The 114675-nt window shown below is 57.9% G+C and carries 108 protein-coding genes, 1 tRNA gene and 1 pseudogene (2 of these 110 cut by a window edge); 52 read left to right on the forward strand and 58 right to left on the reverse strand.

Translation table 11 applies throughout. From position 1 onward, the window contains the following. The 6 genes in view from FE795_RS15725 to tssJ are tightly spaced (at most 23 nt apart) and all read right to left on the reverse strand, a layout consistent with a single transcriptional unit that may run on beyond the window. Positions 1-646, reverse strand: partial view of a PEGA domain-containing protein gene (locus tag FE795_RS15725; protein ID WP_219235283.1) — the 5' end (the start) only. The gene continues 791 nt to the left of window position 1, outside the view; only the first 646 of its 1437 coding nucleotides appear in the window; the start codon lies at positions 644-646; the stop codon falls past the left edge of the window. An 8-nt stretch (positions 647-654) separates the two neighbouring features. After that, entirely contained in the window at positions 655-1398 is a 744-nt protein-coding gene (tagF, locus tag FE795_RS15730) for a type VI secretion system-associated protein TagF (RefSeq protein WP_219235285.1), read from the reverse strand. 1 nt (position 1399) lies between these two features. After that, a complete protein-coding gene (gene tssM, locus FE795_RS15735) occupies positions 1400-4999 on the reverse strand; it encodes a type VI secretion system membrane subunit TssM (protein ID WP_219235287.1) in 3600 nt (1199 codons plus the stop codon). After that, the gene (locus FE795_RS15740; protein WP_219235289.1) at positions 4996-6252 is read right to left on the reverse strand and encodes a DotU family type VI secretion system protein; all 1257 of its coding nucleotides are present in this window, start codon (positions 6250-6252) and stop codon (positions 4996-4998) included. Before FE795_RS15740 ends, tssM begins: the two co-directional genes overlap by 4 nt. 14 nt (positions 6253-6266) lie before the next feature. Beyond that, entirely contained in the window at positions 6267-7589 is a 1323-nt protein-coding gene (tssK, locus tag FE795_RS15745; protein WP_219235291.1) for a type VI secretion system baseplate subunit TssK, read from the reverse strand. Positions 7590-7612: 23 nt separating this feature from the next. Further along, a complete protein-coding gene (tssJ, locus tag FE795_RS15750) occupies positions 7613-8116 on the reverse strand; it encodes a type VI secretion system lipoprotein TssJ (RefSeq protein WP_230406223.1) in 504 nt (167 codons plus the stop codon). A 186-nt stretch (positions 8117-8302) separates the two neighbouring features. Here tssJ and FE795_RS15755 point away from each other — a divergent pair, with 186 nt between their 5' ends. Both FE795_RS15755 and FE795_RS15760 read left to right on the forward strand, forming a co-directional pair. After that, positions 8303-8692: a TssQ family T6SS-associated lipoprotein gene (locus tag FE795_RS15755; RefSeq protein ID WP_219235293.1), complete on the forward strand. Its 390-nt coding sequence runs from the start codon at positions 8303-8305 to the stop codon at positions 8690-8692. Then, the gene (locus tag FE795_RS15760) at positions 8689-9279 is read left to right on the forward strand and encodes an FHA domain-containing protein (RefSeq protein WP_219235295.1); all 591 of its coding nucleotides are present in this window, start codon (positions 8689-8691) and stop codon (positions 9277-9279) included. The genes FE795_RS15755 and FE795_RS15760 overlap by 4 nt, the downstream gene beginning before the upstream one ends. Positions 9280-9282: 3 nt before the next feature. Here FE795_RS15760 and tssG read toward each other — a convergent pair whose 3' ends face one another. The 17 genes from tssG to FE795_RS15845 all read right to left on the reverse strand — a co-directional run bounded on the left by tssG (position 9283) and on the right by FE795_RS15845 (position 29412). After that, positions 9283-10326, reverse strand: a complete 1044-nt coding sequence (gene tssG, locus FE795_RS15765) for a type VI secretion system baseplate subunit TssG (RefSeq protein WP_003805472.1) — start codon at positions 10324-10326, stop codon at positions 9283-9285. After that, on the reverse strand, positions 10323-12209 hold the full coding sequence (gene tssF, locus FE795_RS15770) for a type VI secretion system baseplate subunit TssF (RefSeq protein ID WP_059318144.1): 1887 nt from the start codon (positions 12207-12209) through the stop codon (positions 10323-10325). Before tssF ends, tssG begins: the two co-directional genes overlap by 4 nt. Next, positions 12206-12748, reverse strand: a complete 543-nt coding sequence (gene tssE / locus FE795_RS15775; protein ID WP_131071030.1) for a type VI secretion system baseplate subunit TssE — start codon at positions 12746-12748, stop codon at positions 12206-12208. Before tssE ends, tssF begins: the two co-directional genes overlap by 4 nt. A gap of 29 nt (positions 12749-12777) precedes the next feature. Then, complete coding sequence (locus FE795_RS15780; RefSeq protein ID WP_003805467.1) at positions 12778-13260, reverse strand: Hcp family type VI secretion system effector; 483 nt, start codon at positions 13258-13260, stop codon at positions 12778-12780. A gap of 49 nt (positions 13261-13309) precedes the next feature. Further along, complete coding sequence (gene tssC, locus FE795_RS15785) at positions 13310-14803, reverse strand: type VI secretion system contractile sheath large subunit (RefSeq protein ID WP_003805465.1); 1494 nt, start codon at positions 14801-14803, stop codon at positions 13310-13312. 13 nt (positions 14804-14816) lie between these two features. Further along, positions 14817-15374: a type VI secretion system contractile sheath small subunit gene (gene tssB, locus FE795_RS15790; protein WP_219235297.1), complete on the reverse strand. Its 558-nt coding sequence runs from the start codon at positions 15372-15374 to the stop codon at positions 14817-14819. A 27-nt stretch (positions 15375-15401) separates the two neighbouring features. Beyond that, positions 15402-16469 carry a type VI secretion system protein TssA gene (locus FE795_RS15795; RefSeq protein ID WP_219235299.1) on the reverse strand — a complete coding sequence of 356 codons (1068 nt, stop codon included), beginning with the start codon at positions 16467-16469 and terminating at the stop codon, positions 15402-15404. Positions 16470-16653: 184 nt separating this feature from the next. Further along, complete coding sequence (locus FE795_RS15800) at positions 16654-17106, reverse strand: DUF7832 domain-containing protein (RefSeq protein WP_131071031.1); 453 nt, start codon at positions 17104-17106, stop codon at positions 16654-16656. Beyond that, a complete protein-coding gene (locus FE795_RS15805; RefSeq protein ID WP_165477531.1) occupies positions 17103-17912 on the reverse strand; it encodes a DUF4150 domain-containing protein in 810 nt (269 codons plus the stop codon). Before FE795_RS15805 ends, FE795_RS15800 begins: the two co-directional genes overlap by 4 nt. Positions 17913-17921: 9 nt before the next feature. Continuing rightward, a complete protein-coding gene (locus FE795_RS15810; protein ID WP_219235301.1) occupies positions 17922-18983 on the reverse strand; it encodes a pentapeptide repeat-containing protein in 1062 nt (353 codons plus the stop codon). Next, on the reverse strand, positions 18983-21502 hold the full coding sequence (locus FE795_RS15815; RefSeq protein WP_219235303.1) for a DUF2169 family type VI secretion system accessory protein: 2520 nt from the start codon (positions 21500-21502) through the stop codon (positions 18983-18985). Before FE795_RS15815 ends, FE795_RS15810 begins: the two co-directional genes overlap by 1 nt. Positions 21503-21564: 62 nt before the next feature. Next, entirely contained in the window at positions 21565-22053 is a 489-nt protein-coding gene (locus FE795_RS15820; RefSeq protein ID WP_230406224.1) for a hypothetical protein, read from the reverse strand. 33 nt (positions 22054-22086) lie between these two features. Beyond that, complete coding sequence (locus FE795_RS15825) at positions 22087-22572, reverse strand: hypothetical protein (protein ID WP_003805449.1); 486 nt, start codon at positions 22570-22572, stop codon at positions 22087-22089. 21 nt (positions 22573-22593) lie between these two features. Then, entirely contained in the window at positions 22594-24945 is a 2352-nt protein-coding gene (locus FE795_RS15830) for a type VI secretion system Vgr family protein (RefSeq protein WP_219235304.1), read from the reverse strand. Between the two features lie 2 nt (positions 24946-24947). After that, entirely contained in the window at positions 24948-25544 is a 597-nt protein-coding gene (locus FE795_RS15835) for a DUF3540 domain-containing protein (protein ID WP_003805446.1), read from the reverse strand. A gap of 222 nt (positions 25545-25766) precedes the next feature. Beyond that, complete coding sequence (locus FE795_RS15840; protein ID WP_165477532.1) at positions 25767-26966, reverse strand: acetyl-CoA C-acyltransferase; 1200 nt, start codon at positions 26964-26966, stop codon at positions 25767-25769. 13 nt (positions 26967-26979) lie between these two features. Continuing rightward, positions 26980-29412: a 3-hydroxyacyl-CoA dehydrogenase/enoyl-CoA hydratase family protein gene (locus FE795_RS15845; protein WP_131071035.1), complete on the reverse strand. Its 2433-nt coding sequence runs from the start codon at positions 29410-29412 to the stop codon at positions 26980-26982. Positions 29413-30053: 641 nt separating this feature from the next. On the opposite strand from FE795_RS15845, the gene FE795_RS15850 reads away from it, so the two are divergent. The 23 genes from FE795_RS15850 to tatC all read left to right on the forward strand — a co-directional run bounded on the left by FE795_RS15850 (position 30054) and on the right by tatC (position 46039). Continuing rightward, positions 30054-30629: a chromate transporter gene (locus FE795_RS15850; RefSeq protein WP_003805440.1), complete on the forward strand. Its 576-nt coding sequence runs from the start codon at positions 30054-30056 to the stop codon at positions 30627-30629. Next, entirely contained in the window at positions 30626-31156 is a 531-nt protein-coding gene (locus FE795_RS15855; protein WP_003805438.1) for a chromate transporter, read from the forward strand. Before FE795_RS15850 ends, FE795_RS15855 begins: the two co-directional genes overlap by 4 nt. A gap of 188 nt (positions 31157-31344) precedes the next feature. After that, positions 31345-32169, forward strand: coding sequence for an ABC transporter ATP-binding protein (locus FE795_RS15860; protein WP_003805436.1), 825 nt, complete (start codon positions 31345-31347; stop codon positions 32167-32169). Beyond that, positions 32166-32951 carry a lipid asymmetry maintenance ABC transporter permease subunit MlaE gene (mlaE, locus tag FE795_RS15865; protein WP_003805434.1) on the forward strand — a complete coding sequence of 262 codons (786 nt, stop codon included), beginning with the start codon at positions 32166-32168 and terminating at the stop codon, positions 32949-32951. The genes FE795_RS15860 and mlaE overlap by 4 nt, the downstream gene beginning before the upstream one ends. Positions 32952-32972: 21 nt before the next feature. Then, on the forward strand, positions 32973-33449 hold the full coding sequence (mlaD, locus tag FE795_RS15870; protein ID WP_003805432.1) for an outer membrane lipid asymmetry maintenance protein MlaD: 477 nt from the start codon (positions 32973-32975) through the stop codon (positions 33447-33449). Between the two features lie 38 nt (positions 33450-33487). Beyond that, a complete protein-coding gene (locus FE795_RS15875; RefSeq protein ID WP_003805431.1) occupies positions 33488-34267 on the forward strand; it encodes an MlaA family lipoprotein in 780 nt (259 codons plus the stop codon). 38 nt (positions 34268-34305) lie between these two features. Continuing rightward, the gene (locus FE795_RS15880) at positions 34306-34977 is read left to right on the forward strand and encodes an MlaC/ttg2D family ABC transporter substrate-binding protein (protein ID WP_003805429.1); all 672 of its coding nucleotides are present in this window, start codon (positions 34306-34308) and stop codon (positions 34975-34977) included. Between the two features lie 186 nt (positions 34978-35163). Continuing rightward, positions 35164-35955 carry an ABC transporter ATP-binding protein gene (locus tag FE795_RS15885; RefSeq protein WP_003805427.1) on the forward strand — a complete coding sequence of 264 codons (792 nt, stop codon included), beginning with the start codon at positions 35164-35166 and terminating at the stop codon, positions 35953-35955. 95 nt (positions 35956-36050) lie between these two features. Further along, positions 36051-36809, forward strand: a complete 759-nt coding sequence (locus tag FE795_RS15890; RefSeq protein WP_051010478.1) for an ABC transporter permease — start codon at positions 36051-36053, stop codon at positions 36807-36809. Positions 36810-36813: 4 nt separating this feature from the next. Then, on the forward strand, positions 36814-37062 hold the full coding sequence (locus FE795_RS15895; RefSeq protein WP_003805423.1) for a BolA family protein: 249 nt from the start codon (positions 36814-36816) through the stop codon (positions 37060-37062). Beyond that, on the forward strand, positions 37055-38314 hold the full coding sequence (murA, locus tag FE795_RS15900) for a UDP-N-acetylglucosamine 1-carboxyvinyltransferase (RefSeq protein WP_059318136.1): 1260 nt from the start codon (positions 37055-37057) through the stop codon (positions 38312-38314). Before FE795_RS15895 ends, murA begins: the two co-directional genes overlap by 8 nt. Beyond that, a complete protein-coding gene (hisG, locus tag FE795_RS15905; protein WP_003805418.1) occupies positions 38314-38988 on the forward strand; it encodes an ATP phosphoribosyltransferase in 675 nt (224 codons plus the stop codon). Before murA ends, hisG begins: the two co-directional genes overlap by 1 nt. A gap of 129 nt (positions 38989-39117) precedes the next feature. After that, positions 39118-40422 (forward strand): histidinol dehydrogenase, encoded by a 1305-nt coding sequence (gene hisD, locus FE795_RS15910; protein ID WP_003805416.1) that lies wholly within the window; start codon positions 39118-39120, stop codon positions 40420-40422. 25 nt (positions 40423-40447) lie between these two features. Further along, positions 40448-41035 carry an imidazoleglycerol-phosphate dehydratase HisB gene (gene hisB / locus FE795_RS15915; RefSeq protein WP_219235306.1) on the forward strand — a complete coding sequence of 196 codons (588 nt, stop codon included), beginning with the start codon at positions 40448-40450 and terminating at the stop codon, positions 41033-41035. A 20-nt stretch (positions 41036-41055) separates the two neighbouring features. Further along, a complete protein-coding gene (gene hisH / locus FE795_RS15920; protein WP_219235308.1) occupies positions 41056-41703 on the forward strand; it encodes an imidazole glycerol phosphate synthase subunit HisH in 648 nt (215 codons plus the stop codon). Between the two features lie 77 nt (positions 41704-41780). Continuing rightward, positions 41781-42521: a 1-(5-phosphoribosyl)-5-[(5-phosphoribosylamino)methylideneamino]imidazole-4-carboxamide isomerase gene (gene hisA / locus FE795_RS15925; protein ID WP_003805410.1), complete on the forward strand. Its 741-nt coding sequence runs from the start codon at positions 41781-41783 to the stop codon at positions 42519-42521. Next, the gene (gene hisF, locus FE795_RS15930) at positions 42518-43309 is read left to right on the forward strand and encodes an imidazole glycerol phosphate synthase subunit HisF (RefSeq protein WP_003805408.1); all 792 of its coding nucleotides are present in this window, start codon (positions 42518-42520) and stop codon (positions 43307-43309) included. The genes hisA and hisF overlap by 4 nt, the downstream gene beginning before the upstream one ends. After that, positions 43309-43713: a phosphoribosyl-AMP cyclohydrolase gene (gene hisI, locus FE795_RS15935; RefSeq protein ID WP_003805407.1), complete on the forward strand. Its 405-nt coding sequence runs from the start codon at positions 43309-43311 to the stop codon at positions 43711-43713. Before hisF ends, hisI begins: the two co-directional genes overlap by 1 nt. Further along, positions 43710-44063, forward strand: coding sequence for a phosphoribosyl-ATP diphosphatase (locus tag FE795_RS15940; RefSeq protein WP_003805405.1), 354 nt, complete (start codon positions 43710-43712; stop codon positions 44061-44063). The genes hisI and FE795_RS15940 overlap by 4 nt, the downstream gene beginning before the upstream one ends. 83 nt (positions 44064-44146) lie before the next feature. Further along, positions 44147-44515: a histidine triad nucleotide-binding protein gene (locus FE795_RS15945; protein ID WP_003805403.1), complete on the forward strand. Its 369-nt coding sequence runs from the start codon at positions 44147-44149 to the stop codon at positions 44513-44515. 12 nt (positions 44516-44527) lie between these two features. Further along, complete coding sequence (gene tatA, locus FE795_RS15950; RefSeq protein ID WP_219235310.1) at positions 44528-44761, forward strand: Sec-independent protein translocase subunit TatA; 234 nt, start codon at positions 44528-44530, stop codon at positions 44759-44761. Between the two features lie 22 nt (positions 44762-44783). After that, positions 44784-45275, forward strand: coding sequence for a Sec-independent protein translocase protein TatB (tatB, locus tag FE795_RS15955; protein WP_059318133.1), 492 nt, complete (start codon positions 44784-44786; stop codon positions 45273-45275). Then, the gene (tatC, locus tag FE795_RS15960; RefSeq protein WP_003805399.1) at positions 45272-46039 is read left to right on the forward strand and encodes a twin-arginine translocase subunit TatC; all 768 of its coding nucleotides are present in this window, start codon (positions 45272-45274) and stop codon (positions 46037-46039) included. The genes tatB and tatC overlap by 4 nt, the downstream gene beginning before the upstream one ends. 269 nt (positions 46040-46308) lie before the next feature. Here the strand turns inward: tatC and FE795_RS15965 are convergent, their stop codons facing one another. Further along, the gene (locus FE795_RS15965) at positions 46309-47475 is read right to left on the reverse strand and encodes a S1C family serine protease (protein ID WP_131071041.1); all 1167 of its coding nucleotides are present in this window, start codon (positions 47473-47475) and stop codon (positions 46309-46311) included. A 25-nt stretch (positions 47476-47500) separates the two neighbouring features. Here FE795_RS15965 and FE795_RS15970 point away from each other — a divergent pair, with 25 nt between their 5' ends. Beyond that, positions 47501-48277 carry a Nif3-like dinuclear metal center hexameric protein gene (locus FE795_RS15970; protein ID WP_059318131.1) on the forward strand — a complete coding sequence of 259 codons (777 nt, stop codon included), beginning with the start codon at positions 47501-47503 and terminating at the stop codon, positions 48275-48277. Between the two features lie 182 nt (positions 48278-48459). Here FE795_RS15970 and mscL read toward each other — a convergent pair whose 3' ends face one another. Continuing rightward, positions 48460-48915 carry a large conductance mechanosensitive channel protein MscL gene (gene mscL / locus FE795_RS15975; protein ID WP_003805396.1) on the reverse strand — a complete coding sequence of 152 codons (456 nt, stop codon included), beginning with the start codon at positions 48913-48915 and terminating at the stop codon, positions 48460-48462. Positions 48916-49041: 126 nt separating this feature from the next. On the opposite strand from mscL, the gene petA reads away from it, so the two are divergent. The 5 genes from petA to FE795_RS16000 all read left to right on the forward strand — a co-directional run bounded on the left by petA (position 49042) and on the right by FE795_RS16000 (position 53169). Then, complete coding sequence (gene petA / locus FE795_RS15980) at positions 49042-49686, forward strand: ubiquinol-cytochrome c reductase iron-sulfur subunit (protein ID WP_003805394.1); 645 nt, start codon at positions 49042-49044, stop codon at positions 49684-49686. Between the two features lie 50 nt (positions 49687-49736). After that, positions 49737-51125, forward strand: a complete 1389-nt coding sequence (locus FE795_RS15985) for a cytochrome b (protein ID WP_003805393.1) — start codon at positions 49737-49739, stop codon at positions 51123-51125. A 19-nt stretch (positions 51126-51144) separates the two neighbouring features. Further along, positions 51145-51999, forward strand: a complete 855-nt coding sequence (locus FE795_RS15990) for a cytochrome c1 (protein WP_131071043.1) — start codon at positions 51145-51147, stop codon at positions 51997-51999. 126 nt (positions 52000-52125) lie between these two features. Continuing rightward, a complete protein-coding gene (locus FE795_RS15995) occupies positions 52126-52734 on the forward strand; it encodes a glutathione S-transferase N-terminal domain-containing protein (RefSeq protein ID WP_003805391.1) in 609 nt (202 codons plus the stop codon). Between the two features lie 6 nt (positions 52735-52740). After that, positions 52741-53169 carry a ClpXP protease specificity-enhancing factor gene (locus tag FE795_RS16000; RefSeq protein ID WP_219235312.1) on the forward strand — a complete coding sequence of 143 codons (429 nt, stop codon included), beginning with the start codon at positions 52741-52743 and terminating at the stop codon, positions 53167-53169. Positions 53170-53265: 96 nt separating this feature from the next. Here FE795_RS16000 and cysW read toward each other — a convergent pair whose 3' ends face one another. Genes cysW through cysP form a run of 3 tightly spaced genes read right to left on the reverse strand, consistent with a single transcriptional unit; the run spans position 53266 to position 56009 of the window. Beyond that, positions 53266-54114: a sulfate ABC transporter permease subunit CysW gene (cysW, locus tag FE795_RS16005; protein ID WP_003805389.1), complete on the reverse strand. Its 849-nt coding sequence runs from the start codon at positions 54112-54114 to the stop codon at positions 53266-53268. Continuing rightward, positions 54111-55001, reverse strand: a complete 891-nt coding sequence (gene cysT / locus FE795_RS16010) for a sulfate ABC transporter permease subunit CysT (RefSeq protein WP_003805388.1) — start codon at positions 54999-55001, stop codon at positions 54111-54113. Before cysT ends, cysW begins: the two co-directional genes overlap by 4 nt. A gap of 3 nt (positions 55002-55004) precedes the next feature. Further along, positions 55005-56009: a thiosulfate ABC transporter substrate-binding protein CysP gene (cysP, locus tag FE795_RS16015; protein WP_059318128.1), complete on the reverse strand. Its 1005-nt coding sequence runs from the start codon at positions 56007-56009 to the stop codon at positions 55005-55007. Positions 56010-56256: 247 nt separating this feature from the next. Between cysP and FE795_RS16020 the strand changes: the two genes are divergently transcribed. Both FE795_RS16020 and FE795_RS16025 read left to right on the forward strand, forming a co-directional pair. Continuing rightward, a tRNA-Thr gene (locus tag FE795_RS16020) sits at positions 56257-56332 on the forward strand. Positions 56333-57428: 1096 nt separating this feature from the next. Further along, on the forward strand, positions 57429-58547 hold the full coding sequence (locus FE795_RS16025; protein WP_131071044.1) for an LPS O-antigen chain length determinant protein WzzB: 1119 nt from the start codon (positions 57429-57431) through the stop codon (positions 58545-58547). Between the two features lie 25 nt (positions 58548-58572). On the opposite strand, the gene FE795_RS16030 is transcribed toward FE795_RS16025, so the two are convergent. Together FE795_RS16030 and FE795_RS16035 are read right to left on the reverse strand one after the other, a co-directional pair. Further along, entirely contained in the window at positions 58573-59706 is a 1134-nt protein-coding gene (locus FE795_RS16030; protein WP_059318126.1) for an alpha-hydroxy acid oxidase, read from the reverse strand. Between the two features lie 174 nt (positions 59707-59880). Beyond that, positions 59881-60369 carry an Lrp/AsnC family transcriptional regulator gene (locus tag FE795_RS16035; protein WP_003805681.1) on the reverse strand — a complete coding sequence of 163 codons (489 nt, stop codon included), beginning with the start codon at positions 60367-60369 and terminating at the stop codon, positions 59881-59883. A 313-nt stretch (positions 60370-60682) separates the two neighbouring features. Between FE795_RS16035 and kynA the strand changes: the two genes are divergently transcribed. After that, positions 60683-61555: a tryptophan 2,3-dioxygenase gene (gene kynA / locus FE795_RS16040; RefSeq protein ID WP_131071045.1), complete on the forward strand. Its 873-nt coding sequence runs from the start codon at positions 60683-60685 to the stop codon at positions 61553-61555. Then, positions 61552-62460, forward strand: a complete 909-nt coding sequence (locus FE795_RS16045) for an alpha/beta hydrolase (RefSeq protein WP_131071046.1) — start codon at positions 61552-61554, stop codon at positions 62458-62460. Before kynA ends, FE795_RS16045 begins: the two co-directional genes overlap by 4 nt. A gap of 204 nt (positions 62461-62664) precedes the next feature. Here FE795_RS16045 and FE795_RS16050 read toward each other — a convergent pair whose 3' ends face one another. Together FE795_RS16050 and panB are read right to left on the reverse strand one after the other, a co-directional pair. Then, positions 62665-63630 (reverse strand): LysR family transcriptional regulator, encoded by a 966-nt coding sequence (locus tag FE795_RS16050; protein ID WP_003805673.1) that lies wholly within the window; start codon positions 63628-63630, stop codon positions 62665-62667. 64 nt (positions 63631-63694) lie between these two features. Next, positions 63695-64516, reverse strand: coding sequence for a 3-methyl-2-oxobutanoate hydroxymethyltransferase (gene panB, locus FE795_RS16055; RefSeq protein ID WP_003805671.1), 822 nt, complete (start codon positions 64514-64516; stop codon positions 63695-63697). A 315-nt stretch (positions 64517-64831) separates the two neighbouring features. Between panB and FE795_RS16060 the strand changes: the two genes are divergently transcribed. After that, positions 64832-65686: an aldo/keto reductase gene (locus tag FE795_RS16060; protein WP_003805669.1), complete on the forward strand. Its 855-nt coding sequence runs from the start codon at positions 64832-64834 to the stop codon at positions 65684-65686. Here the strand turns inward: FE795_RS16060 and FE795_RS16065 are convergent. Then, positions 65683-67098 (reverse strand): MFS transporter, encoded by a 1416-nt coding sequence (locus tag FE795_RS16065; RefSeq protein ID WP_003805667.1) that lies wholly within the window; start codon positions 67096-67098, stop codon positions 65683-65685. The genes FE795_RS16060 and FE795_RS16065 overlap by 4 nt on opposite strands. Before the next feature lie 126 nt (positions 67099-67224). Then, on the reverse strand, positions 67225-69978 hold the full coding sequence (gene acnA / locus FE795_RS16070; protein WP_131071047.1) for an aconitate hydratase AcnA: 2754 nt from the start codon (positions 69976-69978) through the stop codon (positions 67225-67227). Positions 69979-70240: 262 nt separating this feature from the next. On the opposite strand from acnA, the gene FE795_RS16075 reads away from it, so the two are divergent. After that, positions 70241-71827 (forward strand): sensor domain-containing diguanylate cyclase, encoded by a 1587-nt coding sequence (locus FE795_RS16075; RefSeq protein ID WP_165477533.1) that lies wholly within the window; start codon positions 70241-70243, stop codon positions 71825-71827. On the opposite strand, the gene FE795_RS16080 is transcribed toward FE795_RS16075, so the two are convergent. From FE795_RS16080 to FE795_RS16105, 6 genes are all read right to left on the reverse strand, one after another. Continuing rightward, positions 71824-72768 (reverse strand): putative RNA methyltransferase, encoded by a 945-nt coding sequence (locus FE795_RS16080; protein ID WP_230406226.1) that lies wholly within the window; start codon positions 72766-72768, stop codon positions 71824-71826. The two genes, FE795_RS16075 and FE795_RS16080, sit on opposite strands and share 4 nt — an antisense overlap. After that, positions 72752-73555 (reverse strand): N-formylglutamate deformylase, encoded by an 804-nt coding sequence (gene hutG, locus FE795_RS16085; RefSeq protein ID WP_059318122.1) that lies wholly within the window; start codon positions 73553-73555, stop codon positions 72752-72754. Before hutG ends, FE795_RS16080 begins: the two co-directional genes overlap by 17 nt. Positions 73556-73584: 29 nt before the next feature. Continuing rightward, positions 73585-74409, reverse strand: coding sequence for a carbon-nitrogen hydrolase family protein (locus tag FE795_RS16090; RefSeq protein ID WP_003805656.1), 825 nt, complete (start codon positions 74407-74409; stop codon positions 73585-73587). Between the two features lie 22 nt (positions 74410-74431). After that, positions 74432-75277: a serine hydrolase gene (locus tag FE795_RS16095; RefSeq protein ID WP_003805654.1), complete on the reverse strand. Its 846-nt coding sequence runs from the start codon at positions 75275-75277 to the stop codon at positions 74432-74434. A gap of 19 nt (positions 75278-75296) precedes the next feature. Then, positions 75297-76709: a hypothetical protein gene (locus tag FE795_RS16100; RefSeq protein WP_003805653.1), complete on the reverse strand. Its 1413-nt coding sequence runs from the start codon at positions 76707-76709 to the stop codon at positions 75297-75299. A gap of 125 nt (positions 76710-76834) precedes the next feature. Beyond that, positions 76835-78319 (reverse strand): N-acyl-D-amino-acid deacylase family protein, encoded by a 1485-nt coding sequence (locus FE795_RS16105; RefSeq protein ID WP_131071049.1) that lies wholly within the window; start codon positions 78317-78319, stop codon positions 76835-76837. A 106-nt stretch (positions 78320-78425) separates the two neighbouring features. On the opposite strand from FE795_RS16105, the gene FE795_RS16110 reads away from it, so the two are divergent. Together FE795_RS16110 and proP are read left to right on the forward strand one after the other, a co-directional pair. Next, complete coding sequence (locus FE795_RS16110; protein ID WP_059318119.1) at positions 78426-79370, forward strand: LysR family transcriptional regulator; 945 nt, start codon at positions 78426-78428, stop codon at positions 79368-79370. A 250-nt stretch (positions 79371-79620) separates the two neighbouring features. Then, positions 79621-81153 carry a glycine betaine/L-proline transporter ProP gene (proP, locus tag FE795_RS16115; protein ID WP_003805648.1) on the forward strand — a complete coding sequence of 511 codons (1533 nt, stop codon included), beginning with the start codon at positions 79621-79623 and terminating at the stop codon, positions 81151-81153. A gap of 186 nt (positions 81154-81339) precedes the next feature. Here proP and fabG read toward each other — a convergent pair whose 3' ends face one another. From fabG to FE795_RS16130, 3 genes are all read right to left on the reverse strand, one after another. After that, complete coding sequence (fabG, locus tag FE795_RS16120) at positions 81340-82080, reverse strand: 3-oxoacyl-ACP reductase FabG (protein WP_059318118.1); 741 nt, start codon at positions 82078-82080, stop codon at positions 81340-81342. A gap of 234 nt (positions 82081-82314) precedes the next feature. Continuing rightward, positions 82315-82941: an isochorismate family cysteine hydrolase YcaC gene (ycaC, locus tag FE795_RS16125; RefSeq protein ID WP_003805645.1), complete on the reverse strand. Its 627-nt coding sequence runs from the start codon at positions 82939-82941 to the stop codon at positions 82315-82317. 156 nt (positions 82942-83097) lie between these two features. Next, positions 83098-83976 carry a pirin family protein gene (locus FE795_RS16130; RefSeq protein WP_059318116.1) on the reverse strand — a complete coding sequence of 293 codons (879 nt, stop codon included), beginning with the start codon at positions 83974-83976 and terminating at the stop codon, positions 83098-83100. Between the two features lie 108 nt (positions 83977-84084). Between FE795_RS16130 and FE795_RS16135 the strand changes: the two are divergent. Continuing rightward, positions 84085-84989, forward strand: a pseudogene (locus FE795_RS16135) (LysR family transcriptional regulator). Positions 84990-85109: 120 nt separating this feature from the next. Here the strand turns inward: FE795_RS16135 and FE795_RS16140 are convergent. The 6 genes from FE795_RS16140 to glmS all read right to left on the reverse strand — a co-directional run bounded on the left by FE795_RS16140 (position 85110) and on the right by glmS (position 93029). After that, positions 85110-85307 (reverse strand): CsbD family protein, encoded by a 198-nt coding sequence (locus FE795_RS16140; protein ID WP_003805639.1) that lies wholly within the window; start codon positions 85305-85307, stop codon positions 85110-85112. A 54-nt stretch (positions 85308-85361) separates the two neighbouring features. Further along, positions 85362-85706: a BON domain-containing protein gene (locus FE795_RS16145; protein WP_003805637.1), complete on the reverse strand. Its 345-nt coding sequence runs from the start codon at positions 85704-85706 to the stop codon at positions 85362-85364. Positions 85707-86176: 470 nt separating this feature from the next. Further along, the gene (locus tag FE795_RS16150) at positions 86177-87994 is read right to left on the reverse strand and encodes an NAD(P)/FAD-dependent oxidoreductase (RefSeq protein WP_219235314.1); all 1818 of its coding nucleotides are present in this window, start codon (positions 87992-87994) and stop codon (positions 86177-86179) included. A 158-nt stretch (positions 87995-88152) separates the two neighbouring features. Further along, the gene (locus FE795_RS16155) at positions 88153-90105 is read right to left on the reverse strand and encodes a sigma-54-dependent Fis family transcriptional regulator (RefSeq protein WP_131071051.1); all 1953 of its coding nucleotides are present in this window, start codon (positions 90103-90105) and stop codon (positions 88153-88155) included. A gap of 250 nt (positions 90106-90355) precedes the next feature. Then, entirely contained in the window at positions 90356-90676 is a 321-nt protein-coding gene (locus tag FE795_RS16160; protein WP_039944128.1) for a DUF6616 family protein, read from the reverse strand. Positions 90677-91202: 526 nt separating this feature from the next. After that, positions 91203-93029, reverse strand: a complete 1827-nt coding sequence (gene glmS / locus FE795_RS16165; protein WP_003805630.1) for a glutamine--fructose-6-phosphate transaminase (isomerizing) — start codon at positions 93027-93029, stop codon at positions 91203-91205. Positions 93030-93230: 201 nt separating this feature from the next. Between glmS and FE795_RS16170 the strand changes: the two genes are divergently transcribed. Next, positions 93231-93707: an Lrp/AsnC family transcriptional regulator gene (locus FE795_RS16170; protein WP_219235316.1), complete on the forward strand. Its 477-nt coding sequence runs from the start codon at positions 93231-93233 to the stop codon at positions 93705-93707. A 184-nt stretch (positions 93708-93891) separates the two neighbouring features. On the opposite strand, the gene FE795_RS16175 is transcribed toward FE795_RS16170, so the two are convergent. From FE795_RS16175 to FE795_RS16190, 4 genes are all read right to left on the reverse strand, one after another. Further along, positions 93892-95013 carry a glycosyltransferase family 4 protein gene (locus FE795_RS16175; RefSeq protein WP_003805146.1) on the reverse strand — a complete coding sequence of 374 codons (1122 nt, stop codon included), beginning with the start codon at positions 95011-95013 and terminating at the stop codon, positions 93892-93894. A 108-nt stretch (positions 95014-95121) separates the two neighbouring features. Beyond that, entirely contained in the window at positions 95122-96492 is a 1371-nt protein-coding gene (gene glmU / locus FE795_RS16180) for a bifunctional UDP-N-acetylglucosamine diphosphorylase/glucosamine-1-phosphate N-acetyltransferase GlmU (RefSeq protein ID WP_003805147.1), read from the reverse strand. A 26-nt stretch (positions 96493-96518) separates the two neighbouring features. After that, positions 96519-97400: a PhaM family polyhydroxyalkanoate granule multifunctional regulatory protein gene (locus tag FE795_RS16185; RefSeq protein WP_219235317.1), complete on the reverse strand. Its 882-nt coding sequence runs from the start codon at positions 97398-97400 to the stop codon at positions 96519-96521. Between the two features lie 44 nt (positions 97401-97444). Next, entirely contained in the window at positions 97445-98272 is an 828-nt protein-coding gene (locus tag FE795_RS16190) for an NUDIX hydrolase (RefSeq protein WP_131071056.1), read from the reverse strand. 275 nt (positions 98273-98547) lie between these two features. Between FE795_RS16190 and coxB the strand changes: the two genes are divergently transcribed. The 5 genes from coxB to FE795_RS16215 all read left to right on the forward strand — a co-directional run bounded on the left by coxB (position 98548) and on the right by FE795_RS16215 (position 102674). Then, positions 98548-99708: a cytochrome c oxidase subunit II gene (gene coxB / locus FE795_RS16195; RefSeq protein ID WP_219235319.1), complete on the forward strand. Its 1161-nt coding sequence runs from the start codon at positions 98548-98550 to the stop codon at positions 99706-99708. Positions 99709-99783: 75 nt separating this feature from the next. Then, positions 99784-101391 carry a cytochrome c oxidase subunit I gene (gene ctaD, locus FE795_RS16200; RefSeq protein WP_003805154.1) on the forward strand — a complete coding sequence of 536 codons (1608 nt, stop codon included), beginning with the start codon at positions 99784-99786 and terminating at the stop codon, positions 101389-101391. A 16-nt stretch (positions 101392-101407) separates the two neighbouring features. Next, positions 101408-101521 carry a cytochrome oxidase small assembly protein gene (locus FE795_RS16205; RefSeq protein WP_219235321.1) on the forward strand — a complete coding sequence of 38 codons (114 nt, stop codon included), beginning with the start codon at positions 101408-101410 and terminating at the stop codon, positions 101519-101521. A gap of 1 nt (position 101522) precedes the next feature. Next, entirely contained in the window at positions 101523-101747 is a 225-nt protein-coding gene (locus FE795_RS16210; protein ID WP_003805158.1) for a DUF2970 domain-containing protein, read from the forward strand. A gap of 51 nt (positions 101748-101798) precedes the next feature. Beyond that, a complete protein-coding gene (locus FE795_RS16215) occupies positions 101799-102674 on the forward strand; it encodes a cytochrome c oxidase subunit 3 (protein ID WP_219235323.1) in 876 nt (291 codons plus the stop codon). A gap of 44 nt (positions 102675-102718) precedes the next feature. On the opposite strand, the gene FE795_RS16220 is transcribed toward FE795_RS16215, so the two are convergent. Then, entirely contained in the window at positions 102719-102925 is a 207-nt protein-coding gene (locus tag FE795_RS16220) for a twin transmembrane helix small protein (RefSeq protein WP_003805161.1), read from the reverse strand. Positions 102926-102953: 28 nt separating this feature from the next. Between FE795_RS16220 and FE795_RS16225 the strand changes: the two genes are divergently transcribed. From FE795_RS16225 to cyoE, 4 genes are read left to right on the forward strand one after another with little or no spacing between them, the layout of a single operon-like run. Continuing rightward, complete coding sequence (locus tag FE795_RS16225) at positions 102954-103736, forward strand: SURF1 family protein (RefSeq protein WP_219235325.1); 783 nt, start codon at positions 102954-102956, stop codon at positions 103734-103736. Position 103737: 1 nt separating this feature from the next. Next, positions 103738-104367, forward strand: coding sequence for an SCO family protein (locus FE795_RS16230; RefSeq protein WP_003805165.1), 630 nt, complete (start codon positions 103738-103740; stop codon positions 104365-104367). Positions 104368-104371: 4 nt separating this feature from the next. After that, complete coding sequence (locus FE795_RS16235) at positions 104372-105445, forward strand: COX15/CtaA family protein (RefSeq protein ID WP_131071060.1); 1074 nt, start codon at positions 104372-104374, stop codon at positions 105443-105445. Continuing rightward, the gene (gene cyoE / locus FE795_RS16240) at positions 105384-106277 is read left to right on the forward strand and encodes a heme o synthase (RefSeq protein ID WP_059318100.1); all 894 of its coding nucleotides are present in this window, start codon (positions 105384-105386) and stop codon (positions 106275-106277) included. Before FE795_RS16235 ends, cyoE begins: the two co-directional genes overlap by 62 nt. 45 nt (positions 106278-106322) lie before the next feature. Here cyoE and FE795_RS16245 read toward each other — a convergent pair whose 3' ends face one another. After that, the gene (locus FE795_RS16245; RefSeq protein ID WP_059318099.1) at positions 106323-108932 is read right to left on the reverse strand and encodes a cation:proton antiporter; all 2610 of its coding nucleotides are present in this window, start codon (positions 108930-108932) and stop codon (positions 106323-106325) included. A 271-nt stretch (positions 108933-109203) separates the two neighbouring features. On the opposite strand from FE795_RS16245, the gene FE795_RS16250 reads away from it, so the two are divergent. After that, positions 109204-109641, forward strand: coding sequence for a DUF2946 family protein (locus tag FE795_RS16250; protein ID WP_003805177.1), 438 nt, complete (start codon positions 109204-109206; stop codon positions 109639-109641). Between the two features lie 98 nt (positions 109642-109739). Then, positions 109740-111791: a TonB-dependent copper receptor gene (locus tag FE795_RS16255; protein ID WP_219235327.1), complete on the forward strand. Its 2052-nt coding sequence runs from the start codon at positions 109740-109742 to the stop codon at positions 111789-111791. 258 nt (positions 111792-112049) lie between these two features. Here FE795_RS16255 and rpoH read toward each other — a convergent pair whose 3' ends face one another. The 3 genes from rpoH to FE795_RS16270 all read right to left on the reverse strand — a co-directional run. Then, on the reverse strand, positions 112050-112946 hold the full coding sequence (gene rpoH / locus FE795_RS16260) for an RNA polymerase sigma factor RpoH (RefSeq protein ID WP_003805180.1): 897 nt from the start codon (positions 112944-112946) through the stop codon (positions 112050-112052). A gap of 286 nt (positions 112947-113232) precedes the next feature. Continuing rightward, positions 113233-114126 (reverse strand): S-formylglutathione hydrolase, encoded by an 894-nt coding sequence (fghA, locus tag FE795_RS16265; RefSeq protein ID WP_003805182.1) that lies wholly within the window; start codon positions 114124-114126, stop codon positions 113233-113235. A 125-nt stretch (positions 114127-114251) separates the two neighbouring features. Beyond that, a protein-coding gene (locus tag FE795_RS16270; protein ID WP_003805184.1) for an S-(hydroxymethyl)glutathione dehydrogenase/class III alcohol dehydrogenase crosses the window boundary here: on the reverse strand, positions 114252-114675 show its final stretch. The gene runs 683 nt beyond the window's last position; only the last 424 of its 1107 coding nucleotides appear in the window; its start codon lies beyond the right edge, outside the window; its stop codon occupies positions 114252-114254.

The following is a 114675-nucleotide window of genomic DNA, read 5'->3' on the forward strand; positions in this document are numbered from 1 at the left end:
GCAGCAAGGCCAAGCCGCCCAGCCAACGCCAGCCAAAGGCGCGGCGTTCGGTTCGTATGGGCAACACGGGCCGCGCCAGCGCTGTCTGCTCAGAGACAGAGTCAGACACCTGTCCTAACCTTTCCAGTCGTCGATACGACAGCATGGATTGCGGGCGCTGAACCCAGTCCAATGCCAAGCCCTGCAACATGGCCTGGGTGGGGCCATCCGCCTCCTCATCCATCCCCACCGGGTCCCTTAGCTGTCGCCAGGGTGCGGCCGTCAAGGGCGCGCCCGTCGTCAAGTGCCAGCGCAACGCGGCATAGCCGTAGACATCTGTCCACGGCCCAGCAGGCCGGGTCGGGTCGTCCACATACTGTTCAGGGGCCGCACAAGGCTCATCAAACGCCATGCCATAAGCACGGGCCTGAGTCAGGTTACGCTTGTGCAGGACCTGCGCCAGCGCTTGTAACTGAACCAGGCCCTCGTCGGTCAATATCACCGTATCCAAACCTAACGCGCCATACCATTCCTGCCGCTCATGCAATTGGGCCAGTTGCAAGGCCAAATGCTCCAGAATAAGCAGCCGCTGGTCCAGCGACAAAGAATCCAGAACCTGCCCCAAAGGACGGCCCTGTCCATCATGGGCAGAAGTCGTTCGTTTCATGAAAGTTCTCACCAGGATTGAGAGAGACGGCCATCAAGATCGGCCGCTGTAACTGAGGTAAACAAGCGTCGAAACAGGGCAAGGCTCAACTCACCACGATGGGTCACGCTACGCCAGTTGGGGTTGTTCATCCCCAAACACCACCAGTAGCTGCGTTGAGAGCCGGGTTCCAGGCAAGGCTGTAACACCGCCCATGGGTCTTGCGGCACAGCTCCCCCACGCGTGCCATACAACACATCCAGAATGTCCTGACCTGCCTCGCGTTGTTCCAGCCGGGCGGCAGCACTGTCAGCCAACAAGCCAGCAACCGGCAGCGCACGGCACAAGGTCTGGTCTACCTGCGTCGCGGCCCAGCAAAACCGCACCCCTTGCTGCAAGACCAGCCCCAGTTGCTCAACCAGACTGGCAAGAACAGGCAGACGAACGCGCTGACATTGCTCCAGATCCAAGGCCACCAGGGCACAGACCAGATACTCCCGTCCAACCCGGTCCTGACTGGGCATGACCGCGCCCGCCTGCACCCCGCCCTGAGGCAAGGACCTGACAAACCCCCAGACCGGAACGGCGGAGCCCGCTAGATTGACACCAGCCGGCTTAGTGAATGGACGAATCTGACTGACCCCACTACTGAACCAGCGCTCCCACGGCAGCAGAATCGAGTCGGGCATGCGTCTGCGCACGAAATCGCCCATTGCTGGAATCTTGCCGTACCACATGACGGCAAGGTTCGCGTCCAACTCATCGTTGAGCATCTCACTGGCTCCCCGGACAAGTAAACCCTCGCATTTCCGCCAGACGCCATGGATTTTTGGAACTGTTGGCCACCACATCCACGACAAACTGACGTCCGCCCAGGGCAAAGGACAGGCGCTGGGCACCTGCTGGTGCTCCTGGCACGACTTGCGCCTTGTCCAGCAAGCGCAACAGCGCCCACGCGCCAGTGGCCCTTATACCCGCCCCCTCGGACTGCGGTTGGGCCTCCAGGCTGACCTGACGGCCTCCTCGCGGCCCAGGCCACTGCACTCCCATCGCTACCTGGGGGCCATGCGCGTACCGCAACACCTGCCCATCCACATCCAGAAGCACTTGCGACAGCGCCGCATCCAGTTGCACCGGGGTGAATGCCAGATCAATACGTGGCTGAGTGCTTCCGGCTGGAAAAAACACGTCACGAATCACGGCGGCACGCTGAAACGCATCCAGATAACGGAAGCTGGCCGCCGCCTGCCCGTCTATACCCGGCTTGAAACGCCAGCGCCCGCCCGACATATCCACCTGATGCATCAAATGCTCTTGAAAGAAAGCATCCATCAAGCCACCCGGTGCGAACAGACGAGCAAAGTCGTTAGGAGCAACATCCTGGCTGGATTGCCCCGCAAAGGGATAACGCCCTGCGATCGCGCTACGGCAAAACTGGCCCAAGGTGGCATCGAGCAACTGCCCCAGACTCGCTTGCGTGCGTGAGGCAATCTCGGCAGAGGCGCCTACCGAGAACTGGTCCAGCGCATCACGCAAAGGTCCGGGCAAACGCCCTGCCTCGGCCTGCAACTTGGTCAGCACATTGGACGGCGGCGGAGTTCCTGCACTGCGCAAAGCAGCATCCGAGGAGGTCAGAAAGGCATAGAACTCATCGAGCAGCTCCAACGTGCCATCAATGGGTGCAGGCGCGCCCCCCGTGCTGGAGGCCAGGCGGTGATAAGGCTCAAAGTGCTGATCCACAATCGCCTCGACCTGTTTGGCCTGAGGCTCATTACGACGGCTCCCCTCCAGACCGACCGGACCGAACATCTGTTCCAAGGCCTGGCGCGTATCGTCCAATCTCACCTTGGCCTGCGCACCCAGCGATGCTCCTTGCTGAGCATCCTCGCGCAACAAACGGGTTTGCAATGCCACTTGCTGCACCAGCTGTTTCAAGGGCGAGTCGGCCATGGACAAGGTACGGGCCAACTGAATGTTTTCCAGCAAACTGCCGCCTTGCAGCAGACGCAAATCCGCCAGATAGTCATCCCACACACGCACATAATCGAGCAGATACAGGCGGCGCAATTCCTGGCTGGCGGCCCGGCGCGCCGCCTCGGATTGGGCGGCGCCCGTGTCCAAGCCCAGAATCCAGCGATCATCCTCGCGCATCTGTCGCAACTCGCTGTCAATCCGCGGTTCGACCACCGTCCAGTACCCTTCGTAGGTGTACAAGCCGTCCACCCCTTCGGTTAAGGGCTTGCCGCTGGCACGCTGGAACACGGAAGCGGCATAAGGCCCCGCCATCCCCGCGACCGACATCGGCAACAAGCCGGGCGTGGCCGCCAACATGCGACGCATGCGGCTGTACGTGCGCTGCTCCAGGCTGATGCGCGCCAGCCGCTCCCGACTTTGCGCGATCAAAGCCTCATTACGAGGAAAGGGATTCAGTAGCAGACCGGCCTGGGTTACCGCGCGAACGTGGCCCTCCAGCCTGTCGTACTGCGACTGGGTAAAACCGGCTGGCAAGTCCTGCTTCAAACTGCCCAGCAACCAGGTCTGCAAATGGACAGCGTCATAGCGTCGCGTGTCGTAGAGCATCAGGTAAGCGCGCAAGGCCTCGTAACCATACTCCAGGTCCTGGGCCTGTTCGCTGCGCAGCACAGTTTCAATACGACGTGCCAGCAAGGGAGCCAGCAGCTTTTCCAAGGCCCGCTGATACACCGTATCCGCAGCGGCTTTCATCTTCTGGCCCTGATATAAACCCATGCGCCGCTCCAACCCCGGTGCATCCAGAGAAAACTGATCGCTTTGCGGCAACAGCGACAACATATCGAGCAAAGGCAGCAACCCTACTGCCGGCGTGGTGTCCAGCACCTGTGTCTGATCCGCTTGTTGCTGGGCCTGGGGGATACGAGTCTCTACCTGTTCCACGTAAGCGCGATTCAGGAGAACGCTGCGGCCCCAGGCCAGCCCCAACAGCAGCACACCGGCCGCCACCAGACCGTAAACCAGAAAATGGCGCAGGCGCACGCGGCGCTCCCAGCGCTCGTCCCGGCCCGCCACGCCGGCCTCCTGAAAAATCAGTTCTTTGAGCAACTGGGTCAGAAAGTAGCTGCGGCCCTGGTTCGCCACAGGCTGAGCGTGATCCGCCTGTACATCCACCTCCAGATATTCACGCAGGGGATCACGCACCTGGTCCAGGCGCACCCCGCCTTGACGCCCACTGGTGAAGTACACGCCGCGCAGCAAAAGCGGTGCCTCGAATCGGGACTGGCTAAATACCTGTTCCAGAAACTCTTCCAGCACCGGCCCCAGGCGGGCAAACTGTTGCGGAAGCAGATACGCCTCGGCGCGTACACGTTCATCAGGCTGCTCAGCCATTACTGCGGCAAGGCCACGCTCCAGGCGCTGATGCAAGGCCTCATACTCGCGCCCATAGGTGTGAGACAAGGAAAACCCCGCCTCCCGCGCACGCTCATACGGCAGGGTAAAGCCCCAGACCTGTTCCAGCTCCTGGCGGCTGCAATGATCGAAATACTCCTGAAAACCCTGGAGCAAATCCATCTTGGTGACCAGCACATAAATAGGGAACTGAATCCCGAGCCGCTCGCGCAGCTCAGCCAGACGCTGGCGCAATACCTGTGCGTGGTCGTGACGTTGCTCCGGGGTACTGGACAACAGGTCCGGCACACTGATTGTCAGCAAGGTGCCATTGATCGGTTGGCGGCGACGGTAGCGCTTGAGCAGACCCAGAAACCCCCGCCACTCCTGCTCATCACCCACCGGATCACTCTCATGGGTGGTGTAGCGGCCTGCCGTATCCAGCAACACCGCTTCGTCGGTAAACCACCAGTCACAGTTACGCGTCCCGCCCACCCCGCGCAAGGAGGTTTTCCCATAGCGTTCCGACAAGGGAAACTGCAGTCCCGAATTGACCAGTGCCGTTGTTTTACCGGCACCTGGCGCCCCGATAAAGACGTACCAGGGCAACTGGTACACGTACTGACGTGACAAAAGGGAGCGCAGGCGCCCGCCCACATGCGAGCCGAAACGAATCCGCTTGAGCAATTCGATCGCTTCGTCAAACTGGCTTTGCAATGGATGGGCAGTGACGCTCGCAGCCGCGGCCGCCGCCTTTGGCGCGGGACGGCTCAGCTGTCCCAGCAACTGCGCGTTCAAGCGGCCTTCGCGCCAACTGCGCCAAAGCAGACGCACCAGCCAGAACAGCAACACTGCCGCCATTGCTATCCAGCGTGACAACTCGGTTTCCAGCGGCCGGGTCTGACCCACCGCCAGCAAGGGCCCCAGTACCCAGATCAGCACCAGCAGGATCACGACGCCCACAAAGGTCCAGACGCCGCGGCTAAAGACCAGATTCAACAGACGTGTCATTGCCCGGACTCCTTGCTCAAGGGCACGATGGTGATTTCCACCCGGCGATTCTGGGCACGACCCTGAGCGCTGCGATTGTCGGCCACGGGCGCGGCATCGGCCCGGCCTTGAGCACGCACGCGTTCAGGCTGGCTCAACCGCTCCTGCAGCACGGCTTTTACCGAGTCGGCGCGCGCCTGCGAAAGATGAAAATTAGATGGAAAGCGCACACTGCGTATGGGCACGTTATCGGTATAACCTTCTACCAACACCAGCCCCGGCGCGGCCTCCACGCCATCGGCAATGCGTGCAATGACAGGCAGCAGCGGTGCGCGGACCTGGTCCGCTCCGGAGTCAAACAAACCGTCTCCGCGCAAGACAATGACACTGCGGTCGGCCTGGTCCCTGACGGTCAGCAGCCCCTCGGCAATCTCAGGAGCCAGCAGCTCTGCCAAGGCCAAAGGCGCAGGTGGCGTCACACTGGCTGGTTCGGTCAGCCCTTGTGTCTGCAAGGCTGGCAAGCGCAGGGCCACGATGTCCTCAAAGACCTGATCCGATTGCCGGTTGAGCAACAGGTTTGCGCCCAGATACATCAGCATGCACAGCAGCAGCGCCACGCAAACCGCAACCCAGATCGGCACCGGTAAGGGTTTGCCCACTTTTTGCGCCGGTTTGTCCCGCCAATGTGGAGACAGGGCTGCCGCCACTGTGGGACCGTACTGACGCAAGCTCAGGTAAAGACGCTGACGCACCGTCTCCAGTTGGCTCGCTCCCTGCTCATGGACGCGGTAGCGGCCTTGAAACCCCAAGGCCAGGCAAAAATACATCAGCTCCAGTAAGTGCAAATGCGCAGCCGGGCTTTGCATCAGCTTGTCCAGAAGCTGGAAGAACTTCTCTCCCCCCCAGGTCTCGTTGTGAAAAGTGACTAGCAAAGTATGCGAGGACCAGACGCCCGCCTGCCCCCAAGGCGTCAAGGCGGCTGCCTCGTCCAAGGTCGTACACAAGCAATAACGGGCCGCCAAAATGGTCTCATTGGCTACTGGTACCGCCTGTGCGCGCAACTCGAACTGACGGATTTCAGCCACCAGCTTGGCACGCAAGCCCGCCGGGTCTGCATGGTGGGTGCTACGACGAATATCCGACACCATGACCAACAAGGGGTTGGCGGCCTCCAACAGGGGATTGGCGCCTTGAGCGATATAGCGCGGTGCGTCCGCGCGCGATGGGCGCGGTTCGGGCACCGAGCCCGCGCCCCAGGAAACTGTCTCGTTCATAGCCATGCTCCGGTTCAGCGGCGTATCGCCCAAAACTCAAGTTGCAGACCAGGAAAATCTCCGGCCAGATGCAGGGCCAAGGCGCCATTGTGCTCAAGCTGACGCCATAACTCGCCACCTTTTTCCAGCTCGAAGTAGGTGAACCCGGCGTGATAGGGCAAAGCACGCGGCGCAACAGACAAGGGCTGCAAACCGATACCGGGCAATTGCAGATGGACCAGATCGCGAATGCGCTCCACCGGCCCCAGTTTCACTTGCGCTGCAAAATGCTGGCGTACTGTCTGAGCAGGCAAGTCAGCCTGTACGGCCAGAATGAAACCTGCCTGCTGCAAGAGCGAACGATCGGCAATGTGAGCCAGGCGCACGCCCTGGCCTTTATCCTCCAGCGCAATCGACACGGCCTGCTGCTCCAGCACTACGGCCAAGGCCCGGCGTAACTCCAGTACCAGGGGCAAGAAGGACTGGGCCAGATCGTCATGCAGATAGGGAGGCCAGACCAGCGGCTGTCGCCCATCCTGGGTGTAGGTGGCCAAAGCGCCATACAGCTCCATCCAGATCTGAAACAGCTCGCTGGGGTGTACATGAGCGCGCTGTTCCATGGCCCATAGGGCCGCCCGATAACGGTTGACCAGTTCCAGCATCATGAAGTCAGCCACATCGCCCTGCCCCCGCCCTCCCGGCCCCAGTCGCTGGGCCAACGCCTGGGCGCGGGCCTGCAACAAGGCCTGTACATCAGCGCTCAACACGCTCAGCCGCGCGTGCGCCTGAATGGACAGGACAGGAGCAATAAAATCAGGGTCCAGCACCAAGGAACGATCAGACCGGCGTTCCAGAATGCGCGCCACCGGCATGGCAACGCTGTCTTCATAGACCTCGGACTCCGGCAAGAGCACAGGCTGCAAACGCCCCAATTGAGACAGACAAGGCTCGGGGGACAGGCCGCTGCTGTCATACAAGTCCTGCTCGCTGACCACATAGCGCGAACGACGTGCGCTGCTCACGTCAAACTGAACTTCTGCTCGACCTGCCTGAGGCCGAGGCAACACCAACATCAGTCGCTCGGGACGCACAAGCTCAGGGGCGGTCCAGGCCGCGATCTGCATGGCGCCCGGCCTGCTGTCAAATGGCGTCCCGTCGGGCAGCAGGCCACGCGCTTCACGCAGCGCTACACTGCCCATGCTCAGGGCCTGCTCGTCAAGAATCAAGGCTTCAAAGCCCCAAAAAAAGGGCTGTGTGGCACGCCGTCCAGCCTGGGCGTAATGCTCCAGATACCGCTCCATCTGCTGAAAATGCTGGGGCCGTAAAAAAAGCCCTTCGGTCCAAATCACTTTATCCATTGAATTAATCCGTTCCACACCTATCAATCAAGCACTTGAATGGCGTTTTTGCGTAATTGCAGACTGACCTGGACGGCATCGGGAGCCGATTGCCAGAACTTGTAAATATTGGTGGTGCGCGACTCGGGCAGCGGCAGCAACACTCGCCACACACTGGCATCCAACTCGCGATAGCCCACGACAACGCCGACGGCGGTGGCCTGCAGGTCGCCCGGCCTTTTGAAGGTATGGGTCTGGCCGGGACGCAGCACGATCTGCGCGACATTGAGCAGGTCAGCTTGCAAGGCTTGTTGCGGGTCGGACTGCAGGGCAAAGAAATCCCGCGACTCAAAAGCACTTCCCGAGCGCAGCTCGAACACCAGCACCTGGACCGGAGAAGGCCGACCCGTGGTATCCGGGTTGAGCTGATCGTCCGCAGTCAGAACGATTTCATAAGGCACGGCCATGCGACTGGAGGTGGACGCGCACGCGGTCAACACGCCCAACATCAGCAGCGAACACAAACGAAGCAATCGGCAAACGGTCACGACGTCTCCTTGAATGACAATGCGCCCCATCTAAAAGCATGAATGCGACAACTTTGTTAAGGACACGGGGTGTTTCGGTGCTTACCCTTGCGCAACAACTCTTACAAAAGCATCCGCGTCATGTCATCTGGCTGTCTTTTTCCTTTCCTAGTCTTGGTGGCAAGTTCAACTTTTCTTTTTTCTGCCATGTATTTACCTGCCCGCCTGATTTCACCGGCTCTGGCCTTGTTGCTGGCGGCCTGCGCCCAGACCCCGAACAAACCGGTGGCTGTATTCAGCCCGGCTGCCGAAGCTGAGCTGGAGCAGATCCGCTCTGCCTTTCACGAAGGCGACTACACCGCCGTGATCCGGCAAGTAGGACGCTCCAGCACCTTGCCTGCTGCCGCGTCCCATCAATACAGCGAAGCCTTGAAACTGCAGGCCTTCAGCTTTTGTGTGCGCGACTACACCTTTTTGTGTGAAGAGCGTTTCAAGCAGGCACGGGTGGTGGACCCTGGTTTTAGCTTGGCCCGGGCCGAGCGCGGTCACCCCATCTGGGGGCCGGTTTATGAAAAAGTGGCGGGAGCCCAGCCATGAGCACGTCGTTAGACTGGCGTTTACACGCCGAATCCGGTGGCCCTCCCCGCCCAGTGCCTGAACCCGGTCTGGTGTGTGGCTCCTGGACGCAGGCTGATCTGGTCTTACCCGACAACAATCAGACACCGCCCGTCCTGTCTTACCTGCGACGTCAGCAAAATGTGCTGACGATTCAACGAGCCAGCGCAGACGGTCAGGTCGCCGTCAATGGCATCGAGCTGGCACTGGAGCAGGTCCAGACTTTGCACAATGGGGATCGCCTGACCTTAGGAGACATGCACTACCGGGTGGAGTCGGGTGCCCATCCTGGCACGCAGCCTGAAACGCCTTTGGCTGCGGCGCCCATGGCCGATCCTTTCGCAGACCTGCATGTTCCCGGCATGGTCCCGGTGGGCGGCCCCATGCCGGCCCCTTCGGACAAGCATCCCTTTGAGGCCGCCGCCCAACCGGGCCGCTCGACCAGCACCGACAGCCCGATTCCGGCAGTCAGCTGGCAGCCCGAATTGGGCCACGCGCCGGAATGGGTCAGCACCTTGTCGGACAAGGAAAATGCGTTCGATCTTTTGCAGGGAATGCGTCAGGCCTAAGCCTTAGCGCCGCGGATCGTGCCAATCGGGGCGGCTGTCCAGAAACAGGCACAGATCCGCTCGGTCCTGCGTGCCGGGTTTTCCCAGCCAGGTTTCCTGGCCCAGCCCCACTCCCGCCCCCAGGCCCAGATCAGGCTGTTCACTGGCATGCAGCACCAGTTGCAGTTGAACCGACCACTCCAGCCCCAGATACAGAGCCAGGCAATAGCGCAATTGCCGCCACGCCGGACGGCCCGGCAAGAAGCGTCCATAATCCTGCCGACTCAAGGGGCCAATCCGTATGCGTATGGTTTGCTGCACGTCCAGAATACGCGCCCCCAGCACGGCATTTTTCCCCAGCCCCGAACAGCTGCGGCCCAGACAGACCTGGGTTTGATCATCCAGCGCGACCCAAACCGGCACGTTCTGCTGAATGCTGACGGGCACTTGAAAATAGCTGGCCAGAAGCGCTTGCAGGGCAGGCGCACTGCGAGTTTGGGACGCCAGCGCAGGCGCCTGAAAATACACGGCATGATCGCTCATGGGAGCCGATTCGCCCTGACTCCCTACTCCAGCCAGACTGGCCAGCCAACGCGTGAAACCATCCTGATCATGTTCCAGGTCACAGACCGCCTGCGCTTGTGCCCATGCTCTGAAAAACAGCAAAAACAGACGGTGATGAAACTGGTCCAGAAAGGCCACACCGGCATGGTCACCAAAGTTGCGGCTCCGCTGGAAAAAGTACTCTGTCATGTGCAGTGGCAAAGGGCCATTGGGCCCCCACAAGCCAAAGCCTTGCACATCCAGATGCAGTTGTTCATCTTCCCAGCGCGCGGTTTGCACGCTGGAAGCCGCAAACGCCAGACTCGGCGGCTGGCCTACCCGCACCTCTTCCTGACGCGGCGTAGGCGCGGTTCCCAAGCGAGGCTGGCCCTGGGCTGCCTGCAAGGCATCAACGGCCCGCAAGACCCGAAACAGATCATGCCCAAAAGGCCATTGCTGAATGATCCGACCCAGCTCCTCCAAGGAAGCCTGTGGCTTGAGCTGCTCTTGCTCGGCCCGGTTCACAGCACCGCCCGCGTACCTGCTTGCGGCCCCCAGGCGCCCAGTTCCACTCCTGCTTCGGAACGAAATTGGGTAGAAACAAAACTGTTCAGACTGACATGGCGGGCCAGGTAACGACTGAGCACAGCGGCCAGAACAAACGGACGGCCACCGGGAAAACCACTCTGATCCAGCGTGACCTCAAAATGCACGCCACGCGCCATCACCAACGGCCCTGGCCCAGGCATGGCCCGCTGCACGGGCCGCGCCTGAACCGCCATAAGGGACGCCAGCTGGCGCAGAGCACCCGCATCAGCGCTGTCCACATGCGGAGCCAGCAAGGCACGCCAGCGATCCGCCGCCTGTATCGGGTCTGACTGCGCCACACCCAACTGGGCCAAGCTCATCTGCGCGATCAGCTCCCAGGCCTGGCGGCCTCCCGTCGAGGCCGCTCGCGGTCGGGTCAGTCCACCCAACAGGCGGATACCGGCCACAGGGGCCGACACCTGCAAACTGAAATCCGACTCAGGCGAACGAGGCAGCAGCAAAGGTAAATCACGGTTACTGCACCAGGCGGTCACACTGATCTGATTCATGCCAAAAAACTCGGACTGCTCATGCTGATTGACCAGCGAGACATAGACTTCACTGCCTACGTAACTGCTGCGTCCCCCCCAACGCTTCTGGGCATCGGACACGAGGCGCGGTTCACGGCGCAACGTGTAATAGCGGCCATATGCCCCTCCATCCTGAGCCGTACTGGCATACAAGGGGCGAAACACAACATCGTCTGTTCCTCGTCGGCCATGGCCTTGCACCCGCTCCATCAGGCAAACTTCAAAGTCCATGGGACGGGTTCTGTCCATGACCACGTGATGATCGCTTGCCTGGGGACGCAAGGCCATACGTTCACTGCGTCGACGAAACAAATTCACGACGGGCGTGCAATACAAACGCACATGGCCAGGCCCGACTCGAGCGGCCAGATCAGGCCAGGCCTGTTTCAACACAATGTGCACACTCCAGCGACGGCTTTTCAGCGCCTGCGCCCGCGCTCTGGCAATTGCGGCTTGCAAACCCCGTAGCCGCACGAAAGCAAATCGCCCCGGCAAGGCAAAGTACTCCCGCAACAAGCGATGGCCGGAGAACTCCTGGGACACCATGGGCAAGATGGCTTGATCATCTTCCAGGCCATCGTGTGTCAGGCAATCGGACATCGCTAGAAACTGCGGCGCCTCGTCCTCCATCTGCACGAATACCCCCAAGGCCTGACGCAACAAGGCATCGAGCAACACGCTGCTGTCAGACTCCGGGCCAGCCAGATGCAGGCTCAACTCATCTACCGCCAATTCTTCCAGTGTCAGGCCGCCTTGTACCGAAAAGTCCAGCCGCAAGGCCGAACGAGCCTGTGCCGCCTGTCGACTACCCAGCGCCGCCAGCGGCAGATCAGCAGCGACATCACCCAGTTGCACATGCGTCAAGGCCATGGGCCACAAAGAGACGGTATGACAGGTGGAAAACTCACAGGCGGTTTGCTCTCCAGCCGGAATACGGGAGCGCAAGGTGGTGTGACGCGGCACCGTAAAACCTTTGGCCAGCGCCCCTTCGCTCATGCTGGGACAAAACTGCACCAAGCCCATGCTGGGAGTGGGCATCAGCCAGGAAGGCTGGATCACATCCAGCAATTGCTGGCTCAGGCGGGGAAACTCCGCGTCCATCTTCAGCTGGATGCGGGCCGTCAGAAAGCTGAACCCCTCCAGAAGGCGCTCGACATAGGGATCAGCGACCGCCGTATCGTGGACACCCAGACGGGCAGCCACCTTCGGGTAGGCTTGCGCAAACTCGGCGCCCAGCTCGCGCAGATACGCCAGTTCACGATTGTAGTAATGCAAAAGCTCCGGATTCATCCCGATGCGTCACTCTCTTCAAGATCCAGTTGCCCGCTTTCCAGATCAATGCTGGTGCGCAGTAGAAATTCCTGCGGATACGGTTCACACCAGACATGGCCCTGAATACGCAGACTTAGCACGTTATGCAGATCCTGCTGGGAGCGGTGATCCAGACAATGCACCTGCAAGGTATCGGGCAAAATGCGGGGCTCGAAATGCAAAATCGCGGTGCGCAGCGCCTGTTCCACATCCAGCCACTCCACCTCGCTCATGGTCTTGCCGGCCAGCGGGCTCAAACCATAATTCAGGCAGGAGCGACGCACATGGACCAAGGCCTGCATCAAGGGAGTCGCCCCCTGATTGGGGGTATTGAGCAAATGACCCAGATCGCGCAACACCGCCTGGCGCATCTGGTACTGGCTCATGGGCTGGGGTGGCTCCCAAATCTGATCGGGCCGCTCGTCGGTCAACCGGTCCAGCAGACACGGTTGCAAGCGATCTGCCTGACCGCGCATCAGCGCGGCCCCGCGGCGTCCCGGTAAGCGAAAGCGGTCCATGGCGGCCCTACCTCTAGAAGCCAGCCCGATCAGGCCTCTTTATTCTGCTTGATATCCCAGGCCACCAGGGTTTCAGCCCCTTTGCTGCCGCGCTCGGACTGCTCCCAATATTGCTGCTTGACGCGTGCGGCCTGAAAGGAATAGTTGACCATCACACTTTCCACATCACGCTCGGCATTGAGCTGAACCGAAGTCACCAGGACTTCTTCCAGCGTAATTTTGGTGTATTCCACCTGCTCGCCACCGGCCTTGCACACCGACAGCTCCACCTTGCCCAGATGTTTGCCACTGGCGCAATGCTTCATCACCGCTGGGGCGGCCTTGTCAATGCGGGCGAGCACATGCAGATCATTGAAGTTGGCTTTGCCCTGACCGCCGCCCCCGCCCGAGCTCATGCTGCCGGGCTGGGAGGCGCCCCATGAGAACGACAGAATATCGGTCCAGTCTTTGTGGTTGGCATCTTTGGACTCGCCATTGGCGCCTTCAATCTTCATGAACATATCAACAGACACGCTTTTCTCCTTGGAGGTCGAATAAGGCCATCAAAGGCCAGGATGGAAATCAGTTCTGCTCGCCTTTCAATGACGGCAAGCGCGATACCAGTCGCAACGAAACCGTCAGGCCTTCCAGTTGGTAATGCGGGCGCAAGAAGAACTTGGCGGCGTAGTAACCGGGGTTATCGGGGACCTCCTGCACCGACACTTCAGCTGCCGCCAATGGCTTGCGCGCCTTGGTTTCCTGCGAGGAGTTGGTGGGATCGCCATCTACATAATTCATGATCCATCCGTTCAGCCAACGCTCCATATCGTCACGTTCGCGAAAGGAGCCGATCTTGTCACGCACGATGCATTTGAGGTAATGCGCGAACCGGCAGCAGGCAAACAGATAAGGCAGACGCGCTGCCAGACGGGCGTTGGCCGTGGCATCGGCATCGTAGTATTCCTGAGGTTTTTGCAAAGACTGCGCACCGATGAAGGCGGCAAAATCCGAGTTCTTGCGATGGACCAGCGGCATAAAGCCGTTCTTGGCCAGCTCGGCCTCGCGACGGTCGCTGATCGCAATTTCGGTGGGACACTTGATGTCCACGCCCCCATCGTCCGTCGGGAATGTGTGGCAGGGCAGATTCTCGACAGCGCCTCCCGACTCTACACCCCGGATCGCCGTACACCAGCCAAAATGCTTGAAGGAGCGATTGATGTTTACCGCCATGGCATAGGCCGAGTTGGCCCAGGTATACCGATCATGATTCGCGCCGTCCGTGTCTTCCTCGAAATCGAACTCATCGACGGGGTTGGTGCGTGCGCCATAGGGGAGCCGCGCCAGAAAACGCGGCATGGCCAGGCCGAGATAACGGGCATCCTCCGACTCACGCAAGCTTTGCCAGGCCGCGTATTCGGTATTGGAAAAAATCTTGGTCAGATCCCGCGGATTGGCCAGCTCCTGCCAGGACTCCATCTGCATGACCGACGGCGCAGCCCCGGCGATAAAGGGGCTATGCGCCGCAGCCCCAATGCGCGCCAGCTCGCCAAGCATTTCCACATCGGGCGGGCTGTGATCAAAGTGATAATCCCCCACCAGACAACCAAAAGGCTCACCACCAAACTGTCCGTATTCCTGCTCATAGACTTTTTTGAACAAGGGGCTTTGATCCCAGGCCACACCTTTGTAGCGCTTCAGATTGCGAGCCAGCTCTTTTTTGGTCGCAGGAAGCACGCGGATACGCAGCAGCTCATCCGTTTCCGTATTGCTGACCAGATAATGAAGGCCACGCCATGCCCCTTCCAGGCGCTGAAACTCGGGGTGATGCAGGATGTGATTGATCTGCTCGGTCATCTTCTGGTCGATCTGGGCAATCACGGCTTGAATGGTTTGATAGGCGTCCTCACTCAAGGTCACGGACTGGTCCAGGGCCTGCTCGGCCAAGGTGGACACAGCAAACTCAACCGCTTGCTGGGCCTGCTCGGTCTTGGGACGAAATTCCTGCTGCAACAGACGGGACAGCTCATCGAGCTGGGCCGTGTCACGGGTAGCGGTCAAGGTCTGGGGGGAAGTCATGAGGTAGGGCTCCTTATGCGTGGGGATCGCTGTCCTGATCGCCTTGAGACTCGTTCATTGTCAGGGCCTGGGGTGGGCGGCCAGCCAGGGCGCGCAATAGCTCCGGCTGCTCAAGCAAACGCGACAGCAGCGCTTCCGCCCCGCTTTTGCCATCCATATAAGTCAGCAAATTGGCCAGTTGGGTACGGGCTTCGAGCAGGCGTGCCAAAGGCTCGATCTGACGGGCCAGTTCGGCAGGAGAAAAACTGTCCATGGAATCAAAAGAGATTTCCACGCCCAGCATTCCGTCCCCCGTCAAACTATTGGGGACCTGCATGTTCAGCTTGGGCGCAATGGACTTCATGCGGTCATCGAAGTTATCCACGTCAATTTCCATAAACTTGCGCTCGCCCAGATCCGGCAGGCTCTCCGTGTTGTGTCCAGCCAGATCAGCCAGAACGCCCATCACAAAAGGCAGTTGCACACGGTGCTCGGCACCGTACAGTTCGACGTCATATTCAATTTGCACACGCGGAGCCCGATTGCGCCCAAGGAATTTCTGTCCACTACCCGAATTGGATTTCACAGACATCAGGTCTTCTCCAGTTGATTGATGGAATTAAGAGGCCGCCGAGGCCGCCTCGGATCGAGGCATGAAAACCTGGATCTGTTCCCAGGCGCCGGGAGCCAGATCACGAATCAGCTCGTGAAAGCCCATAGGCACCAGTTGCTGGGCGCGCCGCAACAGCAAAGGGGCGGGATGACTAGGTTCGTACTGCTCGAAATACGCCACCAGCTTGTCCAGCAGCAGCACCACTTCTTCGCGCGATGAAACATGCAGGCTCTGCCAGTTGAGCAAATCCATGGGGGGGACTGACGGACGGCCAGACGACAATGTCACCGTACTCGTGGCACTTTCCTGTATGGGTTCAGGAGCCAGCGGCGCAGACGGGGAGGTCGCTGCATCCAGGACCGCGCTGGCCGCTTCCACGGTATCCCAGGCCCCATCGAGCCGCAGCGCCCATTCCGTCTCCAGATGCTGCCGCACCAAGGCCTCCAGCTCCTGGCGGAACTGGCGTAGACGACGCAAGGCCTGGGTCTGACTCTGGCCGGCGGCAAAAGCACGACGCAATTCTTCTACCAGTCGGTCTCGCCCAGGCAGGCCAGAGTCTTTCTGCCCCCCATCCAGTACGTATCCGACTTCGCGCAAATTCAATTGACGGTGCCCCAGGCTGACCACAGGGGCTTCACGCATCAACCGCCCCAGCCCATCAATCGCCGACAAACCCGCCAGGGCATTGACACGGGGCAACGGGTCCAGCTCGCCATCTTCATACAGGCGTGGGTGGACGTACTCCCAGCCCTCTTGCAATGCACCTAACAGCCATTGGCATACGTCCACCAAGGCAGGCAGTCCACCGGTCTGCAAACGCGCCTGGGCCAGAACCACCAGCAAGCGGATATCGGCCGAGCGATCCAGCAAATCCTGCACCAGACGGACGATGCGCGTCCAATCGGGAACCTGGGCCGGAATGATGGTTTGGCCAAACTGCTGTTCACCCTGTACGTGGAGCGCCTGCATCAAGGCCAGAAAATCTGCCTCGTACTCCAGGTTCTCCCCGTAAAGAGCCTTGTCAGGCGCCACGCTCCAGGCTGGCTGCCACGGTTCCTGCATGCCTTCGACCATAGCTGTCGTCTCGAAAAACTGATTACGCAGCCAGTCTAGGAAGCGAAGGTGACACCTTTTTGACTAAAATTTTTCCTTACTTATTTTGCAAAATAGATGTATTTACGCTCTTTTTGAAGCATATAAACGCAAAAGCGCCGCCCGCAGGCAGCGCTTTTCAAACCAACACAGAGAGCGGGCAAAATCAGCTATCCAGCCCCTGCTCCTGTCGCCAATGCTGATAACGTTGCTCCAGAACCGGTCGCAGGGTCTCGTAACTGTCCCAGTCGTCGGGCACATGGTAGATAGAGGGCAGCACCTCGTCGTCCAGCGTATCCACGTAATCGTCCAGATACAGCTCGTCGTAATAAAAATCGCTGAAAGCCTTGCCCAACTCGGACATATCTTCGCTGACCAGCACGTCGTCGCAGCAGTCTTGCAACAATTGCGAGCCTTTGAGCATGTGATCGCGGCACTGGCGCACCTCGTTGGGATAGCGATCGACAAAGGTATCGGCCAGCAAACCTTTTTCCACCAGCCAGGCCAGGTACATGCCAATATGGGTGCGCCCGCCCTGCGGGCCCAGACCAGCAGGATAGTCCCCACCGACATGCCAGTCCACAGCGTCATATTTAACGGGATCAGTGTGCGTTTTCAATGTCGTACCTCCGTAGGTATGCGTAGGTTCTTGGGAAGGGGCTGGCGGGGCGCATTCTTGCCAATCAATTCTGCTCCCCTGCTCTCCATCGCCTTGTCCTTGGCCTTCTGGGTTGCGGACCGGCGTGCTCCCCCACTTTTGACTTCGACCGCCCGGATTTTGCCCGTGTTCTTGTCCTTGATCAGTATATCGATCACACGGCGGGTCAGCGGTGTTTTTGCAGATACCTGCGTACCCATCACCTCATGGCCTTCCTGCTTCAGCTCGGCCTCAACCTCGCGTTCCCGCTGCGCGCCACGACGCCGGTTGCGTTTAAGCTGCGCCCGCTTGGCCTCCCGTGCCGCCGCCTTGCGCGCCGCCTCCGGCCCGCTGCCCGAGACGCCTTTGCCGCCTTTACCGACTCCGCCACCGGCACCACCGCCACCTAGCAACAGCACTTTGAACTGGCTGGGCACCACCCGCATGCCCACTGTGTTGACGGTATTTTGCATGCTCAGGCTGGTCAGGCGGGTGGCTGGAATTCCCTTCCACAGCACATTGGGCACACAGGTAATGGAGCGCGAACGCGACATCACGGTTTGCGAGATCAAGCCCAAGGCTACACCCGGATTGTCGCCATTACTCAAGGGTATCGTCGTGAGCAGATTATGGGCAGGGCCGCCCTGCAACAAGATGTTCCACGCATTGGGGATGCCCATCAGCCCCGTCGCAAAATTGGGGTAAGGAATGGGCAACAGAGCCGGTGGCGTCTTGCAGATGTCGGGAAAGGCGATGTCCATACCGCCCCGTTGGCAATTGGCAAACATCCGGGCTCCTTACTCAAGATTCATATAACGCGCCGTCCAGCTTTCGGATTCGTGCAAAGCCGGATCATTGGGCAGGCAGCCTGCAACCTGCTCCTGTCCGGCCTTGTCCAGCAGGCAACGATGAAACTGGGTGCGTTCAAAATGCGCGCCATCCCAACGGGCCCGGCGGCAATCTGCATACGAGAAATCCGCATAACGCAGCTGGCTATGCTCGAAACGGGCCTGCTCCAGTACCGCCTGCGCGAAGTAGGCTTGCTGTAAAACCGAACCGCGAAAATCCGCCTCGGGGGCATGGGCTTGAGCCCACAGGCTTTGCGTCAGATTGGCTTGCCGCATTTGCAAGCCTTGGGCTTGCGCCTGAACAAACAACGCCTGCTCGGCCTGCACCTGGTTCAGCACGGCCTGATTCAGGATGGCAGACTTGAAATTGGTGCTGCAAAGGCGGGCGTGGCTTAGGTCCGCCTGAGTAAAGTCGGTCCCCATCAAAACACTGCCACCCAGATCCAGCCCGGACAAGTTCATGCCTTGGAAATTGCAGTCAATCGCGGTGACCCGGCTCCAGCGACTGCCTGCCAGCAGGCTGCCGCGCCAATCCAGTTCCATCACCGCCACCTCTTCCAGCCGGGTTGACCGCAAGGACAGCTCGCCAGCCCGGCAACCTGTCCAGGTACAGGCTTGCAACAAAGCCTGATCGAAATTTCCTGACCGCAGCACACAATGCGCCCAATGCGTCTCGATCCAGGCACCGCCTTGCCAAAGAGCACCCTGCAAATCGCAGTCCTGCCAGGTCACCTCACTTGCCTGTACATGTTTGCAAGACAGCTCCTTGAGTACACTGTCCATAAAAACGCAGCCGTCCAGGGTACTGGCATCCAAGACGGCCCCGCTCAGATCGCACTGGTGAAAATGGCTACCCGCCAGATTGACACCTAATGCCTTCACGCGTGGCAAGCGGCAGGACAGGAACACGGCCCCGGAGTAATCACCTGGCGGCAGATACAAGTCACTTAAATCCAGACCTTGCAATGGCTCACCCTGGCGGATGCGCAAACGCAAAACATGAGCGTCCATCAGACCGGGCCTCCCGCCGGTCCACGACGTGCGGTGCGCAGGTAGACATTCCGGCTACGAGTACGCATGTCGGTTTGCCATCCTTGCAGATCAGCCCGAAACAGATTCACCGTATCCAGCAAGGCTCCGCGCACATTCGCTCCGCCGGCCAGACTGTTGCTCATATCAACCTTGCTCAGCACGGCTTGACTGAAGTCCGCATCAATCAAAATGCACTCTCGCAAAACGGCCTGACTCCATTGCGAACCGTGCAGATTGGCACGGGATAAATCGCAACACTGGAGCTGAGCTTGTTCAAAGCAGGACTGGGATAAATCCACGCCTCGCAGATTGCTCTCTTCCAGACGCGCCCCCTGCCAGTTTGACCCTGGCATATCCAGGCCGGACACCACACTTTGGTGCCATGTACTCGCACTGCAATCTGCCACACCATCGAGCAAACCCAACAGCCAGGACGACTCTTTCAGCGTGGAGCCGCGCAAGGACAGCCCACGCAGATCACAATCCAGCCAGAGGCATTGCTGCAGCTGGCAATCCTGATACCTCACCCCAGACAAGCGCGAGCGCATCAAATACTGCACTTCCTGCAACTGGGAGGACTCGAACGTACAGCGCAGCATATCCACATCCAGCCATTCCTGTTCCTGCAAATGGGACTGCTGAAACAGCACATCCTGCCAACTGGATTCGCGGGGTTGCCAACGTATCGCCTGCACGTGACGAAACTGCACCGACTGCAAGACCGCTGCGCTGAAATCCACATCATCCAACTGGGACTGGGTGAACTGCACCTGCTCCAGGCGAGCCCGCACAAAACTCGCCCCTGAGCAATCCGCCCCCGCAAATGTGCCTTCTGTCAGAACGGCATCGTTAAAGCAGGTGCCCACACAGCGCACACCGGAAAAGTCGAAACCCTGCAAATGCAGGCCGCTCAAATCCAGACCGGAAAGATTCCGCGTTCCTGCCAAAATCAGTTCCACGCGCCTGCGCAAACGCTGTTGCCTCAGCTCGGAGACCAGCATGGCATCGCCATAGGCTTGCATGGCCTGCCTGGCCTGTTCGACAGGCTTGGCCAGCACCCCGGATACCGCAGCGTTATCACTACCCATCCTATCGAGTTCATCTAAAAGGTGTTGGGTTTCCCGGGCAGCAACCCGATAAGCCGCCTTGTCCTGAAAAGGGGATTGGCGCTGCATATCCTGCACCTGCTCCATGCCCGCAGCCAGTTTCTGACGCGCATCCCACAGCTGACGATTGGACTGACGCACTTCCTGCACCCAGTCTGTCCGGTCTATATCCATAGGCTTGGGAGGCCCTGCCTGTGTCAGCGAAAAAAAGTCATCTTGCCAGGCGGGGTGAGCTTGCGCCGCCTCCTGCGCCCACCGCTCCAGACGCGTGCGCATCGTCAATGACAAGGGATCGTCCGGGCTGCTTAGCACCTCACCCAGGGGGGCACAGCAAGTCTGGGGCAGCAAGTCTTGATCGCGCAAGGCAAACAGGCCAGCCTGATCTCCTTCGCTGCGCAAGTGCAGCACGCGCTCATAATGATCCTGGCCGCGAGCTTGTCCTGCCAGCTCCACTGCGGGCATTAACAAACTTACATCTTGAGCCTGCGCATCCTGCACGGACACACTTCCCTGATACAGCAGCAACATGTGGCCCAGGTCCGGAAAAAACCAGACTGTGGTGTGCAGCAGATCCAGCTTTTGCAATCCGGGGACCCGACGATCCTGATACCAGCACATGGCTTGCCACTGCGGCAAGGTGCCGCACCACTGGGGTCGTTGTGCATGCAGATGGTGTAGCTCCCACGTACTGTCTGCAGGCCAGTGGCTCTGCCTGGGCCACCACTGATCTGGCTCCGCCGTGTTGAAAAAATGCGGGTCCAGGCTGTCGAGCATCATGCCCGGATCATGTTGCAACCAGGCGGGATCATAATGACCGGCCAAACGAAAACGTCGTGGTCGCAACGGAGAGACGGGCCCCAAACCGGCCGGGCTGCCTTGCTGACCAGAACGATGCAAACGCCCCTCCCAGGGTTCGACCTGAGGCAACGTCAGCGGCTCTCCAGGAGCGGCAAGCTCCATCCCCATGCCTGCCGGATTATCGGGATACTGCGGCCCTCCCCAGCTACGGCTACCATCCAAGGGCACACGCGTAAAAGGCGCTGCCTCGCCGGGCCTGCCTTGACGCCATTGGCGTCGCCCGAACACGGCCAGCCTCTTTTCAATGGGGCCGACACGGGCTTGAACCACCAGTTGCGAGACCTCTTGCCCATGCGGAGCACAGGCATGTCCCGATACCAGAAACTCCGCGCAAGGCTTGGGTAAAGCCAGATCCACCACCTCATCGTCCAAGATCAGGCTCGACACCCCCTGCCACATGCGTGCATCAGTGCTTAATAAATGCGGCGCATCCATCGAGCACCAGGCCTGGACTGAAACACCCAACGCATGCTGACCACGCCAGCTCCAGGGACGCGCCAAAACACCCAAGCGCAATGGCTTGACTAGGCGCATATGAACTCCTTAGCCATGTTTGCTGGTCCGATCATTGTTTCTGTTCATCCTGCCGCATAAGGTCAATCACCATAGGAAGTGAAGACAGGCCGCAATTGCAATACGACCTGTTCACGATCAAGCGCGCAACGTTTCGGTTCATGGAGGTCGCCCAGCACGGCCACCACCTGACCTGGCTCAAACCGGCTGTGCAATTCGGGTTGAATCAACACCTCTATAAACGTCCTGCGCCCCTCGACGTCCAGACTAAGACGCAACAAGGGATAAACCAGCTTGAATACACCCGGCAGCAACTCCTCTTGAGCCACGATGCGCGCCTGGCATCGCAGCGCCTTCCTGGAGCGCAGCCGCTGATACACGCGTTGCTCGGGCCAGGCACGCCAATAACGCACAAGCGCTCGAGCACCAGCCACCAAGAAGCCCACCGGCACCACCAGCACGATGGCGACCAGATATGGTAAAAAACCACTCCATTCCAAAGCCATGCCGATACGTACCATCATCGCCGCCAGACTCAGCGCCAGAAACATCCAAAGAAGCAGCCCTAGCATCTCAGCCCTTTTTCCCAAAGCCGGAACCTGACACTAATCCACATACGGGCTGTGCACAGGTTTGAGCTGCAAAGCCACCTGCTCACGATCAATGGCGCATTGGCGTGGATCAGTCGCGTCACAGAGCACCGCCACCGTATTACCCGGCCTGAATCTGTACCCCAGTTCAGGCTGCATCAGCACATCCAGATCAACGCGTGTTCCCTGCACATCCAAAACCAGGCGTACCAAGGGATAAGCATGTGTGCGCCCTTCCCGCAATGGGGTGCACTCCACAATCTCCGCCTGTACCCGCACTGCATTTCCCCGGACCAGCTTTCTGTATCTGGCCTGCTCCGGCCAGGCGCGGTAATGCTGCATGAAATCGCGGCGCGTCGTCTCCAGCGCTATCAGGAAAAACAGGTACAAGAAAATAGAGATATAAAAGCCCGGCCCTTCCCACTGGGTCATCACGCCCACGTAGGTAATCATCGCCGTCAGGAACAAGAGCATTAAGCCTGTGCGTACCGCCGTTGCCATCGTGAATCTGCCCCTCCTTGATTACATGAACAAATGCAGGATGGCCTTACGCAAACTCATCATCGATTTGTGCGTTTCCATGCCTATCTTCTTCAAGGCCAAGCCTTTCTTCTTGATATCGAGCATGACCTCATCGTTTTTGAAGGTCGCCTTATCGATCTTGTAATAGGCCCACTGATAGTTCAGCCCATACGCCTGTGCCCGCATGCCCCAGGCATCCAGGGAAGCGCCTGTCCCGTTCAGGCGAAACCCCGTCACCCTTTCGGTGTGAGGCACCCAGAAGCGCTCCAGACTCGTGACATTGACCTTCCAGCTGGGCGTGGTGATGTTCACCCCTGTTGAGGCGGTAATGTCCACGGGCCCGGAAATGCTTTTGGTCAGATTGCCGGTCAGGGTGTCAGTGACATTGCCAGTGGTAGTCAGGTCCACATTACCCGTAACGGTTTCTTTAACATCGCCGGTCACGGTGTAGTCCACCGCGCCAGTAATCGTGCGGGTGTAGTCGCCGGTTTGAGTGGAGTTGCGGGTGCCGGTGATGGCGTCCGTGACCTCGCCCGTGACGGTATGGGTGACATCGCCGGTAATCGTTCTGCTCAGATCCCCGGTCAGCGTATCGGTCACATTGCCTGTCACCGTGCGCGTCACATCACCGGTGTGAGTGCGCGTCTGCTCGCCCTCTATGGTTTCGACCAGATCTCCGATGACTGTGCGTACAACCCCGCTATTGAAGGTCTCGGTTTCCAGATCCTGCACCGTGGTGGTGCGGGTCGCCATAACGCTCAAGGTATCGTGGCCGGTAATCACGGTAGTCCGGTTGCCATCGACGGTATGGGTTTCGTCCCCTTCAACTTCCGTGTCCAGATTGCGCTCGGCATGTAGCCAGATACGCTCCTGACCGGCCCTGTCCTCGAACATGAAGGCGTTGGCGTTGCTGGGGTCACCGTCTTTGGAGCGGCTCAAAAAGCCGCTTTGCGTCGCATTGTCCGGCAGGTTCCAGGGTGGCATATTGCTGGCGTTATACACGCGTCCGACCGCAATGGGCCGATCCGGGTCGCCCCCCAGAAAGTCCACAATCACTTCGTCGCCCACGCGGGGCAATTGAATGCCCCCAAAGCCGCCGCCTGCCCACGGGCTGGAGACGCGCAGCCAGCAGGAGCTGTTTTCATTGGCCTGCCCATAGCGGTCCCACAAAAACTGAACCTTGATGCGACCATACTGATCGGTCCACAGTTGCTCGCCGCTCTTGCCCACCACCTTGGCGGTTTGAGGGCCGTAGGTGCGTGGAACCGGCGTAAGCCGCAAAGGACGGTAAGGCTGGCTGGATGGCATCACCCGAAAATCAATAAAGTAGTGGCTGGCCATGCCACTCTCACCGGTATGGCTGACATCGAGAAAATCGTAATCAACCTGGGTCACCAGGTAATCGCGATTGTCCTCCAGACGCGGATGATTGCGCACGGACAACACATACCCTGGCGCGACCCCGCGCGCATTGGTCTGGGCTTGCGCCTGACTGCGTACCGCCTGCAAGGCTTCGAGCCGCAAGCGAGAGTAATGCTCACCGTGGTGAGGCTCGGTGTAGCCACCCGCCCATTCGTACACTTCCAGATCACCCAAGGCGTGTTCAGCGGGGTTGCTGCGCGTGGCGTCCAGGCTGGCCCCCGGCTTGCAATAGTCGTAATCGGCCGTCGCGTAACGGCCCGGAGTGACTTGCTCATACGGGTGCCAGGCATGGATATGCTCGACATCGGGATGCGCTACCCGGTCGGGGGACACAAAGGGTAGTTCAGTCAACCAGGGCGCAGCCGCATGCTGGCCGGCATCATCCGCCATCACCAGCGTATGAGCCCCGTTACGATGTTCGAACCAGTAGTAAATCCCTTCGCGCTCCATCAAGCGGCTGACAAACTGAAAATCGCTCTCCTGATACTGAACGCAATAAGTCTGACGTGGATAATCCTCCGTCAGCCGAGATTCCCAGGCAAAGGGGTAACGGCCCAGTACGTCCTGCAAGACCTCAGGCACTGTTTTTTCCTGAAAAATCCGGCTGTCCATGTTCTGGCTCAAGAACCAGAGCCAGGGACGCAAGGTAGCCCTGTAGGTGTAGAAACGGTCGCTACGGCCTGTTTTGCCCAGCAGGCGAAACGCGCTGATGCGCCCGTCCAGGAAACGCGGAACAGCAAGCGGCGTCCTGATCTCCAGACTCAGGGACTCACCCAGCAAGCTGCGCAAATCCAGCAAGGGTGTGTTGCACACCACATCCACCTGCAACTCAAAGGGCTGAGACAACCCTTCTCGGCCTTGCAAGGCCTGAAACAGCAAGACCTCCGGGCCCAAGGGGCTATGCACTTGCACAAGACGTTCTGTCAGCATGCCTACCCCATGTGTATTTGGTCAGCGTCAACTTTGACCAGCTCACGTGCGCTCATCAAGGTATGGCGGGCATGCAAACGCATTTGATGCTGGGCTTGTACGTCCAGTCGGCCACCACGCCAACGCTCTTCTTTTTCAGTCAGACGAAATACGTGATTACAGACTTGAGACAAGCGATCGGACACCGTTTCCTGGACCCGCGACAAGATCCGCAGCGTGCCTGCCGTCAGGCTCACTTCTCGGCCCGACTGGCGCAAATGCGCACCGGCCTGCAACGTCAAATCGGCCTCGGACTGAATATGTACCCCTCCCTGCGCAGCCTGCACATGCAACCCTTGCTCAGCCACCAGATGCAAGGCCCCGCCCTGAGGGCGCTCCAGCACGGCAAACACATAGGCCTGCTCGCCATCGGCCCCGCCTACCCATACCTTGTCACCCACTTGCGGCTGCACCAGGCAACTGACGGCCTGCGGCACAATCCAGCAGCGCTCGCCGCAGTCGACCTCAAACTGCCCCGACTCCAGACGGGCCTTGACCCACCCCTGCCAGAACAGGGGGGGCACATGCAGGCTGGACACCATGCGCGAGGGCAATCCCATACATCCTCCGTGTGAGCTGTTCAACACAATAAAAAGGACTATGGCGCGGGCCTATGTCTACTCTATGACAACAACAAACCTTTACTTTTTTGACATTTAGCGGGTTTTAAGCAAATTTGCTTACACGTATCGCGCTCTTGCCCCTCCCTGCCGGGGACAGACCAATAAAAAGCCGCCCGAAGGCGGCTTTGTCCAGCAACGATAAAAGCAGCAGATCGGAAATTATGTCCGCTCGAAAATCCCGGCTGCACCCATGCCGGTACCAATACACATGGTGAGCATGCCGTATTTCAACTGACGACGCTGCAAGGCATGAACCACCGTAGCAGCACGCATGGCACCGGTCGCACCCAGCGGGTGGCCCATGGCAATGGCGCCACCCAGCGGATTGACCCGCTCAGGGTCCAGACCCAGATCCCGAATCACTGCCAGCGACTGAGCCGCAAAGGCTTCGTTCAGCTCGATCCAGTCCATCTGGTCTTGCTTCAAGCCTGCCAGAGCCAGCGCATGCGGGACGGCTTCTTTAGGCCCAATCCCCATAATGGCAGGCGGTACGCCACGCACCGAGAAGGTCACAAAGCGTGCCAGGGGCGTCAGATTGTGCTCCCGCAAGGCTCGCTCGGAGACAAGCAGCAAGGCACCGGCCCCGTCCGAGGTCTGCGAGCTGTTGCCGGCCGTGACCGAACCACGCGCCGCAAACACGGGGCGCAATTTACCCAAGGCTTCCAGACTGGTATCCGGGCGTGGGCCTTCGTCCCGTTCGACCACTTGGGTTTTAACGGAGATTTCCTGAGTGTTCAGGTCAGGCTGGCGACGGGTCACCGTAACCGGCAAGACTTCACCCGTAAATTCGCCCGACTCCCAGGCCTTGACGGCTTTCTGGTGCGAGGCCAGAGCAAACGCGTCCTGGTCTTCGCGAGACACCTTCCACTGACGAGCGACCTCTTCAGCCGTCAGGCCCATACCGTAGGCAATCCCGTAGTTTTCGTCCGAGGTAAAGATCTCGGGACTGAAACTGGTGTTCACGCCCATCACCGGCACCTGACTCATGGATTCCACGCCGGAGGCCACGATAATGTCTGCCTGACCAGTACGGATACGATCGGCCGCAATGGCGATGGCACTCAGACCCGAGGCGCAGAAACGGTTGACGGTCATGCCGGCCACGGTGTGCGGCAACCCTGCCAGCAAGGCGGAGATGCGCGCGACGTTAAAACCCTGTGGGCCTTCAGGCAGGGCGCAGCCGGCCACCACTTCTTCAATGGCGGCCGGGTCCAGCTTGGGTACATCAGCCAGCATGCCGCGAATGGCATGCGCCAGCAGCTCGTCAGGGCGATAGGACGAAAACACGCCACGAGGCGCTTTTCCGATGGGTGTACGCTTGGCAGCGACGATATAAGCTTGTTGTACAGTCATGTCCACTCCTTGATCCGCTCTAGTTACGCACGGGCTTGCCAGTGCTCAACATCCCAGCAATACGCTCCTGGGTCTTGGGGGAATTGAGCAGCGCCATGAAAGCCTGCCGCTCTTGCGTCATCATCCATGCCTCATCCACCAGCGAGCCTGGATCTACATCGCCCCCGCAGATCACGGTTACGACCTTCTCGGCGATATGGAAGTCATACTCCGAGATAAAACCACCTTCTTTCATATTCACCAGTTGAGCTTTCAGTGTGGCAATGCCATCGCGACCGGCCACCGGGAAGCGACGTGGCAGCGGCGCACGCCAGCCGGCGCTGGCCAAAGCCTGAGCCTGACGAACGGCCACATACACCAGTTCCTGACGGTTCATCACGATGGTGTCGGACTCCTTCAGAAAACCAAGCTGGCGGGCATCCAGCGCAGAACGCGACACCTGGGCGCTGGCAATTGCCAGCGCAAAGCGCTTCAGATACGCCAGCAGTGGGGCGTCGGGCGCCCCCATGGCCTGCAGTTCGGCCGCGCGGCGTGCCGAGTACGCCAGACCACCGGCACCCGGCACCAGTCCCACACCGACCTCCACTAAACCGATATAAGACTCGAAATGGGCAACCCGGTGCGCACAATGGACAGCCAGTTCGCAACCGCCACCCAGAGCCAGACCGGCCACCGCAGCCACCACTGGCACTTGGGCGTAACGGATACGCAGCACCATGTCCTGCATGGCGCGTTCCACCGGCTCGACCGCCGCCACCCCCTCTTTCTCGAACAGCGGCAAAATGGCCTTCAGGTCGGCACCCGCGGAGAACGGGTCGCCATCCTGCGCAATGACCAACGCCTGATACGACGCTTCGGCCAGCTCAACCGCCTTGAACACGCCATTGACTACGCCGGGGCTGAGCGTGTGCATCTTGGTCTTGAAGGACACAATCAGCACATCCTGGGGATGCGGCGCGGGTAACGTCCAGCAGCGTACCGACTCATCCTCAAACACCGTCGTGGTTTCCAGGGACTCGACTTCGCCGACCAGCAAAGGGGTGCCGATGTGACGCTGATAAACCGGCAGTTCGCTGCGACCTTCAAAGCGACTTTGCGATGGATTCCAGGAGCCGGCGGCAGTGTGGACACCCTGGGCTTCCCATACCGGGCCGCGTGTCGCCCAATCGGGCAGCGGCTGATTACTCAGTGTCTTGCCGTCCTGAATATCCTGAGTGATCCACTCAGCAACCTGACGCCATCCCGCCGATTGCCAGATCTCGAACGGCCCCTGCTTATGACCAAACCCCCACTTCAGGGCCAGATCCAGCTGACGGGCGTTGTCTGCAATGTCTTGCAGGTGAATGGCGCTGTAATGGAAGGTGTCGCGCAACACCGCCCACACGAATTGAGCCTGAGGCTTGTCGGACTCGCGCAGTTGACGCAGCCGTTCGGCCGGGTCACGTACGGCCAAAATGGCGGCGACATCGGGATCGATTTTCTGGTCAGCCGTCACGTAATCGCGCTGCTGTGCATCGAACCGCTGGATTTCACGCCCCTTCTTGCGGAAGAAACCGGCGCCGGTCTTTTGACCCAAAGCGCCTGCGTCAATCAGACCCTGCACTTCGGGCGGCAGGCCAAAGTGTGCTTTGAAGCTGTCATCAGGCAGTTGATCCTGCATGGTACGAATCACGTGTGCCAGGGTGTCCAGACCCACCACGTCAGCCGTCCGGTAGGTACCCGATTTGGCGCGTCCCAGGCGAGTGCCCGTCAATTCATCAACCTGCTCATACGTCAGGGAGAAACGGCGTGCCTGCTCGAACACGGACAGAATGCCGAAAACACCGATGCGATTGCCAATGAAGTTGGGAGTATCTTTGGCGCGAACCACGCCCTTGCCTAGTTGCGAGACCAGGAAGGTTTCCAGAATATCCAGCAGGGCTGGCTGGGTGTATTTCGTGGGGATCAGCTCCACCAGGCTCATGTAGCGTGGGGGATTGAAAAAGTGCACGCCGCAAAAACGTGGGCGCAGCGCTTCCGGCAACACCTCTGCCAACGAGGTGATGGACAGGCCCGAAGTATTGCTGGCGATGATGGCGTTAGGGTTCAGTGCTGGCCCGATCTTGCGGTACAGATCCTGTTTCCAGTCCAGGCGCTCGGCAATCGCCTCAATCACCAAGTCGCAATCGGCCAGACGATCCAGATTGTCTTCATAGTTGGCCGGCTCAATCAGGTCAGCCAGATCGGGCGTACCTAGGGGAGCGGGATTCATTTTTCGAAGATGGGCGATGGCACGAGTGACAATGCCATTTTTTGGCCCTTCACGCGCGGGCAGATCAAACAAAACGACGGGTATGCCTGCATTCACGCAATGGGCGGCAATTTGCGCGCCCATAACGCCGGCACCGCACACGGCGACCCGACGTAAGGTTCGGGCACTGCCCGTCACTGCACTGGCTGAACTAGATGTCATAGGTTTGTCTCCAAGAAACTGAACCCCCACGCCGCGCAAGATCCCAAACGGGGCTCTACGATGTGAGGCGATCGGATAATCGTACACGTACCAGCGGCTTTAAGACCATAAAGTCTTTTTTATTTTCATTCAAAGCGGGGCGTAGATCAAATCCATCTTCATCAACCGGTCTACCGTGGCGTGTCAGCGTATGTTTCCGTGGCCTTACCTGCATCCGGAAAAATTCAAACGATCGTTTCAATCTCTTTTATTTCAATAGATTGAACCAGCATCATGCTCTTTTCTTGCGCCATTCATTCCGAATAGGATTACTCGCCCCAGGTGCGCAGCAGGCCTGTCCCGGCCTGGTTTTTATTATTTCTTTTTTATTTTTTTCAATCCGGTTTCTATTTAAATTTTCATTTAATTTAATTAATTATTCATTTTAAATATTTCAAACGAATAATGACCCGGGGACTAAAAAATGGCGCATCCTTCTCCCGCCTGAACGGATACTTTGCGCAGCATCCGGGCTTGAGAAGCAGCAACGCCGACGAAGGACTGGCAGCGTAGCGCCCACAAGAAGACAAAAACGGCGTACTTTGTAGGCCAGAAACGACCACACTTTCATCTTGGCGAACCCTATCGCGCTTTATGACCCTATGATCCGGCCTCAAGACGCGCCCCCCTTATCCTTGGGCACCCTCTTTCTGATCTTTGCTCGCATTGGCCTGACCAGCTTCGGCGGGGGCTTAAGTGCTTGGCTCATGCGTGAATTTGTCGTGCAGCGACGATTAATGAGTCAGGCGGATTTTTTGAGCGGTCTGGCTCTGTCCCAAGCGCTGCCCGGCATAAACGTCGTCAATTTATCTATCTGGATTGGCTACCGCCTTCAGGCCGGCCCAGGCGCTTTGGTCGCCTCGCTGGGCATGGTTCTCCCCCCACTGCTTGTGGCCATTCTGATGCTGATCGGGCTGGAGCAGTTGACGGACTCTGTGCTGGTTCCCCAGATCATGGCGGGCATTGCGGCTGCCGCCCTGGGCCTGTCCCTTGAAATGGGGGTGCGCTCGGCACGCAGCGCGGCCACCGGCGCCATACCCATTGCCCTGATGATGGCGGTCTTTATCGGCATATTTGTCATGGAATGGAACCTGATCGCCGTCATTGTGATCTGTGCTCCCCTGTCGGTCGGGTACGCCTGGCTGCAATTGGAAGACGCTGCGACGAAGCAACCATGATCCCCATCCTCTTGCAACTTATCCGTGTCTTTGCCCCCCTGTCCTTCCTGACCATTGGCGGTGGGCAAAGCATCATTCCCGAAATACATCGGCAATCGGTCGATATTCATGGCTGGCTCAGCGATCAGGAATTTCTGGATTTGTTTGCCCTGTCACGCCTGACACCCGGCCCAAAATCCCTGCTGGTCACGCTGGTGGGCTGGAAAGCAGCGGGCTGGGCCGGCGCCCTGGTGGCATCGATCGCCATTTTTCTGCCTTCAGCGGTGCTGATTTATTATCTGGCCACCATCTGGAAGCGCTATGAAGGCAGCCGCCTGATCCGCGCCATCGAAATCGGCCTGCTGCCTATTGCCGCCGGCATGATCCTGGCGGCCAGCGGCACGATTCTGAAAGCAGCCCAAGGCGGAGTGTGGGCTTGGGGGACGGCGTTGGCCTGCGCCGCCGTCCTGCTGCTCACCCGCATCAATCCCTTATGGCTATTGGCGGCTGGTGGTCTGCTTTTTGCGTTGACACACGCTGTGACCTGAACCTACCTGGCCCCGTCAATACGTCTTTTTCTGGTCCCCGCTTCGTTCTAAAGTCGATAACGGTATCCCAGAGCGCCTGTCTCTTTCAATAAACGCCGTATTTCCACCTTGATTAAGCGCAATACATTGAGCCGCCAGACCGGCAAGCGGTACAATAGCAGGTCTTTTTACCCCCTTTTACCCACGACATGGCTGTAAATACTGACCAAGCCGTACTAAATCTGGATTCCGCTTCGCTGGGCTATGGCGCTTTCACCGTCCTGGCGGATGTGTCCATGACCGTCCAGAAAGGCCAGGTCGTCGCCATGATGGGGGGGTCAGGTTCCGGAAAAACAACACTTCTACGGGCTGCCACCGGGCAAATCCGTGCCCAGAAGGGGACTGTTACGGTGTTTGGTCAGGATCTGGCCAAGCTGGACGGCGAGGCCCTGCGCCAGACGCGCCAGCGCATGGGTGTCCTGTTTCAGCAAGGCGCCCTGTTCACCGACCTGAACGTGTTTGAAAACGTCGCGTTCCCCCTTCGCGAACTGAGCAACGACTCCGAAGCTGCCATACAGGAACGGGTGCTGGCCAAGCTGGACGCCGTGGGTCTGCGCGCCGCCGCTCATTTAGGTGTGAATGAAATCTCCGGAGGCATGGCTCGCCGGGTTGCTCTGGCTCGCGCCATTGTGCTGGAACCCGAGCTGATTCTGTACGACGAACCTTTCGCCGGGCTGGACCCCATTTCCATGGGCATTACCGCACAACTGATTCGCAACCTGACCGACCGCCTGAACTGTGCCTCGGTACTGATCACGCACGATGTGGCCGAATCCTTTGCGATTGCCGACCAGGTCTACATGGTTGGCCAGGGGCGTTTGCTGACACAGGGCACGCCCGCTGAACTGCGCGCTTCCCAAGACCCCTACGTACAACAGTTTTTGCGTGGTCAGCCCGATGGCCCCATCGCCTTCAATTACCCTGTCACCCCGGCTTTTGAGGCCTGGTTGCAGAATCGGACGACGCGCTCATGAACTTCATTACCGCCCCGATTAGCGCGCTTGGCGCTGCCATACGCAACAGCATTTACGGCTTGGGCGCATTCAGTCGCCTGTTTGCTGCTTTGCTGCTGCGTTCATCGCTGCTGTGGCGTCGCCCACGCCTGGTGTCCCAGCAAATCCACTTCATTGGCAACTATTCGCTGCTGATCATTGCCGTTTCCGGGCTGTTTGTGGGTTTTGTACTGGGTTTACAAGGCTATTACACGCTGAACCGTTATGGCTCCGAAGAGGCCTTGGGCCTGCTGGTGGCCTTGTCCCTGGTGCGTGAGCTGGGACCGGTCGTTACCGCCCTGCTATTTGCTGGCCGGGCGGGCACCTCCCTGACCGCCGAAATTGGCCTGATGAAGGCCGGCGAACAGATTGCCGCCATGGAAGTGATGGCCGTGGACCCCTTGCGCCGCTTGCTGGTACCGCGCTTTTGGGGCGGCATCATTGCCATGCCCATCTTGGCGGCCGTCTTTTCCATGGTGGGTGTGCTGGGCGGCTATATTGTCGGCGTGCAAATGATCGGCATCGATGCGGGCGCTTTCTGGTCACAAATGCAAAACGGCGTCGATGTAATTGACGACGTTCTTAATGGGGTGATCAAAAGCCTGGTCTTTGGCCTGATCGTCACCTTGATTGCGCTCTATATGGGCTGGCATGCCAAGGCCACACCTGAAGGCGTATCTCGCGCGACCACACGCACAGTCGTCAGTGGTGCGTTGGCGGTATTGGGCACGGACTTCCTGCTCACCGCCCTTATGTTCAGTTAACTATTTAGGAATTACTCAGTTATGAATCGCGACAAAACCGATTTCTGGGTTGGCCTGTTTGTCTTGCTGGGGCTGGTCGCACTGGCATTCCTGGCCCTGCGTGCGGGTAACCTCAATTCTTTTTCCTTTGCCAAGACCTACCAGGTCTCGGCCAAGTTCGATAATCTTGGGGGCTTGAAACCCCGCGCGCCTATCAAGGCCAGCGGCGTGGTTGTTGGCCGGGTGAGTTCGATCGGTTTTGACAATCAGGACTTCAAGGCGGTCGTCACCCTGGATATGGATGAACATTACAAGTTCCCTGTCGATACCTCGGCCTCGATTCTGACATCGGGCCTGCTGGGCGAGCAGTACATTGGCCTGACCGCAGGCGGTGACGACAAGGATCTGCAAAGCGGCAGCACCATTACCTATACCCAAAGCGCGGTTGTGCTTGAAGAACTGATCAGCAAGTTCCTCTACAACACAGCCTCCAAGGACGGCGGCTCCAAATCGGAGTGATACAACGCTGCCTCATGCTCATTACAGACGACACAACCATGAATACAACCACCCACCGCTCCTACTCCCTGCCCCGTGCAGTCCGTTTGAGCCTGATCGGTGCCAGCGCAGCACTTGTGGCCGGTTGCGCCAGTGTGCCCAACCCCAATCCCCAGGACCCCTGGGAGAGCATGAACCGCGGCATCTACGCCTTTAACGAAAACGTGGACGGCGCGCTGATCAAACCAATTGCGGAAGGCTATACGGCACTGACGCCCCAACCTGTACGCACATGTATCAGTAACATTTTCAACAACATGGGTGATGCCTGGTCAGCAGTCAACAGCTTCCTGCAAGGCGAGCACGTCGACTTCTTCAATACCCTGGGTCGGGTACTGTTTAACTCCACCATGGGTCTGGGCGGCTGTATCGACGTTGCCACCATGAACGGCTCCAAGCGCATCCCTAACGACTTTGGCGTAACGCTGGGTGTATGGGGTGTCAAATCCGGCCCCTACGTCATGCTGCCCTTCTTCGGGCCCAGCACCGTCCGTGACGGTGTGGCACGCGGCACCAGCTTCCTGGAAGGTTTCTCGTCCACTGGCCCGATCATGGCCATCAAGGATGTCCCCGTACGCAACAGCATCATGGGCCTGTGGGCTGTGGATGCTCGCGCCGGGCTCCTGGACACAGAAAAACTTGTTAACGACATCGCCCTTGACCGCTACAGCTTCATACGCGACGCTTACCTGCAGCGACGTCATGCGATGGTGCAAGCCCGCCGCACCGGCGGTGACACCAGCCAGGATTTGCCTGACTACTCGGACGCAGACGAATAAAAACGCCCTGCCCGCCGACCATTCATCTGGAGTTTTTTATGATTTCCCGTCCCGCCCCGGGCGGGACTGCTTTGCAGTCCTCTCCCTCCCGCCTGTTTTCCTGGATTCTGACCGTCTGTGCGGCCCTGGCCCTGTGTTTGTCCTCGCTAGGCGCACAAGCACAAGCAGCTGATCCCAAAGGCGAGCCCAACAAATTTGTTGAAACGGTCGGCAATCAAGCATTGAAGGTCGTCAAACAAAGCGAGTCCATCCGCAAAGGGGACCGGACTGCCATTCTGGCGGCTGTGAATGAAAACATCATGCCTTACGTGAACCTGGAAAAAACGACCCGTCTTTCCGCCGGTCGCTACTGGCGTCAAGCCAGCCCCGAACAGCGTCAGAAACTGGTCGACGCGTTCAAGGGCACCCTGGTTCGCACGTACAGCGGCGCCTTGTCCCGCGTGGATGACAACACCCAGCTGACTATTTTGCCCTTCCGCGGGGATGCCAGTGCCGACGACGTCGTCGTGCGCTCGTCACTGACCCAGCCCAATGGCGGCCCTGTGGGTGTGGACTACCGCCTGGAAAAAACGGCCGACGGCTGGAAGATTTACGACCTGAACGTGGAAGGCATCTGGCTGATCCAGAACTACCGCAACCAGTTCGCCCAGCAAATTGAGCAAGGTGGTATTGACGGTCTGATTGATGCGCTGAACAAGCAGAACAGTTAAGCCCAGCCGTGGCAAACACGGCGCCTGGGCTGGGGCATTGTTAAGCAGACCAGCGTCGTACTCTATAATAAAGAGCCTGACCACCCCCCAACAGGTCTACGCCAGCGCGTAGGCCTGTTTAGTTAACAAAGACGCCACGGCGACGTCCCGCTTCGCACCACCCGCGTCAGGCCAACTCAATTTGCCATGTCCGCCTTCAAACTTGATAACGTCAGCAAACGCTTTGCCCCCCAACGACGGGGGCTCAAAAGCCTGTTTTCACAACCCCGTGCCGATGCCGGTTTTCTGGCCGTCGATCAGGTCAGCCTGACTATCGAACATGGCGAATTTTTCGGTTTGCTCGGACCCAATGGGGCCGGCAAGACAACCTTGATTTCCATGCTGGCCGGTCTGACCCGTCCCACCAGCGGTCAGGTCAGCGTCTGTGGTTACGATGTGCGTACCCAATACCAGAAGGCACGCCAGTCACTGGGCGTGGTGCCGCAGGAAATTGTGTACGATCCTTTCTTCACAGTCCGGGAAACCCTGCGGCTGCAATCAGGCTACTTCGGCCTGAAAAACAATGACGACTGGATTGACGAGATTCTGGCCAATCTGGCCCTGAGTGACAAAGCCGACACCAATATGCGCGCCTTGTCCGGTGGCATGAAGCGTCGCGTGCTGGTAGCCCAGGCGCTGGTGCATCGCCCTCCGGTCATCATTCTGGACGAGCCCACTGCCGGCGTGGACGTGGACCTGCGCCGCACCTTGTGGGAGTTCATCATCCGTCTGAACCAGCAAGGTCACACCATCTTGCTGACCACCCACTACCTGGAAGAAGCCCAGGCGCTCTGTGGCCGGCTGGCCATGCTCAAAAGTGGCAAAATCGTGGCACTGGACACCACGCAAGCCATCATGGAGCGCGCAGGCGGCCATGATCTGGAGGATGCATTTGTGCGCATCATGCACAACGAAGGAAAAATGGGAGTCGCCCTGTGAACCCAAACCACTCTCCCAAACACTGGGGCGTTCCCCAACACAGTGATACGCCCAGACCCAAAACCGGTACCCTGAGTCTGCCTCCACAACCCAAGATGGGCTCGGGCTTTCCCACCCTGCTGCGCAAGGAGCTGATGCGCTTTTGGAAAGTGGGCTTTCAGACGATTGCCGCCCCGGTACTGACGGCGCTGATGTATCTGCTGATTTTCGCCCATGTGCTGGAAGGCCGCGTCACCGTCTATGACTCCGTGCCCTACACTGCTTTCCTGATCCCGGGCCTGATGATGATGAGCATGCTGCAAAACGCCTTTGCCAACCCCTCATCGTCCTTGATTCAAAGTCGCATCACCGGCAATCTGGTCTTTATTCTGCTGCCGCCGCTCTCGCACCGCGAAATTTTTGCCGCCTACCTGCTTGCCTCCATCGCACGTGGCATCTGTGTGGGGCTATGTGTCTGGCTGGTTTCCCTGTTCTTTGTCTCCTTGCCCATTGCCAAGCCGATGTGGGTATTGGTCTTTGCCATCATGTCTTGCGGCATCATGGGCGCCTTGGGTCTGATCGCTGGTTTGTGGTCCGAAAAATTCGACCAGCTGGCCGCGTTTCAGAACTTTCTGATCATGCCGGCCACCTTTCTGTCGGGCGTGTTCTATTCGATCCATAGCCTGCCGCCCTTCTGGCAAACTGTTTCACACTGGAATCCGTTGCTCTATACCATTGACGGGTTCCGCTACGGTTTTTTCGCCGCCTCGGATATTTCTCCCTGGTTCAGCCTGACCGTTGTCGCCAGCGTCTTTGTTGCGCTGTGTCTGATTTCGCTACGCCTGCTTGCCTCAGGCTATAAATTACGGAATTGATTTCATGTTGCCGACTCCCGAACAAGTTCACCAATACATTGCCGACAACCTGCCCTGTGAACACCTGCAAGTACAAGGCGATGGTTCGCACTTTGAAGCCCTGATCGTCAGCCCCGCCTTTGAAGGTAAACGCCTGATTGCCCGTCACCAACTGGTCTACAAGGCGCTGGGCGACCGGATGAAGGCCGAGATCCACGCCTTGTCCATGCGCACGCTTACCCCCGACGAATACAAGGCCAATCCGAATGGATAAATTACGCATCACAGGTGGCCAGCGCCTGCATGGCGAGATCACCGTCTCTGGCGCCAAAAACGCCGCCCTGCCTATTCTGTGCGCCAGTTTACTGACTGCCGACACGGTCTATCTGGACAATGTCCCGCGTCTGCGCGACATTGACACTACCCTGAAGCTTTTGGGTCAGTTAGGGGTCAGGCAGGAACGCAATGGCACCTTGGAGCTGAACGCAGCCAACATCACCAAACTGGAAGCACCCTACGAACTGGTGAAAACCATGCGCGCCTCCATTCTGGTGCTGGGTCCCCTGCTGGCCCGCTTTGGCGAGGCCCGCGTCAGCCTGCCCGGTGGTTGCGCCATTGGCCAGCGCCCGGTGGATCAGCACATCAAAGGCCTGGCTGCCATGGGTGCGGAAATCCATGTCGAACACGGCTTTGTGAATGCCCGTGCCAAACGTTTGCGCGGTGCAGTGGTGCGTACCGATATGGTGACGGTCACCGGCACAGAAAACCTGATGATGGCGGCCGTTCTGGCTGAAGGCCAAACCATTCTTGAGAACGCAGCGCGCGAGCCCGAAATTATCGATCTGGCCGAACTGCTGATCAAAATGGGCGCCAAGATTCAGGGCCACGGTACCGACCGCATCGTGATTGACGGGATCGAACGCCTGCACGGTGCCAAGCACACCATCTGCCCAGATCGTATCGAAGCAGGAACTTTCCTGTGCGCCGTGGCCGCCACCGGTGGCGAACTGACCTTGCGCAATACCGATGCCGACGCCATGGGCGCCACGCTCGATAAGTTGCGTGAAGCCGGTCTGCATATTGAAACCGGCCCGGACTGGATCAAGGCCAGCATGGAGGGTCGCCCCAAAGCCGTTAGCTTTCGCACCAGCGAATACCCCGGCTTTCCCACTGACATGCAGGCTCAACTGATGGCCTTGAATACCATTGCCGAGGGCACCGCCTCGGTCGTGGAAACCATCTTTGAAAATCGCTACATGCATGTGCAGGAGCTCAACCGCCTGGGCGCGCAGATCGATATCGAAGGTCATATGGCCGTCGTTACCGGCGCTCCCTTCCTGACCGGCGCCAACGTCATGGCAACCGATCTGCGTGCGTCAGCCAGCCTGGTCATTGCGGGCCTGGCGGCCCGGGGTGACACCACCGTCGAACGCATCTACCATCTGGACCGTGGCTACGACCGTATGGAAGCCAAGCTTCAAGCCGTCGGCGCCAATATCGAGCGAATCAGCAGCAAGGAAACCTAATGAGTCCCGCCGGTTTAAATCAACCTCTGACGCTGGCCTTGTCCAAAGGCCGGATTTTTGACGAAACCCTGCCTTTGCTGGAAGAGGCGGGCATCAAGGTACTGGAAAGCCCGGAGACGTCGCGCAAACTCATCCTGCCCACCAACAATCCGGACCTGCGTCTGATTATTGTGCGTGCTACCGACGTGCCCACCTATGTGCAATACGGCGCCGCCCATATCGGGATTGCCGGCAAGGATGTGTTGTACGAGCACATGGAACAGCACCCTGGCGGCCTGTACCAACCGGTGGATCTGAACATCGCCCGATGCCGTCTGTGTGTGGCCGTGGCCGAAGGCTTTGACTACCACTCGGCCGTCAAACAGGGCTCGCGCCTGCGCATCGCCACCAAATACACGCGTGCGGCTCGTGAACACTTCGCCAGCAAGGGCGTGTATGTGGACCTGATCAAGCTGTATGGCTCCATGGAACTGGCCCCGCTGGTCGGCCTGGCCGATGCGATTGTGGATCTGGTCTCCAGCGGCGGCACCCTGCGCGCTAACAAGCTGGTGGAAGTGGAAGACATCACCCCCATTTCCTCGCGTTTGATCGTCAATCAGGCCGCCATGAAAAACCGTGGCGCGCAATTGCAACCCCTGATCGACGCCTTCTCGCGTGCTTCCCTGGACGAGTAAACCCACCCCTTCTTCCCATAAGGGGCAAAACGTCTGTCAATCCTGCTTGTGCAAAAGGCGCAGACCGCCTTTTGCCTGGGCGAAATGTTATACACTGGCCTTTGAACCTTAGCCTTTTCCTGTTGCGACATGTCACTGATCCATCGCCTAACCTCCCAATCCGCCCAGTTCGATGCTGAGCTGCGCACCCTACTGGCTTACGAAGCGTCCGAAGACGAATCGATCGAGCACGCCTGTGCCCAGATCCTGCATCGTATCCAGCATGAGGGAGACACGGCCTTGCTGGACTACACGCAACGCTTTGACCGGCTGACTGTTGAACAGGCCAGCGCGCTGGAAATCCCCAAGGCGGAACTATTGGCCGCTTTGGAGAGTTTGCCGGCCGACCAGCGCAAGGCGCTGGAGCAGGCTGCCGAACGTGTGCGTCGCTACCACGAGCACCAACGCAGCGAAACCTGGACCTATACAGAGCCTGACGGCACGGTGCTGGGTCAGCAAGTCACCCCCCTGGATCGCGTGGGACTGTATGTTCCCGGTGGCAAGGCCGCTTACCCCTCCTCAGTCCTGATGAACGCCATTCCCGCCAAAGTGGCCGGCGTTCCAGAGTTGATCATGGTCACGCCCACACCCGATGGCGTGCGCAACCCCATCGTGCTGGCTGCGGCCGCTCTGGGTGGTGTAGACCGCGTGTTCACCATTGGTGGCGCGCAAGCCGTGGGCGCTCTGGCCTACGGCACAGACACCATCCCGGCGGTCGACAAGATTGTCGGCCCCGGCAATGCCTACGTCGCCGCTGCCAAACGCCGGGTGTTTGGGGTCGTGGGCATCGACATGATTGCCGGCCCGTCCGAGATCCTGATCATCAGCGACGGCAGCGCGCCCGCAGACTGGGTAGCCATGGACCTGTTCTCCCAGGCTGAACACGACGAGCTGGCTCAGGCCATCTTGCTGTGTCCCGATGCCGACTTCCTGGACCAGGTTGAGGCAGCTATCGAACGCCTGTTGCCCACCATGCCACGTGCGGACATCATTCGCCGCAGCCTGTCCGGTCGCGGCGCCCTGATCCATGTCCGCGATCTGGACGAGGCCTGTAAGATCAGCAACCATATCGCGCCAGAACACCTGGAAGTCTCTACCCGGAATGCCCAGGACCTGTTGAGCAAAATCCGCCATGCTGGCGCCATTTTCCTGGGCCCCTACAGTTCCGAATCGCTGGGCGATTACTGTGCCGGGCCCAATCATGTCCTGCCGACGGCACGCACTGCGCGTTTCTCGTCGCCGTTGGGCGTCTACGATTTCCAGAAACGCAGCAGCATTATTCAGGTTTCAGAATCAGGCGCCCAGACACTGGGACCCATAGCCGCTACGCTGGCACAAGGCGAGGGGCTTTACGCCCACGCTGCCAGCGCGCAATTCCGATTGAACCAATCCTGATACCGGCCTTGCCGCCGGCTCTGACATGCGTACCGCCGAGATTACCCGCAATACCAACGAAACCCGCATCCGCGTGGCTGTAAACCTGGACGGCACCGGCCGTCACTCGCTCAACAGTGGCGTGCCTTTTCTGGACCACATGCTGGACCAGATCGCCCGACACGGCCTGATCGATCTGGACGTGCATTGTGAAGGCGATACTCACATCGACGACCATCATACCGTCGAGGATATCGGCATTGCGCTGGGCCAGGCCTTTGCCAAAGCTGTGGGCAGCAAGGCCGGTCTGCGCCGCTACGGACATTCCTATGTTCCGCTGGACGAAGCGCTCTCGCGCGTGGTGGTGGACTTCTCCGGTCGTCCCGGCCTGGTTTATTTTGTGCCCTTCACCCGCGCACGAATCGGCCAGTTCGATGTAGACTTGGCACGCGAGTTTTTCCAGGGCTTTGTCAATCACGCCCTGGTATCCTTGCACATCGATAACCTGCGCGGTGAAAACGCACACCATCAGTGCGAAACCGTGTTCAAAGCCTTTGGCCGAGCATTGCGCATGGCTCTGGAGCTGGACCCACGTAGCGAAGGCGTGGTGCCTTCGACCAAAGGGGTTCTGTAAACGTCCTTCGGACACACATCGTGACCACTATCGCTATTGTCGATTACGGTTCGGGCAACATCTTCTCAGTTGCCCGGGCACTGCATGCCGCCTCACCCGAGGCGCGCGTTGTTCTTGCTCAAACCCCTCAAGCCATTCTGGATGCGGACCGGGTCGTATTACCCGGTCAGGGCGCCATGCCCGACTGCATGGCCCATCTGGACCAGTCCGGCTTGCGTGATGCCTTGCTGACCGCCGCCCGCAGCAAACCCTTGCTGGGTATCTGCGTAGGCGAACAGATGCTGTTCGATTCCAGCCAGGAAGGCAATGTTCCCTGCCTGGGCCTGATTCCCGGACAGGTACGCCGCTTTGAAGGTCCGAATTACAAAAGCAGCGAGCACACCGGCGGCTCCGCATTGAAAGTGCCTCATATTGGCTGGAACCGAGTCCACCAGACTCGGGATCATCCCTTATGGGCGGGCATTGAGGATGGTGCGTTCTTTTACTTTGTACACAGCTACTTTGTCGATCCGCTGCATATAGATCAAACTTGTGGTTCGACGCACTACGGCCAATGCTTTACCTCGGCGATCGCAAACGCTAATATTTTTGCGTTGCAATGCCATCCTGAGAAAAGCGCAGACAACGGCCTGCAACTGTTCCGGAATTTCGCCCACTGGAAGCCATGATTTTTCAAGAAAGCTTCCTGGCGTTTTTCTGACTTTTTCCGACCCAGTATTTCTTACGTTTTTTACGGCTAAAGACCATGCTTTTGATTCCCGCCATCGACCTTAAAGACGGGCGTTGTGTGCGCCTTCGCCAGGGTGACCTGGACGATGCCACTATTTTCTCGGATGATCCGGCCAAAATAGCAACACAGTGGCTAGAGCAAGGGGCCCGACGCCTGCATCTGGTGGATCTGAACGGCGCCTTTGCCGGAAAACCCAAGAACAGCGAGGCCATCAAGTCCATTATTGCAGCCGTCGACGGTGAGATTCCCGTGCAGATCGGTGGCGGCATCCGCGACCTGGACACCATCGAGCGCTACCTGGACGCCGGCATGAGCTACGTCATTATCGGCACCGCCGCGGTCAAAAGCCCCGGTTTCCTGCAGGATGCCTGCAGCGCCTTTCCCGGCAGCATCATTGTTGGTCTGGACGCCCGTGATGGCAAAATCGCCACCGACGGCTGGAGCAAGCTGACCCGCCACGACGTACTGGACCTGGCCAAGAAATTTGAAGACTACGGCTGCGAATCCATTATTTATACCGATATTGGCCGTGATGGCATGCTGAGCGGCGTGAACATCGAAGCCACTGTCAAGCTGTCCCAGCATGTCAAGATTCCCGTCATCGCTTCGGGTGGTGTCACCAATCTGAAAGACATCGAAGAGCTGTGCGCGGTCGAGCACGAAGGGATTGAAGGCGTCATTTTGGGACGCAGCATCTACGAAGGCACCCTGGATTTTGCCGAGGCACAGACATTTGCTGACGAGTACCCGGCATGAGCCAGGTTGCTGCCAACGAATTAGCCTGCCGCATTATCCCCTGTCTGGATGTCACCGCCGGTCGGGTGGTCAAGGGGATCAACTTTGTGGATCTGGTCGATGCAGGTGATCCGGTCGAGATCGCCCGCAAATACAACGATCAGGGTGCCGACGAGCTGACTTTCCTGGACATTACCGCCACCTCGGATAACCGCGATCTGATTTTGCCCATCATCGAACAGGTGGCCAGCCAGATCTTCATCCCTTTGACGGTCGGTGGCGGTGTTCGCGAAGTGGCTGATATCCAGCGCTTGCTCAATGCCGGTGCGGACAAGGTTTCCATCAACAGCGCTGCCATCAGCAACCCTGATCTGGTACGTGCGGCCAGTGACCATCATGGCAAGCAGTGCATGGTTGTCGCCATCGATGCACGTCGTGTCAGTACCGGCAATGAGGCTCCCCGCTGGGAAGTCTTTACCCACGGCGGACGTCGCGGGACCGGACTGGATGTGGTGGAATGGGCCGCGAAAATGGCCGAATACGGTGCCGGCGAACTGCTGCTGACCAGCATGGATCGCGACGGCACCAAGTCCGGATTTGACCTTGAGCTGACTCGTGCTGTGGCCGATGCCGTCTCTGTGCCCGTCATTGCCTCGGGCGGAGTCGGTGGACTGCAGGATCTGGCCGATGGGGTGATCAAGGGCGGCGCCAGCGCCGTACTGGCCGCCAGCATTTTCCACTATGGTCAACACACTATTGCCGAAGCCAAAGCGTTCATGGCTGCGCAGGGTATTCAGGTGCGACGCTAATGGCTGACTTACCGGCTTGGCTGGCTGAAATTCGCTTTGATGAACACGGCTTGATCCCCGCCATTGCGCAAGACCAGGCAACGGGCAAAATCCTGATGGTCGCCTGGATGAACCAGGAGTCCTTGCAAGAGACCGTCAGCACGGGTCGTGCCGTGTATTGGTCGCGCTCCCGCCAGCGTCTGTGGCGCAAGGGCGAGGAGTCCGGTCATGTTCAACATGTCAGCGACTTGCGCCTGGATTGCGATGGCGACGTTATTTTGCTCAGCGTGGAACAACTTGGCCAGATTGCCTGCCATACCGGGCGGGAAAGCTGCTTTTATCGTCAGCTGCAAGGCCAGAGCGATCAGGCACAATGGGTAACGGTCGATCCTGTACTGAAAGACCCGGAGCATATTTACCGATGAGCGAACAACCTACCGTCGAGACCATTCTCGACCACCTTGGCCGGACCTTGAAATCCCGTTTACCTGCTCAAGGGGGTGACCCGTCCTCATCCTACGCCGCCAAATTGCTGGCCAAAGGTCCGGATGCATTCTTGAAAAAGATTGGCGAAGAGGCAACCGAGCTGGTCATGGCCGCCAAGGATCAGGAGCGCGAGCGTATTGTCTACGAAACGGCAGATCTGTGGTTTCATAGTCTGGTGGCGCTGACCTATTATGGTCTGGAGCCTCGCGATGTACTCACAGAGCTGTTGCGCCGCGAGGGCACATCGGGCCTGGAAGAAAAAGCTTCGCGACCTAAGGATCAGGTGTAATCCTGTCATCTAGTCGCGCTACACTGTCCGAATACCTAGATTTTCAGCATTCGCCTGGCGAATGCTTCGCTACCGAGGTTGCTATGAGCGAGAACTGTCTGTTTTGTAAAATTGCTGCCGGTCAGATTCCGTCCAAAAAAGTGTACGAGGACGAAGACTTTCTGGCATTTCACGACATCAACCCCGCCGCTCCAGTTCATATTCTGGTCATTCCCAAAAAACACGTCGTCTCCATGCAGGACGTCTCGAACCAGGATAGCGAATGGTTGGGTAAAATGATGGCTTTGGCACCTTCCCTGGCCGCACAGGCTGGTTGTCGCCCCGGCCCCGAAGGCGGTTTCCGTATTGTCATCAACAACGGTTTGGATGGCGGACAGGAAATCAACCATTTACACATGCACATCTTGGGCGGTGAGCGCCCATGGCAACAACGCGCAGCCATGGCTGCTTAAGGGAGATACATTATGGGTAGCTTTAGCATTTGGCACTGGCTGATCGTTCTGGTCATCGTCGCCCTGGTTTTCGGCACCAAAAAACTGCGCAACATTGGCTCGGACCTGGGCGGCGCAGTCAAGGGTTTTAAAGAAGGCATGAAAGACGTGGGTGAAGAAGAAAAAACACCCGAAAGCGTCAGCCAGCGTGCTGCAGATTCTCAAACGATCGACGTTCAGGCCAAGGAAAAGTCCGATCGCGCCTGACCCCCTTCTTGTGTGAGTCTGAATGTTTGATGTCAGCTTTAGCGAGCTGCTCCTGATTGGAGTGGTCGCCCTGATCGTCATCGGTCCCGAACGTCTGCCCAAAGTAGCGCGCACCGTAGGCCATTTGCTTGGCCGCGCGCAGCGCTACGTCAACGAGGTCAAGACCGATATCCAACGCGAAATCAATCTGGATGAGGTCAATAAACTCAAAGACCAGATGGAGGAAGCTGCCCGCTCGGTACGCAGTTCGGTCGAAGACACGGGCAAAAGCATCAGCCAGCCTCTGACCGAAGCACGCGATACCCTGCACAATGCGTCGGAATCGGCACGCAAGGCCTTTTCGGATACGTCCGAAAGCGCCCCTGCCACGCCCGACGCTCCTTTGGCAGAACCGGCCATCAAGCCGCCGGCCCCGGATGCAGCCGCCCAGCCAGCGCCTCATGCGCCGGCCAGTGACGACGCTCCCCGTCCTACGGATGCTCCCGCCCAACCCTCTAAAGGACCAACGGCATGAGCACCGAAACGCCTCAAGAAGATACGTTTATCTCCCACCTGGTCGAGCTGCGCACACGTTTGTTGCGCGCAGTCATCGCCGTGGTAGGGATATTTATTGTGTTGTTCACTTATCCGGGCGCCTCAGCCATTTATGATGTGCTGGCCCAGCCCATGATGAGCTCCCTGCCAGAAGGGACCCGCATGATCGCCACCGGGGTCATCACCCCCTTTATGGTGCCGGTCAAGGTCACCTTGATGGCCGCTTTTGTGCTGGCCTTGCCCATCGTGCTGTACCAGGCCTGGGCTTTTATCGCCCCTGGCCTCTATAACCACGAGAAGAAACTGGCTCTGCCCCTGATCATGACCAGCACGCTGCTGTTCATCGCCGGGATGGCCTTTTGCTATTTCGTCGTATTTCGCACGGTCTTTCACTTCATCGCGTCGTTTGCCCCGCAATCGATCACGCCCGCCCCTGACATCGAAGCCTACCTGGGCTTTGTCATGACGATGTTCCTGGCCTTTGGCATTACGTTTGAAGTGCCTATCGCCGTTATCCTGCTGGTAAAAACCGGGGTGGTCACGGTGGCCAAGCTGCGTGAAATCCGTGGCTACGTCATCGTGGGCGCCTTCGTGATTGCCGCCATCGTGACGCCTCCCGATGTGGTCAGTCAACTTCTGTTGGCAGCGCCACTGTGCCTGCTCTACGAATTAGGCATCCTGGCCGCCAGCCTGATCAAGAAACGGGAAACAGAAAGTAGTGAAAGTCGGGAGCTGGACCTGTAAGCCCCTAGGCGTACCACAGGACATCCCTGCATCACCCCGACCCAAAAATATGGCTCTCCGTGCGGCCCTGGACAGGGCAAGGCAAGAGAGCCATTTTTTTATAGCCACCTCATACCCACACCGGAGCGTCAGGCCAATGGGCAGCCCGTATGCATCATGGCAAAGCCGCGGCGACCCAGTCTCCACCAGGAAAGCAGCGCCCAGACGCTCTGAGCGACTCCCCTCTGGCCTAAGCGCCCCTCATGCAAGGGGAGCCGTAGCCTCCCTCCTTATTTGCGCACTTGCGGCCGCATACCAACCTTGACGGGGACATCCAGTTCCTTGCCCTCGCGCAGCACACTCAAGGTCACGATTTGCCCGGGCTGCACCGGACCGATCTGGTTGAGCAGATCAATCGAATCAGCCACAGGCTGACCATTCAAGCGCAGCACAATATCCCCCACCAACAAATGCGCCTCGGCAGCCGGTCCATGACGCTGCACGCTGGCGATAATTACCCCCGCATCATTTTTCAGCTTGAAGCTCTTGACCAGATCGGGGGTGATGTCCTGCGGCTCCAGCCCCAGCCAACCCCGCGTCACTTCGCCATTACGAATAATCTCGTCCATAATGGCCAGCGCTGTCGAAGCGGGAATGGCAAAGCCGATTCCCAGCGACCCACCCGTTTCGGAATAAATGGCGGTATTGATGCCCACCAAGCGGCCTGCCGCATCCACCAGGGCCCCACCGGAATTGCCCGGATTGATCGCCGCGTCTGTCTGGATAAAGTTCTCGTAAATATTGATGCCCAGGCGATTGCGGCCCAGTCCCGACACAATGCCCATCGTAGTGGTTTGCCCCACTCCAAAGGGATTGCCAATCGCCAGTACAACATCTCCCACCTGCAACTGATCCTGAGACCGGGCGCGAATCACCGCCAGCTTGGGCAGATCGACCTTAAGCACGGCCAGATCACTTTCCGGGTCCGAACCAATCAGGCGGGCCTTGGCCTGACGGCCATCGGACAAAGCCACCTCTATCGCATCCGCCGCCTCGATCACGTGGTAATTGGTCAGGATATAGCCCTGTTCGTGTACGATCACGCCCGAACCCAGGTTGATGGTGGAACGTCGTCCCATCAGATCAGGCAGTTCACGGAACAGACGCTGCAAATCAGGGTCTTCCAACAAGGGAGAATTGCCTTCCAAATGCTTGCTGGTGTACACATTAACGACAGCAGGCGCGGCACGGGTTACCGCCAAGGCATACGACACGCGGCCTTCCTGAGCAACAGGCGCCTGAACGACGGGGGCCGGCGCAGGCAGCACCGCCCTGCTCGTATCACGGGCCGGTGTCTGTGGGGCTCCCAGCCATTGAGGTCGCAGCGTCACCACAATAAAAAAGCCCGCCAGACAGATCGTTACCGCTTGAGCAAACACTAGCCACAATCGACGCATAGCACTCTTTCAGATAAGGAATTCCATGACTCAGGTTTCAACGGCCGAGCTGACCGACTGGCTCAACAGCACCTTGGATATCGCCCGCTTCAAGGACTACTGTCCCAATGGACTCCAGGTCGAAGGCAAGCCCTATATTGGCAAACTCGTCACGGGGGTGACAGCCTCGCTGGCGCTGATTGACGCCGCTATTGCCCGCCAGGCGGACGCTATTCTGGTGCACCACGGCTGGTTCTGGAAAAACGAAAATCCGTGCATTGTGGGCACTCGAAAAACTCGTATCGAACGCGTCCTGTCGCATCAGCTTAACCTCTTGGGCTACCACTTGCCCCTGGACGCCCATCCCCAGTTCGGCAACAACGCTCAATTAGCCCGGCAATTGGGTATTGAGGTCCTGCGTGACGCAAACGGCCTGCCCCAAACCTGTGGTCCAGATGGACTGGTCTGGCTGGGCGAATTGCCAACCCCCGTTTCATTGGAAACATTCGGCCTGACAGTTTGCAATAATTTACAACGCAAACCTCTGATTGTTGGTGATTTACAACGGAAAATACGCCGCGTGGCCTGGTGTACTGGGGGTGCGCAAGGTTTTATTGAAAGCGCCGTGGCAGCACAAGCCGATCTTTACATCAGCGGCGAGGCGTCGGAGCAAACCTTCCATAGTGCTCAGGAAAACGATATTGCCTTCATGGCCGCAGGGCATCATGCGACCGAACGGTATGGTGCTAAAGCCCTGGGAGAGGAAATTGCCCGTCAGTTTGGCATCGCCGTAGAGTTCATCGACCTGGACAACCCGATCTAACCGGAGCAAAAACCGGTACATATGACTTTGAACAAGCTTTAAAGACTCGCATGGCTAGACAAGCCCAGCCCATGAAAGGCTAAAATCAGGCAACCGGCGCGGGCGAACTTGACCCCGCCGGTCGGTTTACATAAACAAAAAGGTGCCGAAAGGCACCTTAAAGCTTTGATAAGTTTGGGCTTTTATTTTTTCAGCGAATCCCTGATCTCGCGCAGCAACAGCACGTCTTCAGGGGTTGGCTCGGGTACGGCCTCAGCAGCCTCAGCCTTGGCCACCGTGGCACGCATGCGGTTAACCATCTTGACCATGCAAAACACCACGAAGGCCAGCAAGATGAAGTTGATGAAAATGGTCAGGAAGTTACCCCAGGACAAAACAACGGCCCCCGCCGCATTCAAAGCTTCCAGGGTTTGAGGACCGGTATAGCCCTCTGGTGTACGCAAGACCGTGAACTGGTTGGTAAAATCCACCTCGCCGCCAAGGATGAAACTGATGACGGGCATGACGATGTCTTTTACCAGCGAGTCGATAATCTTGCCGAAGGCAGCTCCGATAATGACACCGACCGCCAGGTCCATCATGTTGCCCTTAACGGCGAACTCCCGGAATTCGTTAAGAAAACCTCGAGCCTTGTTCATATGTTCACCTTTGATCAAGTTATGCTGCGCTGGGTAAAGCGTATAATGTGCGGTTGAATAATATACCCAGGCCCAAATCCGTAAATTGTGGTATTGCCCGAGTCGGGCAGGAATAAGGATACTAGAATGAGTCAGAATACGACACAGCCCGATGCCAGAGGCGCGGTTGATCTCAACCTTCCGCCCGATCCTTCGCGCCGCACCTGGGTCGCCACCGCCTGTGCATTAGGTGGTGTCGCTGGTGTGGCGACAGCTGTTCCCTTTGTCAGCTCCTTTGCTCCTTCCGAGAAAGCAAAAGCGGCCGGCGCTCCCGTAGAGGTCGATATTTCCAGCATCGCCCCCGGTGAGATGCGCACCGTGGAATGGCGCGGGAAACCGGTCTGGATTCTGCACCGTACCCAAGAGCAGCTGGACGCCTTGCCCAAGCTGGACAGCCAGCTGGCCGACCCTGACTCGGATCGCCCCGGTTACACCCCCGCGTACGCCAAGAACGAATACCGTTCGCGTCGCCCCGAAATCTTTATCTGTATCGGTATTTGCACCCACCTGGGCTGCTCCCCTACTCCGCATCTGGCCGCCGGCGCTGGCCCGGGTCTGCCTGGTGGTTGGGAAGGTGGTTTTCTGTGCCCCTGCCACGGTTCCACGTTTGACCTGGCCGGCCGCGTCTACAGCAACAAGCCCGCTCCAGACAATCTGGAGATCCCGCCTTATGAGTTCTCGGCCGACGGCATGATGGTCACCATCGGCGTGGACGAAAACAACAAGGCCTAAGGCGGCTGCAACCCAATACGTACTATTTAAAAAGATAAAGGAGCCGTTTCATGGCTGGCGAGAAAACCGTCGAAACGACAGGACTCTTGGGATGGATTGACAGGCGCTTCCCCCTGACATCCATGTACAAAGAGCACATGTCAGAATACTACGCGCCGAAGAACTTCAACTTCTGGTACTTCTTTGGCTCTCTGGCACTGCTGGTGCTGGTTATTCAGATCGTGACCGGTATTTTCCTGGTCATGAACTACAAGCCCGATGCCAAGCTGGCGTTTGAATCGGTCGAATACATCATGCGTGAAGTGCCGGGCGGCTGGATCATCCGCTACATGCACTCCACCGGCGCTTCCATGTTCTTCGTGGTGGTGTACCTGCACATGCTGCGCGGCCTGTTCTACGGCTCGTACCGCAAACCACGTGAGCTGGTCTGGATTTTTGGCGTCGCCATTTTCCTCTGTCTGATGGCTGAAGCCTTCATGGGCTACCTGCTGCCCTGGGGCCAGATGTCCTACTGGGGTGCCCAGGTGATTGTTAACCTGTTCTCGGCCATTCCATTCATTGGTCCTGACCTGGCTATTTTCATCCGTGGCGACTACGTGGTCTCCGACGCCACCCTGAACCGCTTCTTTGCTCTGCACGTGATTGCTGTGCCTCTGGTCCTGCTGGGTCTGGTGGTCGCTCACCTGATCGCCCTGCACGAAGTCGGCTCCAACAACCCCGACGGCGTGGAAATCAAGAAAGGCCCCAAAGACGCTCAAGGTCGTCCTTTGGATGGCATTCCCTTCCACCCCTACTACACCGTCCATGACATTCTGGGCGTGGCAGGCTTTCTGATCGTGTTCGCTGCGATCGTGTTCTTTGCCCCTGAAATGGGCGGCTACTTCCTGGAGTTCAACAACTTCAGCCCCGCCGACGCACTGAAGACGCCTCCGCACATTGCACCGGTCTGGTATTTCACGCCTTTCTACTCCATGCTGCGCGCAACGACCGCCGACTTTACCTGGGTTCTGGCCGGTGCTTCCGTGCTGGGCGCTCTGGTGCTGTTCGTCAAGGGCAAGCTGCCCGGTATCTGGCGCCTGGCCGTACCGGCCATCCTGATTGCTGTTGCCGTTTTGCTGCGTGTCATTGACGCCAAGTTCTGGGGCGTGGTGGCCATGGGCGGTACGGTCGTGATCCTGTTCTTCCTGCCTTGGCTGGATAAATCGCCTGTGAAGTCGATTCGCTACCGTCCTACCTGGCATAAAGTGCTGTACGCGATTTTCATCATCAACTTCCTGATCCTGGGTTACCTGGGCACGCAGGCCCCGAACGACCTGTTCAACCTGCTGAGCCAGATCGGTACGGTGATCTACCTCGCTTTCTTCCTGCTGATGCCAGTATGGAGCCGCATGGGTACGTTCAAACCCGAACCTGATCGCGTGACTTTCCGCCCTCACTAGGCCCCCAACACGAAACGGAATGACCATGATTAAAAAACTGCTTGGCGCTCTGGCCTTGTCCCTTACCTGCACGGTGGCTGGTGCCGCCGGAGGTGGCTATGCCCTGGAGCGCGCGCCCGACCGCATGAATGACATGGCGGCCTTGCAAAATGGCGCAAAACTGTTTGTGAACTACTGTCTGAACTGTCATAGCGCCAACTCCATGCGCTACAACAAGCTGACAGAGATCGGCCTGACTGAAGAGGACATCAAAAAGAACCTGCTGTTCTCCTCGGACAAGGTGGGTGATCTGATGAAGATCGCCATGACCCCTGAAATGGGCAAGAAATGGTTTGGCGCAGCCCCACCAGACCTGTCCGTGATTGCCCGTGCCAAGTCCACCAACCTGGGCCCCAGCGGCGCAGACTACATCTACACCTACTTGCGCACGTTCTACCGTGACGTCTCGCGCCCAACAGGCTGGGACAACCTGGTTTTCCCAAGCGTGGGGATGCCTCACGCACTGTGGGAGCGCCAGGGTGGGGTAACCATGAACCGCACTACCGTGGCTCAGGAAGCCAAGGATGACGGCAGCAAGGAATGGGTCAAGACCACCGCCACCTACGATCCTGCCGGCTTCTCCAACGTCAAGAAAGAAGTGTTGGCCGACTACACGGGCCACGCGACTGACACCGTCAAGCTTGAGCCCGTTAACGCCAAGGCCGCTGCCAAATACGACAGCGATGTGGCTGACCTGGCCAACTTTATGGACTGGATGGCCGAACCTGTGCAACTGGAGCGCAAAAAGATCGGCGTGGGCGTGATGCTGTTCCTGCTCTTGTTCTTTGCCGTTGCATGGCGACTGAACAGCGTTTTCTGGAAAGACATCAAGTAAAACGCTATGCTAGACGGGCAGGCTTGACTAGTCTGCCCGGCTCTTTATTGTTAAAACCCCTTGCAGGGTTTTGAATCCTGAGCCGTGAGGCTCTTGTTTTTATTTCTACGACTGGAATCTCCTACCATGATGGTGCTCTACTCTGGAACAACTTGCCCATTCTCACAGCGCTGCCGTTTCGTGTTGTTTGAAAAAGGCATGGATTTCGAGATCCGCGACATCGACTTGTACAACAAGCCTGAAGATATCGCCGTCATGAACCCCTACGGACAGGTGCCAATCCTGGTAGAACGTGACCTGATCTTGTACGAATCGAACATCATCAATGAATACATTGATGAGCGCTTCCCCCATCCACAGCTAATGCCCGCAGATCCCACCATGCGTGCCCGCACACGCTTGTTCCTGTACAACTTTGAAAAGGAACTGTTTGTGCATGTGGCGGCTCTGGAGGATCGTCGCAATGCCGATGCCAAGGCCCAGGAACAGGCCCGTCAGCAAATCCGCAATCACCTGTCCCAACTGGCGCCCATCTTGCTCAAGAACAAGTACATGCTGGGTGAAGAGTTCTCCATGCTGGACGTGGCGATCGCTCCTTTGCTCTGGCGTCTGGACCACTACGGCATTGAACTGCCCAAGAGCGCTGCTCCGGTGCAAAAGTATGCCGAACGCGTGTTCTCGCGTCCGGCCTACATTGAAGCACTGACTCCCTCCGAAAAAGTCATGCGTCGCTAATCGATTATGCAAGAAACCTCGACCAAGCCTTACCTGTTGCGCGCGCTGCACGAATGGTGTTCAGACCACGGGTACACCCCTCATATCGTGGTGACGGTGGATGCCAATACCGTCGTCCCGCGAGGCCATATTCAGGATGGTCAAATCACCCTGAATATTGGTCATCTGGCCACCAACGGCCTGATTCTGGGCAACGAATACATTGAATTTCAGGCACGCTTTGGCGGCGTGACGGAAGACATATTCGTGCCTGTAGCCGCCGTCTCGGCCATTTACGCACGTGAAACCGGTGCCGGCATGGGTTTTGAAGTCATGGAGTCCGAGCCCTACCCACAAGGCGACGCACCAACTGCTGTCGCTCCTGAAACGACAACAGAAGCACCCGCTGCCAGAAAAGACGCTGACAAGGTTTCGCACCTCAAGATCGTCAAGTAAGGCGAGGTCGACGCAGAAAAACATAGAGCCCCGCATGGGGCTCTATGTTTTTGGCACTACGTCCCGGTTAGACGCTACGACCGCCGCGCTCGCCCCTTAGCCTTGCTGCACCGCCTCAGCCTGATTACGACGGCGTCCAGCGGCCACACGCCACTCCAGAAGGCTCTTGAGCATCACTGACACAATAGCGAATACCGCCAGCAGTGCAGCCGCGGTAAAGGCCGCAGCCGCCTTGTTATCATTGTTGAGCTGATCGACCAGCAAGGACAGGGTCAAGGTCTGGTTCATGATGGTGCCCGACACAACAGATACCGCACCAAATTCGCCAATAGCTCGCGCATTGGTCAGCACGACGCCGTACAGCAGCGCCCATTTGATATCCGGCAAGGTAACGTGCCAGAAGATTTGCCAACCATTGGCCCCCAGACTTAAGGCGGCCGCCTGCGCATCCGAACCTTGAGCCTGCATGACGGGGATCAGAATACGGGCGACATACGGGGTCGTCACGAAGATGGTCACCATCAAGATCCCGGGCCAGGCAAACATCAACTGAATATCCCGTGCGCTTAACCACTGCCCCAGCGACGACTCTACCCCATAGACCACGAGGTAACACAAACCTGCCACCACCGGGGAAACCGCGTAAGGCAGGTCCACCAGGGTACTTAACAAGCGACGGCCACGAAACTGGTAGTGCGTCAGACACCAGGCCAGCAAGATGCCGAACACCATGTTCAGCGGTACCGTCAGCACCGCCACGAACAAGGTCAGCCCGATGGCGTGGAGCATATAGTCCTCTTGCAGATTGCTCCACAAAGCGGGCAAGCCATCACCCAGCGCTTTGGAGAAAATCAGCACCAAGGGAACAACAAGCAAACCGAGCACCAGCCCGATGCCCACCGTCAGGATCAAGCGGTCTGCCAGGCTCTTAGGTGGTTTTCTCATGACGCCCTCCGCTGCCAGCCTAACAGGCGATTCTGCACCAGCTGCAGGCTAAACAGCAGCAGCAGGGAAGCGATCAGGATCACCGAGGCAATCGCCGCTGCCGCCGGGTAATTGAACTCTTGCAAGCGCACAAAAATCATCAAAGATGAAACTTCGGTTTTGAAAGGAATATTGCCCGCAATCATAATGACGGCGCCAAACTCTCCCAGGCTACGGATAAAAGCTTGCGAGGCTCCCGTCACCAAGGCAGGAATCAAAGGCGGAAACACGACTTTGCTAAAGGTCTGCCACCCGCTCGCACCCAGTGTATGGGCGACTTCCTCGTACTCCGCACCCAGTTCCTCAATGACAGGCTGCACAATGCGCACCACAAAGGGCAAACTGGTAAAAGTCATGGCCAGAACAATACCGGGGTATTGATAAGCGACCTTCCAGCCCTCCGGCAGGAACTGGCCAAACCAGCCGCCCGGCACAAACAGGGTTGCCAGGGTCAAGCCAGCCACAGACGTCGGCAGCGCAAAGGGCAAATCCACCAAGGCGTCGATCAGCCGACGCCCTGGAAACTCAAAGCGTGTAATGATCCAGGCGATGATAAAGCCCACCACACTGGCGATCACGGTGGAATAAAAGGCGGCACTGACCGTGACCTGGTAACTGCTGACAACGCGCTTGTCAGTGATTGCGCGCCAATAATCGGCCAGGCTCATGTCGCTGACGTACATGAACAGGGCCGACAAAGGCAAAAGCACGATAATGGACAGGTACAGGACGCTAAAGCCAAAGCTCAGCCCAAAACCCGGCATAACGGGGCGATGCAAAAAAAAGAGGGGCTTTAGCGCAGTCTTCACCCCGGAAGCCTGCGCTTCGCCCACAAGAGTACGGCTCATGAATTATTTCGCCAGCAACTGATCCAATACCCCGTTAGCGGCAAAGTGACGGCTTTGAATCTCAGTCCAGGGGCCCAGAACGTCGGTGGGATTGATCAGCTTGACGGGCGCATATTTGGATTCGAATTCCTTGGCAACCGCCGGGTCCGTCACCCGATAGTTAAAGCCGGCCAGCAAGCGCTGAATTTCGGGGGTGTACTGAAACTTCAGGTACTCGGTCGCTTCCTTGCGCGTGCCTTTCTGATCCACTACCCGATCAACCACCGCCACGGGAAACTCGGCCAGAACACTGACAGGAGGCACCACCACTTCCAGCTCGCTGCCCTTGAACTCTTCGCTGCCAGCAATGTTGAGCACTTCGGACTCAAAAGTCAGCAGCACATCGCCCTGGCCGTTCTGGGCGAAAGCCACAGTCGCACCCCGACCGCCAGTGGGAAAACTCTCTACATTGCCCAACACCTTGGCCACGAACTGCTTGATCTTGGCCTCATCGCCACCGAACGCCTCGTTGGCATACAGCCAGGAAGCCAGATAGGTATAGCGTGCATTGCCCGAGGTCTTGGGGTTAGGGAATACCAGTTTCACATCATCGCGCACCAGATCATCCCAAGACTGAATGTTCTTGGGATTGCCCTTGCGCACCAAAAAGGCGATGGTGCTGTAGTAAGGGGAGCTGTTGTTGGGGAACTGCTGGGCCCAATCCTTGGCTACTGCGCCGCGCTCGGCCAAGAACTCAATATCGGTTACCTGGTTAAAGGTGACGGTATCAACTTTCTTGCCTTGAATAATGTCTTGGGCCTGACGGGAGGTCCCGGCAAACGACTGGTCAATCTTGATGTCTTGGCCTGTAGTCGCTTTCCAGTGCTCGACAAACTTGGGGTTGATCGCCGCAAAGGTTTCGCGCGCCACGTCAAACGAGGCGTTCAACAACGTAACCTGGGCACTGGCTGTACCTCCCAGCAACGAGGCCAACAACAAGGCAGAGCCAACAACAGACTTCAATTTCATGGTGTTCCCCACAGTTCCCTGACGCAACCTTCCAGGCGCGGCATTCATGTTCAATCGCGTGCTATCTATATAAGCACAGCTTGGATAGATCAAATTATGAGTAGGGAAAAAGGCATTTAAAACGACATTTTCATCATGCCCTTATAACCAGAACCTATCTATGCACCCCGTTTTCACACTTCGGCTCCTAGCAATCTGTGCCTGGTGATTGCTTCTTTGGAAAAAATACGGCTATAATCATCAATTCGCCGGCTTAGCTCAGTTGGTAGAGCAGCGCACTTGTAATGCGAAGGTCGAGGGTTCAACTCCTTTAGCCGGCACCACGAATATCAGCGGTTTACCGCATAAAAAGGGTCCCCAGAAATGGTGGCCCTTTTTTTATGCTGTTTTTCTGCCTACTTCTTGCCTGCTGTTGGTTCTGACGGGCAGACAAAGCGCCTGACCAGAGTACCTGGCCCCGATGGTTAGGTCGGCACTTCCAGGCAGGGCGTGGCTCGCCGCCTGGCAAGCAGCCCAGCAACAGCAACAGCAACAGCAACAGCAATCATAGTTTACGGGCACCATTAGCCTGTCTCTCGAAGCGACACCACTCAGCTCGCCCCCACCCTGCAGTCACCAGAAGAAAAGAGGCCGACGCCCTCATAGGGCGTCTGTTGGGCCTGGCCACGAGCCCAGTCCGCCATACCATTTCATTACTGCAGCGCCTTCAATTTGGATATATGTCTATAGCTGACATTTATCACTCGTTTTTATTATTAAGTTTTTACTTATGATTAATGATTTATCATTTATTAATAATTTCTTATATCAATAATTAAACCAATAAAAACCATGCGCAGTTTTTACTTTTAAATCATTTTTTATTTATTAGCCACCGCATAATAAGGCAATTGACAAACCCAATGTTTTATACAACTTTTTTGCACGGTGAGTTATTATTCAATCACGCAAAAATAGCGTCCTTATTGATTAATTCCCAGATCTCAAAATAACCTCTGGGAATCTTAGTGAAAGTTTCTTACGTCCTCATCCCAGCAATGCTTTTCTCGATTCAGTACACAGAGCTCATCTTGCTGCTCTTAAGCCCTACTTGTTCTGCTGTCTCGACATTCAAACCGCTACGTTTTAAACCTTTACTATCAGCCACTTAAGAATCCCCATCAAAACTCACAAGCAAAAAAATGCCAGGCTTGACCCACACCCAGCCCCGCTATTTTTGCTTAGGAAAAGGGGACCGGCTATTTCAGGCAGCATGCAGCACGCTCTATAGGAATAACATTCTTTTCATCTGTTTGTACCCCTAATAAAACCTGCTGCTATTGATAGCAAGTTCATCCATAGGTCCTCATTAGGTTCGCCTTTATATAAATTTAAAGCAGTGAATGCTTCTAATGCTAAACAGTCCAGGATTGCTTTCTAATGTCAGAACTCCACGCACGCAGCACTCAACATAACGGCCAGCTAGATCTGGTACAGCTTCTTCGAAGGTTTTGGGAAAAGCGCGCCCTATTTCTGCGTTTCTTCTTCGCCGGTGTCGTACTAGCCACCATTTATGCCCTTGTTGCCAAAGAACAATGGACATCCGTGGCGTACGTCAGCGCACCACGCGTAGAACAAATCAGCGCTTACCTGGACCAACGTCGCGCCATGGCGCGAGTAACAGGCAACCAGACCATTGACACGCATGCACTGAGCTCCTTGCTATTTAGTGCATTTGTCACACAAGCTGCCATTTCCAGAAACCAATGGGCCTACCTGAGTGAGAGCGATTACTACAAACAACAGCTGACAGGCGATCAGAGAGCCGACCGCCTCTTACTGCTGGAACTGGTAGATCAGCTCAAGATCAAGGCCCCTGAGCATGATGTCATTGCGCCCTATTACAGGTTCTCCTTTAGTGCGACCAGCGCAGAGCAGGCCCAGGAAGTGCTGAACGGCTATCTGGACTGGGTAAACGCACTGGCATTTGAACAAGTCGATAAAGAATTCAACGACCAGCTCAATGCCCAGATACTGTCTCGACAAACGGATCTTCACAACATTGAATTCAAGCTGATGACGGACCGCCAGCACAGCATTGAAAATCTGGAGGCCGCCCTGCATACAGCCAAACTTGCCGGCATCAAGGACTATATCGTTGCCAGACAGACGGAAGGGGCCACCGTCATTGAGCTTAGCGATAGCAAACGCCTATTCATGCTCGGTGAAAAGTACCTGAGCGCTGAACTTGAGACCTGGGCCAGATCACCTATTATTTACCCGCCTAATTACTTTGAGATCAAGCGGGAACTTGAGCAACTTGAACCGCTGCGACACTATAAAGTCAACAGCCTTTTATATTTCACTCAACGTCCCCCTACCCTTCCCTTAAAGCGTGACAAGCCTATGCGTGCGCTAATTGTCATTCTGGGGGGCTTATCAGGGGGCATGCTCGGTATTCTCTGGCTGCTTGGGCAGGAGATCTTCCGCAAACAAGACCTGACTGTGGTGACCAACTTTCGCCAGGAAAACAAACTTCTCGAGGTGAATCGGCAGTGATTCCTGTATGCCGCCCTATCCTGCCTTACTCTGCGGTCGGGACCAGACACTCGGCCAGATCCGCGGGACACCCCGCTCCCAGCAATGTCATGGTTCGCTCCAGCTCCTGAGTCAGCAGGCTGAGCACGGTCGCAACCCCTTGCTCACCATTTTGGGCCAAGCCGTAGGCAATCGCTCGGCCAAAAAAAGCGCCCGTCGCACCGCAGGCAAGCGCTTTGGCAACATCCGAACCCCGCCGGAAACCACTGTCGATGAACACCGGGATCTGCGAGTTGACGATCGCCATGATCTGCGGGAGCACACTGATTGTGGATGGCGCACAGTCCAATTGGCGGCCACCGTGATTGGAGACAATCAAGCCATCCACACCATGACGCAGCGCCTGACGCGCGTCTTCTGGATGTAGCACGCCTTTGACCAGTACAGGGCCATCCCATTTGGAGCGCAGCCACGCTACGTCGTTCCACACCAGGCTGCGGTCCATACTTCTAGCCAACAGGGCTGCCTGCGCCTGGGCGGAGCTGGCCCCTTCCGTCGGCATCAGATTGACGAACTGGGGCTGTCCGGCTAATGCCTGCCGCCACAACCAACGTGGCTGCAAAGCCATATCCAGCAGTAAACGGGGACCGGGGCGAAAAGGTAGCTTAAAGCCATGACGTATATCTTTCTCCCGGTACCCACCGACCGGCACGTCTACCGTCAACACCAGCGCCTCAAAACCAGCTTGACGAGCACGATCCAAAATGGAATTGGCCATCCCCCTGTCTTGCATGACATATAACTGCATCCAGCACGGCCCGTCACAAGCCTCTCGCACGTGTTCCAGGGCGCTGTTGGAGGCCGTAGACAAAATGTAGGGCAAGCCTGCCTTGCCAGCGGCGCGCGCTGCCAGCACGTCCCCGCCAGGACGCACCACATCAATCAGGCCCACCGGCGCCACCCCAAAAGGAGCCGACCACCGCCGTCCAAAAACCTCTATGCTGGTCGAGATGGCCGATGTGTCCCGCAAACTGCGCGGCGATAAGGTCATCGTCTGCAAATCCGCTTGATTACGAGCCAGACACAACTCATCCTCTGCCCCGCCGGCAACATAGTCATACACAAAACCGGGCAGACGGCGCCGGGCCGCTAGCTGGAAATCCTGAACATTGAGCCGCATGATGCAGGCTGCCTCCCACGTAAGGTCGAGCTTTCACGCCCGATTCAAGTTAATTGTTTAAGCATCAAGTATATGCCTGAAAATGCGGCATCCGGCCAGAGGCACATCGCCCAAGCAGGCAGAACAGGCAAAATGGGCAGACAGGCTTGTCTCGATAAGGGGGGGGGGCGGGCCTCAGACCGAGGGGCGCGTCAATAACGGAATCGGCAGCTCGTTAAGTCCTTTGAATTCCTGCAGGGAAAAGCTGGTCTGCGCCTGCCGAACCCCAGGCAGGCGATGCAGCTTGCGCTGCAGCAGCTCCGAGTAGCTATCCAGGTCTTTGGCCACCACCATGAGCAAAAAGTCAGCCGGTCCGGCAATGCCATGGCACATCACCACCTCCGGTATGTCGCGTACCGCCTCCACAAACTGCACCGAACGCGCTTCGTTCTGAAAGTCGACACTGATACTGACAAACGCCACCACCCCGTAACCCAGGCCACGACGGTCCAGCCGCGCCTGATAGCCGGCAATAAGTCCCGCCTCTTCCATGCGCCGAATCCGACGCCAGCAAGGCGATTGGGATATCCCCACCTTTTGCGCCAGCTCGCTCGTGGTAAGCCTGGCGTTTGCCTGCAGCTCGGCCAACAAAAGGTAGTCCACCTCATCCAGTTCTATATGCATAAAAAAACCTGTTTTTTAATTTTTACTGAAAAAATTATGCTTGTATAAAAAACCGCTTGGCGCAACCCTCTTAAATAAATAAGATCAACGCATAAATCTAAGTGGGATGAAATAATGAAACCACAGACACTTTGCGTCTCTGCCCCTAAGCCCGCTTGTTCGGGTAAGCGCATCCTGCCGCTGATGGAGACCTTCGGGCATGATGCGGGGCCCACTCCCCCTGGCGCGCAACGCGACTTTGGTTTTCTACCGACTCAGGCGACTTGATCACACTGTCGCTCGGGTCATTATTAACATACCGGGAACAGAACACATGAATGCCTCCAACGCATCGGCTGACAAGGGAGTCGGCGAGACAGAACGCATTGTTGCGGAAGAAAAAGCGCAGTTGGATTTCAGCCAGTCCATGAGCTACGGCGACTACCTGCATCTGGATGAGGTGCTCGGCGCCCAGCACCCGCTCTCGCCCGCCCACGATGAAATGCTGTTCATCATTCAGCATCAGACCAGCGAGCTCTGGATGAAACTGATGCTGCACGAACTGAACGCCGCTACCGCAGCGGTCGCTGCCGACCGCTATGCCGACAGCTTCAAGATGCTGGCACGTGTCTCGCGCATCATGGAGCAGTTGGTTAGCGCCTGGACCGTGCTCTCGACCATGACCCCGCCGGAGTACACCGCCATGCGGCCCTATCTGGCCAGCTCCAGCGGCTTTCAAAGCGCGCAGTATCGCTGCATTGAGTTTGCCCTGGGCAACAAGAACGCCGCCATGCTCAAACCGCATGCACACCGGCCGGATCTGCTCCGCCAGGTGAATGCTGCCTATCGCGCCCCCTCGCTTTATGACGAGTCATTGCGACTATTGGCCCGTCAGGGCTTTGCTATCCCCGCCAACTACCTGGACCGCGACTGGACCCAGCCCTACCTGGCCAATGCGGAAGTGGAAGCCGCCTGGTTACAGGTTTACCGTGACCCTCATGCGCATTGGGATCTGTACCAGCTCGGTGAGAAACTGACCGACATTGAAGACGCCTTCCGGCTTTGGCGTTTCCGTCATGTCACCACGGTTGAACGCGTTATCGGCTTCAAGCGCGGCACAGGTGGGACGGGAGGGGTCAGCTACCTGCGCAAAATGCTGGATGTCGTGTTGTTCCCCGAAATCTGGACTGTGCGGACTGCGCTGTGACACAGATACCCAACCCCGTTTTTTCGCCGCAAGATCGCGAGCGTGAATACTCGCCCAGCTCTTGTATCGGTGGCAACTATGCGCCGTACATTGAGCAGTACGCCACACTGAGCAAAGCCGCTCTGGTCGGCAGTGCCCACCATGTCGAGCTCGCTTATGGCGACGCTGCTGCGCATAAGCTCGACCTCTTTCTGCCTGCGGGCACGCACTCGGAATCGCTCCCGCCCCTGCTGCTATTTATACATGGCGGCTACTGGCAGGAGCTTTCCAAAGCATCCTCATCGTTCTCGGCCCCAGACTGCACGGCAGCTGGCATCGCCTTTGCCGCCCTTGATTACACCTTGGCACCACAAGCCTGCGTCCATGACATGGTGCTGGAATGCCGCAAGGCACTGCGCTGGCTGCATCAACATGGCAACAAACTGGGCTTTGACCCGCAACGCATGGTCGTTTCCGGCAGTTCTGCCGGCGCGCATCTGGCAGCCATGTGCTGTCTGCGTGGGTGGGAGGATGATGCTGATTTGCCTTTGGGAACGCCGGCAGCGGCCGTGTTGGTGTCTGGCATTTACGACCTTCAACCCTTGATAGGCACCAGCATCAATGATGCACTGTCCCTGGACGCGGCAAGCGCACGGGCGGTCAGCCCCCAGTTGCTTGATCTGACAGGTTTTCCACCCACCCTCATCGGCTGGGGAGAAATCGAAACCTCGGAGTTCAAGCGCCAGAGCCAAGCGTTTGCTGACTTGCTGAAAGCACAGGGCGCCCAATATCTGCCGCCCATCGAAATGCCAGGACGCAATCACTTCGATGTCATTTTTGACCAGGCTCGTCCCGACACCCGCTTGGGCGCAGCAACACACGCGCTTTTTGCATCGCTGCCAGTCACCTCTACCGGAAGCACATGAGGGAACACGGGGCAGACACGGCCGCCGCCGACGCGCTACATCGCCAGTTTCGCCGCACGCCCTTCACTACAACGCCAGCGTTGGGTGAAGGCTAAGGTCGGTCTGGGCATGAAGCTGAAAGCGTTGTCGTACGCGATGGCTTGCTAATGCCATGGCAGCCGGACGCGCAGCAGGCGGATCTGCCTGCCCGCGCTACGCAGCTGATTACAGTGAATCAAAGGGGTCCTGCGTGCTTGGCAGGCCCGTATCGTCCCCCAGCACAAAACGCGGGATGAACTGCAGCACATATTGCCGCATGGCTTCAACCAGGCGCTGTGCATCGGGGCGCAACTCCCGCGACCGCAAAGACACCACACCAACCATGTAGGGCACGTGAATATCAATCGGGCGCAGCACGACGTTGGGCAGAGGCAGGCCATGCGCAGTGAACGGATCAATCAGGGACACTCCCACCCCTTGGCTGGCCAGCACCAGCCCTTCCAGCGAGGACGCCACCTCAATATGACGAATATCTTCGGGAGCCTCCGGACTGGCACGCAACAAAGCGGTCGCCAGGGTATGGCGTAAGCGATGACGATTCTGAACGGAAATCAGGGGAGTGCCCTGAATATCGCTGAGCCGGACCAGGTCTTGACTGGCCAATGCATGGTTCACCGCCATGCCCAGCAAACAGGGGCTTTGCCCTGACCAATGCAGGGTACAGCCATCAATATCCAAAGGCAGGCTGGTCACGGCCAGATCGGCCCGCCCTTCGTCGATGGCTTGAACAACTTCCTCCGGCTTGACGGTATCAATCATCAGCTTTTGCTTGAAGGCCGGATCGTGCTGCTCCATGATGCCCAAGACCTGAGGCAACAAACCCATCGCCATGGCATGAGTGGCCACGATACGCAGGGGCCGCAGTCCCCCGCGGGCGATTTCCAGCGCACGGCTTTGCAGCACTTCCAGGTTCATCAGCACAGGCCGGGCTTCCAGATAAAACTCCCGTCCCTGTTCCGTCAGGGTGACCTGCGGGCGGGTACGGGTAAAGAGCCGGAAGCCCAACTCCTGCTCCAGCTCCTGGATCTGACGGCTGACTACAGGCTGTGAGCGATCCAACAGTCGACCGGCAGCAGTCACACTGCCTGCGGACATCACAGCTGCAAAAGCTTCTAATTGGCGAATTTCCATGTCGTTCTATGTGAATGCCGCATTTATCAACATGGAATATTCTAGTGCGGAATAGTTGGCCGGACTAGCGTTTAACACCGAAACATTGATCGAGCGTAGGGAAAGTCCCATCCCGCACTTCGGCCGCGTATTGGGCAGCCGCTTGCGAGATCAAGGCCCCCACATCCGCATACGGTTTGGCGAACTTGGGAATCTTGCCATTGGTCAGACCCAGAATGTCCTCAGTCACCAGGACTTGTCCATCGCAGGCGGGCGAGGCGCCAATGCCGATGGTGGGAATCGCAATGCTTTCCGTAATGCGGCGACCCAAACTTTCCGCCACACCTTCCAGCACGACTCCCCAGGCTCCGGCCTGGGCGTGGGCGACCGCATCTTCCAGAACACGCTGTGCAGCGGCATCGGTCATCCCCTGCGCCTTATAGCCGCCCATGGTATTGACGTACTGAGGCATCAGGCCGACGTGCGCCAGCACCGGAACACCCCGCTCCACCAGGAAACGGGTGGTTTCCGCCATGACATGCCCACCTTCGAGCTTGACCGCCTGCGCACCGCTGGCCGCCAGCATGCGCGAGGCATTGGCAAAAGCCTGCTGGGGTGATTCCTGATAGCTGCCAAACGGCATATCCACGACAATGCAAGCATGCTGCGTCGCGCGCACCACGGCCGCTGCATGGGCAGCCATCATATCGACCGTAATGCTTAAGGTGTCAGGCATCGCATAGCCCACCATGGCGGTCGAGTCACCCACCAGAATCATGTCCAGGTGCTCGTCCAGCATCCGTGCAACGGGCGCGATGTACGCAGTCAAGGCAGCAATTTTTTGTTTGCCCTTGCAGGCGATCAAAGTGGGAACGCTAACGCGAACCTGCGTGGTATGTACGCTCATACTTACTCCAGCTGGAATCCCATAGCGCAAACGCTTATATAGGATTGCTTATATAGGATTGTGAATGATGCAGATTGCAACATCTTAAGAAAAAAACCAGTCGACGCCTCTATAATCGCCGCAGGACAAAAAACAATAAGCTAATTTCCTGCCTGCGTACAAGCCTCGCGTGTCCACCCCATGCGGATTCCGGTCCTTTTAAGGACTTTTACAGAGTCAGCGCTTGTACTCTAGAACCCGATTGTTCCCAATGCGCGGTGGTTTCATCAGTCGTATCCAGGCTGTTTTGCCGTGCACTCAACCGAGGAGAGACCCATGTCGACTACCCCCCCAACAATCACCTTCCATGATGATAACCGCGCCCCGCAACTGGGCCTGGGCGTCTGGCAGGTACCTGCCGAGCAAACGGCCGATGTGGTGTGCAGTGGCATCGAAGCGGGCTACCGCCTGATCGATACTGCCGCCATTTACGGCAACGAAGCCGAAGTCGGCCAAGGGATTCGCCAGTCCAAGGTGCCCCGCGAAGAGCTGTTTGTGACCACCAAGCTGTGGAATGACATGCATGGCCACGACAATACCCGTGCAGGCTTTGAGGAAAGCATGGACAAGCTGCAGCTCGATTATGTAGATCTGTACCTGATTCACTGGCCCGTGCCCAAAAACCGCCAGTACATCCAGACCTGGGAGACGCTGATCAATCTGCGCAACGAGGGCCGTGTGAAATCGATTGGGGTATGCAATTTTCTGCCGCAGCACCTGCAAACCCTGCTGGACAAGACCGGCGTTCTGCCCGTATTGAACCAGATCGAACTGCACCCCGGTTTCCAGCAGGCTGAATCGCGCCACTATCATGAAGATCATGCCATTCAGACTCAAGCCTGGAGCCCCCTGGGGCTGGGCACGCTGTGGGACAACCCGGTGCTGAACAAGATTGCCAAGCAGCATGGCCGTTCCGTGGCTCAAGTCATGCTGCGCTGGCAGATTCAACTGGGCAATATGGTGATTACCAAGTCCAACTCCCCCGAGCGTCAGCGCGCCAATATGGACATCTTCAGCTTCGAGCTAAGCGAACAGGATATGGCCGATATCGCCAGTCTGGACCGGCCCGATGGCCGTCTTGGCCCAGACCCGGAACTGTTTCGCCTGCCCAAAAGCACCGTCCAGGACTAAGCGCCAGGACGCACACGGCGCGCCGGTCCGGACAGAAAGGCAGCTAAAAGGGGCGCCAGGGCAAACAACCACAGCAAGGCCTGTGCCGACTGACGCGCGCCCTGCATGCCGCCAGGGTCCACAAACCCGGTTGCCGTGGTAATTATCCCTGCCAAGGCCGCCCCCAATGCCATCGTGTACAACTGCAAGGTGGTAATGGCGGCCGAGGCGATATTCTCCTGCCCCTTGGGGGCCGAATGAAAAACCCGCGTCAACAAGTGCGGCCAGGCCAGCCCAATCCCTACCCCCACGCCCAGCAAAGCCAGATACAGGGCCCAGGAATAGTCTGTCCCCTCACTCAAGCCCACCCATGGGATGAGGACTCCCAAAGCAGCCAGGGACAGGCCCGAGAGCACCGGCCCGACAATAATCAGTCTATCGCCGGTTTCCAGCCCACGGCTGGAGCTGGCAATCGACCCCAAGGTCCATCCCCCTGACATCAAGGCGGTCAGATAGCCCGCCTTCAGGGGACTCATGTGGTGAATGATCTGCAGGAAATACGGAATGAAGATTTCGGTCGCTACGGCCACGCTGACCAGACCAATACCGGCATAGAGACTGCCCAAAGCAGTACGAATCGAATAGGTGCCTTGGGGAAACAGACGACTGGTAGATTGACGGTCTGAGCGTGCCATCCCGTAAACCAAGGCAGCACCGCCCGCCACACCGGCCAGATTGATCACCCAGGAGGTGGACAAGCTGCCCGCCGACATTACCAGCACCGAAGCCGTCAACAACAATACCTTGCCCAGGGTCGAGCCTGATTGTCGTGATTCTGGAGCCCGCGCATCGCGCAGCTGTGTCCAGACCAGCACCGCCAGCAAGGCCGCACAGGGCAAGACACTCCAGAAGGCCAGACGCCACTGTCCCATCTGAGCAAAAACGCCGCCAATGGCCGGGCCCGACAGGGTAGCCACCCCCCACATGCTGGAGACCAGGGCCATGACACGCGGCCAGAGCCGCTCCTCAAACACCAGCCGGATGGAGGAATAGCTCAGACCCAGCAGCAAGCCGCCCCCTAAACCCTGAATCGTGCGGGCAAACAGCAAAAACAGCATGGAGGGCGCTGCCGCGCACAAGGTCGTGCCAATGGCAAAAAACAACAGCGACATCAGAAAGCTGTGTCGCAGGCCCCACTTCTCCAGAACCTGCGGTGACAGGGCCGAGCCCAGAATCGAGGCCACCACAAACAACGTGGTATTCCAGGCGTAGTACTCCAGCCCGCCAATATCCTCCACGACCGAAGGAAGAATGGTGGTGGCCACGTATACGTTAATGGCATGAACAGCCACCCCTCCGGCCAGGGCCAAGGAGCGCAAGCCATTGCGGCCCGACAGTAACTCAGACCAAGAAGCTTCCTGGGTATGTGTCATTTTTTCTTTATCCAAGCAAAAAAGCCGGCAGACATGCCGGCCCTCTCATCCACCAGTGCGCCAGTCCCCTCAAGTCACTGGCGCACCTGCTGGCGTATCACAACACGCTCTGGCCTGCCGCAGCGCTTATGCCTTTAGCAAGCCTCGCAAAACGTATTGCATGATACCCCCATGACGGTAGTAATGCGCTTCGCTGGGCGTATCGATTCGAACCAGCGCCTCGAACTCGATATCACCGGCCCGCACAGTGACTTTTTCCGGAATGCGGTCCTGGTTCAGCGCCGTGATGCCTTCAATATCAAACACCTCATCCCCGGTCAGACCCAGCGTGGCAGCATTTTGACCAGCCAGGAACTGCAAGGGCATCACCCCCATCCCCAACAGGTTACTGCGGTGAATGCGCTCGTAGGATTCGGCAATCACCGCACGCACGCCCAAAAGCACGGTGCCCTTGGCCGCCCAGTCACGAGAAGAACCCGAGCCGTATTCCTTGCCCGCCAGAATCACCAGCGGAACACCGGCATTGAGGTAATGACGCGAGGCATCGTAAATCGTGGCTACCGGCGCGCCGTCCTGCGTAAAGTCGCGCGTATAACCGCCTTCTGTGCCAGGTGCCAGTTGATTACGCAAACGCACATTGGCAAACGTGCCGCGAATCATGACCTCATGGTTGCCGCGACGAGAGCCATAGGAGTTGAAATCCTGGGGTTTGACACCGTGGTCCATCAGGTAAGTGGCAGCCGGCGACGTGCGGGCAATGGAACCGGCAGGGCTGATATGGTCTGTCGTCACCGAATCGCCCAGCTTGGCCAGTACGCGGGCCCCCCGTATGTCCGCCACAGGGCTGGGCTCACGCTTCAGGTCAATGAAATAAGGCGGTTTTCGCACGTAGGTGGAATCGTCCTGCCACTCGAAACGATCCCCTTTGGGCGTAGGCAGGGAGCGCCAGCGCTCATCACCGGCAAATACATCCGCGTAGCCGTCACGGTACATCTCGGAGGCAATGGCTTTGCCAATCACCTCCTGTACTTCCGCCGCGGAAGGCCAGATGTCTTTCAGATAGACGTCCTGACCATCGCTGCCCTGCCCCAACGGTTCGTGGTACAGGTCGATATCCATGGTGCCGGCCAGGGCATAAGCCACCACCAGCGGGGGCGACATCAGGTAGTTCATTTTCACTTCGGGGTGAATGCGCCCTTCGAAGTTACGATTGCCGGACAGCGTGGACACCACCGCCAGATCGTTCTGATTAATGGCCTGGCTGACTTCCGGAATCAAGGGACCGGAGTTACCGATACATGTGGTGCAACCGTAGCCAACCAGATCAAAGCCCAGCTTGTCCAGATAAGGGGTCAGACCTGCACGCTGGTAGTAATCCGTGACCACGCGCGATCCCGGAGCCAGACTGGTTTTCACCCAAGGCTTGCGGCTCAGGCCCTTTTCCACGGCCTTCTTGGCCAGCAGCCCCGCCGCCATCATGACGCTGGGGTTAGAGGTGTTGGTACATGAAGTAATCGCAGCAATAACGACCGAGCCATGATCCAGCGTGCATGGGCTGCCATCGGCCAGCGTGAACTCCACCGCCGCTTTCCGGGGTGCTGGCGGTTTATGCGAGGGCACGTCCGAGGCAGGAAAGCTCTCTTCGACGGCCTCGTCGTAGGTGGCGACATCATCGCCCAGCAAATCACGCACCGCAGTACGGAAGGCCGGTTTGGAGGACGACAGTGCGATACGGTCCTGGGGACGCTTAGGTCCGGCGATCGAGGGCACCACCGTGGACAGGTCCAGCTCCAGACGTTCGGAATAACGTGGCTCGTGCTCGGGGTCGTGCCACAGCCCCTGAGCCTGCGCATAGGCACGCACCAGCTCGATCTGCTCTTTGCTACGGCCGGTCAGCTCCATATAACGCAGTGTTTCCTCGTCAATCGGGAACATGGAGATGGTGGAGCCGTATTCGGGGCTCATATTGCCGATGGTGGCACGATTGGCCAAAGGCACGGCACTGACGCCTGGGCCATAGAACTCGACAAACTTGCCGACTACGCCGTGCTGGCGCAGCATGTCGGTGATGGTCAGCACCAGATCCGTGGCCGTTGTGCCTTCGGGCATTTGACCGGTCAGCTTAAAGCCCACGACACGCGGGATCAGCATGGAAATAGGCTGACCCAACATGGCCGCTTCAGCCTCAATCCCGCCTACCCCCCAGGCCACCACGCCCAAACCGTTCACCATGGGCGTGTGCGAGTCCGTACCGACACAGGTATCGGGATAGGCCAGCTGACGGCCTTGCTCGTCGCGTGTAAAGACCACACGGGCCAGATGCTCCAGGTTGACCTGATGCACAATCCCCGTACCGGGGGGAACGACCTTGAAATTGTTAAACGCGCTTTGGCCCCAGCGCAGAAACTGATAACGCTCCATATTGCGTTCGTACTCAATCTGCACGTTGCGTTCAAACGAGCTGGGCTTGCCAAAATCGTCCACGATCACCGAATGGTCAATCACCAGCTCTACTGGCGCCAGAGGATTGATTTTTTGCGGGTCGCCGCCCAGCGCCTGCATCGCTTCGCGCATGGCAGCCAAATCCACCACGGCAGGCACGCCCGTAAAATCCTGCAACACGACGCGAGCGGGGGTAAAAGCAATTTCGCGGTCAGGCTCGGCAGCCGGGTCCCAGGCCGCCAGGGCGCGAATGTCATCGGCCGTCACATCCCCACCATCTTCGGTGCGCAGCAAGTTTTCCAGCAGGATCTTCAAGCCATAAGGCAGACTGGCAACATCCAGACCATCTCCACGAACCGCATCCAACCGATAGTAGTCGTAGGACTGCCCGCCGACATCCAACTGGTGCAAAGCTTTAAAACTATCTACGCTTTTCATATCGGGATCTCCATGGAAAAGTGCCGGCCGATACCACCCAATTCACCCAGCCAGCAAAACACATCGGGTAATTGTCTATGGGTCTAGACCATTTCACATCTTACACGCTGGCGCCACCCCCTGCCCCGCGTGACGTCCCCCCTGTGGCCTTCCGACACACCTACACAAACCCGGAAACATTCTTTACGTATAATCATTTAGGTGCCTCCCGCCTGTCTTGTGCCCCCTTTCCTCCCTTTATTTCGAGCACTCGCCCTTCCTCATGTTTTTTGTTGATCTGCGCCGGCTGATTCTCTTGCTGGCTACTGCCAGCAGTCTGCTGACCATGGGCTACACCTTGTATGGGGCCTACTCAGCGGAACGTTCCTTGCTGATCGAGCAAGCTCTGGAAAAAAACCGCGCCTACGCGCTGAAACTGGCCAGCAGTACAGATGCATTTATCGCCAACCTGTTGCAGCAACTGAGCTATAGCGCTGGCGTGCTCGAGCGATCCAGGTATATCGACGAACAATTACTGATCGACGAAGTACAACGGCTGAAAGAACAAAACAACAGTTTTAACTCGGTGCTGATTCTCGATGCCGAGGGACGGGTCCTGGCCAATGCTCCTGAAAAGCTCAGCTTGTTGGGCACAACCTTGCGCGGCGAAGGCACTCAACTGGCCTTGAAAACGCGTAAACCCGTCGTTAGCCCGCCCTATCTGTCCGCAACGGGGCGCTTGCTGATTTTTCTGTCCCACCCTCTTTTTGACGCACAGGGCAACTACAAAGGTCTGGTGGGCGGCTCTATTTATCTGCACGAGCCCAATAGCCTCAATACCCTGCTAGGTGAACATTTTTACCGTGATGGCTCCTACATCTATGTGGTTGATCAACACAAACGCCTGATTTTCCACCGGGATGTCGCGCGTATTGGCGAAGTCATACACGGCAATCCGGCCATTGATGCCGTCAGCCAGGGCGAAAGTGACGCCTTGTCCTTGCGCAACATCAAGGGCGTGGACATGCTGGCCGGTTTCGCCCCCAGCAGCGATGTGAAATGGGGGGTGGTGGTACAAAGCCCCACAAAAGTCGTTCTGGACGAGTTGACCGTCTTGCTGGGAAAAGTATTGCGCAACTCCATTCCCTTTTTTCTGGCCGTACAGATTCTGATCTGGATGCTGGCCATGCTGATCGCCAAACCCCTGCGTCAGCTGGCCCGGCAGGCTCCACACCTGGATTCGGCCAATGCCAGCTCCCGTATTGCCCAGGTTCACGCCTGGTACTTTGAGTCCCGCCAGATCAAGCTGGCCATGCTACTGGGTTTGAAACGTGTCAACCGCAAGATGGGCGTCATGAATGTGGAACGCAATACCGACCCCCTGACCGGTCTGAACAACCGGCGCGGCATGACGACGGTGCTGCAGCAATGGAAGGAAATGGACACCCCCTTTTCCGTACTGACCGTGGATATTGACCACTTCAAACGGGTCAACGATACCTACGGCCACGATGTCGGCGATCTGGTATTGAGCTTTCTGGCCGACACCATGCGGGCCTGCACCCGCGACACGGATCTGATCTGCCGGGTCGGCGGTGAGGAGTTCTGTATTTTCCTGCCCGATCAGGATATCGATCAGGCGTTGCAACTGGCCGAGCGCTTGCGCATTCTGATCAGCGAGACTAGCAGTCCTGCGGGCTCGCCCATCACCATTTCAATCGGGCTGGCCCACTGGCCGATTCACGCCCGCGACCACAGTACCGTCCTGAAACTGGCGGACGAAGCCCTGTATAAAGCCAAGCGCAATGGTCGCAACCGCGTCGAGCTGTGCGATCCTGGCGTAGACGAAACAGACAAGCAGAGCGCTTAAAGACGGCGCAGCACCTTGATACGCACATCCAGCTGAACGGGCAGGCTCGTCAATTGACGCGCTTGTTCCCGCCCCTGGGCACTGGCTCGAAACAGGTGAGGTGTCATCAAAAGCAGGTCTGCAATCTGTTCCTGTGAGTCGAGCCGGATCTGGGCACGGACGCGTTCGGTGGTTTCCAGGCTAAAGCCGGTCGGGGGCACCAGATTCTCTTCCTTATCGGCTTTCAGCGTCGGATAAATAATGCGACGCAGCTCCAGCAGATGCTCCGGCCCGGCCTCAACCTGAACCCAGATGCCACCTGGCTTTAAAGCCCGCCAAAATTCCTCGGGCACGGCAAACCCAAACAGGCATAAGACCGCATCCAAGGCACCATCGGGCACTGGCAGTTGCGCATTGCTGCCCACCAGCCAACGGATGTCCGAGGAGCTGCGTGCCGCCGCCATAACGGCCCATTTGGAAATATCCAGACCAATCAGGGCCAACTGCCCATCTTGATCCTGCTGACGCAAGTAACGCGGGTAATAGCCTTCACCACAGCCCGCATCCAGACAGGCATAAGGAGCCTCCCCTTCCAGACCATCCATCAAGGCACGCCACACACCGGCGGCAATAGGTTCATACACCCCCGATTCCAGATAGCGACGGCGGGCCGCTACCATTTCCTTGCTATCGCCCGGATCGCGAGAACGCTTGTTCTGTACCGGCAGGAGATTGATATAGCCCTGACTGGCGATGTCAAAGCAATGACCCGAGGCGCAACGCCAGCTGGGTGATTCAAATGTGAGCGGCAAGCCATCCAAGGGACAGCACAGCTTCTCGAACAGGGGGGGGGAAAGTCGGACATGGATGAATCGCTCTACGGCCACCGTGGCCAAGGCGATAGTGTAGCGCCCCGGACAGTCTGTGCCGGGGCCGACAAGGCGTTTACGCTTGCGTGGCAAAGGCCAGCGCGTCGCGCAGCAAAGCCTCGATCAGGGGCTGGATCCGACCGGCCGCCTCTTCGTTGTAGGCAAAAGGCCATTGCTCTTGCATATAACAGCACTGCGCCATTTCCAGTTGGACCGCATGGATGTTCTGTTCAGGACGTCCGTAATGGCGAGTAATGTAGCCACCTTTGAAACGGCCATTCAACACGCTGCTGTAGTCCTGGTTGGCCAAGGCCGTTTTCATCAGACGTTCGCTCAAGGCAGGATCACAGCTCTGACCATTGGCGGTGCCAAAATTCAGATCGGGCAGGCGGCCTTCAAAAAAACGCGGCACTACCGAACGAATCGAGTGCGCATCCCATAGGACCACACGACCATGCAGCGCCAGCAGGCGGGTGAGCTCTTCTTCCAGTTTCTGGTGATAAGGCAACCAGATGGTTTCGCGCCGCTGGGCAACCTCTCGCTCGTCCGGCTCCTGGCCGGGCTGATAAATGGGCGCATCGTCAAACATGTCCACTGGACATAGGCCGGTGACACTTTGACCCGGATACAGGCTGCTATTGTCCGGCGGGCGGTTCTGGTCCACGACAAAGCGTGAATAGGTCGCTGCCAGAACCGAAGCCCCCAATGTGCGCGCGCATTCATAAAGGCGGGGAATATGCCAGTCCGTATCAGGCACCTGACGAGCCGATTCCGTGAAACGCGTCAGCAAATCCGAGGGCACGTAGGTGCCCGAATGCGGCATGGAGATCAGCAAGGGGACAGTGCCCGGGTAAAACTCAAAAGCAGCAGGAACAGTCATGACGGGCTCCGGTCGGTTTCAGCACACAATCAAGAGGGAATAGGATACAGATCACCCCGGCGGTGCTGCCAGGCCGGCAGTGATTCGCGCATGCGCTGCACACGAGCGGGGTCCAGATCGGCACAGATATAGCCAGGATGATCCGGCATGCAGGCCAGTACCGTCCCCCAAGGGTCAATAATCATACTGCGACCCAGACAGGGCAGGGCAGGACCAGGCCCCCCAATTTGGGCGGCGGCCAGCACATAGCATTGGTTCTCAATGGCACGGGCACGCAACAGCACTTCCCAATGGTCGCGGCCGGTATGCACATTAAAGGCAGCCGGCACCACCAGGACATTCGCGCCCCGGGCTCGCAAGGTACGAAAGAGCTCGGCAAAGCGCATGTCATAGCAAATGCTCAGACCCAGGTTCAGTTCCCCGACCTGCACATTCTGAACCTCCTCACCAGGACAAAAATCGTCGGACTCGCGGTATTCCAGGCCGTTGACCACCGCATCGTATAAATGCACTTTGCGATACTGAGCCACGATCTGTCCATCGGGCGAGAAAGTCACACTGGTATTGCCCAGGCGAGGATCGTCCGGACGGCGCTCATGCATGGAACCCAGATGAATCCAGGCACCGGTGCGCCGCGCCAGGCTGGCCATATGCTCGGTTACCAAGCCTGGGATAGGCGTGGCGTTTTGCTGCAGCCATGGCGTATCGCCGCGTACATCGCTGTACTCGGGGGTCACAATGAGTTTTGCCCCGTCCCTGGCGGCGGCCAGCACCCAATGTTCCAGCTGATCCAGATTGGTCTGGCGGTCGCGGCCACTATCTAGCTGAACCAGGGCCACACGTGTCGTAGACATACTTTTATCCTTTCAGCCCGGCTCAGTACTGCAAGGCGCGAGCAGTTTCCAAGGCCAGACGGGACAACACCCCCGCCCCCTGCCCCCCGTAAAGAGACGTGCTGGTGCGCCCGTCCGTAAAGCCATCGGCCATCACCGCCAGCACCACACTGCGCTCACCCATGGTCAAGATTCCGGCATCGTGGCGCAAGCCGGGCAAAGAGCCGGTCTTGTGAGCCAGTTGAGCGATGGAAGGCAAAATTGCCGCAAAATGTCCTCGTTCACGCTGGTCAGCCAGCATGTCCAGACCCTGCTGACGCAGGCTTTCCGGCAAGGCAGGCGAGCCAAGCAGGTAGAGCAAGGTCGAGCAGGCATCCTGGGCGGTAGTCCAGTTGTCTTTACCAGCCTCCCGCGCCTTCATGTCCATCATGTGACGCTGCAACTGGGTCTGCTGCAGGCCAGCCTGCGCGCACCAGGCGTTGATGTTAGCCATGCCCAGCAAGTCGATCAGCGCATTGGTGGCGACGTTGTCGCTCAAAATGATCATCAGCAGGGCCAGCTCACGCAAGCTCAGGCTGGTCACGCCAGGCAACTGGCTCAAAATACCGGTGCCTGGCGTACGGTCTCCCTCGGGCAAGGGATAGACCGTATCCAGCGACAATCTGCCCTGGGCAACCTGTTCCAGCAGACACAGCAGCATGGGCGTCTTGATCAAGCTGGCCGAGGGCATGACGCGCTGCGCATGCCACTCAAACAAGGAGGTACCGTCGGTCGCGTAGACCGCCATCGAAATGCGGGCGGCTTCCTGGGCCAGCACAGGCTCCAGTCTTTCTTGCAGACGCTCACGAACCCGTGGCGCATCCAACAACTCGCTTCCCAAGGCAAACATACACACTCTCCTTCCGCACTCAGACCAAAATCAGGAATAGACCGGCGAACATCAACAAGTTGACGATCATCACCGCCCAGCCGTTATACAACATGTATTTAAGCTGAGTGGAACGCGCCAGCCCCATCTGGCCGAACATATCCGAAGAAGGAAAGGGACCGAACCAGTCAATTTGCGAGCTACCCAGAATGACGGCGGCCGTTGCGGCAGGACCCACGCCTGCTGCTGCCAGGAGGGGGCCAAAAATCTTGGCGGTAAAGGTCATCTGTGCGACGGCGGCTCCCGGAATATGGCCCACCACGTTAAAGGCCACAATCAACATGCACAGTACCGCGCCACTGATGCCGACCAGATACGGTTGTACCGAATCGAGCAAGGCGTGATAGGCATTGAGCTGATCCACCAGCACCAGCACGGGATTGAACAGCCAGAACAAGAAGAAAATCCAGATCAGCTTGCCCGCCCCGGCATACATGGCCTGCAAAATCTCGCGTGGGTTCATGCCGCCGGCCAGACCGGTTGCCGCTCCCAGGGACACCATCACAATAATGGCGTATGCAAAGCCGGCCTTGGAGGCAATACCCACCGCCGCCAGACCCACAATCGTGATGCAGAAAGCCCAGGCTGCACGTACTGCTTTAGGCGACGCCTTGGCATTCACATCAAAAGCCGCCTGGCCTTGCGAGGCTTCTTCGTACTGGAACTGGTCTTTGGTGATTTTCTGGATGCGGCCGGACATGAACCAGCCCGTCAGCAAGGTTGCCGCCGCCATCGGCAGGCCGGCCACCAGCAAATAGTCGGTGTAGCTCAAACCGGTCAGACCCGTTACCGTCACCACATTAGGAGTGAATGGGCCCAGCACCAGACCTGCGGAGCCGGCGCTTTGGAACAAGGCAGCCACGGCGGGGGGAGACAGACGCACGGCCGCGGCAATCGGGATCACCACCGCAGCGATAATGGCGTTACCGCCCGCCAACGTGCCCAGAGCGCCACAGATCAGGGTGGACGCCACCATGATGCCCAAACGCACACGCACCGGATTGGACAAGCCGATACGCTTCACAATGGCTCGCACCAATTGCTCAGCGGCACCCGTACGGGCGGCGACCTCGCCAACCCCGGCGCCCAGCACAATAATCAAACCCACCACCGCAATGAACGAGCCCAGGGACTCGGCCAGCAGTTTACCCATCGCAATCGGCGTCGTGCTGGTCATGATGGCGCCCAAAACAATGGCTCCAATCGTGGCCAACACAATGTCCACACCCAGCAGGGCGATAAGCGCGAACACCACTACCGGCGTCAAGCCCCACAGGGAGCTTTCACCCGGCATGTAAAAATGGGTGTACAAGGCAATCGCCATGCCAATTAAAAACACCACCATGGCTGCATTGCGCTTGCCCGTTGGCATTGCTTGCTGAATGACACTCATGTCGTCTCCTTAACGATCCTTCCTGGCCGGCTTTTCATAAGTCCGGCCTTTGCATGTGATGCAATCACCCTGCCCTGGTTGACGGCCCCAGATCCGGGCAACTGGTTTCTTGTCCGATGCGCCGCTTAAACCGAAATAATCGGCGCATCCAGGCTTTGTGCCTGAGCGGCAAAGGCGCGTTTAAGCACCTGTCCGGGCCGCTGCTCCGGAGCGACAGGATGAACCTGTACACCATTGACAAACACAGTCTGCACACCTTGAGACGGTAAGGTGGGCTGCTCCCAGGTGGCGCAATCTTGCACCGTTTCGGGATTAAACACCACCAGATCCGCCCAGGCGCCGACTTGCAACACGCCGCGGTTTTCCAGCCCGAAAACCGAAGCAGGCAGGGCCGTCATTTTGGCGACCGCCTGCTCCAGGGACATCAGGCCATCTTCGCGTACGTACCGCCCTAAAATGCGCGTAAAACTGCCCCACAACCGAGGGTGGGGATGCGCATCCGCAGGCAATCCGTCCGAGCCCACCATGCAACATGGGTGGCTGAAAATACGCTGGACTTCTTTCTCGTCCATCGCAAAATAAATCGCGCCGGCCGGCAGCAAACGCCGTGCGGCAGTTTCACGGTCGCAGCCCCACTGTTCGGCAATCTCGGCCAGATACAGGCCATTGCATTCCGGGTGAGGCTCGGACCAGGTAATACGAATCTGGTCTATGGTGTGGGCGCGCTCAGGAATCAGGATCGTGGAGCTGCCCGAATAGGGGTAGATATCGAGGGTGGCCTGTACGCCATCGGCGCGCGCTCGATCAATATTGGCCAAGGTCTCACTACTGCGGCCCCAGTTGGCCGGCATCATGCACTTGTGATGCGACACCAGGGTGGCGCACTGCGTCTGGCGGCCTATCGCCAGCACTTCTTCTACCGACTCCTGCACCGTATCGCCTTCATTGCGAATATGACTGGTATGCAAGGAGCCCTGGGAAGCGGCAACACGGGCCAGGCCTTCCAGTTCGGCCGGTTCGGCCATGCAGCCAGGCTCATAGGCCAAGCCAGTACTAAAGCCCACCGCCCCATCCTGCAGAGCCTGGGCCAACAGGGCTTGCATGGCCTGCTGCTCATCGGCGTCAGGCTGAGCGAGCGGGTCCTGCATGACAGCCATGCGCAAATTCGCATGGCCGACCAAGGCTGCCACATTGATCATGGGCGTTAACTGGCGCACCGCCTGTGCATACTGCGCCATGTCCTTAAACAAGGGCGAGTCGCCCAGCAAGGCCAAGGCAGCCGCCGAATTGTCGGGCAAGGGAGCCGGAAAGGCGCTGACGCCACAATTGCCAACCACCACCGTCGTAATGCCCTGACTGGTTTTCCAGTCCAGAGCGGGCCGCTCGATGAACATCAAGTCATCATGACCGTGGGTGTCGATAAATCCGGGGGCCACCACATGGCCGCTGGCATCCACCACTTGATCGGCATGCCAGGCGCTCAAATCGCCCAGGGCCACAATACGCCCCGACCGAATACCCACATCACCGCGCCAGCGCGGGGTGGCCAAGCCATCAATAATCCAGCCATTGCTGATCTTGACGTCCAAGCTGCGGTCGTCTGTCTGCATTTACGTCTCCACTTACCCTCCCACAAAAAGGGGAGTTGACCGCATTATCCAAAGGTATTATTAATATGAAAAATTGTTTAAGTTAATTGATTAATCAGAAAATGAAATGGACAGACTTCCCAAGCACATCACGCTCAAGCACCTGAATGCCTTTGTCGCCGTCGCCCAGGAGGCCAGCTTCACCCACGCCGCCCGGCGACTTTTTCAAACCCAGTCCTCGGTCACGGGCCTGATTCAGCAGTTGGAAGTTGCCTTGAATACCACTCTGTTCAATCGCACCAGTCGGCGCGTATCCCTGACGCCTATTGGCCTGGAGTTCCTGCCGCGCATCACGCGATTGCTGGCGGACTTTGATGGGGCCATCAGTGATGTCATGCGTTACGGAGAATTGAAAAGCGGGCGGGTCAGTGTGGCGGCCGCCCCTTCGGCCATCACGGATCTGATTGCACCGGCTGCCGCTCATTTCTCGCAGCAGCACCCTGCGGTACGGCTGTATCTGCGTGATGACAACTCAGGCCGCATTCAGCGCCAGATCGTGGCAGGAGAAATCGACTTTGGTCTGACCAGTCCCTGGGCAGATGTCCAAGGGCTGGACAGTCAACCCCTGCTGGAAGATCAATTCGGCGTGCTCTATCGCAGCGACGACACGCAGATCAAACCCGATGCCAACAACACGGTCAGTTGGTCGGCGCTGGAGGAGCGCAAACTGGTCGGTGTGGTGGACGAAACAGGCATCATGGCAGTGCTGCAATCGCGACCGGATTTACCCATTGAGGCCTCAGCCCCTTTTTATGAAGCGTCCAGCACCACCTCACAAGCGGCGTTGGTACAAAGTGGTCTGGCCATTGCCCTGCTGCCGGCCCTGGCCGCTCAACGGGTTCTCATGCCCGGCCTGAGTTTTTCGCTGCTGCAAGCCCCCACACTGGTTCGCACCTTATGCCTGATGTTCCATCAGGAACATGATTTGACACCTGCAGCGGCCGCCTTGGTGGATGAGCTGCGGGCCTATGTGAAAAAAGCAGCATTACCGCCTGGATGCCGCGCTCTGTAAGCATATGCAAATATCATGGGAGGGGCGCGCGGCCTCGGTAACAATAAGGACCGCTAGTCGCGTGCGCAGGATGACGCGACCTGGCCCAGTCTGCTCGACCCTTTCCATGAATAGACGAACAGCAAAGCCGGACGTAGCACCGTTCAGGCTCGCCTGATCACCCTGCCTTCATGCCCGTGCTGCTTTCCGGGTGTTGATGGCCCACAAGGCGACCCAGCGCGTCATCGTCCTGCTCACCAGGAGAAGCACCATGACGCAGTCTTCCGCGACCTCCAGCAACGCCAAGCCGCTTCATCTTGACGACATCACCGTCGTAGACAACACCAAGCTCAAAAAGGCCGTGACTGCCGCTGCGCTGGGCAACGCCATGGAATGGTTTGATTTTGGTGTCTACGGCTTTGTGGCCGCCACCTTGGGTAAAGTCTTTTTCCCCGACGCCTCGCCCGCCGTGCAAACCATTGCGGCGCTGGGCACCTTTTCCGTGCCTTTTTTGGTGCGACCATTGGGCGGCGTATTCTTCGGGCTGATGGGGGACAAGTTCGGTCGTCAGAAGGTGCTGTCCCTGACCATCATCATTATGGCGATCAGCACCTTCCTGATAGGCCTGATTCCCTCCTACCTCGCGATTGGTATCTGGGCCCCCATCTTGCTGTTGCTGTGCAAACTGGCCCAGGGTTTTTCCGTGGGCGGCGAATACACCGGCGCCGCGGTCTTTGTGGCCGAATATGCACCTGACCGGCAACGCGGGTTTCTGGGAAGCTGGCTGGACTTTGGCTCCATTGCAGGCTTTGTGCTGGGCGCTGGTCTGGTGGTGTTGCTGCAAACATCCCTGAGCGAAGCCAGTTTTCAGGACTGGGGCTGGCGCATTCCCTTCCTGATAGCCGGCCCACTGGGCATTTTGGGCCTGTATCTGCGCCATGCGGCCGAAGAGACGCCAGCCTTTACCGAGCAACTGGAAAAGATGGAAAAAGAGGACCGTGCCGCCCTGCAAGAGCGCCCGACGATTTCCTTTGGCGAGATCTTCTCCAAATACCGTAAAGCCCTGCTGATCTGTATTGGCATGGTGCTGGTCACCAACATTACCTACTACATGTTGCTGACCTACATGCCGACCTATCTGTCCAGCAGTCTGGGCTATGCCGAAGAACACGGTGTCTTCATTATTGTGGTGGTGATGATCGGGATGCTGTTTGTGCAACCGGTGGTGGGCTTTGTCAGCGACAAGATCGGGCGCAAGCCCTTCTTGCTGGCCGGCAGTCTGGGACTGCTGATCTTTGCCATTCCCGCCTTCCACTTTATTGGCAGCGACAGCAATGTGCAGATCTTTCTGGGACTGCTGATTCTGGCCGTTTTACTGAACTGCCTGACCGGGGTCATGGCCTCTACCCTGCCCGCCCTGTTCCCGACCCGACTACGCTACAGTGCCCTGGCCGCCTCTTTCAATATTGCGATTATTGTGGCGGGCCTGACGCCAACCATCGCTGCGTGGCTGGTGGAGCAAAGCAATAACCTTCTGATCCCTGCCTATTACCTGATGTTTGCCAGTGTCATCGGTTTGATTACGGCCGTGTTCCTGCCTGAAACGGCTAACCGCCCCTTGCGCGGCGATACGCCGACCGCCTCCAACCCCAAGGAAGCCAAAGAACTGCTCCAACAAGCCTACGATCACATCGAGCAAAGCGTCCAGGAGGTGGAAGAAGCCATTGCCAAGGCCGAGGCCGAGTTGGAAAGCCTGAAACAGAAACGCCAAGGTCTGGTGGACCGCCACCCCGAGTTGGATTAAATCCTGTCCCTGCTGCCAAGCCCGTTGGCGCGGGCCGGGAAATCGGCAAACAGTTCTCACGCCGCGGCATCCCCGCTGAAAGCCTGCATCAAAAAACCCGATCCCGTTTCAAGGCGGGATCGGGCTTGTAACTTGCGCTCCAGGCCTTGGCGCGGCCCCGATTCAGGCGCCGCTGCAGACGCAACATCAAATCGTCAGGCCACCTGATACTTCTAAGGTCGTGCCATTGATAAAGCTGGCCTCGTCCGAAGCCAGGAACGCGTATACATTGGCCACTTCCTCCGGCTTGCCCATACGGCGCAGCCAGCAATGATCGCGAAAGCCTTGCAGCACTTTTTCAGGGATGGATTTCAAAATGTCCGTCTCGATGAAACCAGGGCAAACGGCATTGACGCGAATCCCTTTGGGGCCCAGTTCACGGGCCCAGGTCTTGGTAAACCCAATCACACCAAACTTGCTGGCCGCGTAATTGGTCTGACCATAATTGCCATACAGCCCCACCACACTGGACGCATTGAGGATAGCGCCGCTTTCCTGCTCCAGCATCACCGCGGCCACTGCCTGAGTGAAATTGAATACCGCTTTCAAATTGACATCAATGACATCGTCAAACTGCTGTTCCGTCATGCGCAGCAGCTTGGCGTCTTTGGTGATCCCAGCATTGTTCACCAATACATCGATACGGCCGAACCGATGCTTTACATCCGCCACCATCGCATCAATCTGAGCACGGTCGGTGACATCCACGGTATAGGCCACGACCGTCACGCCCGGGGCGTGTAAGGACTGTGCGGCCGACTCAAGGGCTTGGGCATCCCGGTCACACAAGACCACTACCGCGCCTTCCTGGGCAAACTTTCTGGCCGTTGCCAAACCTATACCGGCTGCCGATCCGGTTACAAGCGCCACCTTATCTTTCAATCGCATTCCAGCTACCTTTTAAAAATCGCTCCACGCTGTCATGCAAACCCAGGTTTTCACAGCATCCCCACAGACCATGGTCTATTTACCCGTTCACACCAGCACCTGGTTTTTTACTCCGTTCGTCCGCCTTCCGCCAGTCAAAATGAGCAAATTTTATCCATGTCTGCCTGCTCCTCGCGGGCGACCAAAACGAAAAAAATGCTGCCCATCAAACTGGGCAGAAGGGCAAACAAACGCTTACTTGCCAGAAGTAAACTTGCTGTGACTGTGGATCAGATTGCGATAGTCAGGAATATGGGCAGAGAACAAGGCACCCAGACCTTCCACATCGTTACGCCAATCGCGGTGTAGCTCGCAGGCCACCCCAAACCAGGTCATCAACTGCGCGCCAGCCGCCGACATGCGATCCCACGCTGCATGGCGGGTAATTTCATTGAATGTCCCCGAGGCGTCGGTTACCACAAACACATCAAACCCGGCTTCCAGGGCCGACAGGGCCGGAAATGCCACGCACACTTCCGTGACGACTCCCGCAATAATCAGCTGCTTCTTGCCGCTTGCCTCGATAGCCTTGACGAACTCGTCGTTATCCCAGGCGTTGATCTGACCAGGACGTGCGATGTAAGGCGCATCGGGAAAAATTTCTTTCAGTTCGGGAACCAAGGGGCCATTAGGGCCTTCTTCAAAGCTGGTAGTCAAAATCGTGGGCAGCTTGAAGTACTTGGCCAGATCAGCCAAAGCCAGCACATTGTTCTTGAACTTGTCCGGATCAATATCACGAACCAGAGACAGCAGCCCGGTTTGGTGATCGACCAGTAATACAGCGGCCTGGTCTTTATCAAGACGTTTGTAAGGCGTAGTCATCTCAGTTCTCCTTAAGAATGAGTAAGAAAGGGTGGGTGCCAATCCGGCACCCGGCACGGCTAAAGCGCTTCTGGGAAATCGCGCTGCAAAAACAAAGCGTTGAGCTGTTTCAACCCAGCCAGTGAGAGCGGACCGGGCCGCCCTCACCGACCAGCCTTAGGAAGTCGCGCCAGAAGGCATGGAGCCAAAGCGGCCATTGTTAAAATCGTCCATCGCCTGCAAGATTTCCTGCTGGCTATTCATGACAAACGGCCCATGACCCACGATGGACTCATCAATCGGTTGACCACTGATCAGCAAGACCACCGCATCGTTATTGGCTTCCACCATGAACTGGCTACCGGCGCGATCCAGCACTACCAATTGCCCTTCACGCACCACACTTTGCCCATTGACCAGCACCGTGCCGTGCAGAACCACCAAGGCGGCCGTCCAGCCTTGCGGACTTTCCAGCTCGACAATCCCCCCCTGATTCAGGCGCAAATCCCATACATTCATGGGGGTGAAGGTTCTGGCAGGGCCTGTAGCGCCGTCTTTTTCACCGGCAATAATGCGCACCTTGCCGGCAGCATCGGGCAGAGGCACGACAGGGATCTGCTTGTCAGTAATAGCCTGATAACCGGCAGGCGTGCCTTTGTCTTTGGCTGGCAGGTTGACCCACAACTGCACCATCTCCAAGGTGCCGCCCGAACGGGCAAAGGCATCAGAGTGGTACTCCTCGTGCAAGATGCCCGAACCCGCCGTCATCCACTGCACATCGCCCGGTCCGATCGTGCCCCCCTGGCCGGTGGAGTCGTGGTGCGACACTTCCCCCTTGTAGACGATGGTGACCGTTTCAAACCCCCGGTGCGGATGCTGACCTACACCGCGCTTGTGCTCGCTGGGCGCGAACTCGGCCGGGCCGGCATAGTCAAGCAACAGAAAAGGACTCAGCTGTTTTGCGTGCGTGTGGTACGAAAACAGGGAGCGAACGGGAAAGCCGTCGCCCACCCAATGGGGACGGGGCGCACTATAAATACCAAGAATGTTCTTCATGTCCATCTCCTTGTTTCAACATAGGAGACAGAATAAACTCGGAACGATGAAGTCAGTAGCCCCCTAAAACGGTCATCTCTGTTCCATTTATGGAACGATAAAAGCGCTATGCACGATTTAAATGACTTGTACTTTTATGTTCAGATTGTGGATCACGGCGGCTTTGCCCCGGCCGGTCGCGCACTGGGCTTGCCCAAATCCACCCTGAGCCGCCGACTGGCCGCTTTGGAAGAGCGCCTGGGGGTTCGGCTGATACAACGTTCTACCCGGCGCTTTACGGTGACCGAAATCGGCCAGACCTATTACGAACACTGCAAGGCCATGCTGGTAGAGGCTGAAGCGGCACAAGCCGCCATTGAAATGACGCATGCCGAGCCACGTGGCGTGGTACGTCTCAGTTGCCCCATCACCTTGCTGAACGCGCATGTCAGCACGATGTTGGCTGATTTCATGGTCCGCTATCCGCATGTGACGGTTCAGCTGGAGGCCACCAACCGGAAGGTGGATCTCATCGGAGAAGCACTGGATATCGCAATCCGCGTCCGCCCCCGCCCCTGCAGGACAGTGATCTGGTGATGCGTGTTTTATCCGATCGTAGCCAATGTCTGACAGCCAGCCCGGCGCTGATTGCCCGTTACGGCATGCCCGGTTCGCCGGCGGATCTGGCCGACTATCCCAGCCTGGGCCTGGGTGTGCCTCAGCAAACCCATACCTGGACCTTGTTCGGACCCAATGGAGCGCAAGCCGTGCTGCACCACACCCCCCGTCTGATCACGACGGACATGACCGCTCTGCGCGCCGCGGCCCTGGCTGGAGTGGGAATCGTCCAACTGCCTACACTGGTGGTTTGCGATCAATTGGCACAAGGCGCTTTAGTCAAACTGATCCCGGACTGGGCGCCGCGCCGCGAGATCATTCATGCGGTGTTTTCCTCGCGCCGTGGTCAAATGCCCGCCGTACGGGCCCTGCTGGACTATCTGGTCGAACGCTACCAAGCCATGGACGAGGACTAAGCGCCATTCTGAACCTGGCAGGCTTAGAAACCCGGTCATTGAGTGCGCGATCGGTTTCAGAAAACAAAAACGCCCTGCATATGCAGGGCGTTTTCTCTGAACGGGCCATCAAGCCGGGGATCAGATGCCGCGATTAAAATCGTGAACCTGCTTTTCAGCCTCTTCACGTGCAATACCGTAGCGCTCCTGAATCTTACCGACCAGATACTCGGTATTGCCCTCGGCAACATCCATATCGTCATTGGTCAGCTTGCCCCATTTCGCCTGAATTTTACCAGTCAGCTGCTTCCATTTGCCTTTAATCGTATCTTCATTCATAGTCGTTCTCCTATTTACAAAGGAATTTCATTACAGAGATTGATCAGGGAATAATTATTCCGGCTTCACTTTCAATCCCGACGAGTCGACTTTCACAACACCTTTCACGCTTTCGGTGGCTGCCACCGCTTTTTTAAGCTCGATTTCGCTAGGCACGGTACCGGTCAATGTTGCAACGCCGTTATTGGTCTCAACAGAGATATCCGTGCTCTTCAAATCCTTGGTACTGGCCAGATCAGCCTTGATCTTGGTGGTAATCCAGGTATCGCTGACGGCTTCGCCCGCTGTTGCGGAATGATCCTGATTAACGGCAGGCTCATTAGCCAGTGCGCCGCCTTGCAGGCCAAAACTCAAAGCCGAGGCCATTAGAAAACTGGATAGGATGGCGGATTTTTTCATAGATTTTCTCCAATATCAGAAAGAGTATTTTTAGAATTAAAAATTCCCTTATCCCTGCTATTAAAAGGAGTCCAAATCAATCAACAAAAATTTCGTTGTTTGCAATGGATGGTTCCACCGTAACATTCCCGACCAAGGCGACAACTACGAAATGCTACAAGCAATTTCCTTATAATAATTTCCCTTCAAATTGCTCAAGGCAGCTTCTTCGACCTGAATAAGCAGGTGTCCCTGACCCTGTTTTTCTGACCCTGTACCAGTTGGCCCCAAACCGCCCTACCCGGCATCGAGACTGGTTTTCACGTAGGGGACAACGTTGACCAGAAGGCTGTTCGCACGAGCAATAATTTACCCAAGGGCCGGGACGACAACAGACCCTGTCATGCCCATGGAGAGGCAAGACAGGGCGGATACATAAGGTAAGAAATTTAGCAGTGCCACTAACAAACGCGACACCGTGAGCCGGTCAATTACCGTAAATGATGTACTTGCTGCAGCCCATAGACCTGCACCGGCAAACCCGCTTGACGCGCTTTCAACTGCAAGGCCAGATATTGTGAGTAATGCCGCGACTGGTGCAGGTTGCCACCGTGAAACCACAGATTTGGCTGCTGGGTGGGCTTCCACATATTGCGCTGCTCGCCCTCCCATGGCCCCGGATCTTTCGTGGTTTCCGAACCCAGGCCCCAGCATTTACCCACCCGGTCCGCCATTTCCTGGCCGGCCAGATCCGCTACCCAGCCGTTCATGGAACCGTAGCCCGTGGCGTACACCACCAGATCCGCAGGCAATTGCGTGCCGTCTGTCAGTACCACAGCGTTCTCGGTCAGATGGCTGATGTCGGTCCGGGATTTCAGCTTGATGCTGCCGTCGATGATCAGCTCGCAAGCGCCTACGTCGATGTAGTAGCCCGAAGCACGTCGCAGGTATTTCATGAACAAGCCCGAACCATCGTCACCCCAATCCAGCATGAAGCCTGCCGCCTCCAGCTTCTGGTAGAACTCTGCATCACGCTCGCGGATCTTGTCGTACACAGGAATCTGGAAGTCCGCCATGATGCGATAGGGCAGGGACGCAAAGAGCAAGTCTGCCTTGCGCGTGGTGACTCCCGAAGCCAGCGCCCGTTCAGAATACAGATCTCCCAAGCCGATCTCCATCAAGGAGTCGGACCGCACAATATGGGTGGACGAACGTTGCACCATGGTGACGTCCGCCCCCGCCTCCCACAACGCCGCGCAAATATCGTGCGCCGAGTTATTGGCCCCGATCACGACTACTTTCTTGCCCGCATACGCTTGCGGCCCAGGGTGCTGCGAGGAGTGCTGCTGCTCACCCTTGAACACCTCCTGTCCCTTGATACTGGGCACATTCGCCTTGCCGGACATGCCCGTGGCAAAGACCAGTTGCTGTGGCCGTAGCGTCATGGGCTTGCCATCACGCTCGATCTCCACTTCCCAGGTCTGGCTGGGCTCGTCGTAGCGCACCTTCTTGCACACGGTGCTGCTCCAGTAATTCAGCTCCATCACCTTGACGTACATTTCCAGCCAGTCGCCAATCTTGTCCTTGGGCGCAAAGACAGGCCAGTTGTCGGGGAAAGGCATATAAGGCAGGTGGTCGTACCAGACGGGGTCATGCAGGCACAGAGACTTGTAACGCTTGCGCCAGCTATCGCCGGGTCGAGCATGTTGATCAATGATGAGCGTGGGCACATTCAACTGCCGCAAACGTGCGCCCAGGGCAATGCCGCCCTGTCCGCCCCCAATGATCAATACATAGGGCTGTTCAGACGTACCTAATGTTGCCTGCTCCTGTTGACGACGCTCCTGCCAGGTCTGACGGCCGCGCCGGATGCCGTGCTCGGCCCCCATGGGACGACGCACGCCTAACGGCTCCTCATAGCCTTTCAATTCAGACATGGTGGTCAGAAAGGTCCAGATCTTGCCGTCCTTGACGCGAATATGGCCATAGCCACGCGCCACATCGGTTTCCACATGGAACCAGCCCTCCACCAGACCTTGGCCATCGTCACTGACCGGCTCGGCACTGTCGCGCTCGAACCTGGCTGACACGACACCTTGTTGCTGCTGCGTCAGCATGTCGCGGATCTGATCGCGCCCCTCCATGGTTCGGATATTCCAGGTGAACATGACCAGATCACGCCAAAAGCATTCTTCGGCAAACAGGGCTGCCGCATCGTCCGGTGCATTGCTGGCAAGCGCATGGGTCAACTGGTCAAGAACCGTGTCCAACTGTCGCGCAGACGGCTGCAGTTGCTGCTGTGTTTGCATGATTTGTCTCCATATCGTTTTAATGGTGCGCCGGGCTTTTGCTGCCCAGCTATGGAGTACATAGCAAACACCGTGCCAAACCGGGAACGGCTTGTTTTAAAGGGGTATCGCTTGTTTTAAAGCGGTGAAACTGTGCCAGTGGTGACACAGGTGGTGCATCAGGTGTCGCAGCCTGTGTCAGGGGCCGAGTCTTGCTGAGTCAGACCTGCTCGTTTGATATAACGATGCAAGGTGGACCGGCTAATTCCAAGCTGCCGCGCTGCCGCACTGACATTACCGTCGCAGGCCTGCAAAACCTGCCGCCAGGAGGGTTCCCCGGCGCAGATAACTGACGTCGGGCTACTTGTAGATGTGGCCAGACGCCGCTCGCGCAACGCCTCTGGTAAATCCTGTACCTCAATGCAGGAACCTTCCGCCAAGGCCAGTGCCAGCACCAGCGCATTGTCCAGTTCGCGCAAATTACCTGGCCACTCATACGCTTGCAACGCTTGCCAGGCCTCGGGAGACAAGCCGGGTACATCGCCCTTGTTACGCCGATGCAATATCTGCTGCACCAGCCACTCCAGATCACTGCGATGACGCAAGGCAGGCAGGGTCAACACCGCCGCATTCAAGCGATACAGCAAATCCGCACGGAAGCGGCCTTGCTCTACCAGGGCGCTTAAATCATGGTGGCTGGCTGAAATCACGCGCAGGTCCACGCGCTTGCTTGTGCGTGCGCCCAAGGGCATGACCTCGGACTCGGCCAGCACTCGCAGCAAACGACTTTGCAAAGCCAGCGGCATGTCGCCAATCTCGTCCAGGAATAGAGTGCCGCCATCAGCCGCCTCGATCAAACCCGTGCGACCTCGTGCAGCACCGCCGGTATACGTGCCAGCTAAATAGCCGAACAATTCGCTTTCAATCAGACTCTCGGGCAAGGCCGCACAATTGACGGCCACAAAACTCCCGCGACGACCACTAGCCGTGTGAATCGCACGGGCCAGATATTCTTTGCCCGAACCCGTCTCGCCCTGCAACAGTACCGGCATTTCCCGCGTTGCCAAACGGGCGGCTTTCAGCAGCATGGACTGCATGGCCGCATCCGTGCCTGCCAAGCCTCGCAATCCCTGTGGCAAGGCCGCATCCACGGCTGCCCCATCCATCCCCACAGACCGATTGTTCAATACACGTCTGGGCTCAATGGCATGGGCAAACAGCACACTCCCATCCCGGGCCATGACGACTCGCTCCTGCGTGGGGCGATAGCGCATCAAGGTCGGTAACTGATCCACTTCCAGATGCAGAAAGCGCATCAAACTCTGCCCCAGCAAATCCGCAGGATTACGCCAGTCCACCCCCGCTGCCCGCGCCAGAATTCGGGCACCCGTATGCGTCATGCCCTTGATACGGCCAGAGCCATCAATCGCAATAGCCGCTTCCGGATCAATATCCAGAAACTCCGGCGACTGCGACAAACATAGAATCCATTCCTGACGGTGGCAGGCCATCAAATTAGCCAATTCAATACGACGGGTCGCCGCATTGGCAAGGTGCAGGGCCAAGCCCTGGCTGGCCTTGGCCTCCGGCGACTGCAACAAGGACAAATCCAGTACTGCGGCCAGCTTGCCGTCATAGTGATAGATAGGCGCCGCCGTGCAGGATAAAGGCGCATGCATATGATCGAAATGATCATTTTGATGAATGGTCAGGGCCTCGCCCGTGTGCAGGCAAGTGCCCACCGCGCACGTTCCCGCACGCTCTTCAGACCATTCCGAGCCCATATACAGGCCGGCCTGCCGCAAGGCATCGCGCTGGCCTTCCGAACCCAGAAAATCCACCGTAACGCCCTTGTTATCGGACAACAGCAGTACGTAATTGAGCCCGGACACCTGTTGATAAAGACGCTCCAGCCCGGAGCGCGCAATATTGATCAGGGCTTCGGACTGTTGACGGTGCTCACGCAGCTGGGAATCGGGCACGATATAGGCCTCGCAAGCCTGTGCCGGGTCCAGCCTGTGATGCTCAATACACCGCCGCCAGCTATGGACCACAGCCTGATCGCGCCGGGACAGGCTGCCCTGCCAAACAGCCGTGATCTCTTGGACGTGTGCCACATGTGAAGACTGCATAGTTGCGCTCATCCCGAAAACAGACCACCCCCGGGCGGGCGCGGCCTCTCTTCCAGTGTGCCGCCATGCTTAGCTGCCGTACATGGAGGTTTTCCTTGAGATGCGGTGCAGCAAATGAAGTGATTGCCTTCCTTTCTTTCCCGATCAAGCCATCAGTGGCATGGGCTCGTAACCAGGCTCCATGCCTACACCACATAGATAGCCGGCACCGAGAGCCGGAAAAACAAGCAACTCGTGCCCTACCACTCCATCAAACATTCGCCAGATCAAGCAGGTGTTGAGCAAACTCACCCTGCGCGCCCGCCGCGTTTATGTGATCGAAGTACTCATACCAACCGCTGGCTTGGATACCCGCCAGCAGAGCCTGGCAAGCCCGCTGATCCGGGAAGCGCCACACACCCATAAAGTGATGGCTGCTGGCTTGATCGATATGAGGCTCCGTAACGCTCAGGGTCAGAACCTCAATACCCTGGCTGGATAAACCAGCCATTGCCTCTTGCAGCCCGGCCAGAAAGTGTTGGCGCTGCTGCCCAGACATCGCTTTCCAAGACCTGCTCGCTAAGCTGAGCAGACAACACGACGCGGATGCATTACCACCCCAGCATCAGCACCTGCACACGCATCCGGGGCAAAGACTTTTCACGCTCGTAACTCTGAGCGCCAACCATTTAGTTAGATTACTAATCTTGTAGTTTGATTATAAATCCCGCAAGCAATTCAAAGCTGTGAAAAAGCCCGAATTCAGCTTTACGCCAAATCCGGGCCTTGAGTCTCACCTTGTCAGCCTGTACGACACCTTACAGCTTCCCCCGTGCATTCCTTGTAAACGAGATACGTCCCAGACACTGTTTGATCTTTTTGACTTTGCCGTGACTCACATCCTTCCGGAACACGTGCAAGGTATGTTCTGCTGGGATATAGACCCTGTTGTCAGGGGGCAGAGCCAGATCCATTATTTACAGCGGCTTAGCGGTAAAGCCTACTCTCACTCATGAGGCATGTTTCTCGATAAAAACCGACCACAAACGGCCATCCGAAACGAAATACCAAAAGAGCCGCCGCAGCGGCTCTTCATTTTTGGCACCTTGAATCAAGGTTTATTCGACGGTCACACTCTTGGCTAGATTCCGTGGCTTATCCACGTCCGTGCCGCGCGAGCAAGCCGTGTGATAGGCCAGCAATTGCAGGGTCACGGTGTGCAGGATAGGGGACAGTTTGCCGTAGTGCTCTGGCATACGGATTACATGCACACGTTCACTGCTGCCGATACGGGTATCGGCGTCGGCAAACACATACAGCTCACCCCCACGAGCATGGACTTCTTCAATATTGGATTTCAGCTTTTCCAGCAACTCATCGCGTGGAGCGATAGTGACCACGGGCATGGCTTCGGTGACCAGGGCCAGCGGGCCATGTTTCAGTTCACCGGCCGGATAGCCTTCAGCGTGGATGTAGCTGATTTCTTTCAGCTTCAGCGCACCTTCCATGGCGATGGGGTAATGCATGCCACGGCCCAGGAACAAGGCGTTTTCCTTGCTGGCAAAACGGTCCGCCCAGGCCATGATTTGCGGCTCCAGAGCCAGCACGGCCGCGATAGCGGTAGGCAAGTGACGCAAGGCTTTCAGGTAGTCGCCTTCCTGCTCCTGATTCAGGTGGCCCTTGACCTGCGCCAGTGCGATGGTCAACAGAAACAAGGCCGTCAGCTGAGTCGTAAAGGCTTTGGTGGAAGCCACGCCAATTTCAACGCCAGCACGAGTGATATAGGACAGCTTGCACTCGCGCACCATGGCACTGGTGGCGACGTTGCAGATGGTCAAGGTCTGCTCCATGCCCAGACTGCGGGCATGCTTCAAGGCAGCCAGCGTGTCAGCCGTTTCGCCGGACTGGGAAATAGTCACGACCAGCGTGCGGGGATTAGGAACGCTGTCGCGGTAGCGGTATTCGCTGGCAATTTCCACGTTGACGGGGATTTTGGCCAGCGATTCGATCCAGTAACGAGCAGTCAGACCAGCATAGTAGCTGGTGCCACAAGCCAGAATCAGCACATTGTCAATGTCCTGGAACACCTTGTAGGCCTGATCGCCGAACAGCTCGGGGGTGACGCTTTCGATATCTTGCAAGGTGTCACCCACCGCGCGGGGCTGCTCAAAGATCTCCTTTTGCATAAAGTGACGATAGGGGCCCAATTCAGCCGCAGCGGTGTGCAAATGAACGGTGTGGACGGGACGGTCTACAGAGCGCCCCTCCTTGTCCATGATCCATACTTTACTGATTTGCAGATCAATCACGTCACCGTCTTCCAGATAAATGATCTGATCGGTCGTTCCGGCCAGTGCCAGCGCATCCGAGGCCAGAAAGTTCTCGTTCTGACCCACACCCACCACCAGGGGCGAGCCGTGGCGCGCGCCCACCACACGGTGCGGTTCATCCTGACAGAACACCGCAATCGCATAAGCGCCGGTCAAACGGCGAATAACCTGCTGCACAGCCTCGAACAGATCACCGTTGTACAGGTGGTCAATCAGGTGAGCGATCACTTCGGTATCGGTCTGGCTCTCGAACACATAGCCTATGGCTTGCAGCTCGGCGCGCAGCTCGTCGTGGTTTTCAATGATGCCGTTATGCACCAGCGCAATGCGGGCCTTACCTTTGCCCGAAAAATGCGGGTGTGCATTATGAGTAGCCGGCGCGCCATGGGTTGCCCAACGGGTATGAGCAATGCCGGTAAAGCCTTGCAGATGGTCTGCCTTAACCTGTTCTTGCAGCTCGGCCACGCGCTGAGTACTGCGCGCCCGCAACAACTGGCCCTGCGCATGAACAGCAACGCCACAAGAATCGTAGCCCCGGTACTCCAGACGTTTCAGACCTTCCAGCAGCACGGGAACAATATCGCGTTGCGCCACAGCGCCAACAATTCCACACATAGCCAACTCCTGTTCATGGCCCCTTTCGGTCGGCCGACTAATCAATGCAATCTGCTTATTCTGATCTGAAACACAAAAAATTTTATGTCTATTTTTCTTTTGAAATGAATTAAAATTTCACTTAATAATAAAAACAAAATAAATAAATAAAAATTCTGATTTTATGGAATTTTATTTCAATACGATTAGATAAACATTGTCATGATTGAACTAGACGAGCTGGATTTACGCATTCTGGAGCAGCTGCAAAATGATGCTTCCATCAGCAATCAGGAACTGGCTTTGCTCGTGCATGCCTCTCCCCCAACCTGTTTGCGGCGAGTGCGTCGTTTAAGTGAACAAGGGGTGATTCGCAGGCAGGTCGCCTTGCTGGACGCGGAGCAACTGGGCTCCAGTTTGACGGCGATTGTGGAGATTACGCTGGACCGTCAGGGTGAAGAATATTTGCAGCAGTTCGAGCGCCTGATGGCCCCCGAAGCGGCGGTGACGCAGTGCTATCGCGTCTCAACCGGGGTGGATTTCATTGTGATTTTGCAAGTCAGCGATATGACGGCCTATCACAAGCTGGCTCATGCCCTGTTCACCAGCCAGGCGAACATACGTAATATCCGCAGTTTTTTTTCCATTCATCAGGCCAAATTCGAAACACGTGTACCGTTGCCTGCACCCAAAATCTGAGCCAGACCAAGTTTTAGAGCCGAAACGCCACCAGCCGTGAATAAGATACGAACGGCGGGCGATGGCGATGGCGATGGCGATGGCGATGGCGATGGCGATGGCGATGGCAGGTATTAAAACACGCGTCAGGACCCGCACAAGCGCAGCGTGTGGAACGCGCAAAAACCGCGTGAATCAGCCGCGCTCAGGTTTGCACACGTTGCAGTACCAGTTGTTGATACAAACGCAAATAACGCTGCACCATAACGGCAGGGTCATGCTCCTGCTGCACCCAGCGTTGCGCCAGCGCGGCTTGTTGACGCGCTGCTGCCGGATTGCTCAAGGTGTCATCCAAAGCCTGAGCAATAGCCTGTGCGTCCCCGACCGCACATAACTTCCCACGTCCATTACCCAGCAACTCCGTCAAGCCGCCCGCCATCGTGGCAGTGACCGGCACGCCATACACGAACGCATCCAGCACACTGGACCCGAGCGCTTCATGCCGGGAACTGAGGACAAAGCCATCCATCAGACGGTAAGCCTGTTCGGGGCGGGCTTCAAAACCGCTCAGCTTATAGCAAGACTCCAGACCTAATTGCGCAATCAAATCCTGTGCCGCCGCGGACTCGGAGCCGGGCGCACCAAAATGCAGAAACACAAAGTCCTGGCGACGCTGAGACAGGGCGTGAACCGCCCGAATCAGAGTCAAGGGGTCCTTCTCGGCCGACAATGCAGCCATCGTCCCCAGAACACGCAGTCCATTTGGGTTCCAGCGCTGACGCAAGTGGTTCACATAGGCCTCATCCGACGCCACATACTCAATGGCGCTGGGAATCACCTCGACAGACAAACCCAGACGTCGCGGCTCTGCCGCCGCTGCCTGGCTGATGGCAACCAGCCGGTCCGCCTTGCGCCATTTCCAGCGCGTCCGGCGCTCTTTCACGCTCAAGGGACTGCTTGACTGTCGCCCACCACTACGTTGTTCGATACGTTTGCGGTCAACGGGAAAAGCCGTGCGCCGTGTAAAAACAAGCCGCTTGGGCAGCCAGAAATGCAATAAGGCCAACCAGCTCATGCAGGACGCGGTTTGGGAATGGACGATGTCAAAACCACGTCCATGCACCAGCAGATAGCGCAGCGCGGCACCCACAGAGGCGCATTCCACCACACTCAACCCCTGTTCCTTGGCCCGAGCAGCCAGTGCTTCACCGCGCCGGGCCAAGAGGCTGACCTGATGGCCTGCCTGCTGCATCTGCTGGACGCTCAGCAAGGTTTGCCGTTCGCCACCGCGCCAACCGCGCTCGAAATTAAGCTGCAAAATGCGCATGGCATTGATCCAGGGTCAATCCGTTGGAGTCGGGTATGCCCGACGTACGCCTTGCCTCCCTGCCCTTGTCAGGCAAAGCCAGGGAGGTCAAAGATGGGCTGACACCCATCAGGACTTACGAACGGGGCGCTTCCAGCCGGACACGCTGCGCTGTTCCGAACGCGACAAGGTCAGCTGATCATCCGGTGCATTGCGCACCAGGGTCGTACCCGCGCCAATTGTTGCGCCTCGGCCTACGGTCACCGGAGCCACCAACTGCGTATCCGAACCGATGAAGGCATCGTCACCAATCACGGTACGGAATTTGTTCACGCCGTCGTAATTGCAGGTGATGGTGCCTGCACCAATGTTCACGCGCTGGCCCACATCGGCATCACCGATATAGGCCAGATGATTGGCCTTGGAGCCCTCGCCCAGCTGGGTGTTCTTGATTTCCACGAAGTTGCCCACGTGGGTGCGATTGGCCAGAACAGCACCAGGACGCAGGCGGGCGTAAGGGCCGATACGGGCGTCTTCGCCTACCTGGGCTTGCTGCAGATGGCTGAAGGCCTCGATCTGGGTACCGGCGCCGATAGTCACGTCACGCAGCACGCTGTGCGGGCCCACGCGCACGCCATCCTGCAGCACAACCTTGCCTTCAAACACGCAACCCACATCAATGAACACATCACGACCGCATTCCAGGGTGCCGCGCACATCGAAGCGAGCCGGGTCAGCCAGTGTCACGCCTTTTTCCAGCAAGCGACGAGCCTGCTCGGCTTGCCACAAGCGTTCCAGTTCGGCTTGTTGAATACGGCTGTTCACCCCCAGGGTTTCCCACCCAGCCGCCGGCTGGGCCGCCTGCACCGACACGCCATCGGCCACCGCCAAGGCGATGATGTCGGTCAGGTAATACTCGCCCTGAGCGTTATCATTCGTAATACGGGTCAACCAGTCTTTCAGACGGGCCGTAGGAGCAACCAGAATACCGGTATTCACTTCTTTTACGGCACGTTCAGCTTCATTGGCATCCTTGTGTTCCACAATACGCTGCACGGAACCGTCCGCACCCCGAATGATGCGACCGTAGCCGGTGGAATCGGCCAGTGTTTCAGTCAACACGGCCACGCCTTGGCCACGTGCCTGCAGCAAGCGGCGCAAGGTGTCGGCCTGAACCAGAGGGACGTCGCCGTATAGCACCAGAGTGGCATCATCGTCCTTATCGCCACCGACCAGCTCCGGCACAGCCTGTTGCACCGCATGGCCCGTACCGTGCTGGGGTTGCTGCAGAGCAAAGGCCAGCTCGGCCTGGGCGAAGGTTTGCTGAACGCGCTCGGCGCCATGACCTACCACGACCACAACTTTTTCCGGCTCCAGTTCACGTGCGCTGTCGAGCACGTGGGCCAGCATGGATTTGCCGGCGATAGGATGCAGTACTTTGGGCAGGTCAGACTGCATACGCTTGCCCATGCCTGCTGCCAGAATCACGATATTAAGCATAAAAATTTACCTACTAGGTTGGTCGATCAGTTCTTTTTGGTACTGCGTGTAGTGCTGCGCGTGGCGGTTCTTTTAGCCGCCGTTTTGGTGGCCACCTTGGCCGCGCTTTTAGTGGCTGCTTTCGCGGACGGTTTTACGGTCCTGGCCGCGGCCGGAGCACTGGTTTTGGCAGAAGTATGGGCATTGGCAGCCGCCGGTTTAGCGGGCTTTGACGAACCAGCCGGTTTAGCCTTGCTTGCCTGCTGACGATAGTTTTCCACCTGCTGCATCGAGGCAGCGGTAGCCGTGGCCATGGCATCAAACTGCTGTTGCAACATGTTCCACCAGGCTTGGGCAGCGGGATTGCCTGCACCTGCGTCGGCGTCCTGCTGAGCGCCAGGCTGTTTGTCGCCGGGGCTGTTCTGGCTGGCAGCCGCTTCAGACTGGGGCGGCGAGGACGGTGACGGCATGGATGCAGGCTGCGCTGCCGTGTGCGAACCAGTCTCAGGTGGGCAGGCCTGCGCCTTGGCCTCTGCCACACTGCTCGCTACTCCCGCCGCTCCCGCAGCCAGAGGATTAAAAGCCATGAAGGCCTCAAAGGGATTTTTCCCGCCAGCCGCCTGCGTCCCTTGCTGGGCCATGGTCTTGATGGCCGCCAGGGTGGAGCGCTGAATCTCCAGGCCCTGAATGGTGGTGCTCAACATGGACAGGTTTAACTGCAACCAGCTTTCCACGGCACGCAAGTCACGAATGCGGCGGTCCAGATCATCGGGGGACAGACTAGGCATCATGCCAGAGCTCACGTCACCTGCCCCACCGCCTGCCATGTTTTTCCAGGCTTGGGCCATCATGTCCATGCTACGTAGCAAGGGGTTGTTGCTGCCGCCCAGGGCATTGAAATCAGGTATACCAAAAGGATTCGGGTTCATGCTTAGCTCCCATGGGGTTGATGGCTGCCCGGCGTATCCCAGGCTCAGGCCAGCTGTTCCAGATGCTGCTTGATGCTGTCAATCAGCACCACTTGCGCTTCCAGGGTGAACATGTCTGCTTCTATCATTTGCCAGGCTTCATCCAGCGTCAATAAGCGAAATTCACTAACCTCGCCGTCCATATTGCAGGGCCGTACCTCGTCAGCCAGCACGCAGTCACTGACCAGGGCATTTTCCACCTGATAGCCTTCAGGCAGCCGACGGTGCATGCGCAAGGACACACGCAAAGGGCTGCTATGGGCCAGCACCGACTCTGGCAAACCAGCCTCTTCGTAGCTTTCACGAATCAGGGATGTCTGCAGCGACTCTCCACTGACCGCCAGTCCGCCCACCAGCGTGTCCCACATGTTCGGGTCTGTGGATTTGGTTGGGGAACGGCGCGCGGCCCAGATACGGCCATCCGTGGACCAGCCATTCAAATGCACTGCCTGCGTGAGAAACCCCAAGGGCCGCACCGCACCACGCTCAATACGGGACAGGCATTGCCCTTCACCGACCACATCCAGCAGCTCATCACGCCAGGCCCGGATGCAGCCGCCTTCCTGCAAACGCAAGGCAACCTGATCCAGGACCTGAGCCAGGCTCAGGTCCTGGCTCGGGCAATCGCTCAGACGCAAGACATCCTCTTCAATCGTCACCCCCGGCAGGGGCTCGATGCAATGGGCGGCCTTGGGCGTGATCCAGCCGGCAACACGCCCGTCAACCGTGACTGGGCGGCTGCCCGGCGGGGGCAGTTGTTGCAACTGACTGGTCAGGCTGAGCATGCGCTGTCGCAGGGCCTGAGTAAGCGATCGGTTTTGGAACAAAGTCATAGTCGGCGATTGTAATTCAAGCCTTGACCCATTACGGCTTTTGTAGCGTTTAGTCCAACCTTGTCTTCTAGGGACATACCCTGCCCTTGAAGGCTAAAGCAAGTTCTATATAATTTCCGTGAACAGATAAGCGACTAAAAACTTCGAGCGGGCCAGCACTTAGCTGCTACAAGCCCGCCACTGCAACACCGCAGTTTCTTCCAGCGTTGGATTTTTCGGAGCGTTGACGCAGCCGAACCCCGGTTTGGCATGGCAACACCAAAAGAGGGACAACAATGAAGATGTGGAGAAGTTTATTTGCTCTGACCGCCTGTTCGATGGCAGGTCCTAGCCTGGCTCAGACCACCAATATGGAAGGTGGACCCCGTGTCAATCAGCTCAATTTGCCCAATGGGGTCACCCCCATAGCCCAGGACATCGCCTGGCTGCACTGGATGATGCTGATTATCTGTACCATCATCTTCATTGGCGTGTTCGGCGTGATGTTCTACTCCATCATCCGGCACCGCAAGTCCAAGGGCGCCATTGCGGCACGCTTTCACGAGCATCTGGGTGTCGAGGTTGCCTGGACAGTCATTCCCTTTTTGATTGTGATCGGCATGGCCCTGCCCGCCACCAAAACCGTGGTGGCCATGAAAGACACCAGCAGTGCGGATCTGACCGTCAAGGTCACCGGCTATCAGTGGAAATGGGGCTACGAATATCTGGACGGCCCAGCCAGCGGCGTCAAATACCTGTCCAACCTGTCCACCCCCCGTGCCCAGATCGAAGGACGCGAGCCCATCGGGCCCAACTATTTGATGGAAGTAGACAAGCCCCTGGTCGTTCCTGTGAACAAGAAAGTGCGTGTCATGCTGACCGCAGAAGACGTCATTCACTCGTGGATGGTGCCCGAATTCGGTGTCAAGCAAGACGCCATTCCCGGCTTTTTGCGTGATACCTGGTTCCGTGCAGACAAGGTGGGTATTTACCGTGGCCAATGTGCCGAGCTGTGCGGCAAGGACCACGCCTATATGCCCATCGTCGTGCAAGTGATGGAGCAGGATGAGTACAACCGGTGGGCCAAAGAGCAGACCGACCTGCTCACTGCCCAGGCCGATGACCCCAACAAGGACTGGAGCAAAGACGAGCTGATCGAACGTGGTCAACAAGTCTTTGCGCAAAACTGCGTCGCGTGTCACCAGGCCAATGGCAAAGGTGTACCCGGCACCTTCCCGGCGTTGGAGGGCAACACGAAGTTTGTGCTCGCTCCCATGAAAGGTCAGATAGACACCGTGCTCAATGGCCATCCCGGCACGGCCATGGCTGCCTTTCGCGATCAGCTCAATGATGTGCAGATTGCCGCGGTCATCACCTACACACGCAACGCCTGGGGCAACGCAGACAAAGGGCCGGACCCTGTCGTCACGCCCGCCGACGTCAAGGCACAGCGCTGATTTAGCGCCCGTCGCCCATCACACCATCAATCTATCCCTGACTACGGCCAGGGGGAGTGCAGCAAGGAGTCAAGCATGAGTAGCGTCACCGTCGACCATGTAGCGAACCCGAGCGGACATGAGGATCACCATCATGCCCATGCCACCCCTAGCGGCTGGCGTCGCTGGTTATTCGCCACCAACCACAAAGACATCGGGACCATGTACCTGATCTTCTCGTTTGTGATGTTGCTCGAAGGCGGCGTGCTGGCTCTGCTGCTGCGGACCGAACTATTTCAGCCCGGTCTCCAGTTTTTCCGGCCCGAGCTGTTCAATCAGTTCACCACCATGCACGGCCTGATCATGATTTTCGGCGCGATCATGCCGGCCTTTGTGGGCTTTGCCAACTGGATGATTCCGCTGCAAATTGGTGCTTCGGATATGGCCTTTGCCCGCATGAACAACTTCAGCTTCTGGCTTTTGCCAGTCGGCGCGATCCTGTTCACTGCTTCATTCTTTGTACCTGGCGGCGCCCCGGCCGGCGGCTGGACCATGTATGCCCCCCTGTCCTTGCAAATGGGTCCAGGCATGGACTTCACCATTTTTGCAGTCCACATTCTGGGGGCATCGTCCATCATGGGGGCCATCAATATTGTGGTGACGGTCCTGAACATGCGCGCCCCCGGCATGACCCTGATGAAAATGCCGCTGTTTTGCTGGACCTGGCTAATTACCGCTTATCTGCTGATTGCCGTCATGCCCGTACTGGCCGCAGCCGTGACCATGCTGCTGACCGATCGCCACTTTGGCACCCATTTCTTTAACGCGGCCGGCGGCGGCGACCCGGTTCTTTACCAGCACATCTTCTGGTTCTTTGGCCACCCCGAGGTCTACATCATGATCTTGCCGGCCTTCGGGATTGTGTCGGCCATTGTTCCAGCCTTCTCGCGCAAACCCTTGTTCGGCTATGCCTCCATGGTGTATGCCACGGCCGCCATCGCCATCTTGTCGTTCCTGGTGTGGGCTCACCACATGTTCACCACCGGAATGCCCGTGACCGGGCAACTGTATTTCATGTACGCCACTATGCTGATCTCCATCCCTACCGGAGTGAAGATCTTTAACTGGGTGGCTACCATGTGGCGTGGCTCGCTGTCCTTTGAAACGCCCATGCTGTTTGCCATCGGCTTTATCTTCGTGTTCACGATTGGCGGTTTTACAGGCCTGATCCTGGCCGTGGCGCCGATTGATATTGCGGTCCACGACACCTATTACGTAGTGGCACATTTTCACTATGTGCTGGTTGCCGGATCGCTGTTTGCCTTGTTTGGCGGCGCCTACTACTGGCTGCCCAAGTGGACGGGCCGCATGTACAACGAACGCCTGGGCAAGATTCATTTCTGGTCCACCATGATCTCGTTCAACGTAACCTTCTTTCCCATGCATTTTCTGGGTCTGGCGGGCATGCCGCGTCGTTATGTGGACTACGCTGGCCAATTCACGGACTTTCACCAGATTGCCACCATTGGCGCCTTCTGGTTTGGGCTGTCGCAACTGCTGCTGATCTACATCGTGATTCAGGCAGCTCGCGGCAAAGGCGAAGCGGCCAGTGCCAAGCCCTGGGAAGGCGCGGAGGGGCTGGAGTGGACCGTTCCCTCGCCCGCACCGCATCACACGTTTGAAATCCCCCCTGTCGTCAAATGAGCCGGAGGAACGCCCTATGACTCCCGAACAACGCCGTCGCAACCGCCGTCTGGGACTGCTCCTGGCTGCGTTCGTCATTGCCATCATGGCCTGGACCTTTCTGAAAGGCAGTCAATTTTTAGGACAGTGATATGGATGACGATTTTCGGGACCTCACACGGCGCAAACTCAGCTTTTTCCAGACCTTGAAAGCCATTGCCTGGGGTTTTTTTGGAGTCCGTCGTGGTCGCGACCATGAACAGGACATTGCCAAGATCAATCCGGTCTATCTGATTATTGCCGCCTTGATCGCCACGGTTGTTTTCGTTGTGGGCCTGATTATGGTGGCCCGCTGGTTCATTGGTCAGGCCAGCTGAACCCTGGCCGAAGACGGCGCCCCCCGGGCACCTGACCCGAAGGAGAACACTATGCATGTCGAGACTACGGCTCACCCGTCCAAGGCGCCGTATTACTACGTCCCCGGCTTGTCGGGACATCCGGTACGCGCCAGTCTTTCTCTGTGCCTGACACTACTGGGGGCGGCGACCTGGATCAATGACTGGCCAGGTGGCTTCTGGGTGTTTCTGGTCGGGATTCTCAGCTTCTTGCTGGTCCTGTATTTCTGGTTCAGTGATGCCATACGCGAATCCGAAACTGGCCTGAACAGTGTCCGTGTCGATGTCTCCTACCGCTGGAGCATGTCTTGGTTCATCTTTTCAGAAGTCATGTTTTTTGCGGCTTTTTTCGGGGCTCTTTGGTATACCCGTGAAATTGCCACCCCCCTGTTAAGTGACCTGGATCACCGCGCCCTGCTCTGGCCCGACTTCACGGGCACCTGGCCCAACCAGGGCCCGGCAGGCACCATTGCCCCCTTTCAGACCGTAGGCCCACTGTGGCTGCCCACCATCAACACGACCCTGCTGCTGACCTCGGGCGTGACGCTGACCATTGCTCATCATGCCTTGCGTGCCAGCAAGCGCAGCAGCGCGATTTTCTGGTTGTTCATGACCGTTGCCCTGGGGGTTGCGTTTGTGGCCTGCCAGGCATACGAATACCTGCACGCCTACGCTGAGCTGAACCTGAAGTTCACCTCCGGCGCCTACGGGGCCTTGTTCTACATGTTGACGGGCTTTCACGGGTTTCACGTGATTATCGGCGCCACCATGCTAACGGTGATGCTGATACGGTTGATACGCGGTCACTTTACTGCCGAGCATCATTTTGGCTTTGAGGGTGCCGCCTGGTACTGGCACTTTGTGGACGTGGTCTGGCTGGGTCTGTATCTGTACGTGTACTGGTTCTAGCAATGCATGCACCAGGCCTGTCTGTACGGGCCTGGTTTGTTCTTTCAAGCCAAGGGTACGCCAGTGCTTTCAATCCAGCCCAGATAATGGGCCAGCAAGACAAACAGGAACAGGGCCACGGACAAACCCACACGCCAGGTCAGGGCATAAGCCATACGACTGGAATTGCCCCGGTCCCGCATCAGGTACACCAAGGCAGACCCCAACGAAACAATAATCCCCAGAAACACGATCAGGACTAGCACACGCATTACGTCTCCCCCGCTTCAGGTTGAATGGATGTCCAGCAACAATTCTCGTTCTTCTTCGACTCGTCCTCTGCTTGCCCTGCTCTGTCTGGGTTTGCTGATGCTGCTGTTCATGAACCTGGGACGCTGGCAATTGAGCCGCGCACAGGAGCGTCAAAACCTGGCACAACAAATCGCTCAAGGCCGCCAGCAAGCCCCTTTGCACATCGATTCCAAAGCCAGCCTGGACAAAGGCGCTTTGTGGCAGTCGGTCGCCGTGCACGGCTCCTGGCGCAGTGAGTTAACTGTACTCCTGGATAATCGCAATTTCAAAGGTAAGCCGGGCTACTGGGTAGCGACTCCTTTTGTACTGGATGAAGGCGATCTGACGGGCTCCAGTCTGCTGGTGCTACGCGGATGGCTGCCGCGCGAACCTGGTCAAGCCCCCGAGGTCCCACCTGCCCCCACTGGCTCCCAAACCATTGTCGGCGAACTGCTGGAACGAGTGCCGCGTCTGTTCGAATTGGGCAACAGCCCCCTGCCCGAGCAGTTGCCCACCTCGTCGCGCACACCACCTGTCGTGCAAAACCTGAGCCTGGAGCAGTTGCGCAGCCGCATTGACGTGCCGTTGCTGCCGCGTGTACTGGCCCAGACCGCGCCCGCCTCCTCGCTGCAAACCCAATGGCCCGACCCCAATATCGATTTTGAGAAAAACCGCGGCTACGCCCTGCAATGGTTCGGCTTTGCCCTGATTGCCCTGTGTGCCTGGATCGGTGTAGCGTGGAAATGGCTGCGACGCTCCAGGCCCCATTTCGCCTCTACAAGGAAGACCTGACGTGGACACGACTCAAGCCCCTGCCCGCCCGCGTTCCCTGACTCCGCTGTACCTGCTGCTGGCGGTCAGCCTGGCACCCGTGCTGTTTGCACTGGCCGCCTATTACATTCCGGCCTTGGGACTGCGACCCGCTGAAAGCAATGCCTATGGTCAGTTGATCGAGCCACAACGCAGCGTGCCTGCGCAAGCCTTATTGCCGCTGCAGACGCTGGATGGTCAGGCCTTTGATCTGCAATCGCTGCGCGGCCGCTGGGTGCTGGTCAGTGCCGATGAAAGCGCCTGTCCCGAAAGTTGCGTGCGCAAGCTGTTCATCCTGCGCAACTCCCACGCCAGCCAGGGCAAGAACGTGGATCGCCTGGCCCGCGTCTGGTTTGTGACCGACTCCGGCCAACCCTCCGAGCAAATTCTGGAGGCTTATAAAGGCACCCACATGCTGCGGGCCGACCCACAGCAACTGGCCCCGTTTCTGGCACCTGGCGCCCCAGGCCAGGCCCCCGAGCAAGCCGTCAAAAACGGCATGTGGATCATCGACCCCAATGGCAACCTGATGATGGCCTTTCCCGGTGATGCCGACCCACTCAAGGTTCGTACCGATATACGCAAACTGCTGAACAATTCACGCATCGGATAAACGCATGACCGATATCCGCCATCGCTACCGCAAGCTGGTCTACCTGACCTGGTTTCTGACCCTGGACCTGATCATGTTCGGCGCCTTTGTGCGCCTGACCGATTCCGGCCTGGGCTGCCCGGACTGGCCTGGCTGCTATGGCAAGCTCACGCCGCTGGGCGCAGGTGCACATATCGAACAAGCTTATCAAGCCATGCCCTATGGCCCAGTCAGCTGGGGCAAGGCGTGGATCGAGATGATTCACCGTTATGTGGGCGCGGCCTTGGGCATGCTGATTATTGCCATCGTCTGGATGGCTTGGCGACATCGTCACGCCCTGGGGCACTCCGCCCGGCTGGCTCTGTTCACCTTGCTGGCGGTGTGCGTGCAAGGAGCATTTGGCGCCTGGACGGTTACCCACAAGCTAATGCCCCTTATCGTCACCACCCATTTGCTGGGCGGCATGAGCGTACTGGCCTTGATGACCTGGCTGGCTGCCCGCGAGAATCCTGGCCCACCTGTCTTGTTGTCCACCCGTCGTTGGCGACCCTGGCTGATCGGTGCCTTTCTCCTTCTGACCATTCAGATTGGGCTGGGCGGCTGGGTCAGCACCAATTACGCGGCACTGGCCTGCATGGACTTTCCGCAATGCCACGGCCAATGGATTCCCGACATGGACCTGCACGGCGGATTTTCACTGTTTCGTGCGCTGGGCGAGCTGCCATCCGGTGAAATGATTTCCCAGGCCGCACTGACTGCCATTCACTGGGTTCATCGCAATATGGCCTTTCTTGTCTTTCTGATTCTGGGATCGGTCGCCTGGAAATTGCGCGCCGATCCTGTCTTGCGTCGCCCCGCCACCGGGGTGCTGTTGCTCTTGCTGGCCCAGCTCGTCACGGGGTTAACCACGATCTTTTTTCAATGGCCTCTTTTGATTGCCGTCCTGCATAATGGGGGAGCTGCCGGTCTCGTTTTATGCTGCGTCACCCTGTTGGTACGGCTTTCCCGCAAGTCGACTGTCCCCCAAGGAATACAGTATGACAAACACCGCCACCCTGGCTCCCGCCTCGCTCCTGCGCCAATATCTGGTACTGACTAAACCGCGCGTCACCCAGTTGGCTGTTTTCTGTGCCGTTATCGGCATGTTTCTGGCTGCTCCCGGCCTGCCCGATCCCGGCACAGTCGTAGCCGGCACACTGGGCATATGGATGTTGGCTGCCGCCGCCTTTGCCATCAACTGCCTGATCGAAAGCCAGATTGATGCCCGCATGCTGCGCACTGCCCGTCGCGGTACTGCCCGCGGCACCATTACCCCACCTCAAGTCCTGGCCATGTCCGGTTTGCTGGGTGGCATAGGCATGCTGGTGCTGTATTACTGGGTGAATCCGCTGACCATGTGGCTGACCTTGGCCACCTTCATCGGTTACGCGGTGATTTATACCGTGATCCTCAAACCCCTGACCCCACAAAACATCGTGATCGGCGGTTTGTCCGGTGCCATGCCCCCCGCTCTGGGGTGGGCAGCGATTGCCAACGCCGTACCGGCAGAAGCCTGGCTGCTGGTGCTGATTATCTTCATCTGGACGCCCCCCCACTTCTGGGCATTGGCCTTGTATCGCCAGCACGACTACCAGCGTTCGGGGCTGCCCATGCTGCCCGTCACCCACGGCAAGACTTTTACGACGCTGCATGTGCTGCTCTACAGCTACATCCTGATGGCCTCCAGCCTGCTGCCCTTCGTCATCCGCATGAGCGGCGTGCTGTATCTGGTGGCTGCCATCGTGCTGGGCGCACGTTTCATTCAATATGCCCATCAACTGCACCGCAACTACAGCGATGAACTGTCCCGCAAGCTGTTCCGCTTCTCCATTATTTATCTGGCGGTTCTGTTTGGGGCCTTGCTGATAGATCATTGGGTGCGGCTTATTTAACCGTCCGCCAAAAAAACGGGTCACAGCAGACCCGTTTTTTTTCGACTAGGCTTCTACTGTCCGTTCCCAATCAGGTGGCAAGGGCGGGCCCACAAAGTTTTCTGCCTCGCTCAAGGCATGCGCCAAACCAAACAAGGGTGGCAATTCTTCGTGCTGACGCTGGCCGGACTCGAATTCCTGCCAGACCTGATACGCGCGTTGGCGCTGTCGCACCACGGCCTCGATCTTTTCACTGAAGATGGGATCTTTGCCACGCAAGGTATCGAAATCACGCTCGGTCAGCATCAGCAGGCGGCTATAGCCCAGGGAGCGCACTTCACCAACGTGGTCGCTGTGCTCCACAACATTGACCTCACCAATCGTCTGCCCTGTCCCCAGTTCCACCAGGCTGCCATCAGGCAAGGTCAACTCCAGCGCCCCGGACGCCACAAAGAACATGGCACGCATGCCGCCATAGCGCAAATGGATCTTTTGATCTGGCAGCGCCAGACGTGGACGCAAGCGTCGAGCCAGCTCTTTTTTGGCTTGCTCGGAGATGCCGTCGAACATGGGCACCTGCGCAATCAGCTCCATGGCGCTCATGGTCATGTCCAGAGTGGGACGCTCATCCAGATAGCGCCAGCGTTGCGTAATCTGTTTGACCAGATCCGCATACATCTCGCTGGTAATCAGGGAATGCGACAGCATGGTGCGATAGTGCGCCCGCTCTTGCGAGGCTGCCACACGCGCCAGATAGGATTCCTGCAACCATTGCGCAAACACCGGGTATTGCAGGGTCAGGGAGTGCAGGGCCTCTTCCAGCTGAGACAAACGTAACTTATGGGCCTGCACAATCGTACCGGTCGCCTGTTTTCCCAATAAGGGCGCCAATTCAGTCTCGGCAAAACGAATCAGACGCTGCGCAACCGAGCGTTTGGCGATCAGATTGGAGAAGCGTTTATCCAGTTCGCGTACCAGCCAGCCTTGCAAACCAAACAGATAATGCAGACGCAAAGCGGTACGAAAACCACGCGAATAACGCAGGTCTGTTGCAATCGCCGCCTCAAAACCGGCCAAACCGGCCAGCCTCACTGTATCGTTCATGCGTTCGGCCCGGCTCAATAGGGCCTCGGCTGTTTTCCAATCCACAATCTGCGATTTCAGCAGCTCGTAAAACAGCTCCACCTCGCGGGCCGATAAAATCGCCATGCCCATTTTGATTTTCTGTGCCTCGGTCAGGCTTTGAATCTGGCCCGACGCCACACCGGCCTGACTGGCCTCAAAAACCGTACAAAGGCGCTCGATCACTTGTGGCTTGATCTGCTCTTGCCGCCCCAGTTCCTCGGTCTTGTCGCGCAGCTCTTCCAGCGCCAGACTCACCGCCTGATCGCGCAAATGGCGCTCCAGCGGTGTCAACTGATTCAAACCCAAACGACGAATCAAGGGCCGCAAGCTGATCCCGTTCACAAACAGGGTCAGCAGCACAAAGCCCGTGGTGGCCACACCGATGAACTGGCGCACATCATGCGGAATGGCGTGTTGTTCCGTAACCGCCAAGGCCAGCGCCAGGGAGACTGCTCCGCGCAGCCCGCCCCATAAAATCACCACCCGGTAAGGTCGACTGACCCGAGTGCCAAAGCGAGTACGGCCCAACAGAGGCAGCACGCCAAACACCATCGCAGCACGTGCCAGAAGCGTCACCCCAAACAGCAATACAACCAGACCAATCTGCATCCAGGTGATTTCTGCCATCAGGCGCGGAATCAACATGGCGGCGAACAGAAAGATCAGGGAATTGGCCAGAAACCCCATCTGGGTCCAGGAGCTGCTTAACAGTTCGAAAGTCGCGGGCGACATGCGGGTACGACCCGTGGAACCCACCACCAAACCGGAAATGACGGTAGCGACCACTCCCGACACACCCAGATAGTGTTCGGATACAAAAAAGGCCAGGTACGCCAAGGCAATGGTCAGGGTTACTTCAGCAGCGGGCCAACCCCGCAAGAGCACAAACAGACCACTGGCCAGCCGTCCCATTAAGAAGCCCGAGATCCCCCCACCCAGAAAACTGAACAGGAAGCTGCCCAGCACCGTACTACCACTTAACTCACCACCTCCGGTCAGCACCGCCAGCAGCACGGAATACAGAGCAATGGAAGCGGCGTCGTTAAACAGGGCCTCCCCTTCGACCAGCGTGGACAACCGTTTGGGTGCGCCCACTTCACGGAAGATGCCCACCACGGCGACAGGGTCTGTCGTGGCCACAATCGCGCCCAACATCAAACAGACTACCAGTCCATAAGACGACGCCGCGTTCAAGGCGTAACCCACGGCAAAGGTACAGACCACCACGGCCACAATTGCCATCATCAAAATAGCACCGATATCATCGAGCAAGCGGCGCAAGTTCATGGCCAGCGATGTCTCGAACAACAAGATGGGCAAAAAGGCGTATAGAAAGGTCTCGGACGAGATGTCGAAGGCCTGCAGGGTATTGAGAAAGTCCGACACCATCTTGGGCGCCCAGGCATGCAAATGCAGCAGGATGCCCAGCGCAAAGCCGATCAAGGCCAGTAGTACGGAATACGGTAGTCGCAGGCGTCCAGCCAAAGGCGGCATAAAGGCGACCAATCCCAACAGGCCTGCCAGTCCAAAAACAAACTGCCCAATGTGCATCGCGACATCCTTTGTCATCGGCATTGACCCGATTGGCATGTGCCTACGCATTCAGACATGGGCAAGCCAGATCGGCACGGAAAATCCCCCCGCTTTCCGCAGGAATCAGAATAGCGCTTTTTCCCCGGCCCACAGCCGCCAAATTATCTTTTTCTCGCAAAATTTACGTTTTTTGGCCTGTGCCGGGGCACACACTCATCCGTAAAGCGGCAACTCAAAACCTGCGCAAGCGCAAATTCGCCCCTGACATAACTGGTTATACTTTCGCATCATGAGTTTTCCGCGCTCCTTCCTCGCCGCCCATGCCTGGCCCCATCGACTGGGCCTGTGTCTGTTGCTGCTGGCTGTGGTGTTGCGCGGAGTCGTACCAACCGGCTATATGCCTAAACAGGGCGATCAAGGCTATGCCCTGGCCTTTTGTCTGCCTTCCGGACAGAGCCTGCCACCTGAAATGGCGCAACACTGGGCCGCCCTGTTAGGCGAGGACGCCACAGCGCACTCCGATCAGGCCACCACCAGCGCCACCTGCCCATTCTGCGTCATGCTGCAAGCGGCTCTGACACCCGCGCCTGTCGCGCTCGTGACGCCCTTGAGCCTGGGCCATTTCCGGCCCTTGTTGCTTCCGGCACTCCACCCGGCCCTGGCCCAAACCTTTATTCGCGGCCCACCCGTGGGGCCACGCGCTCCTCCCTTCCTTCTTCCTGCCTGATTCCTCGCGTTCGGCGCTGCCGCTACGCTTTCTCTGCCCTGCAGCTCTCGACCAAGCGGGTATGCCGCTGGACGATGGCTGCGCTTTGGAATTTAGTCATGAAGAACCTAGTAAGCCCCGGCCTGATCCGCGCCGGTGTTCTGGCCTGCCTGCCCTCTATGGCCCTGGCCCAAGCCACCGTTATTGAACAACTGAGCCCCATTGTGGTGACAGGTGTGGCCCCCGAGTCGCCCCTGCAATTTAGTACCAACCCCAAGCTGCCCCGCCTGCCCTTGCCGGCCAGCGACGGCACCGACTACCTGAAAACAATTCCGGGTTTTGCCGCCATCCGCAATGGCGGCAGCAATGGTGATCCAGTACTGCGCGGCATGTTTGGCTCGCGTCTGAACATACTGACCAACGGCAGCGCCATGCCCGGTGCCTGCCCGTCCCGGATGGATGCGCCTACCTCCTACATTTCGCCCCAGTCCTTTGATGAGCTGACCATCATCAAAGGCCCACAAAGCGTACGCTGGGGGCCGGGCGCTTCTGCCGGAACGATACGTTTCGAGCGCACAGCACCCGGTTTCACCGAGAACGATGCCACGCTGGAAGCCAGCCTGCTAGGCGGGTCGGCAGGACGCCACGCCGGAAACGTGGATTTCGCGGCCGGCAATGCCTCTTACTATGCCCGCCTGACCGCCAACCAGGACCGCGCGCAGGACTACAAGGATGGGGACGGCGAGCGCGTCCCCTCACGCTGGAAAAAATGGAATACCGATGTCGCCATTGGGTTGACACCCGATAGCGACACTTTACTGGAGCTTAGCGCCGGTACGGGCGACGGGTATGCCCGCTACGCAGGACGTGGCATGGACGGCACGAAGTTCAAGCGCGAAAACCTGGGGCTACGCTTCAAGAAAGAGATGCAGGAAGGGGCTGTGCGCCAGGTGGAGGCCCAGCTCTACTACAACTACGCCGATCACGTTATGGACAACTATGAGCTGCGCCCCTTCAAACCCAGCGCTGGCATGTCCATGCCCATGGCCTCCAACGTGGATCGCCTGACCTGGGGCGGACGCATCAGTGTGGATTGGGCGTTACGCGACGATTTGACCCTGACGACCGGTACCGATGTGATGCGCAGCCGCCATCGCAAGCGCAGCGGTATGGGTATGCAGGATTACCGTGATCAGGATTGGATAAAAGATGCGGAGTTCGACAATATCGGCCTCTTTACCGAGGCGCGTTGGGATCTGAACGATAACAGTCGTCTGATTGGTGGCGCACGTCTGGACTGGGCCAGCGCCCGGGACCTGCGTCCCAGTCTGGGCAGCGGCATGATGAGCAAGCCCAACCCCGGTGCCAACGAACGTCGCAAAGAAACCCTGCCCAGCGCCTTTATACGTATTGAGCATGATCTGCCAAGCCTGCCCTTGAGCCTGTACGCCGGTATCGGCCATGTACAGCGCATGCCAGACTACTGGGAGCTCATTTCTCCAGCCAGCGGCCCACAGGGAAGTCCCAGCGCCTTCCTGGGCATTCAACCAGAAAAAACCACGCAACTGGATATTGGCGCACAGTACAAGGATGACACGGTCTCGGCCTGGGCCTCGGCTTACCTCGGCCAGATTCAGGACTACATCCTGTTCGACTACCTGCCTGGCGGCATGATGGGCAGAAAAACGCAGGCTCGCAACGTCAATGCTCGTATTATGGGTGGCGAATTGGGTGCCGACTGGAAAGTCTCCCCCAGTTGGACGCTGGGCAGCAGCCTGGCCTATGCCTGGGGCAGCAACCGCACAGACAGTCGGGCTCTGCCACAAATGCCCCCTCTGGATCTGCGTTTAACGGCGGACTATGTACACGGCCCTTGGTCTGCAGGCGGTATCTGGCGCATTGTGGCCAAGCAGACGCGCTACGCTCGAGATCAGGGAAATGTGGTTGGTTATGATTTCGGGCCTACCGGGGGATTTAGCACGGTGTCGCTGTACGGAGGCTACAAAATCAACCGTAATCTGTCCCTGACAGCCGGTGTCGACAATCTGTTCAACAAAACCTATGGTGAACACTTGAATCTGGCCGGTAACAGCGGTTTTGGCTTTGGCGCCGCCACGCGCTTTAATGACCCTGGCCGCACCCTCTGGCTACGCGCAGCCCTGTCCTTCTAAGCCTTCCGTATAAGCCCTAGCCGGGTCTGACCGACCCGGCTGGGCAAACGGCAGCAGCATCAGGACAAAAAAAAGGGACACCTGGTCGGTGTCCCGTAAACATCCGCTTCAAAAGGGAGGGGAAGAGGAGAAGCCGAAGCGGACGTGCAAATGCCGATATGCGTAGGTGGCAAAAATCAGCAAATGTATTGTTTAGTCCGCGAAGATCAGCGTAAGTTCAGCCCTTTTCCCTGAAAAGTTGTAACTCTTTAAAACGGCTTACACGGCAGCAGACAGCGCCACGCGCAGCTTTTTGAACGCGGCCACTTCAATCTGACGGATACGCTCGGCCGACACGCCAAACTCAGCAGCCAGATCGTGCAAAGTGGCACCGCCATCATCCTGCAACCAGCGTGCGCGCACAATCCGCTGCGAACGCTCGTCCAACGTGTCGATCGCCTCTTCCAGGCCACTGCCTTCCAACATGTCCTGAGCGCGGCGCTCCAGCACGCGGCTCGGCTCCTCGTGTCCTTCATCGGACAGATAGGAAATAGGCGCGAAATTGTCATCATCGTCGTTGGTCGGGGCCTCCAGAGCCATATCGTGACCCGACAGGCGCACTTCCATCTCGCTGACGTCCTGTGGGCGCACGTCCAACTCACGCGCGATCGCATCGACCTGCGCGGTATCCAAGGTTTGTCCGTCCGGACGCATACGACGCAGGTTGAAAAACAGTTTGCGTTGGGCTTTGGTCGTGGCCACTTTCACCATGCGCCAGTTGCGCACGACGTATTCATGAATCTCGGCCTTGATCCAATGCACGGCAAACGACACCAAACGCACCCCGCGATCGGGATCAAAGCGCTTGACGGCTTTCATCAGGCCCACATTGCCCTCCTGGATCAGGTCGGCATGGGGCAATCCATAACCCAGATATTGACGGGCAATGGAGACCACCAGACGCAGGTGCGACAAAATCAATTCACGCGCGGCATCCAGATCATCCTGGTCGCGCAGGCGCTGACCCAGCTCGGTTTCGCGCTCGGCGCTGAGCATGGGCAGGCGGTTAACGGCAGAGATATACGCTTCGATCGTCCCCAGTGCGCCTGGATTAGACACGGCGGCGACCAGTTCATTACCAGACGCCAGGGCCAAAGCGTTCGCTTGTTGTGTCATGGAAAATCCTTAAAAAGTCAGCCGGCGAGAACACTGAGCAAGGCTCTCAAACCGCGGAAAACGCATTTCATCAATGATTGAGTTTAGCACTCGATGCTCTGGAGTGCTAAAAATTTCAAATACAGGAATAAGAGCGTCGCAGCAAGAAAAAGTTCACTCTTTAGCGTCAAGCTGCAATAAATCGGTGGGCAGAACGCCACAAACAAGCTGAAAACCGTGGCAGCCTGAGAGTAACGCCTTTACGCCCACCTGAAAACAACAAAGTGCGACCTAGTTTATCCGCCAATCACAGGCGCTCGGCGTGAAAGTCCAGGTGGTCCTGAATGAAGGTCGAAATGAAGTAGTAGCCGTGGTCATAGCCTTCGTGGCGACGCAAGGTCAAAGGCTGCTTGGCCTGCTCACAGGCCTGCTCAAAGACGTCCGGATACAGTTGCTCGGCCAGAAAGCCATCGCTCAAGCCCTGGTCCACCAAAATACCAGCCGGATAAGGGGTGCTGCGCTTGCTCATCAAGGCACTGGCGTCGTGCTGCTCCCAGGCCTGACGGTCCTGACCGAGATAGGCACCGAAGGCTTTTTCGCCCCACGGACAACGGCTGGGGGCCGCAATAGGAGCGAAAGCTGATACAGAGCGATATTTACCGGGATGGCGCAGGGCCAAGGTCAAGGCACCATGGCCCCCCATGGAGTGGCCAAAAATACCCACACGACTGGCATCGCCGGGCAAGAGGGTCGTGACCAGATCAAAGAGCTCCTGGCTCACATAGCTTTCCATGCGGTAATGCGTGCTCCATCCAGGTTCTGTGGCATCCAGATAGAAGCCGGCCCCGGTTCCCAGGTCCCAGCCATCGTTCTCTCCTTCCACGCCAGCGCCACGCGGGCTGGTGTCGGGAGCAACGAGCATGATGCCATGCTCGGCAGCATAGCGCTGGGCACCGGCCTTGATCATGAAGGTTTCTTCTGTGCAGGTCAGCCCAGCCAGGAAAAACAGGACAGGCACACGGCCTTGGCCGACGGCCTCGGCCAGATTGGTCGCACCCTTTTGGGCATGGGCCTGCAACTGAGGCGGCAGGTACACAGAAAAACGCATGGGCAAACCGATCGTCTGCGACGCGTGTTGGTAGTAGCGCTGCCAACCATTAAAACAGCGATGTTCGTTAAGCAGTTCCAGTGTCTGAGTCATAGCCCCCTCGTGTTCTCAATAGCAAATCCGGCCCAGGATCAGTGAAAGCACCCGAAGACCTCCCACCTCTCCTGGACCGGGATAAAGGGTGCGGGCTCACGCCTGCCCCCTCATGACGATCGCAATCAGTACATCACCACCGAACGAATGGACTTGCCTGCATTCATCAGGTCAAAGCCTTCATTGATACGCTCCAGCGGCAAGGTGTGGGTGATCAGGTCGTCGATATTGATCTTGCCATCCATGTACCAGTCCACAATCTTGGGGACATCGGTACGACCACGAGCGCCGCCAAATGCAGAGCCTTTCCATTCACGGCCCGTCACCAGTTGGAACGGACGGGTAGCGATTTCGGCGCCGGCCTCGGCTACGCCGATAATGATGGACTGGCCCCAACCGCGGTGACAGCATTCCAGGGCTTGGCGCATGACCTTGGTGTTGCCGATACATTCAAACGAATAATCCGCACCGCCATCAGTCAGCTGAATAATGTGGTCCACCACGTTTTCAACGTCATTGGGGTTCACAAAATCCGTCATGCCGAACTGG

It is taken from the genome of Alcaligenes ammonioxydans, assembly GCF_019343455.1.
Taxonomy (GTDB): Bacteria; Pseudomonadota; Gammaproteobacteria; order Burkholderiales; family Burkholderiaceae_B; genus Alcaligenes; species Alcaligenes ammonioxydans.

What these genes read in the sequence shown, in the direction of transcription:
- tagF (WP_219235285.1), bottom strand. Translation starts at nt 1,398, where the DNA reads ATGCTCAACGATGAGTTGGACGCGAACCTTGCCGTCATGTGGTACGGC.
- tssM (WP_219235287.1), bottom strand. Translation starts at nt 4,999, where the DNA reads ATGACACGTCTGTTGAATCTGGTCTTTAGCCGCGGCGTCTGGACCTTT.
- FE795_RS15740 (WP_219235289.1), bottom strand. Translation starts at nt 6,252, where the DNA reads ATGAACGAGACAGTTTCCTGGGGCGCGGGCTCGGTGCCCGAACCGCGC.
- tssK (WP_219235291.1), bottom strand. Translation starts at nt 7,589, where the DNA reads ATGGATAAAGTGATTTGGACCGAAGGGCTTTTTTTACGGCCCCAGCAT.
- FE795_RS15755 (WP_219235293.1), top strand. Translation starts at nt 8,303, where the DNA reads ATGTATTTACCTGCCCGCCTGATTTCACCGGCTCTGGCCTTGTTGCTG.
- FE795_RS15760 (WP_219235295.1), top strand. Translation starts at nt 8,689, where the DNA reads ATGAGCACGTCGTTAGACTGGCGTTTACACGCCGAATCCGGTGGCCCT.
- tssF (WP_059318144.1), bottom strand. Translation starts at nt 12,209, where the DNA reads ATGAATCCGGAGCTTTTGCATTACTACAATCGTGAACTGGCGTATCTG.
- tssE (WP_131071030.1), bottom strand. Translation starts at nt 12,748, where the DNA reads ATGGACCGCTTTCGCTTACCGGGACGCCGCGGGGCCGCGCTGATGCGC.
- tssC (WP_003805465.1), bottom strand. Translation starts at nt 14,803, where the DNA reads ATGACTTCCCCCCAGACCTTGACCGCTACCCGTGACACGGCCCAGCTC.
- tssB (WP_219235297.1), bottom strand. Translation starts at nt 15,374, where the DNA reads ATGTCTGTGAAATCCAATTCGGGTAGTGGACAGAAATTCCTTGGGCGC.
- FE795_RS15795 (WP_219235299.1), bottom strand. Translation starts at nt 16,469, where the DNA reads ATGGTCGAAGGCATGCAGGAACCGTGGCAGCCAGCCTGGAGCGTGGCG.
- FE795_RS15805 (WP_165477531.1), bottom strand. Translation starts at nt 17,912, where the DNA reads ATGTTTGCCAATTGCCAACGGGGCGGTATGGACATCGCCTTTCCCGAC.
- FE795_RS15810 (WP_219235301.1), bottom strand. Translation starts at nt 18,983, where the DNA reads ATGGACGCTCATGTTTTGCGTTTGCGCATCCGCCAGGGTGAGCCATTG.
- FE795_RS15815 (WP_219235303.1), bottom strand. Translation starts at nt 21,502, where the DNA reads ATGCGCCTAGTCAAGCCATTGCGCTTGGGTGTTTTGGCGCGTCCCTGG.
- FE795_RS15820 (WP_230406224.1), bottom strand. Translation starts at nt 22,053, where the DNA reads ATGCTAGGGCTGCTTCTTTGGATGTTTCTGGCGCTGAGTCTGGCGGCG.
- FE795_RS15825 (WP_003805449.1), bottom strand. Translation starts at nt 22,572, where the DNA reads ATGGCAACGGCGGTACGCACAGGCTTAATGCTCTTGTTCCTGACGGCG.
- FE795_RS15830 (WP_219235304.1), bottom strand. Translation starts at nt 24,945, where the DNA reads ATGCTGACAGAACGTCTTGTGCAAGTGCATAGCCCCTTGGGCCCGGAG.
- FE795_RS15835 (WP_003805446.1), bottom strand. Translation starts at nt 25,544, where the DNA reads ATGGGATTGCCCTCGCGCATGGTGTCCAGCCTGCATGTGCCCCCCCTG.
- FE795_RS15845 (WP_131071035.1), bottom strand. Translation starts at nt 29,412, where the DNA reads ATGACATCTAGTTCAGCCAGTGCAGTGACGGGCAGTGCCCGAACCTTA.
- FE795_RS15850 (WP_003805440.1), top strand. Translation starts at nt 30,054, where the DNA reads ATGATCCGGCCTCAAGACGCGCCCCCCTTATCCTTGGGCACCCTCTTT.
- FE795_RS15855 (WP_003805438.1), top strand. Translation starts at nt 30,626, where the DNA reads ATGATCCCCATCCTCTTGCAACTTATCCGTGTCTTTGCCCCCCTGTCC.
- FE795_RS15860 (WP_003805436.1), top strand. Translation starts at nt 31,345, where the DNA reads ATGGCTGTAAATACTGACCAAGCCGTACTAAATCTGGATTCCGCTTCG.
- mlaE (WP_003805434.1), top strand. Translation starts at nt 32,166, where the DNA reads ATGAACTTCATTACCGCCCCGATTAGCGCGCTTGGCGCTGCCATACGC.
- mlaD (WP_003805432.1), top strand. Translation starts at nt 32,973, where the DNA reads ATGAATCGCGACAAAACCGATTTCTGGGTTGGCCTGTTTGTCTTGCTG.
- FE795_RS15875 (WP_003805431.1), top strand. Translation starts at nt 33,488, where the DNA reads ATGAATACAACCACCCACCGCTCCTACTCCCTGCCCCGTGCAGTCCGT.
- FE795_RS15880 (WP_003805429.1), top strand. Translation starts at nt 34,306, where the DNA reads ATGATTTCCCGTCCCGCCCCGGGCGGGACTGCTTTGCAGTCCTCTCCC.
- FE795_RS15885 (WP_003805427.1), top strand. Translation starts at nt 35,164, where the DNA reads ATGTCCGCCTTCAAACTTGATAACGTCAGCAAACGCTTTGCCCCCCAA.
- FE795_RS15890 (WP_051010478.1), top strand. Translation starts at nt 36,051, where the DNA reads ATGGGCTCGGGCTTTCCCACCCTGCTGCGCAAGGAGCTGATGCGCTTT.
- FE795_RS15895 (WP_003805423.1), top strand. Translation starts at nt 36,814, where the DNA reads ATGTTGCCGACTCCCGAACAAGTTCACCAATACATTGCCGACAACCTG.
- murA (WP_059318136.1), top strand. Translation starts at nt 37,055, where the DNA reads ATGGATAAATTACGCATCACAGGTGGCCAGCGCCTGCATGGCGAGATC.
- hisG (WP_003805418.1), top strand. Translation starts at nt 38,314, where the DNA reads ATGAGTCCCGCCGGTTTAAATCAACCTCTGACGCTGGCCTTGTCCAAA.
- hisD (WP_003805416.1), top strand. Translation starts at nt 39,118, where the DNA reads ATGTCACTGATCCATCGCCTAACCTCCCAATCCGCCCAGTTCGATGCT.
- hisB (WP_219235306.1), top strand. Translation starts at nt 40,448, where the DNA reads ATGCGTACCGCCGAGATTACCCGCAATACCAACGAAACCCGCATCCGC.
- hisA (WP_003805410.1), top strand. Translation starts at nt 41,781, where the DNA reads ATGCTTTTGATTCCCGCCATCGACCTTAAAGACGGGCGTTGTGTGCGC.
- hisF (WP_003805408.1), top strand. Translation starts at nt 42,518, where the DNA reads ATGAGCCAGGTTGCTGCCAACGAATTAGCCTGCCGCATTATCCCCTGT.
- hisI (WP_003805407.1), top strand. Translation starts at nt 43,309, where the DNA reads ATGGCTGACTTACCGGCTTGGCTGGCTGAAATTCGCTTTGATGAACAC.
- FE795_RS15940 (WP_003805405.1), top strand. Translation starts at nt 43,710, where the DNA reads ATGAGCGAACAACCTACCGTCGAGACCATTCTCGACCACCTTGGCCGG.
- FE795_RS15945 (WP_003805403.1), top strand. Translation starts at nt 44,147, where the DNA reads ATGAGCGAGAACTGTCTGTTTTGTAAAATTGCTGCCGGTCAGATTCCG.
- tatA (WP_219235310.1), top strand. Translation starts at nt 44,528, where the DNA reads ATGGGTAGCTTTAGCATTTGGCACTGGCTGATCGTTCTGGTCATCGTC.
- tatB (WP_059318133.1), top strand. Translation starts at nt 44,784, where the DNA reads ATGTTTGATGTCAGCTTTAGCGAGCTGCTCCTGATTGGAGTGGTCGCC.
- tatC (WP_003805399.1), top strand. Translation starts at nt 45,272, where the DNA reads ATGAGCACCGAAACGCCTCAAGAAGATACGTTTATCTCCCACCTGGTC.
- FE795_RS15965 (WP_131071041.1), bottom strand. Translation starts at nt 47,475, where the DNA reads ATGCGTCGATTGTGGCTAGTGTTTGCTCAAGCGGTAACGATCTGTCTG.
- FE795_RS15970 (WP_059318131.1), top strand. Translation starts at nt 47,501, where the DNA reads ATGACTCAGGTTTCAACGGCCGAGCTGACCGACTGGCTCAACAGCACC.
- mscL (WP_003805396.1), bottom strand. Translation starts at nt 48,915, where the DNA reads ATGAACAAGGCTCGAGGTTTTCTTAACGAATTCCGGGAGTTCGCCGTT.
- petA (WP_003805394.1), top strand. Translation starts at nt 49,042, where the DNA reads ATGAGTCAGAATACGACACAGCCCGATGCCAGAGGCGCGGTTGATCTC.
- FE795_RS15985 (WP_003805393.1), top strand. Translation starts at nt 49,737, where the DNA reads ATGGCTGGCGAGAAAACCGTCGAAACGACAGGACTCTTGGGATGGATT.
- FE795_RS15990 (WP_131071043.1), top strand. Translation starts at nt 51,145, where the DNA reads ATGACCATGATTAAAAAACTGCTTGGCGCTCTGGCCTTGTCCCTTACC.
- FE795_RS15995 (WP_003805391.1), top strand. Translation starts at nt 52,126, where the DNA reads ATGATGGTGCTCTACTCTGGAACAACTTGCCCATTCTCACAGCGCTGC.
- FE795_RS16000 (WP_219235312.1), top strand. Translation starts at nt 52,741, where the DNA reads ATGCAAGAAACCTCGACCAAGCCTTACCTGTTGCGCGCGCTGCACGAA.
- cysW (WP_003805389.1), bottom strand. Translation starts at nt 54,114, where the DNA reads ATGAGAAAACCACCTAAGAGCCTGGCAGACCGCTTGATCCTGACGGTG.
- cysT (WP_003805388.1), bottom strand. Translation starts at nt 55,001, where the DNA reads ATGAGCCGTACTCTTGTGGGCGAAGCGCAGGCTTCCGGGGTGAAGACT.
- cysP (WP_059318128.1), bottom strand. Translation starts at nt 56,009, where the DNA reads ATGAAATTGAAGTCTGTTGTTGGCTCTGCCTTGTTGTTGGCCTCGTTG.
- FE795_RS16025 (WP_131071044.1), top strand. Translation starts at nt 57,429, where the DNA reads ATGTCAGAACTCCACGCACGCAGCACTCAACATAACGGCCAGCTAGAT.
- FE795_RS16030 (WP_059318126.1), bottom strand. Translation starts at nt 59,706, where the DNA reads ATGCGGCTCAATGTTCAGGATTTCCAGCTAGCGGCCCGGCGCCGTCTG.
- FE795_RS16035 (WP_003805681.1), bottom strand. Translation starts at nt 60,369, where the DNA reads ATGCATATAGAACTGGATGAGGTGGACTACCTTTTGTTGGCCGAGCTG.
- kynA (WP_131071045.1), top strand. Translation starts at nt 60,683, where the DNA reads ATGAATGCCTCCAACGCATCGGCTGACAAGGGAGTCGGCGAGACAGAA.
- FE795_RS16050 (WP_003805673.1), bottom strand. Translation starts at nt 63,630, where the DNA reads ATGGAAATTCGCCAATTAGAAGCTTTTGCAGCTGTGATGTCCGCAGGC.
- panB (WP_003805671.1), bottom strand. Translation starts at nt 64,516, where the DNA reads ATGAGCGTACATACCACGCAGGTTCGCGTTAGCGTTCCCACTTTGATC.
- FE795_RS16060 (WP_003805669.1), top strand. Translation starts at nt 64,832, where the DNA reads ATGTCGACTACCCCCCCAACAATCACCTTCCATGATGATAACCGCGCC.
- FE795_RS16065 (WP_003805667.1), bottom strand. Translation starts at nt 67,098, where the DNA reads ATGACACATACCCAGGAAGCTTCTTGGTCTGAGTTACTGTCGGGCCGC.
- acnA (WP_131071047.1), bottom strand. Translation starts at nt 69,978, where the DNA reads ATGAAAAGCGTAGATAGTTTTAAAGCTTTGCACCAGTTGGATGTCGGC.
- FE795_RS16075 (WP_165477533.1), top strand. Translation starts at nt 70,241, where the DNA reads ATGTTTTTTGTTGATCTGCGCCGGCTGATTCTCTTGCTGGCTACTGCC.
- hutG (WP_059318122.1), bottom strand. Translation starts at nt 73,555, where the DNA reads ATGACTGTTCCTGCTGCTTTTGAGTTTTACCCGGGCACTGTCCCCTTG.
- FE795_RS16090 (WP_003805656.1), bottom strand. Translation starts at nt 74,409, where the DNA reads ATGTCTACGACACGTGTGGCCCTGGTTCAGCTAGATAGTGGCCGCGAC.
- FE795_RS16095 (WP_003805654.1), bottom strand. Translation starts at nt 75,277, where the DNA reads ATGTTTGCCTTGGGAAGCGAGTTGTTGGATGCGCCACGGGTTCGTGAG.
- FE795_RS16100 (WP_003805653.1), bottom strand. Translation starts at nt 76,709, where the DNA reads ATGAGTGTCATTCAGCAAGCAATGCCAACGGGCAAGCGCAATGCAGCC.
- FE795_RS16105 (WP_131071049.1), bottom strand. Translation starts at nt 78,319, where the DNA reads ATGCAGACAGACGACCGCAGCTTGGACGTCAAGATCAGCAATGGCTGG.
- FE795_RS16110 (WP_059318119.1), top strand. Translation starts at nt 78,426, where the DNA reads ATGGACAGACTTCCCAAGCACATCACGCTCAAGCACCTGAATGCCTTT.
- proP (WP_003805648.1), top strand. Translation starts at nt 79,621, where the DNA reads ATGACGCAGTCTTCCGCGACCTCCAGCAACGCCAAGCCGCTTCATCTT.
- fabG (WP_059318118.1), bottom strand. Translation starts at nt 82,080, where the DNA reads ATGCGATTGAAAGATAAGGTGGCGCTTGTAACCGGATCGGCAGCCGGT.
- ycaC (WP_003805645.1), bottom strand. Translation starts at nt 82,941, where the DNA reads ATGACTACGCCTTACAAACGTCTTGATAAAGACCAGGCCGCTGTATTA.
- FE795_RS16130 (WP_059318116.1), bottom strand. Translation starts at nt 83,976, where the DNA reads ATGAAGAACATTCTTGGTATTTATAGTGCGCCCCGTCCCCATTGGGTG.
- FE795_RS16140 (WP_003805639.1), bottom strand. Translation starts at nt 85,307, where the DNA reads ATGAATGAAGATACGATTAAAGGCAAATGGAAGCAGCTGACTGGTAAA.
- FE795_RS16145 (WP_003805637.1), bottom strand. Translation starts at nt 85,706, where the DNA reads ATGAAAAAATCCGCCATCCTATCCAGTTTTCTAATGGCCTCGGCTTTG.
- FE795_RS16150 (WP_219235314.1), bottom strand. Translation starts at nt 87,994, where the DNA reads ATGCAAACACAGCAGCAACTGCAGCCGTCTGCGCGACAGTTGGACACG.
- FE795_RS16155 (WP_131071051.1), bottom strand. Translation starts at nt 90,105, where the DNA reads ATGCAGTCTTCACATGTGGCACACGTCCAAGAGATCACGGCTGTTTGG.
- glmS (WP_003805630.1), bottom strand. Translation starts at nt 93,029, where the DNA reads ATGTGTGGAATTGTTGGCGCTGTGGCGCAACGCGATATTGTTCCCGTG.
- FE795_RS16170 (WP_219235316.1), top strand. Translation starts at nt 93,231, where the DNA reads ATGATTGAACTAGACGAGCTGGATTTACGCATTCTGGAGCAGCTGCAA.
- FE795_RS16175 (WP_003805146.1), bottom strand. Translation starts at nt 95,013, where the DNA reads ATGCGCATTTTGCAGCTTAATTTCGAGCGCGGTTGGCGCGGTGGCGAA.
- glmU (WP_003805147.1), bottom strand. Translation starts at nt 96,492, where the DNA reads ATGCTTAATATCGTGATTCTGGCAGCAGGCATGGGCAAGCGTATGCAG.
- FE795_RS16185 (WP_219235317.1), bottom strand. Translation starts at nt 97,400, where the DNA reads ATGAACCCGAATCCTTTTGGTATACCTGATTTCAATGCCCTGGGCGGC.
- FE795_RS16190 (WP_131071056.1), bottom strand. Translation starts at nt 98,272, where the DNA reads ATGACTTTGTTCCAAAACCGATCGCTTACTCAGGCCCTGCGACAGCGC.
- coxB (WP_219235319.1), top strand. Translation starts at nt 98,548, where the DNA reads ATGAAGATGTGGAGAAGTTTATTTGCTCTGACCGCCTGTTCGATGGCA.
- ctaD (WP_003805154.1), top strand. Translation starts at nt 99,784, where the DNA reads ATGAGTAGCGTCACCGTCGACCATGTAGCGAACCCGAGCGGACATGAG.
- FE795_RS16205 (WP_219235321.1), top strand. Translation starts at nt 101,408, where the DNA reads ATGACTCCCGAACAACGCCGTCGCAACCGCCGTCTGGGACTGCTCCTG.
- FE795_RS16210 (WP_003805158.1), top strand. Translation starts at nt 101,523, where the DNA reads ATGGATGACGATTTTCGGGACCTCACACGGCGCAAACTCAGCTTTTTC.
- FE795_RS16215 (WP_219235323.1), top strand. Translation starts at nt 101,799, where the DNA reads ATGCATGTCGAGACTACGGCTCACCCGTCCAAGGCGCCGTATTACTAC.
- FE795_RS16220 (WP_003805161.1), bottom strand. Translation starts at nt 102,925, where the DNA reads ATGCGTGTGCTAGTCCTGATCGTGTTTCTGGGGATTATTGTTTCGTTG.
- FE795_RS16225 (WP_219235325.1), top strand. Translation starts at nt 102,954, where the DNA reads ATGTCCAGCAACAATTCTCGTTCTTCTTCGACTCGTCCTCTGCTTGCC.
- FE795_RS16235 (WP_131071060.1), top strand. Translation starts at nt 104,372, where the DNA reads ATGACCGATATCCGCCATCGCTACCGCAAGCTGGTCTACCTGACCTGG.
- cyoE (WP_059318100.1), top strand. Translation starts at nt 105,384, where the DNA reads ATGACAAACACCGCCACCCTGGCTCCCGCCTCGCTCCTGCGCCAATAT.
- FE795_RS16245 (WP_059318099.1), bottom strand. Translation starts at nt 108,932, where the DNA reads ATGCACATTGGGCAGTTTGTTTTTGGACTGGCAGGCCTGTTGGGATTG.
- FE795_RS16250 (WP_003805177.1), top strand. Translation starts at nt 109,204, where the DNA reads ATGAGTTTTCCGCGCTCCTTCCTCGCCGCCCATGCCTGGCCCCATCGA.
- FE795_RS16255 (WP_219235327.1), top strand. Translation starts at nt 109,740, where the DNA reads ATGAAGAACCTAGTAAGCCCCGGCCTGATCCGCGCCGGTGTTCTGGCC.
- rpoH (WP_003805180.1), bottom strand. Translation starts at nt 112,946, where the DNA reads ATGACACAACAAGCGAACGCTTTGGCCCTGGCGTCTGGTAATGAACTG.
- fghA (WP_003805182.1), bottom strand. Translation starts at nt 114,126, where the DNA reads ATGACTCAGACACTGGAACTGCTTAACGAACATCGCTGTTTTAATGGT.